Origin of the sequence: Cellulosimicrobium sp. KWT-B (assembly GCF_002127155.1) — a bacterium.
In the GTDB taxonomy this organism is placed as follows: Bacteria; Actinomycetota; Actinomycetes; order Actinomycetales; family Cellulomonadaceae; genus Cellulosimicrobium; species Cellulosimicrobium funkei.
In genome coordinates, this window is record NZ_NEDO01000006.1 from 56,459 (window position 1) to 171,801 (window position 115,343).

The 115,343-nt window shown below is 75.4% G+C and carries 101 protein-coding genes (2 of these 101 running past the window's edge); 33 read left to right on the top strand and 68 right to left on the bottom strand.

Translation table 11 applies throughout. From position 1 onward, the window contains the following. From murC to mraZ, 11 genes are all read right to left on the bottom strand, one after another. Nucleotides 1-902, bottom strand: the 5' portion of a protein-coding gene (gene murC / locus B9L22_RS17190; RefSeq protein WP_369824861.1) for a UDP-N-acetylmuramate--L-alanine ligase. It extends 577 nt beyond the left edge of the window; only the first 902 of its 1,479 coding nucleotides appear in the window; the start codon lies at nt 900-902; its stop codon lies off the left edge, out of view. Further along, nucleotides 899-2,047 carry an undecaprenyldiphospho-muramoylpentapeptide beta-N-acetylglucosaminyltransferase gene (gene murG, locus B9L22_RS17195; RefSeq protein ID WP_086151283.1) on the bottom strand — a complete coding sequence of 383 codons (1,149 nt, stop codon included), beginning with the start codon at nt 2,045-2,047 and terminating at the stop codon, nt 899-901. The genes murC and murG overlap by 4 nt, the downstream gene beginning before the upstream one ends. Before the next feature lie 127 nt (nt 2,048-2,174). Next, nucleotides 2,175-3,521 (bottom strand): putative lipid II flippase FtsW, encoded by a 1,347-nt coding sequence (gene ftsW, locus B9L22_RS17200; RefSeq protein ID WP_086151284.1) that lies wholly within the window; start codon nt 3,519-3,521, stop codon nt 2,175-2,177. Between the two features lie 12 nt (nt 3,522-3,533). Beyond that, a complete protein-coding gene (murD, locus tag B9L22_RS17205; protein ID WP_086151285.1) occupies nt 3,534-4,982 on the bottom strand; it encodes a UDP-N-acetylmuramoyl-L-alanine--D-glutamate ligase in 1,449 nt (482 codons plus the stop codon). Then, nucleotides 4,982-6,064, bottom strand: a complete 1,083-nt coding sequence (mraY, locus tag B9L22_RS17210) for a phospho-N-acetylmuramoyl-pentapeptide-transferase (RefSeq protein ID WP_021483305.1) — start codon at nt 6,062-6,064, stop codon at nt 4,982-4,984. The genes murD and mraY overlap by 1 nt, the downstream gene beginning before the upstream one ends. Beyond that, complete coding sequence (murF, locus tag B9L22_RS17215) at nt 6,061-7,509, bottom strand: UDP-N-acetylmuramoyl-tripeptide--D-alanyl-D-alanine ligase (RefSeq protein WP_086151286.1); 1,449 nt, start codon at nt 7,507-7,509, stop codon at nt 6,061-6,063. The genes mraY and murF overlap by 4 nt, the downstream gene beginning before the upstream one ends. Continuing rightward, nucleotides 7,506-9,161 carry a UDP-N-acetylmuramoyl-L-alanyl-D-glutamate--2,6-diaminopimelate ligase gene (locus B9L22_RS17220; protein ID WP_086151287.1) on the bottom strand — a complete coding sequence of 552 codons (1,656 nt, stop codon included), beginning with the start codon at nt 9,159-9,161 and terminating at the stop codon, nt 7,506-7,508. Before B9L22_RS17220 ends, murF begins: the two co-directional genes overlap by 4 nt. 115 nt (nt 9,162-9,276) lie before the next feature. Further along, a complete protein-coding gene (locus B9L22_RS17225; RefSeq protein WP_233140214.1) occupies nt 9,277-10,995 on the bottom strand; it encodes a penicillin-binding protein 2 in 1,719 nt (572 codons plus the stop codon). A 374-nt stretch (nt 10,996-11,369) separates the two neighbouring features. Continuing rightward, the gene (locus tag B9L22_RS17230) at nt 11,370-11,819 is read right to left on the bottom strand and encodes a hypothetical protein (RefSeq protein WP_074810049.1); all 450 of its coding nucleotides are present in this window, start codon (nt 11,817-11,819) and stop codon (nt 11,370-11,372) included. Continuing rightward, on the bottom strand, nt 11,816-12,877 hold the full coding sequence (gene rsmH / locus B9L22_RS17235; RefSeq protein WP_086151289.1) for a 16S rRNA (cytosine(1402)-N(4))-methyltransferase RsmH: 1,062 nt from the start codon (nt 12,875-12,877) through the stop codon (nt 11,816-11,818). The genes B9L22_RS17230 and rsmH overlap by 4 nt, the downstream gene beginning before the upstream one ends. 168 nt (nt 12,878-13,045) lie before the next feature. Further along, complete coding sequence (gene mraZ, locus B9L22_RS17240; RefSeq protein WP_031316739.1) at nt 13,046-13,480, bottom strand: division/cell wall cluster transcriptional repressor MraZ; 435 nt, start codon at nt 13,478-13,480, stop codon at nt 13,046-13,048. A gap of 437 nt (nt 13,481-13,917) precedes the next feature. On the opposite strand from mraZ, the gene B9L22_RS17245 reads away from it, so the two are divergent. Genes B9L22_RS17245 through B9L22_RS17255 form a run of 3 tightly spaced genes read left to right on the top strand, consistent with a single transcriptional unit; the run spans nt 13,918 to nt 18,564 of the window. Next, complete coding sequence (locus tag B9L22_RS17245) at nt 13,918-14,925, top strand: MoxR family ATPase (RefSeq protein ID WP_198947338.1); 1,008 nt, start codon at nt 13,918-13,920, stop codon at nt 14,923-14,925. Between the two features lies 1 nt (nt 14,926). Next, on the top strand, nt 14,927-16,267 hold the full coding sequence (locus tag B9L22_RS17250) for a DUF58 domain-containing protein (protein WP_086151291.1): 1,341 nt from the start codon (nt 14,927-14,929) through the stop codon (nt 16,265-16,267). Next, nucleotides 16,264-18,564 carry a DUF3488 and transglutaminase-like domain-containing protein gene (locus B9L22_RS17255; protein WP_086151292.1) on the top strand — a complete coding sequence of 767 codons (2,301 nt, stop codon included), beginning with the start codon at nt 16,264-16,266 and terminating at the stop codon, nt 18,562-18,564. Before B9L22_RS17250 ends, B9L22_RS17255 begins: the two co-directional genes overlap by 4 nt. Here B9L22_RS17255 and B9L22_RS17260 read toward each other — a convergent pair. Genes B9L22_RS17260 through B9L22_RS17270 form a run of 3 tightly spaced genes read right to left on the bottom strand, consistent with a single transcriptional unit; the run spans nt 18,512 to nt 20,684 of the window. Continuing rightward, the gene (locus B9L22_RS17260; RefSeq protein WP_086151381.1) at nt 18,512-18,907 is read right to left on the bottom strand and encodes a DUF3040 domain-containing protein; all 396 of its coding nucleotides are present in this window, start codon (nt 18,905-18,907) and stop codon (nt 18,512-18,514) included. The two genes, B9L22_RS17255 and B9L22_RS17260, sit on opposite strands and share 53 nt — an antisense overlap. Nucleotides 18,908-18,944: 37 nt before the next feature. After that, a complete protein-coding gene (locus B9L22_RS17265; RefSeq protein WP_021482845.1) occupies nt 18,945-20,201 on the bottom strand; it encodes a DNA polymerase IV in 1,257 nt (418 codons plus the stop codon). Between the two features lie 39 nt (nt 20,202-20,240). After that, complete coding sequence (locus tag B9L22_RS17270) at nt 20,241-20,684, bottom strand: SAV_6107 family HEPN domain-containing protein (protein WP_086151293.1); 444 nt, start codon at nt 20,682-20,684, stop codon at nt 20,241-20,243. Nucleotides 20,685-20,764: 80 nt separating this feature from the next. Here B9L22_RS17270 and B9L22_RS17275 point away from each other — a divergent pair, with 80 nt between their 5' ends. Further along, a complete protein-coding gene (locus B9L22_RS17275) occupies nt 20,765-21,790 on the top strand; it encodes a spermidine synthase (RefSeq protein ID WP_086151294.1) in 1,026 nt (341 codons plus the stop codon). An 85-nt stretch (nt 21,791-21,875) separates the two neighbouring features. Here the strand turns inward: B9L22_RS17275 and B9L22_RS17280 are convergent, their stop codons facing one another. The 5 genes from B9L22_RS17280 to B9L22_RS17300 all read right to left on the bottom strand — a co-directional run bounded on the left by B9L22_RS17280 (nt 21,876) and on the right by B9L22_RS17300 (nt 26,852). Beyond that, the gene (locus tag B9L22_RS17280; protein WP_021482348.1) at nt 21,876-22,079 is read right to left on the bottom strand and encodes a cold-shock protein; all 204 of its coding nucleotides are present in this window, start codon (nt 22,077-22,079) and stop codon (nt 21,876-21,878) included. A gap of 303 nt (nt 22,080-22,382) precedes the next feature. Beyond that, nucleotides 22,383-23,309: a proteasome assembly chaperone family protein gene (locus B9L22_RS17285; protein WP_021482349.1), complete on the bottom strand. Its 927-nt coding sequence runs from the start codon at nt 23,307-23,309 to the stop codon at nt 22,383-22,385. Between the two features lie 110 nt (nt 23,310-23,419). Continuing rightward, a complete protein-coding gene (locus B9L22_RS17290; protein ID WP_021482350.1) occupies nt 23,420-23,860 on the bottom strand; it encodes a response regulator in 441 nt (146 codons plus the stop codon). Further along, complete coding sequence (locus B9L22_RS17295) at nt 23,857-25,527, bottom strand: ATP-binding protein (protein ID WP_086151382.1); 1,671 nt, start codon at nt 25,525-25,527, stop codon at nt 23,857-23,859. The genes B9L22_RS17290 and B9L22_RS17295 overlap by 4 nt, the downstream gene beginning before the upstream one ends. Then, nucleotides 25,524-26,852, bottom strand: coding sequence for a PP2C family protein-serine/threonine phosphatase (locus tag B9L22_RS17300; protein WP_233140215.1), 1,329 nt, complete (start codon nt 26,850-26,852; stop codon nt 25,524-25,526). The genes B9L22_RS17295 and B9L22_RS17300 overlap by 4 nt, the downstream gene beginning before the upstream one ends. A gap of 167 nt (nt 26,853-27,019) precedes the next feature. Between B9L22_RS17300 and B9L22_RS17305 the strand changes: the two genes are divergently transcribed. The 3 genes from B9L22_RS17305 (at nt 27,020) to B9L22_RS17315 (ending at nt 31,079) form a co-directional block, all read left to right on the top strand. Next, nucleotides 27,020-29,260 (top strand): AAA family ATPase, encoded by a 2,241-nt coding sequence (locus B9L22_RS17305; protein ID WP_086151295.1) that lies wholly within the window; start codon nt 27,020-27,022, stop codon nt 29,258-29,260. An 88-nt stretch (nt 29,261-29,348) separates the two neighbouring features. Further along, on the top strand, nt 29,349-30,548 hold the full coding sequence (gene serA / locus B9L22_RS17310; protein ID WP_021482809.1) for a phosphoglycerate dehydrogenase: 1,200 nt from the start codon (nt 29,349-29,351) through the stop codon (nt 30,546-30,548). 111 nt (nt 30,549-30,659) lie between these two features. Continuing rightward, a complete protein-coding gene (locus tag B9L22_RS17315; protein WP_034655066.1) occupies nt 30,660-31,079 on the top strand; it encodes a pyridoxamine 5'-phosphate oxidase family protein in 420 nt (139 codons plus the stop codon). Nucleotides 31,080-31,140: 61 nt separating this feature from the next. Here B9L22_RS17315 and B9L22_RS17320 read toward each other — a convergent pair whose 3' ends face one another. Beyond that, a complete protein-coding gene (locus B9L22_RS17320; protein WP_031316400.1) occupies nt 31,141-31,335 on the bottom strand; it encodes a DUF5302 domain-containing protein in 195 nt (64 codons plus the stop codon). Between the two features lie 210 nt (nt 31,336-31,545). Here B9L22_RS17320 and B9L22_RS17325 point away from each other — a divergent pair, with 210 nt between their 5' ends. Beyond that, a complete protein-coding gene (locus B9L22_RS17325; protein WP_086151296.1) occupies nt 31,546-32,643 on the top strand; it encodes an aldo/keto reductase in 1,098 nt (365 codons plus the stop codon). Nucleotides 32,644-32,708: 65 nt separating this feature from the next. On the opposite strand, the gene nrdR is transcribed toward B9L22_RS17325, so the two are convergent. Together nrdR and B9L22_RS17335 are read right to left on the bottom strand one after the other, a co-directional pair. Beyond that, the gene (nrdR, locus tag B9L22_RS17330) at nt 32,709-33,239 is read right to left on the bottom strand and encodes a transcriptional regulator NrdR (RefSeq protein ID WP_086151384.1); all 531 of its coding nucleotides are present in this window, start codon (nt 33,237-33,239) and stop codon (nt 32,709-32,711) included. 368 nt (nt 33,240-33,607) lie between these two features. Then, a complete protein-coding gene (locus B9L22_RS17335) occupies nt 33,608-33,982 on the bottom strand; it encodes a LysM peptidoglycan-binding domain-containing protein (protein ID WP_233140216.1) in 375 nt (124 codons plus the stop codon). Between the two features lie 336 nt (nt 33,983-34,318). Here B9L22_RS17335 and lexA point away from each other — a divergent pair, with 336 nt between their 5' ends. Further along, nucleotides 34,319-35,053 carry a transcriptional repressor LexA gene (lexA, locus tag B9L22_RS17340; RefSeq protein ID WP_086151297.1) on the top strand — a complete coding sequence of 245 codons (735 nt, stop codon included), beginning with the start codon at nt 34,319-34,321 and terminating at the stop codon, nt 35,051-35,053. A gap of 113 nt (nt 35,054-35,166) precedes the next feature. Here lexA and B9L22_RS17345 read toward each other — a convergent pair whose 3' ends face one another. From B9L22_RS17345 to hflX, 3 genes are all read right to left on the bottom strand, one after another. Then, on the bottom strand, nt 35,167-36,174 hold the full coding sequence (locus B9L22_RS17345; protein ID WP_021479748.1) for an L-lactate dehydrogenase: 1,008 nt from the start codon (nt 36,172-36,174) through the stop codon (nt 35,167-35,169). Between the two features lie 29 nt (nt 36,175-36,203). Beyond that, nucleotides 36,204-38,297 carry an ATP-dependent DNA helicase gene (locus tag B9L22_RS17350; RefSeq protein WP_369824868.1) on the bottom strand — a complete coding sequence of 698 codons (2,094 nt, stop codon included), beginning with the start codon at nt 38,295-38,297 and terminating at the stop codon, nt 36,204-36,206. 200 nt (nt 38,298-38,497) lie between these two features. Next, the gene (gene hflX, locus B9L22_RS17355; protein WP_086151298.1) at nt 38,498-40,054 is read right to left on the bottom strand and encodes a GTPase HflX; all 1,557 of its coding nucleotides are present in this window, start codon (nt 40,052-40,054) and stop codon (nt 38,498-38,500) included. 158 nt (nt 40,055-40,212) lie between these two features. On the opposite strand from hflX, the gene B9L22_RS17360 reads away from it, so the two are divergent. After that, nucleotides 40,213-40,902 carry a class I SAM-dependent methyltransferase gene (locus tag B9L22_RS17360; protein WP_086151299.1) on the top strand — a complete coding sequence of 230 codons (690 nt, stop codon included), beginning with the start codon at nt 40,213-40,215 and terminating at the stop codon, nt 40,900-40,902. 8 nt (nt 40,903-40,910) lie between these two features. On the opposite strand, the gene dapF is transcribed toward B9L22_RS17360, so the two are convergent. Continuing rightward, nucleotides 40,911-41,939, bottom strand: a complete 1,029-nt coding sequence (dapF, locus tag B9L22_RS17365; protein WP_086151300.1) for a diaminopimelate epimerase — start codon at nt 41,937-41,939, stop codon at nt 40,911-40,913. Further along, nucleotides 41,936-42,991, bottom strand: coding sequence for a tRNA (adenosine(37)-N6)-dimethylallyltransferase MiaA (miaA, locus tag B9L22_RS17370; RefSeq protein ID WP_086151301.1), 1,056 nt, complete (start codon nt 42,989-42,991; stop codon nt 41,936-41,938). Before miaA ends, dapF begins: the two co-directional genes overlap by 4 nt. 153 nt (nt 42,992-43,144) lie before the next feature. Between miaA and B9L22_RS17375 the strand changes: the two genes are divergently transcribed. Genes B9L22_RS17375 through B9L22_RS17385 form a run of 3 tightly spaced genes read left to right on the top strand, consistent with a single transcriptional unit; the run spans nt 43,145 to nt 47,618 of the window. Beyond that, nucleotides 43,145-43,642: a YbjN domain-containing protein gene (locus B9L22_RS17375; RefSeq protein ID WP_021483506.1), complete on the top strand. Its 498-nt coding sequence runs from the start codon at nt 43,145-43,147 to the stop codon at nt 43,640-43,642. Next, entirely contained in the window at nt 43,639-45,624 is a 1,986-nt protein-coding gene (locus B9L22_RS17380; protein ID WP_086151302.1) for an HSP90 family protein, read from the top strand. Before B9L22_RS17375 ends, B9L22_RS17380 begins: the two co-directional genes overlap by 4 nt. Next, the gene (locus B9L22_RS17385; protein ID WP_086151303.1) at nt 45,621-47,618 is read left to right on the top strand and encodes a hypothetical protein; all 1,998 of its coding nucleotides are present in this window, start codon (nt 45,621-45,623) and stop codon (nt 47,616-47,618) included. Before B9L22_RS17380 ends, B9L22_RS17385 begins: the two co-directional genes overlap by 4 nt. On the opposite strand, the gene B9L22_RS17390 is transcribed toward B9L22_RS17385, so the two are convergent. Continuing rightward, nucleotides 47,608-48,348 carry a hypothetical protein gene (locus tag B9L22_RS17390; protein WP_086151304.1) on the bottom strand — a complete coding sequence of 247 codons (741 nt, stop codon included), beginning with the start codon at nt 48,346-48,348 and terminating at the stop codon, nt 47,608-47,610. The genes B9L22_RS17385 and B9L22_RS17390 overlap by 11 nt on opposite strands. Before the next feature lie 98 nt (nt 48,349-48,446). Here B9L22_RS17390 and B9L22_RS17395 point away from each other — a divergent pair, with 98 nt between their 5' ends. Further along, nucleotides 48,447-49,046, top strand: a complete 600-nt coding sequence (locus B9L22_RS17395) for a YbjN domain-containing protein (RefSeq protein ID WP_081599986.1) — start codon at nt 48,447-48,449, stop codon at nt 49,044-49,046. Next, nucleotides 49,043-49,555: a YbjN domain-containing protein gene (locus tag B9L22_RS17400; RefSeq protein WP_021483660.1), complete on the top strand. Its 513-nt coding sequence runs from the start codon at nt 49,043-49,045 to the stop codon at nt 49,553-49,555. Before B9L22_RS17395 ends, B9L22_RS17400 begins: the two co-directional genes overlap by 4 nt. A gap of 51 nt (nt 49,556-49,606) precedes the next feature. Here the strand turns inward: B9L22_RS17400 and miaB are convergent, their stop codons facing one another. Further along, entirely contained in the window at nt 49,607-51,280 is a 1,674-nt protein-coding gene (miaB, locus tag B9L22_RS17405; protein WP_086151305.1) for a tRNA (N6-isopentenyl adenosine(37)-C2)-methylthiotransferase MiaB, read from the bottom strand. 102 nt (nt 51,281-51,382) lie between these two features. On the opposite strand from miaB, the gene B9L22_RS17410 reads away from it, so the two are divergent. The 4 genes from B9L22_RS17410 (at nt 51,383) to B9L22_RS17425 (ending at nt 54,884) form a co-directional block, all read left to right on the top strand. After that, nucleotides 51,383-52,201 carry an amino acid ABC transporter ATP-binding protein gene (locus B9L22_RS17410; protein ID WP_034655661.1) on the top strand — a complete coding sequence of 273 codons (819 nt, stop codon included), beginning with the start codon at nt 51,383-51,385 and terminating at the stop codon, nt 52,199-52,201. 119 nt (nt 52,202-52,320) lie between these two features. Continuing rightward, nucleotides 52,321-53,196 (top strand): glutamate ABC transporter substrate-binding protein, encoded by an 876-nt coding sequence (locus tag B9L22_RS17415; RefSeq protein WP_086151306.1) that lies wholly within the window; start codon nt 52,321-52,323, stop codon nt 53,194-53,196. Between the two features lie 96 nt (nt 53,197-53,292). Continuing rightward, nucleotides 53,293-53,982: an amino acid ABC transporter permease gene (locus B9L22_RS17420; protein ID WP_021482422.1), complete on the top strand. Its 690-nt coding sequence runs from the start codon at nt 53,293-53,295 to the stop codon at nt 53,980-53,982. After that, nucleotides 53,979-54,884, top strand: coding sequence for an amino acid ABC transporter permease (locus B9L22_RS17425; RefSeq protein WP_086151307.1), 906 nt, complete (start codon nt 53,979-53,981; stop codon nt 54,882-54,884). Before B9L22_RS17420 ends, B9L22_RS17425 begins: the two co-directional genes overlap by 4 nt. A gap of 90 nt (nt 54,885-54,974) precedes the next feature. Here the strand turns inward: B9L22_RS17425 and B9L22_RS17430 are convergent, their stop codons facing one another. From B9L22_RS17430 to B9L22_RS17450, 5 genes are all read right to left on the bottom strand, one after another. Further along, on the bottom strand, nt 54,975-55,466 hold the full coding sequence (locus B9L22_RS17430; protein WP_233140217.1) for a regulatory protein RecX: 492 nt from the start codon (nt 55,464-55,466) through the stop codon (nt 54,975-54,977). Nucleotides 55,467-55,582: 116 nt separating this feature from the next. Further along, on the bottom strand, nt 55,583-56,695 hold the full coding sequence (gene recA, locus B9L22_RS17435; RefSeq protein ID WP_086151308.1) for a recombinase RecA: 1,113 nt from the start codon (nt 56,693-56,695) through the stop codon (nt 55,583-55,585). Nucleotides 56,696-56,904: 209 nt separating this feature from the next. Then, complete coding sequence (locus tag B9L22_RS17440; protein ID WP_086151309.1) at nt 56,905-57,705, bottom strand: MBL fold metallo-hydrolase; 801 nt, start codon at nt 57,703-57,705, stop codon at nt 56,905-56,907. Continuing rightward, the gene (locus tag B9L22_RS17445) at nt 57,702-59,888 is read right to left on the bottom strand and encodes an alkaline phosphatase family protein (protein WP_086151310.1); all 2,187 of its coding nucleotides are present in this window, start codon (nt 59,886-59,888) and stop codon (nt 57,702-57,704) included. Before B9L22_RS17445 ends, B9L22_RS17440 begins: the two co-directional genes overlap by 4 nt. Before the next feature lie 97 nt (nt 59,889-59,985). Next, entirely contained in the window at nt 59,986-60,219 is a 234-nt protein-coding gene (locus B9L22_RS17450) for a DUF3046 domain-containing protein (protein ID WP_034655650.1), read from the bottom strand. A gap of 161 nt (nt 60,220-60,380) precedes the next feature. On the opposite strand from B9L22_RS17450, the gene B9L22_RS17455 reads away from it, so the two are divergent. Both B9L22_RS17455 and B9L22_RS17460 read left to right on the top strand, forming a co-directional pair. Continuing rightward, nucleotides 60,381-65,354, top strand: a complete 4,974-nt coding sequence (locus B9L22_RS17455) for a DEAD/DEAH box helicase (RefSeq protein WP_086151311.1) — start codon at nt 60,381-60,383, stop codon at nt 65,352-65,354. A 44-nt stretch (nt 65,355-65,398) separates the two neighbouring features. Beyond that, nucleotides 65,399-66,238 carry a DNA-formamidopyrimidine glycosylase family protein gene (locus tag B9L22_RS17460; RefSeq protein ID WP_061267560.1) on the top strand — a complete coding sequence of 280 codons (840 nt, stop codon included), beginning with the start codon at nt 65,399-65,401 and terminating at the stop codon, nt 66,236-66,238. Nucleotides 66,239-66,289: 51 nt separating this feature from the next. On the opposite strand, the gene B9L22_RS17465 is transcribed toward B9L22_RS17460, so the two are convergent. The 4 genes from B9L22_RS17465 to B9L22_RS17480 form a co-directional block, all read right to left on the bottom strand. Then, complete coding sequence (locus B9L22_RS17465) at nt 66,290-66,631, bottom strand: helix-turn-helix domain-containing protein (RefSeq protein ID WP_021483863.1); 342 nt, start codon at nt 66,629-66,631, stop codon at nt 66,290-66,292. Nucleotides 66,632-67,021: 390 nt separating this feature from the next. Beyond that, nucleotides 67,022-67,558, bottom strand: a complete 537-nt coding sequence (locus tag B9L22_RS17470; protein ID WP_369824862.1) for a CinA family protein — start codon at nt 67,556-67,558, stop codon at nt 67,022-67,024. Further along, complete coding sequence (gene pgsA / locus B9L22_RS17475; protein WP_021483781.1) at nt 67,555-68,184, bottom strand: CDP-diacylglycerol--glycerol-3-phosphate 3-phosphatidyltransferase; 630 nt, start codon at nt 68,182-68,184, stop codon at nt 67,555-67,557. The genes B9L22_RS17470 and pgsA overlap by 4 nt, the downstream gene beginning before the upstream one ends. 63 nt (nt 68,185-68,247) lie before the next feature. Continuing rightward, complete coding sequence (locus B9L22_RS17480; protein ID WP_233140218.1) at nt 68,248-71,082, bottom strand: DNA translocase FtsK; 2,835 nt, start codon at nt 71,080-71,082, stop codon at nt 68,248-68,250. A 121-nt stretch (nt 71,083-71,203) separates the two neighbouring features. Between B9L22_RS17480 and B9L22_RS17485 the strand changes: the two genes are divergently transcribed. Next, nucleotides 71,204-72,109, top strand: a complete 906-nt coding sequence (locus B9L22_RS17485; protein WP_086151313.1) for an MBL fold metallo-hydrolase — start codon at nt 71,204-71,206, stop codon at nt 72,107-72,109. 18 nt (nt 72,110-72,127) lie between these two features. Here B9L22_RS17485 and B9L22_RS17490 read toward each other — a convergent pair whose 3' ends face one another. Then, on the bottom strand, nt 72,128-72,493 hold the full coding sequence (locus B9L22_RS17490) for an Imm51 family immunity protein (RefSeq protein ID WP_086151314.1): 366 nt from the start codon (nt 72,491-72,493) through the stop codon (nt 72,128-72,130). Nucleotides 72,494-72,539: 46 nt separating this feature from the next. Continuing rightward, nucleotides 72,540-72,986 carry a hypothetical protein gene (locus tag B9L22_RS17495; protein WP_336244610.1) on the bottom strand — a complete coding sequence of 149 codons (447 nt, stop codon included), beginning with the start codon at nt 72,984-72,986 and terminating at the stop codon, nt 72,540-72,542. 65 nt (nt 72,987-73,051) lie between these two features. Between B9L22_RS17495 and B9L22_RS17500 the strand changes: the two genes are divergently transcribed. Continuing rightward, nucleotides 73,052-73,642 carry a TetR/AcrR family transcriptional regulator gene (locus B9L22_RS17500; protein WP_086151315.1) on the top strand — a complete coding sequence of 197 codons (591 nt, stop codon included), beginning with the start codon at nt 73,052-73,054 and terminating at the stop codon, nt 73,640-73,642. 49 nt (nt 73,643-73,691) lie between these two features. Here the strand turns inward: B9L22_RS17500 and B9L22_RS17505 are convergent, their stop codons facing one another. The 3 genes from B9L22_RS17505 to dapA all read right to left on the bottom strand — a co-directional run bounded on the left by B9L22_RS17505 (nt 73,692) and on the right by dapA (nt 77,334). Then, the gene (locus B9L22_RS17505) at nt 73,692-74,381 is read right to left on the bottom strand and encodes a DUF4328 domain-containing protein (RefSeq protein WP_158097227.1); all 690 of its coding nucleotides are present in this window, start codon (nt 74,379-74,381) and stop codon (nt 73,692-73,694) included. Nucleotides 74,382-74,653: 272 nt separating this feature from the next. Beyond that, entirely contained in the window at nt 74,654-76,339 is a 1,686-nt protein-coding gene (locus tag B9L22_RS17510; RefSeq protein WP_034655491.1) for a ribonuclease J, read from the bottom strand. Between the two features lie 50 nt (nt 76,340-76,389). After that, the gene (dapA, locus tag B9L22_RS17515) at nt 76,390-77,334 is read right to left on the bottom strand and encodes a 4-hydroxy-tetrahydrodipicolinate synthase (RefSeq protein ID WP_086151317.1); all 945 of its coding nucleotides are present in this window, start codon (nt 77,332-77,334) and stop codon (nt 76,390-76,392) included. A 137-nt stretch (nt 77,335-77,471) separates the two neighbouring features. Between dapA and B9L22_RS17520 the strand changes: the two genes are divergently transcribed. From B9L22_RS17520 to B9L22_RS17545, 6 genes are all read left to right on the top strand, one after another. Further along, nucleotides 77,472-78,956: an NAD-dependent succinate-semialdehyde dehydrogenase gene (locus tag B9L22_RS17520; RefSeq protein WP_086151318.1), complete on the top strand. Its 1,485-nt coding sequence runs from the start codon at nt 77,472-77,474 to the stop codon at nt 78,954-78,956. Between the two features lie 265 nt (nt 78,957-79,221). Beyond that, entirely contained in the window at nt 79,222-79,845 is a 624-nt protein-coding gene (locus B9L22_RS17525; protein WP_051028262.1) for a TIGR00645 family protein, read from the top strand. Then, complete coding sequence (locus tag B9L22_RS17530; protein WP_086151319.1) at nt 79,842-80,675, top strand: AzlC family ABC transporter permease; 834 nt, start codon at nt 79,842-79,844, stop codon at nt 80,673-80,675. Before B9L22_RS17525 ends, B9L22_RS17530 begins: the two co-directional genes overlap by 4 nt. Continuing rightward, nucleotides 80,672-80,992 carry an AzlD domain-containing protein gene (locus tag B9L22_RS17535; protein ID WP_043658086.1) on the top strand — a complete coding sequence of 107 codons (321 nt, stop codon included), beginning with the start codon at nt 80,672-80,674 and terminating at the stop codon, nt 80,990-80,992. Before B9L22_RS17530 ends, B9L22_RS17535 begins: the two co-directional genes overlap by 4 nt. Nucleotides 80,993-81,032: 40 nt before the next feature. Beyond that, on the top strand, nt 81,033-81,542 hold the full coding sequence (locus tag B9L22_RS17540; RefSeq protein ID WP_086151320.1) for a GNAT family N-acetyltransferase: 510 nt from the start codon (nt 81,033-81,035) through the stop codon (nt 81,540-81,542). A 78-nt stretch (nt 81,543-81,620) separates the two neighbouring features. Next, nucleotides 81,621-82,079, top strand: coding sequence for a hypothetical protein (locus B9L22_RS17545; RefSeq protein WP_086151321.1), 459 nt, complete (start codon nt 81,621-81,623; stop codon nt 82,077-82,079). Between the two features lie 19 nt (nt 82,080-82,098). Here B9L22_RS17545 and B9L22_RS17550 read toward each other — a convergent pair whose 3' ends face one another. The 8 genes from B9L22_RS17550 to B9L22_RS17585 all read right to left on the bottom strand — a co-directional run bounded on the left by B9L22_RS17550 (nt 82,099) and on the right by B9L22_RS17585 (nt 92,259). Then, nucleotides 82,099-82,539, bottom strand: coding sequence for a hypothetical protein (locus B9L22_RS17550; protein ID WP_086151390.1), 441 nt, complete (start codon nt 82,537-82,539; stop codon nt 82,099-82,101). Between the two features lie 92 nt (nt 82,540-82,631). Beyond that, on the bottom strand, nt 82,632-83,387 hold the full coding sequence (gene dapB, locus B9L22_RS17555) for a 4-hydroxy-tetrahydrodipicolinate reductase (protein WP_255376931.1): 756 nt from the start codon (nt 83,385-83,387) through the stop codon (nt 82,632-82,634). Between the two features lie 204 nt (nt 83,388-83,591). Next, a complete protein-coding gene (locus B9L22_RS17560; protein WP_086151322.1) occupies nt 83,592-84,923 on the bottom strand; it encodes a pitrilysin family protein in 1,332 nt (443 codons plus the stop codon). Nucleotide 84,924: 1 nt separating this feature from the next. Further along, entirely contained in the window at nt 84,925-87,150 is a 2,226-nt protein-coding gene (locus tag B9L22_RS17565; protein WP_021479898.1) for a polyribonucleotide nucleotidyltransferase, read from the bottom strand. Nucleotides 87,151-87,461: 311 nt separating this feature from the next. After that, on the bottom strand, nt 87,462-87,731 hold the full coding sequence (gene rpsO, locus B9L22_RS17570) for a 30S ribosomal protein S15 (protein ID WP_021479897.1): 270 nt from the start codon (nt 87,729-87,731) through the stop codon (nt 87,462-87,464). Nucleotides 87,732-87,882: 151 nt separating this feature from the next. Further along, the gene (locus tag B9L22_RS17575) at nt 87,883-89,829 is read right to left on the bottom strand and encodes a heme peroxidase family protein (RefSeq protein ID WP_086151323.1); all 1,947 of its coding nucleotides are present in this window, start codon (nt 89,827-89,829) and stop codon (nt 87,883-87,885) included. Between the two features lie 307 nt (nt 89,830-90,136). Beyond that, nucleotides 90,137-90,775 (bottom strand): response regulator, encoded by a 639-nt coding sequence (locus tag B9L22_RS17580; protein WP_086151324.1) that lies wholly within the window; start codon nt 90,773-90,775, stop codon nt 90,137-90,139. Beyond that, nucleotides 90,772-92,259 carry a sensor histidine kinase gene (locus tag B9L22_RS17585; RefSeq protein ID WP_233140219.1) on the bottom strand — a complete coding sequence of 496 codons (1,488 nt, stop codon included), beginning with the start codon at nt 92,257-92,259 and terminating at the stop codon, nt 90,772-90,774. The genes B9L22_RS17580 and B9L22_RS17585 overlap by 4 nt, the downstream gene beginning before the upstream one ends. A gap of 236 nt (nt 92,260-92,495) precedes the next feature. Here B9L22_RS17585 and B9L22_RS17590 point away from each other — a divergent pair, with 236 nt between their 5' ends. Together B9L22_RS17590 and B9L22_RS17595 are read left to right on the top strand one after the other, a co-directional pair. Then, nucleotides 92,496-93,632, top strand: a complete 1,137-nt coding sequence (locus B9L22_RS17590) for an FtsX-like permease family protein (protein ID WP_086151325.1) — start codon at nt 92,496-92,498, stop codon at nt 93,630-93,632. A gap of 39 nt (nt 93,633-93,671) precedes the next feature. Beyond that, nucleotides 93,672-94,424 carry an ABC transporter ATP-binding protein gene (locus B9L22_RS17595; protein ID WP_086151326.1) on the top strand — a complete coding sequence of 251 codons (753 nt, stop codon included), beginning with the start codon at nt 93,672-93,674 and terminating at the stop codon, nt 94,422-94,424. A gap of 24 nt (nt 94,425-94,448) precedes the next feature. Here the strand turns inward: B9L22_RS17595 and B9L22_RS17600 are convergent, their stop codons facing one another. From B9L22_RS17600 to rimP, 9 genes are all read right to left on the bottom strand, one after another. After that, nucleotides 94,449-95,990 (bottom strand): DUF6297 family protein, encoded by a 1,542-nt coding sequence (locus B9L22_RS17600; RefSeq protein WP_086151327.1) that lies wholly within the window; start codon nt 95,988-95,990, stop codon nt 94,449-94,451. A gap of 2 nt (nt 95,991-95,992) precedes the next feature. Then, complete coding sequence (locus B9L22_RS17605; protein ID WP_086151328.1) at nt 95,993-96,685, bottom strand: ABC transporter ATP-binding protein; 693 nt, start codon at nt 96,683-96,685, stop codon at nt 95,993-95,995. A gap of 2 nt (nt 96,686-96,687) precedes the next feature. Next, nucleotides 96,688-97,722, bottom strand: a complete 1,035-nt coding sequence (locus B9L22_RS17610; RefSeq protein WP_085388112.1) for a bifunctional riboflavin kinase/FAD synthetase — start codon at nt 97,720-97,722, stop codon at nt 96,688-96,690. Nucleotides 97,723-97,871: 149 nt separating this feature from the next. Continuing rightward, the gene (truB, locus tag B9L22_RS17615; RefSeq protein WP_086151329.1) at nt 97,872-98,852 is read right to left on the bottom strand and encodes a tRNA pseudouridine(55) synthase TruB; all 981 of its coding nucleotides are present in this window, start codon (nt 98,850-98,852) and stop codon (nt 97,872-97,874) included. Nucleotides 98,853-98,856: 4 nt separating this feature from the next. Then, nucleotides 98,857-99,309 carry a 30S ribosome-binding factor RbfA gene (gene rbfA / locus B9L22_RS17620; protein ID WP_043659091.1) on the bottom strand — a complete coding sequence of 151 codons (453 nt, stop codon included), beginning with the start codon at nt 99,307-99,309 and terminating at the stop codon, nt 98,857-98,859. Between the two features lie 188 nt (nt 99,310-99,497). Next, the gene (gene infB / locus B9L22_RS17625; RefSeq protein WP_086151330.1) at nt 99,498-102,356 is read right to left on the bottom strand and encodes a translation initiation factor IF-2; all 2,859 of its coding nucleotides are present in this window, start codon (nt 102,354-102,356) and stop codon (nt 99,498-99,500) included. A gap of 157 nt (nt 102,357-102,513) precedes the next feature. Next, nucleotides 102,514-102,894 carry a YlxR family protein gene (locus tag B9L22_RS17630; protein ID WP_086151331.1) on the bottom strand — a complete coding sequence of 127 codons (381 nt, stop codon included), beginning with the start codon at nt 102,892-102,894 and terminating at the stop codon, nt 102,514-102,516. Nucleotides 102,895-102,918: 24 nt separating this feature from the next. Beyond that, a complete protein-coding gene (gene nusA, locus B9L22_RS17635; protein WP_086151332.1) occupies nt 102,919-103,980 on the bottom strand; it encodes a transcription termination factor NusA in 1,062 nt (353 codons plus the stop codon). A 2-nt stretch (nt 103,981-103,982) separates the two neighbouring features. After that, entirely contained in the window at nt 103,983-104,588 is a 606-nt protein-coding gene (rimP, locus tag B9L22_RS17640; RefSeq protein ID WP_086151333.1) for a ribosome maturation factor RimP, read from the bottom strand. A gap of 147 nt (nt 104,589-104,735) precedes the next feature. Here rimP and B9L22_RS17645 point away from each other — a divergent pair, with 147 nt between their 5' ends. After that, a complete protein-coding gene (locus B9L22_RS17645) occupies nt 104,736-105,824 on the top strand; it encodes a DUF4439 domain-containing protein (RefSeq protein WP_086151334.1) in 1,089 nt (362 codons plus the stop codon). Between the two features lie 170 nt (nt 105,825-105,994). Here B9L22_RS17645 and B9L22_RS17650 read toward each other — a convergent pair whose 3' ends face one another. Beyond that, nucleotides 105,995-107,878, bottom strand: coding sequence for a proline--tRNA ligase (locus tag B9L22_RS17650; RefSeq protein ID WP_086151335.1), 1,884 nt, complete (start codon nt 107,876-107,878; stop codon nt 105,995-105,997). 33 nt (nt 107,879-107,911) lie between these two features. Between B9L22_RS17650 and B9L22_RS17655 the strand changes: the two genes are divergently transcribed. Continuing rightward, complete coding sequence (locus B9L22_RS17655; RefSeq protein ID WP_086151336.1) at nt 107,912-108,835, top strand: Fpg/Nei family DNA glycosylase; 924 nt, start codon at nt 107,912-107,914, stop codon at nt 108,833-108,835. Nucleotides 108,836-108,875: 40 nt separating this feature from the next. Here the strand turns inward: B9L22_RS17655 and B9L22_RS17660 are convergent, their stop codons facing one another. From B9L22_RS17660 to rlmN, 7 genes are all read right to left on the bottom strand, one after another. After that, entirely contained in the window at nt 108,876-109,841 is a 966-nt protein-coding gene (locus B9L22_RS17660; protein WP_086151337.1) for a DUF4081 domain-containing GNAT family N-acetyltransferase, read from the bottom strand. A 7-nt stretch (nt 109,842-109,848) separates the two neighbouring features. Next, nucleotides 109,849-110,988, bottom strand: a complete 1,140-nt coding sequence (gene ispG / locus B9L22_RS17665; RefSeq protein WP_021482273.1) for a flavodoxin-dependent (E)-4-hydroxy-3-methylbut-2-enyl-diphosphate synthase — start codon at nt 110,986-110,988, stop codon at nt 109,849-109,851. Between the two features lie 165 nt (nt 110,989-111,153). Next, nucleotides 111,154-112,464 carry an RIP metalloprotease gene (locus tag B9L22_RS17670; protein ID WP_034652469.1) on the bottom strand — a complete coding sequence of 437 codons (1,311 nt, stop codon included), beginning with the start codon at nt 112,462-112,464 and terminating at the stop codon, nt 111,154-111,156. Between the two features lie 58 nt (nt 112,465-112,522). Further along, the gene (dxr, locus tag B9L22_RS17675; protein WP_086151338.1) at nt 112,523-113,722 is read right to left on the bottom strand and encodes a 1-deoxy-D-xylulose-5-phosphate reductoisomerase; all 1,200 of its coding nucleotides are present in this window, start codon (nt 113,720-113,722) and stop codon (nt 112,523-112,525) included. A 58-nt stretch (nt 113,723-113,780) separates the two neighbouring features. Beyond that, the gene (locus tag B9L22_RS17680; RefSeq protein ID WP_198947335.1) at nt 113,781-114,530 is read right to left on the bottom strand and encodes a bifunctional 2-polyprenyl-6-hydroxyphenol methylase/3-demethylubiquinol 3-O-methyltransferase UbiG; all 750 of its coding nucleotides are present in this window, start codon (nt 114,528-114,530) and stop codon (nt 113,781-113,783) included. 16 nt (nt 114,531-114,546) lie between these two features. Then, nucleotides 114,547-115,098, bottom strand: a complete 552-nt coding sequence (locus tag B9L22_RS17685) for a DivIVA domain-containing protein (RefSeq protein WP_021482018.1) — start codon at nt 115,096-115,098, stop codon at nt 114,547-114,549. Then, a protein-coding gene (rlmN, locus tag B9L22_RS17690; RefSeq protein WP_369824869.1) for a 23S rRNA (adenine(2503)-C(2))-methyltransferase RlmN crosses the window boundary here: on the bottom strand, nt 115,095-115,343 show its end. The gene runs 843 nt beyond the window's last position; 249 of the gene's 1,092 nt are visible here — the last part of the coding sequence; its start codon lies beyond the right edge, outside the window; it ends in the stop codon at nt 115,095-115,097. The genes B9L22_RS17685 and rlmN overlap by 4 nt, the downstream gene beginning before the upstream one ends.

Sequence of the window (115,343 nt, forward strand, 5' to 3'; positions counted from 1 at the left end):
TTGTGGTGCCCCGGCACGCGCAGCAGCAGCTCGAGCCCGTCGAGGCGCGCCGCACCGACCGTTCCGGTGAGCGACGCCCGCACTCCGGGTCGACCCGCCTCGTCGGTGGGGGCCACGTCCGCGACGCGCACGTCGGCGTCCGCGGACGTGCCGTACGTGACCACCGCTCCCCCGGCCCGGGCGTGGGACGACGCGAGGGCGCGCGCCCCCGCGTCGTCGGCGCACGCGACGAGCGTCCCGCCCGGGACGATCCGCGCGGCGAAGTCGACGAACGCCTGCTCGAACGCGGCACGCGACCCGTAGTGGTCGAGGTGGTCCGGCTCGACGTTGGTGACGACGGCGACGTCGGGGGCGTAGTTGAGGAACGACCCGTCCGACTCGTCGGCCTCGGCCACGAGGACGTCCGACCCGAGGTGGCCGCCCGCGACGGGGCCGTCCTCGGTGAGCACCGTGCCGCCGATCGCGAACGACGGGTCGAGGCCCGCGCCGCGCAGGACGGTCGCGATCATCGCGGACGTCGTGGTCTTGCCGTGCGCGCCCGCCACGGCGACGGACCGGCCGCGCGCCATGAGCGAGGCCAGCGCCTGCGAGCGGTGCAGCACGCGCAGCCCGGCCGCGCGCGCCGCGGCGAGCTCGGGGTTCGTCTCGCGCACCGCGCTCGACACCACGACGGTGTCCGCGCCGGCGACGTGCGCGGCGTCGTGCCCCACCCACACCCGGACGCCGTCGGAGCGCAGCGCGGCGAGCGCGTCGCCCTCGCGCGCGTCCGAGCCCTGGACGGGGACGCCGTGCGCGGCGAGGAGACGGGCGACGACGGACATCCCCGCGCCGCCGATGCCGACGAGGTGGACCGTGCCGAGCGCCTCGAGCGCGAGCGGGCCCTCGCCCGACGCCGCCGTCACGCCCGTGCCCCCGACGCAGCGGCGACGGCCTCGGCGACGAGGTCCGCGACCCGCGCGGCGCCGTCGCGCACGCCCGCTCCCGCGGCGGCCGCCGCCATCGCGTCGAGCCGGCCCGGGTCACCGAGCAGCGCCGGGACCTCGCGCGCGACCCACGCCGCGTCGAGCTGCGCGTCGTCGACGAGCAGGCCGCCACCCGCCGCGACGACGGGGCCGGCGTTGAGCCGCTGCTCCCCGTTGCCGATGGGCAGCGGCACGTAGACGGCCGGGATGCCCAGCGCCGCGAGCTCGCCCACCGTGCCCGCGCCCGCGCGGCACACGACGAGGTCCGCGACCGCGAGCGCGAGCTGCATCTCGGCGAGGTACTCGCGCACGTCGTAGCGCGCGCCGGGGTGGCCCGCGACGGCACCGGCCGCCGCCTCGCGCACCGCGCCGTCCTTGCCCTTGCCCGTCAGGTGGAGGATCTGCGTGCCCGCCCCGACGAGCGCGCCGGCGGCACCGGAGACCGCCTCGTTGAGGCTCTGCGCCCCCAGCGAGCCGCCGGTGACCACGAGCGTGCGCGCGCGGGGGTCGAGGCCGAGGCGCGCCGCGGCGTCCGCGCGCACCCCGGCGGCGTCCGCCGCCCGCGCGGCCACGAGGTCCTGGATCTCGCGGCGCAGCGGCAGCCCGGTGACGACGCCGCCCTTGAGCGGCGTGCCCTCGAACGTCACGCCGACGCGCGCGGCCCACCGGGCACCGAGGCGGTTCGCCAGGCCGGGGCGCGCGTTCTGCTCGTGGATCACGACCGGGACGTCGCGACGGCGCGCGGCGAGGTACGCGGGCGTGGAGACGTAGCCCCCGAAGCCGACGACGACGCGCGCGCCGGTCTCGTCGATGACGGCGCCCGCCGCGTCCACGGCGGACTTGAGGCGTCCCGGGAGGTTGACCCACTCCGCGCTGGGGCGGCGCGGGAGCGGGACGCGCGGCACGTGCCGCAGCGGGTAGCCCCGGGCGGGGACCAGGTCGTCCTCGAGGCCGCCCGCGACCCCGAGCGCGGTCACCACCACGCCGGGCTCACGCGCCCGGAGCTCGTCCGCCACCGCGAGGAGCGGGTTCACGTGCCCCGCCGTCCCGCCGCCTGCGAGCACCACCGAACCGATCGTCGTCACGTACCTCGTCGTCCTTCCCTGCGGCAGGTGCCGCGTCCTGTCCGTCGTGCGGAGGTCTGTCGTGCGGGGCGCGGGGCGTCCCACGGGTCCGGCGTCGCGGCCGGAGCGGCTGCGACCGCCGGGGAGGTCATCGCGCGGTCCGGCGCCGGGGGCGCGCCGCCCGGCCGACGACGGCGAGCGAGCGCCGCACGACGCTCCCCCGCGCGGCGAGCGCCTCGGCCGCGCCCGGTTCCGAGCGTGCGAACGAGATGAGCACGCCGAGCGCGGCCATCGTCATGATGAGCGCGGAGCCGCCCGCCGAGACGAGCGGCAGCGGGACGCCGATCACGGGCAGGAGCCCGATGACGACGCCGATGTTGATGAACGCCTGGCCGACGATCCAGCACGCGATCCCGGCCGTCGTGATCTTCACGAAGGGGTCGGGGTGGCGACGCACGATCCGACTCGTGGCGACTCCGACGATGACGAACAGCCCCAGCACGAGGAGCGTGCCGAGCAGCCCGAGCTCCTCGCCGATCACGGCGAAGATGAAGTCGTTGTGCGCCTCCGGCAGGTACGACCACTTCTCGCGGCTCGCCCCGAGACCGACGCCCGTGAGCCCGCCCGTGCCGAGCGCGTACAGACCGTGCATCGACTGGTAGCACTCGCCGAGGGTGTCCGTGCACTCGCGGTACGTCGCCATGATGCGCGAGAGCCGGTCGCCGCCCGACTGGTTGAGGATGAAGACGTACCCGACGACGAAGGCGGCACCGCCCGCCCCGAGGGCGAGCAGGCGCCCGTCGGCCCCCGAGACGAAGAACGCCCCCGCGATGATCGCCATGACGACGAGCGCCGTGCCGAGGTCGTGACCCGCGAGCACGAGGCCCACGACCGCGACCGCGACGGGGACCGCGGGGATCAGCACGTGCCGCCACTGCCCGAGCATCCGCTGCTTGCGCCCGAGCACGACACCGAGCCACAGCGCGAGCGCGAGCTTCGCGACCTCGGCCGGCTGGAACGTGAAGAGCCCGAGGTCGATCCAGCCCGTGTTGCCGTTGACGTTCTTCGCGAGCGGCGTGAACACGAGCATCTGCAGCCCGAGAGCCACGAAGAGCGCGGGCCATGCGAGCCGCTTGTACCAGTCGACCGGCACGCGCGTGGCGACGAGCAGGACGGGCAGGCCCATGAGGGCGAACTTCGCCTGGTCGAGGAACGCCCCGAACGGCGACTTGCCCGCGGCGATCTGCGTGACCGCCGAGCTGGAGAACACCATGACGAGACCGATGATCGCGAGCAGCGCCGTCGCGCCGACGAGCAGGTAGTAGCTCGTCACCGTGCTGTTCCACTGGCCGAGCCACGGGCGCTCGGCGGGCTCGGGCCGCGGGCGCCGCGGCTCGCGGGTCGTCGCCCGGCCCCGCGGCACCGTCCGGCTCGTGCCGGCCCGGGGGACGGTGCGCGTCGAGGGCGCGCCTCGCCCGTTCGCGGTCTGGGTCATGGGCTTCCCGGCCTACCCGTGGTCGGGGCGCAGGGCGCGCGCCGCCTCGGCGAACGCGTCGCCGCGCGCGGCGTACGAGCGGAACTGGTCCATCGACGCGCCGGCGGGCGCGAGCAGCACCGTGTCGCCGGCCTGCGCGAGGCGGCGGGCGGAGTCGACGGCGCGGGGCATCACGGTCCCAGTGTCGCCAGGATCCACGCGCACGACGGGGATATCGGGCGCGTGTCGGGCGAGCGCACCGGCGAACGGCTCGGCGTCGACGCCGATCAGCACGACGGCGCGCAGCCGGTCGGCGCGCGCGGCGACGAGGTCGTCGAACGACGCTCCCTTCGCGAGGCCGCCCGCGACCCACACGACGGTCCCGGGCGCGAACGCGGCGAGGGACGCGGACGCGGCGTGCGCGTTGGTCGCCTTGGAGTCGTCGACGTAGGCGACGCCGTCGACCGAGGCGACCTGCTCGATGCGGTGCGACCCCGTGCGGAACGCGCGCAGCCCGTCGCGGACCGCGACGGCCGGGACGCCGTGCGCCCGTGCCAGGGCGGCCGCCGCGAGCGCGTTCGCCACGACGTGGGCGGGCACGGCGCCGTCGGCGCCCGCGAGGTGCGACAGGTCGCCGAGCGTCGCGAGCTCGGCGGCGTGCGTGTGCCGGTCCGGAGCGTCCGCGGGCGCGTGGAACGCGCGGTCCACGAGCACGTCCTCGATGACGCCGAGCTGCCCGCGCGCCGGGGCGCCGAGCGTGAAGCCGACGGCGCGGGCCCCCTCGACGACGTCCGCCTCGCGCACGAGCGCCTCCGTGCGAGGGTCCGCGACGTTGTAGACGCACGCGACCCGGGCGTCCTCGAAGACGCGGCCCTTGTCGGCCGCGTAGGCGTCGATGCCGCCGTGCCAGTCGAGGTGGTCGGGGGCGACGTTGAGGACGGCGCCCGCCTCGGGGGACGTCGTGTGCGTGAAGTGGAGCTGGAAGCTCGACAGCTCGACCGCGAGCACCTCGAGCGTCGGGTCGAGCGCGGCCTCGACGACGGGCGTCCCGACGTTGCCGACCGCCGCCGTCCGCAGGCCCGCGGTCCGCAGGATCGTCTCGAGCATCTCGACGGTCGTCGTCTTGCCGTTCGTCCCGGTGACGGCGAGCCAGGGCGCGGGCCGCCCCGACGGGCCGGCGACGCGCAGGCGCCACGCGAGCTCGACCTCGCTCCACACCGGCACGCCGCGCTCCGCGGCGGCCACGAGCAGCGGGTGGTTCGGGCGCCAGCCCGGCGAGACGACGACGAGGTCCGTCGCCGCGAGGTCCACGTCCGCCGCGTCGTGCAGGTCGGCGTCGGCAGCGCCGTCGTCGAGCGTGACGACCGACGCCGCGCGCGGGCGGAGCGCCGCCGCGGCGGCGCGCCCGGACACCCCGAGGCCGGCGACGACGACGCGCGCACGCTCGAGCGGGACGGCGAGGTCGTGGGGGTCGCGTGCCACTAGCCGACCACCCACTCGGCGTAGAAGATCCCGATGCCGAGCGCCGCGAACAGCCCGGCGATGAGCCAGAAGCGGATGACGATCGTGACCTCGCCCCACCCGGACAGCTCGAAGTGGTGGTGCAGCGGCGCCATCTTGAACACGCGCCGCCCGGTCATCTTGAAGAACCCGATCTGGATGACGTCGGAGAGCACGATGATGACGAAGAGCCCGCCGATGATGAGCGCGAGGAACTCGGTGCGCGTGAGGATCGACAGGCCGGCGAGCGCGCCGCCGAGCGCGAGCGAGCCCGTGTCGCCCATGAAGATCTTCGCGGGGCTGGCGTTCCACCACAGGAACCCGAAGCACGCGCCGACGATCGCGGCGGCCACGATCGCGAGGTCCTGCGGGTCGCGCGTCTCGTAGCAGCTCGGCCCGGCCGACGCCAGGCGCTGGCAGGTCTGGTTGAGCTGCCAGATGCCCACGAGCACGTACGAGCCGAACACGATGAGCGAGACGCCCGTCGCGAGCCCGTCGAGACCGTCGGTGAGGTTGACCGCGTTCGACCACGCGGTGATGAGGAAGTTGGCCCAGAGCACGAACAGGATCAGCCCCACCGTGACGCCCGCGAACGCGAGGTCGAGGTTCGTGTCGCGCAGGAAGGAGATGCGCGTCGACGCCGGCGTGCGGCCGTGCTCGTTGGGGAACTGCAGCGCGAGCACCGCGAACGCGATCCCGACCGCGCCCTGGCCGATGATCTTCGCCCGGGCCGTGAGCCCGAGGCTGCGCTGCTTGCGGATCTTCGTGAAGTCGTCGAGGAAGCCGACGATCCCGAGCCCCGTCATGAGGAACAGGACGAGCAGGGCGGACACGCTCGGGAACCGCCCCGAGACGACGTACGACATCGCCCAGCCGAGCAGCGTCGCGCCGATGATGACGACCCCGCCCATCGTGGGCGTCCCGCGCTTGGTGAAGTGCGCCGTCGGGCCGTCCTGGCGGACGAACTGCCCGTAGTTGCGGTGCACGAGGAACCGGATGAACAGCGGCGTCCCGAAGAGCGCGACGAGCAGGGAGACGCCCGCCGCGACGATGATCGCGATCACGCGCGTTCACCTCCTGCCGCACCGGCGCCAGCGGCCGCCAGCTCGTCGCCGAGCCGCCACAGCCCGGACCCGTTCGAGGCCTTCACGAGCACGACGTCCCCCTCCTGCAGCTCGTCGCGCAGCAGCGCGGACGCCGCCTCGACGTCGGGGACGAAGCGCGTCTCGTCGCCCCACGACCCCTCCTGGGTCGCGCCGTCGTGGATCCCGCCGGCACCCTCGCCGACCACGACGAGCAGCTTGACGTTCAATCGGACCACGAGCCGGCCGATGTCGTCGTGCGCGACGCGCGAGTCCTCGCCGAGCTCCAGCATCTCTCCGAGCACGGCGACGGACCGCCGGTCGCGCCCCGCCATGACGGCGAGCGCCTTGAGCGCGGCGCGCATCGAGTCCGGGTTGGCGTTGTAGGAGTCGTCGATCACCGTGATGCCGTCGGGACGCTCGGTGACCTGCATCCGGTGCGGGCTCAGGGCACGCGCGTCGGACAGCCGGGCCACGACGTCGGGCAGCGCGACGCCGAGGCGCAGCGCGGCCGTCGCGGCCGCGAGCGCGTTCGTGACGTGGTGCTCGCCGACGAGGCCGAGGGTCACGCGCGCGCTCGTGCCCTCGCCGCGCGTCGCGTCGCCCGACGCGCCGGGGCGCACGCGCAGCGTGAAGGACGCCCGGCCCGTGCGGTCGATGCCCAGGTCCTCCGCGCGCACGTCCGCCGCGGGGATCGTCCCGAAGGTGACGACCTCCCCCGGCGCGACGTCGGCCATCGCCGCGACCCGCAGGTCGTCGGCGTTGAGCACGGCGACGCCGCCGGGCGCGAGGCCCGTGACGATCTCGGACTTGGCGCGCGCCACGGCCTCGATCCCGCCGAACTCGCCCAGGTGGGCGCTGCCCACGACGAGCACGACCGAGACGTCCGGGGGCGCGATGCGCGTGAGGTAGGTGAGGTGCCCCACGCCGCTCGCGCCCATCTCGAGCACGAGGAAGCGCGTGGACTCGTCGGCCTCCAGCACCGTGAGCGGCAGGCCGATCTCGTTGTTGAACGACCCGCGCGGGACCACGGTGGGACCCTCGGGGCGCAGGAGCTGGCCGAGCAGGTCCTTCGTCGTGGTCTTGCCCACGGAGCCCGTGACACCGACCACGCGCAGGTCGCCGCGCTCGCGCAGCGTCGCGAGCACGTGGCGGGCCAGCTCGCCGAGCGCGGCCTGGACGTCGTCCACGACGACGCACGGCACGTCGAGCTCGCGCGCGGCGAGGACGAGCGTCGCGCCCCCCTCGACGGCACCGGCGGCGTAGTCGTGACCGTCGACGTGCTCGCCCGGCAGCGCCACGAAGAGCGACCCCGGCGCGACCCGGCGCGAGTCGACGACGACGGGCCCCCCGACCCGGACCTCCGGGTCGGCGGACAGGCGTCCGCCGGTCGCTGCGGCCACCTGCGCCGCAGTGAGCTCGATCATGCGTGGTGCTCCTTCAGGTCGGGGGTGTCGTGGGGCGGCGTCGTCGCGGGGCGCTCCTCGAGCGCGGCCCGCGCCTCGACGCGGTCGTCCAGGGGGTGGTCGACGCCGGCGATCTCCTGCCACACCTCGTGGCCGCGGCCCGCGACGAGCACCGTGTCGTCCGGGCCCGCGGCGAGGATCGCCTCGCGGATCGCCCGGGCGCGGGGCGCGACCTCGAGCACGACGACGTCGCGCGGCTCGGGTGCGGCGGCCGCGGCCTCGCGCGCCGCGTGGGCGCCGGGCAGCACCTCCGCGCGGATCGCGGCCGGGTCCTCGCCGTGCGGGTCGTCGTCGGTCACGACCACGACGTCGGCGCCCTCGACCGCGACGCCGCCCATCGTGGGCCGCTTGCCGCGGTCCCGGTCGCCGGTCGCGCCGAACACGACCACGAGCCGGCCCGTCGTGGTGGGCCGCAGCGCGTCGAGCGCGAGGGCGAGAGCGTCCGGGTTGTGGGCGAAGTCGACGACGACGCGCGGCCGGTGGGGCGGCTCCGAGACGACCTCCATGCGACCCGGGACCGCCGGGTCGAGCCCGCCGGTCGCCGCGAGGGCCGTCTCGAGGTCGCGCGCGTCCGTGCCCGCCTCGAGCACGAGGGCCAGGGCGAGGGCGGCGTTGGCGACGTTGAAGTGCCCGGGCAGCGACGTCGTCGTGCGCACGCTGCGGCCGTCGCGGTGCCGCAGCGTGAACGCCGAGCCGCCCGCCTCCGACGGCTCGACGTCGTGGACGGTCCAGTCCGCCGCGGGCTGCTCGTCGCCCGCCGCGGTCGGGCTCACGCGCAGCGTGGCGACCGGGACGCGCGCGGCCGAGACCATCCGCTCGCCCCACGCGTCGTCGACCACGACGACGCCGCGGCGCGCGTGCTCGGGCGTGAACAGCAGCGCCTTGGCCTCGAAGTACTCCTGGAGGTCGCCGTGGAAGTCGAGGTGGTCCTGGCTGAGGTTCGTGAAGCCCACGACGTCGTAGACGAGCCCGTCGACGCGGTGGAGCGCGAGCGCGTGCGACGAGACCTCCATCGCGAGCGTGCGCACGCCGTCCTCGCGCATCGCCGCGAGCAGCGCCTGGAGGTCGGCCGCCTCCGGGGTCGTCAGGCGGCTCGGCAGCACCCGGTCGCCGGAGCGCATCTCCACGGTGCCGATGAGGCCGCCCGTCCAGCCGAGCGCGCGCAGCGCGTGGTCGACGAGGTACGTCGTCGTGGTCTTGCCGTTCGTGCCCGTCACGCCGAACGTCGTGAGGTCCTGCGCGGGGGCGCCGTACACCCAGGCCGCGACGGGGCCGAGGAGCGCGCGGGGGTCGGAGGCGACGAGCACCGGCACGTCGAGGCCGACGTCCGCGAGCAGGTCGGCGCCCTCGGCGTCCGTGAGGACGGCACGGGCGCCGCGGCCCACGGCGGCGGGCGCGAACCGCGCCCCGTGCGCCCGGGCGCCGGGCAGCGCCACGAAGAGGTCGCCCGCGTCGGCGGTGCGGTCGTCCGACGCCACCGACCACACCTCGACGGAGCCCGGTGCGGCGGCCGCGCCACCCGCGCGGACGTCGAGCCCGAACCGTGCTGCCAGGTCCGCCACCGACCGACGGGTGGTCGTGGCAGGGCGAAGACGGTCGATCGGGGATGTCACGTGTAGAACCTACCGTGCCGGGACGGGCCGCCCCGCAAGCCCGCGGGCCGGTGCACCCGGGCCGGGGCGCGCTTCACGGGACCTTCACCGGCGACCGGGAGAGGGGCGGTGAGGTTCACCACGTCGTCGGGAGCGGCACGTAGGGCTCGGTGCTCGGCTGGACGCCCTCGTGCTCGAGGGTGAAGCCCATGATCTCGCTGAACACCGGCGCCGCGACGACGCCGCCGAAGATCGACGAGTGCGGGTTCTTGAGGAAGACCGACACGGTGTAGCGGGGGTCGTCCGCGGGCGCGACGCCGATGAACGACGCCATGATCCCGGACAGCCGCCCGTCCTCGCCCGCCGCCTCCGCGGTGCCGGTCTTGCCCGCGACGCGGTAGCCGGGCACCGAGGCGCTCGAGCCGGTGCCCTCCTCCACGACGGACTCCATCATGTGCAGCACCGTGTCCGCCGTCTCCTGGGACACGACGCGCTCCGGCGCCGGGCGCTCCGCGGGCACGAGCTCGCCGCGCTCGTCCGTCGTCCCGGCGACGATGCTCGGCGTCGTGCGGACCCCGCCGTTCGCGATCGTCGAGAAGACGCTCGTCGCCTGGATGGCGTTGACCGACACGCTCTGGCCGAAGAGCACGGCGTACTCGGTGCGGCCGTCCCACGAGTCCGCCGGGTGCAGGATGCCCGCCGACTCGCCGGGCAGCCCGAGGCCGGACTTCTGACCGAAGCCGAACTTCCGCAGGTAGTCGTAGCGGACCTGCTTGGGGATCTTCTCGCCGACCTGGACCGTGCCCGTGTTCGACGACTCCGCGAGGATGCCCGCGAGCGTCAGGCGCTCGACGGGGTGGTCGTGCGAGTCCTTGAACGTCTGCCCGTTCGGGGTCGTGTAGCGGTCGGGCACCTCGAACCGCGACCCGGCGTCCGCGTGGCCGCCCTCGATGGCCGCCGCCATCGTGATGACCTTGCCCGTCGACCCGGGGTCGAACACGTTCGCCACGGCACGGCTCGGGCGGGCGACGGCGTCCGTCGAGCGGTCGTTCGGGTTCACCGTGCCCGAGTCCGCGAGCGCGAGCACCTCGCCCGTGCGGACGTCCTGCACGACGGCGATCGCGTACTCCGCCCCCGTCTCGCTCACCGCCCGGTCGATCGCGTCCTGCGCCTTCCACTGCACGTCGCGCACGGTCGTGAGGCGCACGTTCAGGCCGGGCACCGCCTCGACGACGTCGCACCGTCCCGTCGGGATGAGCTGTCCGCCGAGCCCTGCCTCGCACCGGCGCGAGCCCGGCGTCCCGGCCAGGACGTCGTCGTACGACGCCTCGATGCCGCCCCCGCCCGTCTGCTCGTCGTTGACGAAGCCCACGAGGTTGCCGGCGACCGTGCCCGCCGGGTACGTGCGCTCGCTCGTCATCGTCGTGCTGACGAACGCGGACAGCCGCAGGTCGGCGATCTGGCGCTGCACCTCGGGCGTGACGTCCTTCTCCAGGACGAGGTACCGCGACGTGCCGACGAGGTCGGCCGCCAGCTCGACCGCGGACCGGTCGAGGATCGGGGCGAGCAGCTTCGCGACGCCGACCGCGCCACCCTCCTCGAGCGGCTCCCCGTTGACGAGGTCGCCGGTACGGGGCTCGAAGCTCGCGATCGCCTGGAGGTCGGCCGCGACGGTGTACCGGTCCACCGAGGTCGCGAGCACCACGCCGTCGGCGTCCGTGATGTCGCCGCGGTGCGCGATCGTCGTCGAGCTGCGCGTGCGGTCGTTCTGGGCCTCGGCCGCGAGCGCGGGCCCGCGGAGCACCTGGACGTTGACGAGCTGCGCGATGAACACCGCGGTGATCACGCCCGCCACGACGATGAGCCAGCGCTGCCGACGCTCGGGCCGGCCCGGCTCGCGGGTCCCCCGGGCCGGACGGGCCGGCGGGCGGCCGGCGCCGCGCGGCGCCCGCGACACCGGGGCGCGCCCCGACGTGCTGCGCGTGGTCGACGTGCGACCGGACGTGGTGCGCCCCGTCGAGGCACGACCGGACGTGGCGCGCCCCGAGGCGGCGCCCGTCGAGGCGGCACGCGCGGGCGCAGGACCACCGGAGCGCGCACCCGCGGCCCGACCGGCGGACGCAGGACGGCCCCCCGAGGAGGCCCGGGAGGCCGCGGTGGCGGGACGGGGACGCGGGGTGCCCGCCGCCGGTCGTGACCGGCCGGTGCGCCCGGCGCCCGTGCCCTGCGTCACTCCCCCGCCCCCTCCTGCGCCACGCCGAGCACCGTGCCGTCGGACAGCCGGACCATCGCCGGGTCCTGCGCCTCGACCATGCCGAGACCGCGTGCGGTCTCCGGCAGCGCCGTCTTCTGCTCGGCGACCTGCAGCTGCAGGCTCTGCGTGTCCTGGGCCACGCGGCTCACCTCCCGGCGCAGCTCCGACATCTCGTAGGAGTTGCGCGCCATCGTCGTGTTCACCAGGAGAGCACACAGGAGCGCGGCGCCGAGGATCGACATGCAGACGACGAGGAACGGGACCTTGGAGCGCGCCTGCAGCGGCGCCCGGACGAGCTCGAGACGCGAGCGCAGCGCCCGCTCGGACGCGCCGCCCGGAAGGGCGGTCAGCGACGGGCGCGGTGCGGGCGCCGGCCGGGCCGGGCGCGGGAGCGGGCGGGCGGCGGTCGACCTCTGTGCGCTCATCGTGTCGTCTCCCCCGGGTCGTGCGGTCGGTCGGTCGGTCGGTGGCCGGGCGCCGCCGAGCGGCGAGCGGCGGACGGGCGGCGGTGCGGCGGTGTCGGGCGGGTGCGCTCGGCGGCACGCAGGCGCACGGACGCAGACCGCGGGTTCGTCTCGCGCTCCCCGGCCGGCGCCTCCTCGGCCCCCCGGGTCAGCAGGCGCAGGTACGGCTCGTCCTGCTCGGGCACGACCGGCAGGCCGGCGGGCGCGCTGATCGTCGCGCCGGCGGCGAGCACGCGCTTGACGATGCGGTCCTCGAGCGAGTGGTACGACTCGACGACGATGCGCCCGCCCACGGCGAGCACGTCCACCGCGGCGGGGACCGCGCGCTCGAGGACCTCGAGCTCGCCGTTCACCTCGATGCGCAGCGCCTGGAACGTGCGCTTGGCGGGGTTGCCGCCCGTCGTGCGGGTGGCCGCCGGGATCGACGCGCGGACGAGGTCGACGAGGTCCGCGCTGCGCTCCCACGGCTGCTGCTCGCGCCGGCGCACCACGGCCCGCGCGATCCGCTGGGCGAACCGCTCCTCGCCGTAGTCGCGCAGGATCCGGGTGAGCGCGCGCTCGTCGTAGGTGTTGAGCACGTCCGCGGCCGTGAGACCCACGGTCGGGTCCATGCGCATGTCGAGCGGGGCGTCGTGCGCGTAGGAGAACCCGCGCTCCGTCTCGTCGATCTGGAGCGAGGAGACGCCGAGGTCCATGAGCACGCCCTGGACCGGTGCGCCGACCACGTCCGCGACGACGTCCTCGATCTCGTCGTACACGGCGTGCACGGCGCGGAAGCGGTCGCCGAACCGGGCGAGCCTGCGCGACGCGCGGTCGATCGCCTCGGGGTCGCGGTCGATGCCGACCACGCGCGCCGTCGGCACCTGCTCCAGGACGGCCTCCGTGTGGCCGCCCATGCCGAGCGTGCAGTCGACGAGCACGGAGCCCGGCTCGCCGAGCGCGGGCGCGAGCAGGTCGACGCAGCGCTGGAGGAGGACCGGGACGTGCCGCTCGGCGGCGTCGTCGGGGGTGCTCGTCACGTCCTCCTCCTCTCCGTGCTGGTCGTCGTGCTCCGGTGCTGCTGCTGGTCGTGCTGTGCTGCGGGCCCCGTACGGTCAGGTCTCCCTCCGCGTCCTTTCTGGCGCCGGGGAAGTGCGCCAGACCGGGCGGGAGGAGGCCTCACCGTGCGGAGCCGGGGGTGCTCGGCCCTAGAAGCGCAGGTCCGGGAACACCTCCTCCGCGGTGTCGGAGTACGCCGACTCCTGCTCCGCGAGGTACGTCTCCCACGCCTGCGCGTCCCAGATCTCGACGCGCGTGCCGGCGCCGATCACGGCGACGTCGCGGTCGAGCCCCGCGTACGCCCGCAGGGGCGCGGGGATCGAGACACGTCCCTGCTTGTCCGGGATCTCGTCGCTCGCCCCCGAGAGGAAGACGCGCAGGTAGTCCCGGGCCTGCTTGCTCGTCACCGGCGCCTGCCGGATCTGGTCGTACATGCGCCGGAACTCGTCCATCGGCAGCAGGAACAGACAGCGCTCCTGCCCCCGCGTCATGACGAGACCCGGTGCGAGCCGCGACCGGAACTTCGCGGGGAGGATGAGCCTCCCCTTGTCGTCCAGACGCGGCGTGAAGGTGCCCAGGAGCAGGCCGGAGGAACCGCCGAGCACGTCGTCCACGAAGCCGGACATGCACCTGGCACCTCCCCTCCTGCTCCCTTCTGCTCCACGGTACTCCACTTCCCTCCACCGCTCTCGGCGAAAGTCCCGGGTTTCACCCGTCTTCGCAGGATCTCCGCAGGTCAGACGGGCTGGAGCGCGGTGGAGGGGAGGACTCCCCAGGGCGCGTCGCGCCCGCCTCCCGAGGGCCGCCGTCGGGCGGCGACCGCTTCCGGGAGCCGTTCGGCGGGTCCTGGGCGGCGGCGCCCCGGTGCCCGTGGAGGGAGAGGGAGGGGCACGGGCCGGTCGGGGCGGCCCCCGGGCCGGGGTCGGCGGACCTCCCCCCGTCTACTAGGCTCTTCCCACCCGCGGTCTCGCCGGTCCGCGGCCCTGCGCCACCGACGACGGAGGTCCCCGTGCTCCCCGACATCGCCCCTGTCGCGCCCTCCGACGAGCCCGGGTCAGGTCGCCTCGCCGGTCTCGACGAGCTGGTCGAGACCACCGGACGGATCCGCTCCGGCATCGAGTCCGTGGTCACCGGGCGGCCGGACCTCGTGACCGTCACCGTCGCCGTCCTCCTGGCACAGGGTCACCTCCTCGTCGAGGACGTCCCCGGCGTCGGCAAGACGACGCTCGCCAAGGCGCTGGCGCGCACGATCGACTGCAAGGTCGGCCGCATCCAGTTCACGCCCGACCTCCTGCCGAGCGACCTCACCGGCGTCAACATCTACCGCGCCGCGAACCACGAGTTCGAGTTCCGGCCCGGCCCCGTCTTCTCCAACATCGTCATCGGTGACGAGATCAACCGCGCCTCCCCCAAGACGCAGTCGGCGCTCCTGGAGTGCATGGAGGAGGGCCAGACGACGGTCGACGGCACGACCCACATGCTCCCGAGCCCGTTCCTCGTCGTCGCGACCCAGAACCCGGTCGAGATGGAGGGCACCTACCCGCTCCCCGAGGCCCAGCGCGACCGCTTCATGGCGCGGCTGACCGTGGGGTACCCCGACGTCGACGCCGAGCTGCGGATGCTCGACCGCCAGGAGACGGACAACCCCCTCGCGCACCTGCGGCCCGTGACCACCGGGGCGGACGTGCTGCGGTTCGCCGAGGTCGCGCGCTCGGTCCACGCGTCCACGGCCGTCAAGCGCTACGTCCTGGCGCTCGTCACCGGGACGCGCGAGCACCCGGGCCTGCGCCTCGGCGCCTCCCCCCGCACGACGCTCCAGCTCCTGCGCGCGGCGAAGGCCCTGGCCGCGATGGCGGGGCGCGACCACGTCCTCCCCGACGACGTGCAGTACCTCGCGGTGCCCGTGCTCGCGCACCGGCTCGTCGTCACCACCGAGGCACGGCTCTCGGGCCAGGACGCCGAGGCCGTCGTCGCGTCCCTCGTGGCGCAGACGCCGATCCCCGCGCTGGACGCGACCGAGCGACGCTGACGTGCGCGGCCCGTCGTTCCTCGCGCGGCTCCGGCGCAGGACCAGGAGCCTCGCCAGCGCGCGCCCGACCCGCCGCGGCACCGTGGTCCTCGGTGCGGGCGCCGCGCTCGTGGTGCTCGGCGTCACGCTCGGCCTGCCGGACCTCGTCGGGCTCGGCGCGGCGGGCCTCCTCGCCGTGGGCGCCGCGTGGTGCTGGATGGCGGCCCGGCGCATCGACCGGGGGCGCGGCGCGCTCCACGTGACGCGCCGGGTGCAGCCCAACCCCGCCGTGCGCGGCCAGCTCACGACCGCGCGCCTGACCGTCGCGGCGGCGCGCACGACGTCGTCGACGGCCTCCACGCTCGCGCGCCTGCGCATCAGCGAGCAGGCCGCGCACGAGCTGTCCGACCAGGGCTCGTTGCGCGCGCAGGTCGCGACGGTCGGCGACCACATCGCCGTGCGGTACCGCCTGCGGCCGCTGCGCCGCGGCCGGTGGCCGCTCGGCCCGCTCCTCACGACGCGGACCGACCTGTTCGGCCTCGTCAGCGCGACGCAGGAGCTCGGCGACCCGACGGCCGTGGCCGTCTGGCCGCGCACCGTCGAGCTGCCCGTGCGCGGGAGCCGCGCGTTCGGCGAGCACGAGCGCTCGGCCTCCGGCGCCCGGCTCGCGTCGAGCGACGACTCGGTCCTGCGCGACTACGTCGCCGGTGACGACCCCCGCCGCGTGCACTGGGTCAGCGCCGCGCGCCGCGGCCAGCTCATGGTGCGCTCCGACGAGAGCGCGGGCCTGCCGCCCGTGACGGTGCTCCTCGACCGCGGCCTCCTGCCCCACCCGGAGCTCGCCGCGTCGAGCCCGCGGGCGCTGGCCGACGGCGAGTGGGCCGTCGAGTGCGCGGCGTCGATCGGGGTGTCGCTGCTCCAGGCGGGGCACCCCGTCCGCCTCGTCCCCACGTCGCTCGCCGCGGTGGTCCCCGGCACCGGCTTCCGCGTCAACCGGTCCGGCGAGGGCCCGGCCGACCTGCTCGACGCCACGGTCGACCTGCACGGGCACCAGGTCGTGGCGGACGCCGACCGCTCCGTCGTCACGACCTGCGAGGCGCTGCGACGCGACCGCCGCCCGGGCGAGATCACCGTCGCCGTGCTCGGCCCGCTCGGCTCCGTCGCGCGGCACACCGTCGCCGCGATGGCCGGGGACGGCGTCCACCGCGCGCTCGTGGTGAGCACCCGCCCGTGGGCCCCCGAGCACGCCGACGCCGTCGAGACCGTCACCGCGCTGCGCTCGACGGGGTGGCACGCCGCGCTCGTCGACCCGTCCGCGTCGCTCGAGCACGCCTGGACCCTGCTCGCGGAAGGCTCACGATGACCGCACCCCGACCGGGAACCTCGGACTCCGCGGGCCTGCGCGTGCTCGCGACGAGCGCACTCGTCGCCACCGCGGTCGTCGCGTCGACGCACGCGCTGGGGAGCGTCGTCGGGCCGGGCGGCTGGACGGGCACGGTCGTGCGCGTCGTCGTCGTCCTCGCGCTCGTCACCGGCCTCAGCCGCTGGGCGCTCGAGCGGAGCCACGCGGCGCGCGGCGAGGTGCTCGCACCGCCGGCGGCGCTCCTGCCGTCGCTCGCGGGGCTCGTCGTCGGGCTGTGGGCCCTGCTCGGGCTGTACGGCGGGCCGACGGACCGGTTCTCGCTCCTCATCGGCCTGTCCAACGTGGACCGCGTCCTGTCCCGCCTGGGCACCGCGCGCGACCTCACGCTCGCGGAGGTCGCCCCGATCGACCCCAGCCTGCCCATCGCGCTCCTGGCGGTCGGCGGCGCGGTCGTGGTCTTCGTCGTCGCCGACCTCATGGCCGGCGGGCTGCGGCTCGGCGCGGGAGTCGCGCTGCCGCTCCTCGCCCTGTGGGTGCCCGGGCTCGTCATCGTCGGCGAGGTCCCGCCGCTCGCGTTCGTCGTGACGGTCACCGCCCTCGTGCTCCTCCTCGCCGTGGACAACCCGCACCGCGCGGTCCGCCGCGGGGCGTCCGCGCGACGCCCGGAGGACCGCGCCGCCGGAGGCCTGCGTGCCGCGGGCGCGCTCGTCGTGGCTGTCGCCGTGGCGGTCACCGCGCTCGGCCTCGGGTCGGCGAGCGCCTCGCTCCCCGAGGTGGCGTCGGCGTCGTGGTCGCGCCTCTTCTCCTCGACCGGCCAGACCGTCCGGCTCTCCGACGACCTGGACATGCGGCGCGACCTCGCCGAGCGGTCCGGCGAGGTCGTCCTGCGCTATCGGACCGACGGCGAGGGCGTCGGCCCCCTGCGGGTCTTCACGCTCACCGGCTTCGACGGCACCAACTGGCGCCGCGGCGCCGACCGCGACGGCACGCCCATCGACGGCGGCGAGCAGCTCCTGTGGCCCGACGACCCGGGCGCGACCGGGGACCCCACGTCGCTGCGCGTCACGCTCGAGTCGCTGCGCGACACCAAGCTGCCGCTCCCGACCGAGCCGCGCGCCGTCGGCATCGACGGCGACTGGGCGTACGACGACGTGCGCGACGAGGTGCTCGGCGAGCAGCCGACGGGCGCGGGCACGTCCTACGAGGTCACGGTCTTCCCGCGGCCGCTCGACGCCGACGCGTTGCGCGGCGCCAGCGGCGCGGACCCGGACGACCCCAACTACCTCGACGTGCCCGCGACGGAGCACGAGCAGGACATCCGCGACCTCGCGACGTCCGTCGTCGACGGCGCGACGACCCGCTACGACCAGGCGCTCGCGCTGCAGACCTACTTCCGCGACATCTCGCAGTTCACGTACTCCACCGAGGTGCCCCCGGGCGCCTCGGGCGACGCCGTCTGGGACTTCCTCCAGGACCGGACGGGCTACTGCGTCCAGTTCGCGACGTCGATGACGATGATGGCCCGCACGCTCGGCATCCCCGCGCGGCTGGGCGTCGGGTTCCTGCCGGGCGAGCGGGTCGACGAGTCGAGCTACCAGGTCACGGGTCGCGACTCCCACGCGTGGCCCGAGCTGTACTTCCCGGGCCAGGGCTGGGTGCGCTTCGAGCCGACGCCCGCCCAGCAGACCGGTCCGACGCCGACGTGGGCCACCCCGGTCGCCGTCACGCCCGGCGGCCCGGCCGACCCGGGGAACGTCCCGACGCCGGGCGCCACCACGGCCGCGCCGTCAGCGCCGGCGACCCCGACCCCCACCGCCCCGGGGGCCGGCGGCACGACGGACGGCACGCAGGAGGACTCCACCTCGTGGCCGCTCGTCGTGGGCGTGGCGCTGCTCGTCGCGGCGGTGCTCGCGGCAGGGCTGTGGTTCGTGCTGCGCCGACGCACGGAGGCGGAGAGCCTGCGGGACGCCGAGGACGCGTGGGCCGAGCTCGTCGCACGGCTGGGTGCGCTGGACGTGCGCTGGCCGTCGTCCACGACGCCGCGCCGCGTGCCCGCCGTCGTCGTCGCGACCCTGCAGACGCGGCGCGGGGCGGATGCCGAGGACGAGGACCTGGCCGAGACGCTCACGGCCCTCGCGTCGGCCCTCGAGGCGGAGCGCTACGCCCCGCGTCCGCGCGAGACGGTCAGCCCGGAGCGCCTCCAGGCGCTCGTCGACGCTGCCGTCGAGGGGATCGAGAGGTCGCTCAGCGACCGTCCTGCTCGCGCCGACGGTCCCAGCGCTCTTCGAGTCGGCTGAGGAACGGCTTCCGCGACGTCCTGCTCGCTGCGGCCGGCCGAACGGTGCCGTCGGCCTCGACGGTGCCGACCGGTCCCCTGCGGGAGGCGCGCGGTGCCTGGAAGACCAGCACGACGCCGGCGAACATGAGGACGAAGCCGATGACGCCGAGCCAGGTCTGCGAGAGCGCGGCGCCCAGCACCAGCAGGAGCAGCCCTCCCACGACGCCGACACCGGCCAGGACGTAGCGCAGCGCAGAGCGACGTCGAGGGGCCTGGAGCGTGTTCGCCAACCGCGGATCGTCCGAGGTGAGCGCGCGCTCCATCTGCTCCAAGACCCGCTGCTCGTACTCAGACAGAGGCATGAGCACCCCGATTCTCCACGGCGGTCGTGTGACACCCTCAGGATAGATCGACATCCGCGGGGGTGGTAGTCGAGCGGGCCCGGGCGGGCCCCATCGCGATGGATCTCACCCCGAAACGGCCGCGGACGGCGTCGACGGCCTCCTCCGCGCGCCGTCGGACGGCGTTCGTCTCCACCACGGCCTCCTCGAGCGTGGGCTGGACGACGGCCTCCGCGCGCGGCTCGAGACCTTCCGCACGCACCCCCACGAGCCGGACCGCGAGCCCTCGCAGGTCCACCCCCGCGACGAGCTCGCGCGCGACGAGGTAGATCTCGCGCGCGACGTCCGTCGGGGCGCCGAGCGTGCGGGCGCGCGTGACGGTCCGGAAGTCGCTCGTGCGGACCTTCACGCTCACCGTGCGGGCGACGAGGCCCTGGTGCCGGAGCCGCCCGGCGCACCGGTCGGCGAGCTCGAGCACGCGCGCCTGCACGGCGGCGAGGTCGCGCAGGTCGTGCTCGAACGTCGTCTCCGCGCCGATGCTCCGCTCCGAGCGCTCCGGCTGGACGGGGCGCGGGTCGCGACCCCACGCGAGGTCGTGCAGGTGCGCCCCGGAGACCTTGCCGACCGCCGTCTGCAGGGACGCCACGTCGGTGTCGGCGAGCTCGGCGACCGTCCGGATGCCCCACTGCGCGAGGACGGCCTCCGTGCGCTCGCCCACGCCCCACAGCGCCCCGACCGGCAGGGTGCGCAGGAACGGCACGGTCGCCGCGGCGGGCACGAGCAGCATGCCGTCGGGCTTGGCGTGCGTGGACGCGAGCTTCGCGACGAACTTCGTGGTCGCGATCCCGACCGAGCACGTGATCCCGTGGTCCGCCTGGACCCGACGCCGCAGCGCGGCCGCGATCCGCGTGGGCGGCCCGAGACGGCGCCGCGCGCCGCTGACGTCGAGGAACGCCTCGTCGACGCTCACCTGCTCCACGAGCGCGGTGATCTCCCCGAGCGCGGCCATGACCGAGCGCGAGACCTCGTGGTACCGCGCGTGGTCCGGCGGCACGACGACCGCCTGCGGGCACAGCCGGCGGGCGGTCGTCATGGGCATCGCCGAGTGGACGCCGAACGCGCGCGCCTCGTAGGTGGCGGCCAGGACGACGCCCCGCTCGGCACCGCCGACGATGACCGGTCGCCCGACGAGCTGGGGACGCCGCGCGAGCTCGACCGAGGCGAAGAACGCGTCCATGTCGACGTGCAGGATCGAGCAGCCGCTCTCGTCGTCCCCCCAGTCCCGGCGGACGACGGCACGAGGACCCCGGCTCATCGGGTGCTCACCGTGCCCGCGGGCCGACCGGCCGGGTCGTCACGACGCCACCGTCCGCAGCCCGGGGAGCCGGACGAAGCCGGCGTCCGGGTCGACGAGCATCGCGACCTCGTCGCGGAAGTCCTCGGCGCACGCGACGAGCTCGTCGGCGCGACGCGGGTCGACCTCGTCGATCCGCCCGGCGTCCACGGCGGCACGGACGCGCGCGCCGCTCGCGAAGTACACCGACCACGCGGCGAGCGCGGGCTCGGCGTCCGCGAGCTGCTCCCACACCGAGCGGGCGCGCCCACGCCGCACGGGGCGCGCACGGAGCGCGACGACCGCGGACGCGGCCCGCAGCGCACCGAGGTGGGCGTGGACGAACCGCTCCCCCGCGTCCTGCGCGAGCGCAGCCGCGACGAGCTCCGCGTCCGCGCGGGCGAGCAGCCGCCGGACCTCGGCGGGAACCACGACCTGCGCCCTCGCGCCTGCTTCGTTCGACATCGCGCACCTCCTGCTCCACTATCGAACACCTGTTCGATCCTGTCAACGTGCCGAGTGTCGGCAGCCCGTACGGTGGGCACATGGCTCGCCGCACCTCCCGACGCCCTCCAGGGTCCTCCGCACCACCCACACCGCCCCGGCGTCGGGGCGCCGCGCGTGGCGGGCCAGCGGCGTCCGACCTCCCGGACGAGCCCGTCGCGACCACGACGGGCACCGCACGCGTCGAGCGCGACCCCGACCGCCCGTCCGCGGTCACCCTCTACGTCAACGGGGTGCCGAGCTCGTACCTCGACCTGGACGACCCCGGGATGCTCGCGTTCGAGTACATGCAGCAGATGGCCGCGGTGGTCGACGAGCTGCACCCCGGACCCGTGCGTGCGCTGCACCTCGGCGCCGCCGGGTGCAGCCTGCCGCGCTGGGTCGAGCACACCCGGCCCGGCTCGACGCAGCTCGGGGTCGACCTCGACGCGCGCCTCCTGGAGCTCGTCCGCACCTGGTTCGACCTGCCGCGCTCCCCGCGCCTGCGGCTGCGGCCCGACGACGCCCGGCACGCGGTGGAAGGGCTCGCCGACGCGTCGTTCGACGTCGTGGTCCGGGACGTCTTCCACGGCGACCGCACGCCCGACCACCTCGTGACCCTCGGCATGGCCGAGGAGGTGCGACGCGTCCTGCGACCGGGCGGCGTCTACCTGGTCAACTGCGCGGACCGGCCGCCCCTCGCGTCGGTTCGGCGCGAGCTCGCGACGCTCGCCGCCGCGTTCGCGGGCGGCGCGGGCGACGGCGCCGTGGACGAGGGGCGCGTCGCGGCGATCGCCGAGCCCGCACAGCTCAAGGGCCGCCGGTACGGGAACGTGGTGCTCGCCGCGGTCGCGCCGGGCGGTGCCGGGCCTGCCCTGACCGGCCCGGGCCTCGCGCGCGCCGTGCGCTCGCTGGCCGTGCCCGCGCGCGTCCTCGTGGGGAGCGAGCTGCGGACCTTCGTCGGCCCGGCGGCGCCCCTCCCGGACCCCACGCCCGCTGACCCCGCCTCCGAGGGGCCCGCTCCCGGGGTCACCACGCCCGCGCGGCCGGCGCCCGACGAGCACGCAGGGGCGACGGGCGAGGGCTGACACGCCAGGAGCCGCGCCCCGGAGGGGACGCGGCTCCTGCGCTGCTGCTACGACCGGGTGACCCGACCGCAGGACGTCGTGGACGTCAGAGCGGGCGGACCTTCTCCGCCTGCGGGCCCTTCGGCCCCTGGGTGATCTCGAACTCGACCCGCTGCGCCTCGTCGAGCGTGCGGTACCCGTTCGTCTCGATCGCCGAGTAGTGCACGAAGACGTCGGCACCGCCGCCGTCCTGCGCGATGAAGCCGAAGCCCTTCTCGGCGTTGAACCACTTCACAGAACCCTGCGCCATGCTGTTCCTCTGACCTTCTGTCCATCCGGGGACATCAGCAGGCGGACCCTTCGTCCACCCCCGTGCGCCGCAATGCCATGTCCCACGTCCTTCGCCGGCGCCCCGGCCGTGTGCGGCCGGCAGGCCCGACGCCGGACCGCCCCGCCGGGCGGACCCACGTACCGGCCGTGCACCGGGTCGTGCGCAAGTACGTCACTGCAACAGGCCACAGTGTGGCATGGACCACGTCAGGTCCGCCACGGAGAACGGGCCCTCTCGTGCTGATTTTTCGGCACATACTCCCCTGAGTGGAGGAGGGCGCCGTCACTCCCCCGACTGCTGCGCGAGGAAGCGCTCGAACTCCGCGCCGAGCTCGTCGGCCGTGGGGATCGGCGCCGACTCGGCGAGCAGGCTCGTGCGTCCGACCGAGCGGGCGAAGGCGTCGTACTGCTCCTCGAGCGCCCGGACCACGGCCGCGACCTCCTCGGAGTCGCGCACCTGGCGCTCGACCTCGGTCTTCGCGTCCTGGACCGCGTCCGCGAGGCCGCCGGTGGCGAGGTCGAGGCCCGTCACGCGCTGGACGTGCTCGAGCGCGACGACCGCCGCGGGCGGGTACGACGACTGGGCGAGGTAGTGCGGCACGTGCACCGTGTAGCCGACGGCGTCGTGGCCGGCGCGCCCGAGCCGGAGCTCGAGCAGCGCGGCGAGGCTGGCCGGGACCTTGACCGTCCCGAACCACGACGTGTGCTCGCCGAGCAGCTCGGGGCGCGTGGCGTGCGCCGTCACCGAGAGCGGCCGCGTGTGCGGGATGCCCATCGGGATGCCGTGGAAGCCCACGACGAGCGAGACGCCCAGGCGCTCGACGACGTCGCGCACCGCGGCGACCACGCGCTCCCACTGGACGTCCGGCTCGGCGCCGTGCAGCAGCAGGAAGCCGGTGCCCTCGGCGTCGCGCACGTGGTCGACGACGAGGTAGGGCTCGTCGTAGTCGGACCAGCGGTCCGTGCTGAAGGTCATCGTGGCCCGCTTCGAGCGGTAGTCGATGAGCTGGTCGGCGTCGAACGTCACCAGGCGGGTGACCTCGCCGATCTCCAGCAGGTGGTCGACGGCCACCTCTCCCGCGCTGCCCGCGTCGACGAACCCCGCGACCGCGTGCAGCAGCACCGGCCCGGAGCCCGCCTCGGGCGGCGTGGGCCACAGGCGCGCCACGGCCTGCTCGTCGAGCTCGTAGATCCCGCGAGGGTCCAGCATGCATCCTCCTCGTCACGTCCTTCGCCCGTGCGCCGCCGGTGGCGCGCTGCGGGCCTGACGAGGTAACGCGCCCCGGGCCAGGGATCATTCCCGGCCGGCTGCGCCGGCGGTCAGCGACCGGGGAGGCGCACCACGGAGACGAAGAAGTCGTCGATCTGCCGGACGACGTCGATGAAGCGGTCGAAGTCGACGGGCTTGGTGACGTAGGCGTTGGCGTGCAGCGAGTAGCTGCGCACCACGTCCTCCTCGGCCTCCGACGTCGTGAGCACCACGACGGGGATCTTGCGCAGCGCGTCGTCGGCCTTGAGCTCGGCCAGGACCTCGCGCCCGTCCATCCGGGGCAGGTTGAGGTCGAGGAGGATGAGGTCGGGCGTCGGGGCGCCCGCGTGCTCCCCCTCCTTGCGCAGGAACTGCAGCGCGCTCACGCCGTCGGACACCACCGAGAGGCGGTTGGTGACCTTGTGGTCCTCGAACGCCTCGCGGGTCATGAGCACGTCGCCCGGGTCGTCCTCCACCAGGAGGACGTCGATCGGCTTGCTGCCGTGGCTCATGCGGGGCTCTCCTCGTCGTCGGGGCGCGCGGGGGCCGGAGCGTCCGGACCGGCGCCGCCGGGGTCGGAGCGAGCGTAGCCGACCTGGGCCTGCACGTAGGCGTGGGCGAGCGTGAAGCGGATGGTCGTCCCGCCCTCGCGCGGCTCGATCCAGATGCGCCCGCCGTGGTACTCGACGATGCGCTTGCACAGCGCGAGGCCGATGCCCGTGCCCTCGTACACGTCCTTGGCGTGCAGGCGCTGGAAGATCACGAACACGCGGTCGGCGTACTGCGGGTCGATGCCGATCCCGTTGTCCTCGACCGACAGCTCCCAGTGGGTGTCGCGGGCGAGCACGCCGACGTGCACGACGGGCGCCCGGTCCGGGTGGCGGAACTTCAGCGCGTTGCCGACCAGGTTCGCGAGGAGCTGGTGCAGGAGCGCCTGCTCCCCCACGACGACGGGGAGCGGGTCGTGCGTGACGCGCGCCCCGGACTCCGCGATCTTGTCGGAGAAGTCCTCGAGCACGCCCCGGAGCTCGTCCTCGAGGTCGACGTCGACGCGCTCGGTGCCCGTCCGGCCGACGCGGGAGAACCCGAGCAGGTCCTGGATGAGGCGCTGCATGCGCTTCGCGCCGTCGACCGCGAAGTCGATGTACTGGTCGGCGCGGTCGTCGAGCTCGCCCCCGTAGCGCTTCTTGAGGAGCTGCGTGAAGCTCGCGACCTTGCGCAGCGGCTCCTGGAGGTCGTGCGAGGCGACGTACGCGAACTGCTCCAGGTCGCGGTTCGAGCGCTCCAGCTCGCGCGCCTGCTCGGCGAGCAGCTCGTGCGAGCGCGCCGCGTCCTCGTGCGACGCCTTGATCTCCGCGACCTGGCTGACGAGCTCGACGCGCATGTGCTCGACGTCCTGCGCGAGGTCCGCGATCTCGGCGGGCCCGGACGTGACGACCGGCTCGTCGAGGCTCCCGGAGCTCACGCGCCGCACGCGGTGCGCGAGCTCGGCCATGGGTTCGGTGACCCAGCGCTTGAGGCAGACCCACAGGATGATGCCGACCGCGAGCGCCGAGCCGACGAGGACGAGGACGCTCCCGAACAGGGCGCGGCTCCACCGGTCGAGCGCGTCGAGGCGTTCGACGCGCTCGTCGCGCAGCTGGTCGACGTACTGCGCGGTGTCGGCGCGCGCCGCCGCGAAGAGCTCGGCGCCGCGCGCCTGGTCGACGGCGCGCACGCGCCCGGGACCCTGCGCCTCGGTGGTGGCGATGGCGGGCTCGGCCGCGTCGGAGACCCAGGCGCGCACCGAGGACTCGGCCTGGGCGAGCGTCCCGGCGAGCTCGTCGTCGAGGCCGAGACGGTCGACGAGCGCGGCGTCGGGGACGACGCCCTCGGCGTCGACGCCCACCGCGCGCGTGTAGGCCTCGAGCGCCGTCGCGTCGCCCGTGGCGACGTACGCGCGCACCGCGACCTCGGCGTCGAGCAGGCCGACGTACGCGCCGTCCGCCTCGCTCACCGCGTCGAAGAACGGCCCTGTCACGTCGGTCTGGAGGGTGAGGACGCGCGACAGCGCGATCGCGGACGTCGCCAGCACGCCGAGGAGGATCACCCCGGCGACGACGAGCGCCCAGCCGAGCCGCCGACGCAGCGTCGGGGCACGACGCTCGCCCGCGCGCCTGCGGTCGCCGGCGGCGCTCACCGGGCCCACTCGTCCGAGTCCGCGAGGGTCGCCGACCGCTCGCCCGGGGAGGTGCCCTCGCCGTCCCACCCGAGCACGAGGAGAGCAGCGTCGTCCGCGAGGGGGCCGCCGTGGAGGTCGCGCACACGACGGAAGACCCGCTCGACGACGCCCTCGACGCCCTGCTCCAGCGCGCTGTCGACGGCGCGGCGCAGGCCGTCGACCCCGACGCGCTCGGGGCGGGTCCGCGCGTCGCCCGCCCCGGCTCCCGCGACGGTCGCCTCGACGAGGCCGTCGGTGTAGAGCATGAGGGCCCAGCGCTCGCCGAGCTCGACGGGCTGCGACGTCCAGCCGCCCGCGACCGGGATGCCGAGGGCGCGGCCGCGCGACGTCGGCGTGATCTCCGACGCCGTGTCGCGCAGCAGCAGCGGCGCGAGGTGGCCCGCGAGGTAGACCTCGGCGCTGCGGCGGTCCGCGGAGACGACGACCTGGCAGAGCGTGACGAACACCTCCGGGCGAGCGCGCTCGGGCACGAGCACGCGCTCGAGCAGCGGCAGGATCGCCTCCGGCTGGGTCTCGCTGAGGACGATGGTGCGCCAGGCCGTGCGCAGCGTCGCGCCGAGCGCGGCCTCGTCCGGGCCGTGCCCCGCGACGTCCCCGATGACGCACAGGACCGTCCCGTCCGGGCGCTCGACCGCGTCGAAGAAGTCGCCGCCGAGCAGGCCGTTGCCGCCCGGCACGTAGCCGACCATGACGTCGAGGCGGTCGTCCTGCACGAGCGGGGTCGGCAGGAGCGCGCGCTCGAGGCGCGCGGTCTCGGCCGCGCGGACCTCGCTGCGGTACAGCGCGCGCTGCTGCTCGACGGACATGCGGCGCTGGACCGCGTAGCGCACGGACCGCCCGAGCAGGTCGCCGTCGACCTCCCCCTTGACGAGGTAGTCGTCGGCGCCCGCGGCGACCGCCTGCACGCCGAGGTCGATGCCCGAGTGGCCGGTCAGGACGACGAGCGCCGGCGGCCGCGACCCCGCGCGCACGCGCTCGACGGCGGACAGGCCCACCGAGTCGGGCAGGCCCAGGTCCAGCAGCACGCAGTCGACGTCGTGGGAGACGACCATCTCGAGGGCGCCGTCCAGCGTCGTCGCGCGGTGCAGCTCGACCTTGAGGTTGCCGTCGGCCAGCAGCTCCTCGACGAGGATCGCGTCCCCGTCGTCGTCCTCCACGAGCAGGATCCGGAGCTCGTCCGTCGGGGCCAGCACGGCGCGCCCCGGGTGCGCCTGGTCCGGTCCGGCGGCGTCGTCGCCGCGCGCGGAGGGTCGGCCCGGGGCTCGACGCTCGCTCCCGGTCACGACGCCCGCTCCCCTCTGGTCGCCATGGGCCACGATCCTAGCCGCAGGCGCGCGTCCGGCCCGGTCACGGCGCCAGGACGCGCCGGTCGCCGGTCCCCGGGACGGCCGTCGTACGCCATAATGGACGGCCGCGCGGGCGGCGCGGCGCCGGTCGAGGAAGGGACAGCGTGGGACGCAACGACGAGCTCCGGCTCGAGCAGGAGGTCGTGGACACCCTCTACGCGCGCCTCGACGAGCTGCGGGCGGCCGCCCGGGCACGCCTCGACGAGGTCCGACGGTCCGGCCCGTCGGGCTCGCCGCAGAACCGCAGCGAGCGCGACGCGTTCGCGACGCTGTACGAGGACCGCGTCGCGCAGCTCGACGCGGTCGAGGACCGCCTCGCGTTCGGCCGCCTCGACCTCGACGACGGCACCCTGCGCTACGTCGGGCGCATCGGCCTCACCGACGAAGAGCACTCGAGCCTCCTCACGGACTGGCGCGCGCCCGCCGCCCAGGCGTTCTACCGCGCGACGGCGGCCCACCCGGACGGCGTCGTGCGCCGTCGGCACCTGGTGACGCGCGGTCGTGCCGTGACGGGGCTCGAGGACGAGCTCCTCGACCTCGACGCCCCGGAGGCCGTGACCGGCACGACGCTCTCGGGCGAGGGCGCGCTGCTCGCCGCGATGGCCGCGGGCCGCACCGGGCGCATGGGCGACATCGTCGCCACGATCCAGTCGGAGCAGGACGCGATCATCCGCTCCGAGCTCGCGGGGGCGCTCGTCGTCCAGGGCGGGCCCGGCACGGGCAAGACTGCGGTCGCCCTGCACCGCGCGGCCTACCTGCTGTACGCGCACCGGCGGCTGCTGGAGCGCTCGGGCGTCCTGCTCGTCGGCCCAAGCCTCTCGTTCCTGCGCTACATCGACCAGGTGCTGCCGTCGCTCGGCGAGACCGGCGTCGTGAGCACGACCATCGCCGACCTCCTGCCCGGCGTCGTCGCCGACGGCGAGGAGGACCCGCGCGTCGCGCGCGTCAAGGGTCGGGCGGTCATGGCCCGTGCGGTCCGCCGGGCCGTGCGCGCGCGCGAGCGCGTGCCCGCGGCCGACGTGCAGGTCCGTCTCGACGGCCACGACCTCGTCATCCGCCGCCGCGACGTGCGCGACGCCATCGCGAAGGCACGGCGCACCCACAAGCCGCACAACCTCGCGCGCGTCACGTTCGTCCGCGAGATGCTCTCGCGCCTCGTCGAGCAGTACGGGCGCCAGCTCGGCGAGCCGCTCGTCGGCGAGGACCGCGCGCTCGCGCTGGAGGACCTGCGCTCCCACCGCGACGTGCGCGTCGCGCTCAACCTGGCCTGGCTGCCGCTCACGCCCGAGCGCCTCGTCGAGGACCTGTGGACCAAGCCGCACCGGCTCGCCGAGGCCGCGCCCGAGCTCTCCCCCGAGGACCGACGGCTCCTCGAGCGGGCGAAGGGTGCGCCGTGGACCCCCGCGGACGTGCCGCTCCTCGACGAGGCGGCGGAGCTCCTCGGCGAGGACGACCAGGCGGAGCGGGCCGAGGCCGCCGCGCGCGCGGCGCAGCGCGCGCAGGACCTCGAGTACGCGCGGCAGGTGCTCGAGTCGTCCGGTGCGGGCGGCGGGATCGTCGGGGCCGACGTGCTCGCCGAGCGGTTCGCCGCGAGCGGCCCCCGCCTGACCACCGCCGAGCGCGCCGCGCAGGACCGCACGTGGACCTACGGCCACGTCGTGGTCGACGAGGCGCAGGAGCTGTCCGCCATGGCGTGGCGCATGCTCGTGCGCCGGTGCCCGACGCGGTCGTTCACGGTGGTCGGCGACGTCGCCCAGACGTCCTCGCTCGCGGGTGCCCGGTCGTGGAAGGGCATGCTCGAGCCGGTCTTCCGCGACGCGTGGCGGCTCGCCGAGCTCACGGTCAACTACCGCACCCCGGCCTCCGTCGCGGACGCGGCCCGACGCGCGGCCGTCGCGGCCGGCCTCCCGGTCTCGCCGCTCACGTCCGCGCGCGACGTCGAGGACGCCCTGCGCGTGGTCGAGGTGGCACCGGGCGCGCTGGAGGCACGCGTCCGGGCCGAGGCCGAGGCCGCGCGCGCCGAGTTCGTCGCCGCGGAGTCCGGCCGCGTCGCCGTCGTCGCGGCCGCGCCCGCGGTCCCCGCGCTGCGGGCCGCGCTCGGGCTCGCCGACGCGGCCGGCGAGGACCCGGTCGTCGTGCTCGACCCGGTGCAGGTCAAGGGGCTGGAGTTCGACGCCGTCGTGCTGGTCGAGCCCGCCGACGTCGCGACCGGGCCCTCGGGCCCGTCCGACCTGTACGTCGCCATGACGCGGCCGACCCAGCGCCTCGTCGTCGTGCACGCGCGCCCGCTGCCCGCCGGGGTCGCCCCCGCGCCGTCGGACGACGCACGGGGCGCCCGAGCCTGAGAGCGGTCGGGTCCGGACGCGGGGTCACCTCGTCCCGAGGGTCAAGACCCGTTTGGTCCGGACCGCGGGACGGGCGCACCATGGGGGCGTGCTACGCGCCCTCCTCCTCGAAAACCTGCACCCCCTCGCCGCCTCGAACCTCGAGGCCGCGGGCATCGACGTCACCGTCCGCACCGGGGCCCTCGACGAGTCCGAGCTGATCGAGGCGCTCGACGGCGTCCACCTGCTCGGCATCCGGTCCAAGACGAACGTCACGGCGAACGTGCTCGAGAACGCCCCCGACCTGGTGGCGCTCGGCGCGTTCTGCATCGGCACGAACCAGATCGACCTGCGCTCGGCCGCGACGCAGGGCGTCGCCGTGTTCAACGCGCCGTTCCAGAACACCCGCTCCGTCGTCGAGCTCGCGCTCGCCGAGATCATCGCGCTCACGCGCCGCCTCACCGAGCGCGACCGCGCGCTGCACGAGGGGCGTTGGGACAAGTCGGCGGAGGGCGCGCACGAGGTTCGTGGACGCACGCTCGGCATCGTCGGCTACGGCAACATCGGCACGCAGCTCTCGGTGGTCGCCGAGAACCTCGGCATGTCGGTCGTCTTCTACGACACGGCGGAGAAGCTCGCGCTCGGCAACGCGCGCCGCATGGACACGCTCGACGAGCTGCTCGAGCAGGCCGACGTCGTCACGCTCCACGTCGACGGGCGCCAGGGCAACGCCGGGCTCTTCGGCGCCAAGCAGTTCGCCCGCATGCGCCCGGGCTCGATCTTCCTCAACCTGTCGCGCGGCTTCGTGGTGGACTACGGCGCGCTGCGCGAGGCGATCGTCGAGGGCCGCGTGGCCGGCGCCGCGGTCGACGTCTTCCCGCACGAGCCCAAGCGCAAGGGCGACGCGTTCGACTCCGAGCTGCGCGGCCTGCCGAACGTCATCCTCACGCCGCACATCGGCGGCTCGACGGAGGAGGCCCAGGAGGCGATCGGGCAGTTCGTGTCCGCCAAGCTGCGCGACTACCTCACCACCGGCTCCACGACGCTCAGCGTCAACGTGCCGAACCTCGCGCTCGAGCAGACGACGGGCATCACGCGCATCACGCACCTGCACCGCAACACCCCCGGTGTCCTCGCCGCCGTCAACGCGACCCTCGCCGAGCACGGGACGAACATCGAGGGCCAGCTCCTCGCCACCCGCGGCGAGATCGGCTACGTCGTCACCGACGTCGGCTCGCGCGTGGAGCCCGCCGTCATCGAGGCGCTGGCCGCGATGGAGCAGACGATCGCCCTGCGCATCCTCGACTGACGCAGCGGGCGAGCCTTCGCCGCGCGCGGCCCGTCCGCACGCGGCGAAGGTCCCCGGCGGCCGTGACCTTCGCCGCTGAGCGCCTCTCGCGCGCCGGTGCCACGATGAGGCATGACCGGATACACGCACGACGCGCCGCAGATCCTCGACGCCGACGCGTCGTGGGACCTCGTGGAGGGGACCCACGTCGCACGCCTCGCCGTGAGCGTGCGGGGCGAGCCGGACATCTACCCCGTCACCGTGCGGGCGCACGAGCGCACGCTCGCGTTCCGCACGGTCCCCGGCACGAAGCTCGCGACGCTCGCGATCAACGAGCGGGTCGCCCTGGAGTGGGACCACGTCGACGACGACGGGGCGTGGAGCGTCGTCGCCCGCGGCACCGCCCACCGTCTGCGCACCGAGCACGAGGTGGATCCCGTCCGGGAGGGTGCGGACCCGCTCGTCCCCACCGTCGACGTCCCGACCGAGGAGTGGGTCGTGGTCGAGGCCCACGAGCTCACCGGACGACGCTTCGCGCGCGCGGAGCCCTAGTCCCCCGGACGCACGACGTCCGGCCGCCCCGCAGGGGACGACCGGACGTCGGGGGTGCTGCTCAGCCGGACTTGCGGCGGAACGTGCGCTGGACCGGTCCGACGGTCTCCGAGCCGTGCACGGAGCCCGTGTTCGACTCGCCGTCCGCCGTGCGGTGGCGCGCGGCGTTCTTCCGGTCGAGCGCCTCCCGGAACTTCGCCTTGGCCTCCTCGGTCGGTGCGGTCTCTGCAGCGGGTCGCTGCTGGTCGGACGCCATGGCGGTCTCCTCGTCGACGGGGAACTCGGTGGGGGCACTGCGGTCGGCCCGACGCTGCGGGCACCCCGCCAGCCTCCCCCACCGGGCGGCCCGACGCCACCTGATTTGTCCGCTCGGACCGGCCGTCCCGGCCTTGCGGGCGCCGGCGCTGGCGACCGCGCCGCGAGCGCCGACGACCGCGTGGCGAACGCCGTCGGGTAGCGTCGGGACGTGTCGCCCGATCCCACGCCGCAGGTCTCCCCCGCTCCTCCCCACGCCACAGGCGGTCCCGCGCCGGCGCGTGCCGAGCTCCCGCACCGCGCGCTCGGCCGGAGCGGCCTGCGCCTGCCGGAGGTCGCGCTCGGGCTCTGGCAGAACTTCGGCGTCGCCGACCCCTTCTCGACGCAGCGCGAGATCGTGCTGCACGCCGTCGACCGTGGCGTGACGCACCTCGACCTCGCGAACAACTACGGGCCGCCCGGCGGCGCCGCGGAGGAGTCGCTGGGCCGGCTGCTCGCGCGCGAGCTCCGGCCCGTGCGCGACGAGCTCGTCGTGACCACCAAGGCGGGCTACCGCATGGGACCCGGTCCCTACGGCGAGGGCGGGTCCCGGAAGTACCTGCTCTCGTCCCTCGACGCGTCGCTGCGCCGGCTCGGGCTCGACCACGTCGACATCTTCTACTCGCACCGCTACGACCCCTCCACCCCGCTCGAGGAGACCATCGGTGCGCTGGCGACGGCGGTCCGGTCGGGGCGCGCCCGCTACGCCGGCATCTCGTCGTACTCGGCGCGCCGGACGCGCGAGGCCCTGCGGGTCGCGGCCGACGTCGGGGTCGAGCTCGTCGTCACCCAGGTCTCCTACTCCATGCTCAACCGGTGGATCGAGGCCCCCGACCCCCCCGACGAGGCAGGGGCCACCGTGCTCGACGTCGCGGGCGACGAAGGGCTCGGCGTCGTCGCGTTCTCCCCGCTCGCCCAGGGCATGCTCACGGACCGCTACCTCCACGGGGTCCCGGACGGGTCGCGCGCAGCGCGCGGCGGGCCGCTGCGCCCGGCGTTCCTCTCGGAGGAGAACCTCGACCGCGTGCGCCACCTCGACGCGCTCGCGCGCGCCCACGGGCGGACGCTCGCGTCCACGGCGATCCGCTGGGCGCTGCGCGACGAGCGCGTCACGTCGGTCCTGCTCGGCGCGAGCTCGACGCGCCAGCTCGACGACAACCTCGCGGCCCTCGACGCTCCCGACCTCTCCCCCGAGGAGCTCGCGGCCGTCGACGACCTCCCCGTGGACACGGGCATCAACATCTGGGCGTCGCGGTCCAGCGACCTGTAGCCGTGTCCGGCTGCGAGGCACGAGCCTCGGGCCGAGTCACGCGGCGCGGAACCGTCGCGTGACCGTCAGGGCTGGGGTGCCGCCTCGCGGTCGGTCGCGGCGTCGTCGGTGGCCTCGGCCGCCGCACGGCCCGCCGCCGCCTCGCGCTCCTCCCGGTCGACACGCAGCGACGTGATGGCGCTCTCGAAGTCCTCGAGCGAGTCGAACGCCTGGTAGACGCTCGCGAAGCGGAGGTAGGCAACCTCGTCGAGCTCGCGCAGCGGCCCGAGGATCGCGAGGCCGATCTCGTAGGCGTCGAGCTCGGCGCTCCCGCTCGCGCGGATGGTCTCCTCGACGCGCTGCGCGAGGACGGCGAGGTCGTCCTCGTTCACCGGGCGCCCCTGGCAGGCCTTGCGGACGCCGTTGACGATCTTCTCGCGCGAGAAGGGCTCGGTCACTCCGGACCGCTTGACCACGGACAGGCTGGCGGTCTCGATCGTCGTGAAGCGGCGGTTGCACTCCGGGCACTGGCGTCGCCGGCGGATGGAGGCACCGTCGTCGGACGTGCGGGAGTCGACGACGCGGGAGTCCGCGTGACGGCAGAACGGGCAGTGCATGGCGGGCTCCTCCGCGGGTCGCGCCGACAGGTCGGCGCGACGAACGTATGCCGTCGCGGGCGCGCGGTGCAACACGCCGACGCCGCGCCCGGCCACGGGCAGCAGAACGGGGGCGGTCGTGGTCGACCGCCCCCGTCGGGACGCCCCCGTCCCCATCTCGCGCGCGACTCGCCTCGCGCGCGGCGACGTGCACAGGAGTCGCGGTGGTCCGCAGACTCCTCGCCTCGTCCGCCCAGCCCCCCAGCCGGCGTGTGAGGTGACACTAACTTAGGCGGACCTAACGCACTGGCGCAACCCCGAGCCGCAGCCTGTCGCACGTCGGCACCGTGTGCTGCGTCACAGGACCCGGGCCACTCCCGAGCGCACCGTCACCGCTCGGCGACCGGGAGCAGGATGGTCTGGCCGGCCTGCACGCCCGACGACGACAGACCGTTCAGCTCGACGAGCCCGCTGACCACCTCACGGAGGTCCTCGCCCGGGGTCGCGACGCCCTGGGCGAGCTCCCACAGGGTCTCCCCCGCGCTCACGACGTGGACGCGGACCTCGACCGGCTCCCCGGGTCCGGCCGCGACAGCCAGGCCGACCCGCGCCGCAAGGACGAGCAGGACGGCCACGAGGAGCACGAGGACCGCACGGCCGCGTCGCGTGAGCCGCAGCGGCGCCTCCGGGCGCACGCCTCGCACCGCCGCACCGCCTCGCCCGAGCGTGGACGGTGCCGCCGTCGCCATCGCCACCGTGTTCATGTCCCCTCCGTCCCGGCCCGCGAGCCCGATCGCCTTCCCCGGTCGATCGGACCCGCGCGCCCGTCTCATCTCCGCGCCGACCCCCTCGGGTCGAACACCTGTACGTAGAACATCTGTACGAAGGTCTATCACGAACGACCCACAGAGTCGAGACATGCTCGAACAGGTGTTTGATTCGTGTCGCATCCTCCCCTAGCCTGGGGTCAGGTCGGTTCGCCGGACATGTCCGCTCGGACCCGGAGGGGCGACCGAGGTCCCGGGGCGCACGTCCCGGGGAGGGGAGGCCGCAGGCCCGGCTGGCGCCGGCGGCACGCGACGGACGAGGGCGGAGCGACCATGGCGGGACGAGGCACGGACAGGGCACGGGGGCTCGCCGAGGTGCGCGAGCTGCCGGACGGGTCGGCAGGGGGTGACGGGCTCACCCCGCGTCAGCGGCTCGTGCTCGAGACCATCCGCGCGTGCGTCGAGCAGCGCGGCTACCCGCCGAGCATGCGCGAGATCGGCGAGGCCGTCGGGCTCACGAGCCCGTCCTCCGTCAAGCACCAGCTCACCACGCTCGAGCGCAAGGGCTTCCTGCGGCGCGACCCGAACCGCCCGCGCGCCATCGAGGTGGTCCAGCCCGACGACGCCCGCCGCGCCACCCCGCTCGCGCCGGCCGGCACGACCCCCGAGCCGGCGTACGACGAGGCCCACCCCGCGCCGTCGTACGTCCCCGTCGTCGGCCGCATCGCCGCCGGTGGCCCCATCCTCGCGGAGCAGGTCGTCGAGGACGTGTTCCCGCTGCCGCGCCAGCTCGTCGGCGAGGGGGAGCTCTTCCTCCTGCGCGTGCAGGGCGACTCGATGATCGACGCGGCGATCTGCGACGGCGACTGGGTCGTCGTGCGGCGCCAGCCGGTCGCGGAGAACGGCGAGATCGTGGCCGCCATGATCGACGGCGAGGCCACCGTGAAGAGCCTGCGGCGCGCCGACGGCCACGTGTGGCTCATGCCGCACAACGCCGCGTACGACCCGATCCCCGGTGACGACGCCCAGGTGCTGGGGCGCGTCGTCTCCGTCCTGCGCAGCCTCTGAACGGTCCCCGAGCCGACTCCGGGCGCCTGCGGGCGGGCTCCGGACAGCACGAGAGCCGGGCGGTCCCTCGACCGCCCGGCTCTCGTCGTGCGGGGCCCGACGGGCCCGTGGGCTCAGAGCCCGAAGCGTCGCGCGACCGCGCGCAGCGACTCCGCGGACGAGCGCAGGCCCGCGAGCTCGTCGTCCGCCAGCGGCACCTCGACGCGCTCCGTCGCGCCCCGGCGGTCGACGAGCGTCGGGAGCGACAGGCACACGTCCTCGAGCCCGTAGATGCCGTCGAGGAGCGTCGACACGGGCAGCACCCGGTGCTCGTCGGCGAGCACCGCCTCGATGATCCGGGTGCCCGCGAGCCCGACCGCGTAGTTGGTCGCGCCCTTGCCCTCGATGATCCGATAGGCCGACTGCACGACCTCGCGCGCGATCTCGTCGCGCACGTCGCCCGTGAGCGGTCCCCGACCGCCGATGCCCTGCCACTCGAGCAGCGGCGCGCCGCCGATCGTCGCGGAGCTCCAGAGCGGGATCTCGCTGTCGCCGTGCTCCCCCGCGATGTACGCGTGCACGTTCTGCACCGCGACGCCGCAGTGCTGCGCCACGAGGAACCGCAGCCGCGAGGAGTCGAGCACGGTGCCGCTGCCGAAGAGCTGCGTCGGGGGCAGCCCCGAGAACTTGAGCGCCGCGTACGTGACGATGTCGACGGGGTTGGTCACCATGACGTAGACGGCGTCCGGGGCCACCTCCACGAGGCCCGGCAGGATCGTCCGCATGAGCCCGATCGTGCCCTCGGCGAGGTCGAGGCGCGTCTGACCCGGCTTCTGCTTGGCGCCGGCCGTGACCACGACGACGTCGGCCCCCGCGCACACCGCGACGTCGTCGGACCCCTCGACGCGCGCCATGGGCATGAACTGGATGCCGTGCTGGAGGTCGAGGACCTCGGCCTCGACCTTCGCGCGGTTGACGTCGAGGAGCGCCACCGTGCGCGCCGCGCCGCGCATGAGCGCGGCGTAGGCCAGCGTCGAGCCGACGGCACCGGCGCCGACGATCGCGAGCTTCGTGGTCCGCGCTCCCCCTCCCGGACCGCCCGTGGTCGCGTCGCCGGTGCCCTGCGGTGACGTGCTCGTCATGTCGCCTCCGTGAAGTCGCTGGAAAGGGCTCAGCCTAGGGCGGCGAGGCGGCGGAGCGCAGCGGTGGCCACGTCGCGGTCGGTCGTCTGCCAGAACCCCGGCATGGACCGCGTGAGGAACGACCCGTAGCGCGCCGTCACGAGCCGTGGGTCCAGGACCGCGACGACCCCGCGGTCGGCCGTGGACCGCACGAGCCGCCCGGCACCCTGGGCGAGCAGGAGGGCCGCGTGCGTCGCGGAGACCTGCATGAACCCGTTGCCGCCCGCGGCCTCGACGGCCCGAGCCCGCGCCGACTTCACCGGGTCGTCCGGGCGCGGGAACGGGATGCGGTCGATGAGCACGAGCTGGCACGACGGCCCGGGCACGTCCACGCCCTGCCACAGCGACAGCGTGCCGAACAGGCACGTCGCCGGGTCCTCGGCGAACTCCCGCACGAGGGTCGGCAGCTGGTCGTCGCCCTGGCACAGGACCGGCACGTCCAGCCGCTCGCGCATCGCCTCGGCCGCGGCCACCGCGGCACGCCGCGAGGAGAACAGGCCGAGGGTCCGACCGCCGGCGGCCTCGACGAGCGCCGCGATCTCGTCGAGCTGGTGCTCGGTCGACGCCTCGCGGCCGGGCGCCGGCAGGCGCTTCGCGACGTAGAGGATGCCCTGGCGCGGGTAGTCGAACGGGCTCCCGACGTCGAGCCCGCGCCAGCGCGGCGCGTCGCCGTCGCCCGCGTCCGCGGCTCCGCCCGTCGCCGCGGGGCCGAGCCCGAAGGTGCGCGCGACGGCGTCGAAGCTCCCGCCGAGCGCGAGCGTCGCGGACGTGAAGACGCCGGTGCGCTCCGCCAGCAGGTGGGTGCGGATGAGACCCGCCACGCCGAGCGGGGCGGCGTGCAGGCGGCTCGCGCCGTCGCCGAAGCGGTCGCCGGACCAGCCGCCCTCCCCCGGCCGCGAGCACCACAGCACGTCGTGGCCCGTGGGGTCGGCCGCCATGCGCTCGGCGACCTCGAAGAGCTGAAGCATCGTCGACTGCGCCATCTTCAGGCCCGTGTCCGGCTGGGCCGGCTTGGTCACGCCGGTCTCGGGCTTGAGCGTGGAGAGCACCTCGCGCGCGGCGTCCCGCACCGCCGCGACGGCGGAGCGTGCGGCGTCGGGCAGGCCGTCGGGGAAGCGCTCTGCGGGCAGCGACCCGACGACCGTGCCGAGCGCGGCGGACGCGGCGTCGAGCGCGTCCGTCGTGACCCCGCCGTGGCGGCGGGCGAGGCGCGCCGCGCTCTCGATCGCCGGGACCGACAGGTCCACCGTCGCGGCGGCCGTGACGCGGTCCGCGAGCTCGTGCGCCTCGTCGACGACGAGGACGTCGTGCTCGGGCAGCACCCCGGGCGACCCCATGGCCGCGATGCCGAGCATCGCGTGGTTCGTCACGACGACGTCGGCCTCGCGCGCCGCGGCGCGCGCCCGCTCGGGGAAGCACTCGGCGAGCAGCGGGCAGCGCTGGCCCAGGCACTCCAGGGCCGTGACGGAGACCTGCCGCCACGCCTTGTCGCTCACGCCGGGGACGAGGTCGTCCCGGTCGCCCGTGGGCGTCTCGTCGGCCCACTCCCGCAGGCGCACGACCTGCTCGCCGAGGGCCGCCATGCTCGTCCCTCCGCGCGCGGCGGGGTGGTCGGCGGCGCCCGCCGCCTCGCCGGGGAGGTCGAAGAGCGTGGTCTCGTCCGCGGGGTAGCCGCCCGCGATCTTGTGCACGCACAGGTAGTTGTGCCAGCCCTTGAGGAGCGCGATCGACGCGGGCCGCGGGAGGCGGTCCGCGACGGCGTCGGCCACGAGCGGGAGGTCCCGCGTGATGACCTGGCGCTGGAGGGCGAGGGTCGCCGTCGAGACGACGACGCGCTCGTCGGTCGCGACCGCGTGGCGCACGGCCGGCACGAGGTACCCGAGCGACTTCCCCGTCCCGGTCCCGGCCTGGACCACGAGGTGCTCGGAACCCTCGATGGCGTCCGTGACGGCGCGCGCCATGGTCCGCTGGCCGTCGCGCCGCGCGCCGCCCAGGCGCGTGACCGCGAGATCGAGGAGCTCCTCGACGGCGGGCACATCACCGGCCGCCTGCCCGGGCGCCTCCGTGTCCGGACGGTCGGGCACGGGAGCGGTACGGGTGGAGGGGGGCACCTGCCGATTCTACGGTCGGGCACCCACGCGGCGGGGGCCCTGTGGACCGGCCCGGGACCGGCCCGGGACGCACGCGACCCCGCGCAGCCGTGGCTACGCGGGGTCGTGCGTGGGGCCGACGGCGGGTCCAGCGGGCGGGCCCGCCGCTCCGCCGGGAGTCCCCGGGGGGCGGCTCAGCTCCCGGCGGAGGCGCCCACGAGCTCGGTCGCGAGCGCCTGGGCGACGCGGCCGCGCAGGAGCGTGCCCTCGGGCGTGTGCTCCTCGTGGTCGATCTCGCCCTCGGTGTGCACGCGGTGCACGAGGTCGCCCCGGTGGTACGGCACGACGACGTCGATCTCGACGTCCGGGCGCGGGAGCTCGTGCGCGATGAGCTCGCGCAGGTGCTCGATCCCCTCGCCCGTGTGCGCCGACACGACGACCGTGCGGCGCTCGCGCAGCCGGATGCGCGCGATCGTCTCCGGGTCGGCCAGGTCCGCCTTGTTGAGCACGATCACCTCGGGCAGGTCCTCCACGCCCGGGATGTCGGCGAGCACGTGGCGCACCGCCGCGATCTGGCCCTCCAGGTCCGGGTGCGAGGCGTCCACCACGTGCAGCAGCAGGTCGGCGTCGCCGACCTCCTCGAGCGTCGAGCGGAACGCCTCGACGAGCTGGTGCGGCAGCGCGCGCACGAACCCGACGGTGTCGGCGAGCGTGTAGACCCGGCCGTCCTCGGTGCGCGTGCGGCGCACCGTGGGGTCGAGCGTCGCGAACAGCGCGTTCTCGACGAGCACGCCCGCGCCGGTGATGGCGTTGAGCAGGCTCGACTTGCCCGCGTTCGTGTAGCCCGCGATCGCGACGGACGGCACGGCGTGCCGCTTGCGCGACGCGCGCTTCGTCTCGCGCCCCGGGGCCATCGCCTGGATCTCGCGGCGCAGCTTGGCCATGCGGTTGCGGATGCGCCGGCGGTCCAGCTCGATCTTCGTCTCACCGGGACCGCGCGACCCCATGCCTGCGCCGGCGCCGCCGACCTGGCCACCGGCCTGGCGGGACATCGACTCGCCCCAGCCGCGCAGGCGCGGGAGGAGGTACTCGAGCTGGGCGAGCTCGACCTGGGCCTTGCCCTCCCGCGACTTGGCGTGCTGGGCGAAGATGTCGAGGATCAGCGCGGTCCGGTCGATGACCTTGACCTTGACGATGTCCTCGAGCGCGCGCCGCTGGGAGGGCGCGAGCTCGCCGTCGATCACGACCGTGTCCGCGCCGCTGGCGGCGACGACGTCGGCGAGCTGCGCGGCCTTGCCGGAGCCCAGGTACGTGCCCGGGTCGGGCTTCGCGCGGCGCTGGATCACGCCGTCGAGCACCTGCGAGCCCGCGGTCTCCGCGAGGGCGGCGAGCTCGCGCAGCGAGATCTCGGCCTCCTCGGCGGACGTGGGCGCGCCGTCCTCGCGCGGGTCGGCGCCGGGGCTCCAGAGCCCGACGAGCACGACCTTCTCGAGGCGCAGCTGCCGGTACTCGACCTCGGTGACGTCCTCGAGCTCGGTCGACAGGCCGACGACGCGGCGCAGCGCGCTGCGCTCCTCGAGCTCGAGCTGCTCGCCGTCGTGCTCCGTGTGGACCGTGCCGCCCTCGGCGCGTGCCGTCCCGGCCCGAGCGAGCACCCGCGCCACGACGTCGCTCGCGATGTCCCGCGTCGCGCCGGTCGGCTCGTCCTGAGCCGAGGTGGGGTTCGGAGTGTTCGCAGGGGTTGGGCTCATGTGCCGCCTTCCGTCGGTGGTGGGCGCTCGTGCGTCCGGGTGTGACAACAAGCGTGGCACGCGAAATCGTCCCGAGGCCAGTGGTTAAGCCCACGACGGGCGGCCCGGTGCGCCGTACCGCCTCGTGACGTGGGCGCGCCCGCGTAGGATCGGCCGACGTGACCGAGGACCAGGACCCCGCCGTCGACGCCGCGCCCGACGGCGCGGCGGACCACTACTTCACCGCCCGGCCCGCGTCCGCCGCCGAGCGCCGCACGATCTCCGTGCGGCTCGCGGGCCGCGACGTCGAGGTCGAGGTCGCCTCGGGCGTCTTCTCCCCCGGCCGGCTGGATCTCGGCACGCAGGTGCTCCTGCGCACCACCCCGCCGCTCGACGACGTCCTCGCGGCCCGGCCCGACGACGGCCCCGCGCACGTCCTCGACCTCGGCTGCGGCTGGGGCCCGGTCGCCCTGACGATGGCCCTCGAGGCGCCGGAGGCGACCGTGTGGGCCGTCGACGTCAACGAGCGCGCGCTCGACCTCGTGCGCCGCAACGCGCAGCGTCTCGGGCTGGACAACGTCCAGGCCGTGCTCCCGGACGACGTGCCCGAGGACGTCGCGCTCGCCGCGCTGTGGTCGAACCCGCCGATCCGGGTCGGCAAGGACGTCCTGCACGGGATGCTCCTGCACTGGCTGCCCCGGCTCGCGCCGGGCGCGAGCGCGCACCTCGTGGTGCAGCGCAACCTGGGCTCGGACTCGCTCCAGCGCTGGCTCGCCGAGGCGCTGCCCCCGCTCCTGCCGGGCGCGGTCGTCGAGCGCGCCGCGAGCGCGAAGGGGTTCCGCGTCCTCGAGGTCGTCGCGCCCCGCTGAGCCGGCGGTCAGACCGGCGCGCGGTCGCCCTCGGACTCCGCCGCGACCGGCTCGGCGGGCTGGGCGGTCACGTGGCCGTCCTCGCCCTGATGCGCGTCGTCCTCCGGCGGGACCGGCGTCCCCGGGACGAGCGCGGCGAGGTCGATCTCCCCCGCGTGGACGAGCACCGCGGGACCGGCGAGCTCGACGCGGCCGCCCGGGAGCGCCCGCACGCGCACCGTGCCGCCCGGGACGTCGACGAGGTAGGTGTCCGGCGCGTCGGGGCCGCCCCACACGCGGACCGCGAGCGCCGCCGCGCACGCGCCCGTGCCGCACGACGGCGTCTCCCCGACGCCGCGCTCGTGCACGCGCATGCGCACGTGCCCGACGACGGTGCCGTCGTCCGCGGTCGTCTCGCCGAGGGGCACCACGAGCTCGACGTTGGTCCCGTGGGACGGGTGCGGCTCGACGACGGGCGCCTCGGTGAGGTCGGCGCGCTCGAGCACGTCCTCGCGCGCGACGGCGAGGACGGTGTGGGGGTTGCCGAGGTCGACGCTGAGCGCCGGGCGCGGCACCTCCCAGCCCCGCACGACGACGGTCGCGTCGTAGCCGTCCTGGAGCGCGGGGCGCCCGCCGGGGAGGAACCACGGGCCCATGTCGACGGCGAACCAGCCGTCGTCCTCCTTGCGCACGCGCTTGACGCCCGCGCGCGTGCCGACCGGGACCTCGGTGCCGCCGGCGAAGCTCACGAGCCCGAGGCGCTCAGCGAAGGCCGCGAAGACGCGGACCCCGTTGCCGCACATCTCGGCGACCGAGCCGTCGGCGTTGCGGTAGTCCATGAACCAGATGGCGTGCGGGTCCTCCGCGAGCACGTCGCGCGACTCCGGGACGAGCGCGGTCGGCACGAGGCGGATGACGCCGTCCCCCCCGACGCCGCCGCGGCGGTCGGCGAGCGCGCGCACGAGCTCGGGCGTGAGGTCGAGCTCGCCCTTCGTGTCGGCGAGGAGCACGAAGTCGTTGCGGGTCCCGTGGCCCTTGGCGAAGCGGGTGCGCGTCATGAGCCCAGACTACGGCGCACGGGCACGCCGCTGTCCGCCTCGTCCGGCCCGACGGCGATGCCCGGCACGGTCGCGGGGTCGTGCCCGTCCGTGCCCTGCGCGGCAGCGCGCTCGTCCGCCGCGGCGACGAGCGCGAGAGCGTCCTCGACGCGCGTCGGCGACTGCGCGTCGAGCCACCCGACGCGCGGGTCCCGGCCGAACCAGCCCATCTGCTTGCGCGCGAGGCGCCGCGTGTTCGCGGTGACGGCCTCGCGCGCGGCGTCCTGCGTGGTCTCGCCGTGGAGCGCGGCGAGCACCTCCGCGTAGCCGACGGCGCGCCGGGCCGTGCGGCCCATGCCGCGCGCCTCGACGCGGCGCACCTCCGCCACGAGGCCCTGCTCCCACATCCGCTCGACGCGGCCGGCGACCCGCGCGTCGAGCACGGCCCGGTCGCAGTCGAGACCGATCTGCACGGTCGGGCGGACGTAGACCTGGCGCGGGAGGTTCGCCGTGAACGGCTCGCCGGTGAGCTCCATGACCTCGAGCGCCCGGACGAGCCGGCGGGTGTTGGCCGGGCCGATGCTCGCGGCCGCCGCGGGGTCGCGCCGGAGGAGCTCGTCGTGCAGCGCGCGCGGGCCCTGCTCCTCGGCGCGCGCCTCGAGCGCCGCCCGCACGGCGGGGTCCGTGCCCGGGAAGCGCATGTCGTCGAGGAGCGCGCGGACGTACAGCCCGCTGCCGCCCACGACGACGGCGCGCGCCCCCCGGGCGGCGATCTCGTCGAGCACGCGGCGGGCCTCGGCCTGGTAGCGGGCCACGGACGCGTCCTCGGCGGGGTCGAGCACGTCGAGGAGGTGGTGGCGCACGCCGCGGCGCTCGGCGACGGGGACCTTCGCGGTCCCGACGTCCATGCCGCGGTAGAGCTGGTAGGCGTCGGCGTTGACGATCTCCGCGGGCGCCCCGGGGACGGACAGGCGCTCGGCGAGGTCGAGGGCGAGGTCGGACTTCCCCGTGGCCGTCGGGCCGACGACGGCGACGACGACGCCCGGGCCTGCGGGGTCGTGCTCGGTCTTCACCCGCGCAACGGTACCGTCCGGGCGGTCGGCGGCCCGAGGCGTGTGGGCGAGGATGCGTAGGGTGTCCGTGGTCGGTCCGCCCGCGCGCACCGACGCGTACGACCTCAGCACGACGACCTCGCACGACCTCTCAGACGACAAGGACTCGAGAACATGGGTTTCTTCACCAAGCCGGACGCCGCACCGACGAGCCAGAACGCGCCGCTGACGCGCGAGCGCGTCGAGGCGTTCCTCACGAGCCGCGAGTGGCGGTACTTCGTCGACTCGGACGGGGACCTGGGCGGCAACTGGGACGGCAAGGTGTTCTTCTTCTTCCTCATGGGTGAGAAGCAGGAGATCCTGCAGGTCCGCGGCCGGTGGAACCGGACGCTCCCGGCGTCGGCCGAGGCGCAGGTCGCGCTCGTCGCCAACGAGTTCAACCGCGACAAGATCTGGCCGAAGGTCTACGCGCGCGTCGAGGACGACCAGCTCGCGGTCTACACCGAGGTCGCGACGGACCTGGAGTTCGGCGTCGCGGACGACCAGCTCGGCCAGCTCATCGAGTGCGGCCTGTTCACGGGCCTGCAGTTCTTCGACGCGCTCGACGCCCGCTTCCCCGACACGGCCGCGCAGACCGTGGCCGAGGGCGGCGCCGACGTCGACGCGCGGTGACCGGCACGCACGAGACCACCGCGGGCCGCACCGCTCCGGACGGCGCCCCGGGCGAGGAGGCGACGACGGCCTTCCAGGTCGACCTGCGGGGCGTCGTCGACCTCCTGGCCCGGCACCTGTACTCGAGCCCCCGCGTCTACCTGCGCGAGCTGCTGCAGAACGGCGTCGACGCGATCACCGCGCGCGCCGGGCTCGAGGGACCGCAGGCGCCGGCGCGGATCCTGCTCCGTCCGCTGCCCGACGGAGGCCTGGAGGTGCACGACTCGGGTGTCGGCCTCGCGCGGGACGAGGCGCAGGAGCTGCTCGCGACCATCGGGCGCAGCTCCAAGCGCGACGTCGAGCTCGGGACGGGTCGCGAGGAGTTCCTCGGTCAGTTCGGCATCGGGCTCCTGTCCGCGTTCATGGTCGCCGACGAGATCGAGCTCGTCTCGCGCTCCGCTCGCCGCACGGCGTCGGGCGACGCGCCCGTCCCCGTGCGCTGGCGCGGCCGCGCCGACGGCCGGTACGAGCTCGTCGAGCTCGCGCCGGACGACCCGGCGGCACCCGCCGAGCCCGGGAGCGTCGTCCGGCTGCACCCGCGGCGGGACACCGAGCACTGGCTCGCCCCGGAGTCGGTGGTCGCGCTCGCCCAGGACTTCGGCTCGCTCCTGCCGGTCGAGCTGCTCGTCGAGACGCGTCTCGACGGCGGCCCCGGCGAGGGCCGTGACGGCGGCGCGGGCGGCGACGCCCCGGTCGCGGTGCGCCGGCTCAGCGGGGAGGACCTGCCGTGGCGCGCTGCGCACCCGACGCCCGCGGCCCGCGACGCCGCGCTCGCCGGCTACGCCGAGCGCACGCTCGGCTTCACCCCGCTCGCACGGATCGACCTCGACCTGCCGCTCGCCGGCCTGACGGGCGTCGCGTACGTGCTCCCGGCCGCGGTCGCGCCGACCACGACGTCGCGGCACCGGGTCTACCTCAAGCGCATGCTCCTGGGCAGCGCGGTCGACGACCTGCTGCCCCCGTGGGCGTTCTTCGTGCGGTGCGTCCTCGACGCGTCCGTGCTGCGCCCGACGGCGTCGCGCGAGGGGCTGTACGAGGACGAGGTCCTGCTCGCGACCCGCGACGCGCTCGGGGCGCAGGTGCGACGGTGGCTGCTGGAGACGCTCGCGACGGACTCGGTCCTCGCGCGGCGCTTCCTCGAGACCCACCACCTCGCCGTGCGCGCGCTCGCGCTCACCGACGACGAGATGCTCGACGTCGCCGCGCGCGTGCTGCCCTTCGAGACGACGAGTGGGGCCACGACGCTGGCGGACCTCGCGACCGACCACCCCGACGGGCGCCTGCTGTACACGGCGAGCGTCGAGGAGTTCCGGCGCATCGCGCCCGTCGCGGCGGCGCAGGGGCTCGCGGTCGTCAACGGCGGCTACGTCTACGACGCCGACCTGCTCGAGCGCGTCGCGGCGCGGTTCCCGCAGTGGCGGCTGTCGCCCGTCTCGGCCGCGGACGTCGCGCACGTCCTCACGGAGGTCGAGCCGCTGCGCGAGCTCGAGGTCGCCGACGCGCTCGCGTCGCTCGACGCCGCGCTCGCCGAGCAGGACTGCGACGTCGTGCTGCGCCGGTACGAGCCCGACGCCCTCCCGGCCATGCTCCTGCACGACCGCGAGGGCGACCACGCGCGCGAGGCCGCCCGCGTCGCGGAGACGGACGACCTCTGGGGCGAGATCCTCGCGGGCCTCAGCGCCCCGGCCCGCCCCCGCCGCCTGGTCCTCAACGACGCCAACGCCACGGTGCGCGACCTGCTCGCGAGCCCCGACGCGCAGGTGCGCGCCGCGGGTGCCCGCTCCCTCTACGTCACGGCGGTGCTCGCGTCCGGCAAGGCGCTCCAGCCCGTCGAGGCGACCCTCATGAACGACTCCCTGTCGCTCCTGCTCGCCCGCGCCCTCGCGGCCGGGCAGGACCCCGCCACGGAACCCGACCCCCCTGCCGACGAGGAGAACCGATGACCCGGTCCGTGGACCAGGTGAACGCCGCCCTGTACGACGTCCGCCGCATGCCCTACGGCCTCGCGCGCTCCACGGCCGCCGCGGCCGAGCTCGAGCGCGTCGAGGCCGAGGGCCCTGACGCCGCGCGCGCCTACGCGCAGTTCGTCCTCGTCGAGTCGTACGTGTGGGGCGGCGAGGTGACCAAGGCGTACCTGCCGTTCACCAAGATGCTGCGCTGGTGGGACGAGCACCCCGAGCACTTCGACGCCGAGGACACGCACTCGCTGTTCTGGTCGTTCAAGTGGATGGTCGGGCACCTCATGGAGTTCCCCGACGTCCCCGCCGCGCAGATCGAGCGCACGCTCGACGACATGGCGCGCCGGTACGCGCTCGCGGGCAACGGCACGAACGCCGTCGCCCTGGAGCGCTTCGAGTGGGCGCGCGAGCGTGGCGGCGCGGACGTCGAGGACGCGTACCGCGCGTGGGTCGCGACCCCGCGCGACGACTACTCGCAGTGCGAGGCGTGCGAGCCGGGCGACCGCGCGGCGTACCTCTTCGAGACGGGCCGGCACGACGAGGGCATCCGCCTGCTCGAGGGCGTGCTCCAGGGATCGCCGTCGTGCGCCACCGAGCCGGGCGACATGCTGTCCCACCTCCAGCTCGCGTACGTGGAGGTCGGCGACGCCGAGGCGGCGGCCCGCACGCACCGCCGCGGGCTGCGCCACCTCGACACCGGGGTGACGATGACGGGCCCGAAGGGTCGTCACGTGGAGTTCCTCGCCCGGACGGGCAACGCGTCGCGCGCGCTGCGCCTGCTCGTGGAGCACCAGGCCTTCCTCACGGAGGCGGACTCGCCGGGCGACCGGCTCGGCTTCCTCACGAGCGTGAGCGTCGCGACGGGCGTCCTGCGGGCCGACCACGGCGACACCGCGCTCGCCCTGCGGGACGTTCCCGCGACGACGCTCGCGGAGCTCGACGCGTGGGTGCGCGGCGAGGCGGCCGCCCTCGCGCAGTCCTTCGACGCGCGCAACGGCACGACGGCGGCGTCCGAGCGGCTGCGCGCCGCGTGGGAGCGCGGCGCGCGCACGCTCCCCGTCGACCTGGCGGTGCTCTCCCTGGACGCCCCGCCTGCGTCGCCGCGGCCCGTCGCCGTGGCCGAGGGCGCGACGAGCGGTCCGTCGGACCTCCCCGCCGGGCTCGCGCCGGAGGAGTCCGCGGTCACCGGCGGAGTCCCGGCGGAGGGCACCGACGAGCCCACCGACGCCGACGGCCTGCTCGCGCTCGCCGACGACGTCGCGGGTGACGACCCGGTCCGGGCGGCACGCCTCCTGCGTCGCGCGTCGTCGCACCTGGAGAGCTCCGGCCACCTCGACCGCGCCGGCTTCGCGCTCGCCGAGGCGGCGCAGCTCGCCGCGCTCGAGGGCGACGACGAGGGCGCCGCGCCCGCCTTCCTGCACGCGCTCGCGCTCCTGCGGGCCGGTGGTGTCGCGCCCCGGTTCGTCGGGCAGGTCGTGCGTGCCTACGCGCGGCTCGAGGCCGGGCGGGGCGACGTGACCGCCGCCCTGGCCCAGGTCGAGCGCACGCTCGACGACCTGGCCGCAGCGGGCGAGGTCACCGACGTCGCGCCGGCGCCGCGGGCCGCCGAGCTCGTCGAGCGCGACGCGGCGGCCGACGCTCGCGAGCGCCGCGACCTCGACGACACGCGCGCCCGTCTGCTCGCCACCGCGGGCGAGCTCGACGCGGCGGCGACGCTCGCGGAGTCCGTCGCCGAGGAGTTCGCCCGTGCGGGGGACGTCCGCGACGCGGCGCACGCCTTCTGGCTCGCCGGGCGCTCGCGCTGCGCGGCGGGGAAGGACACGGACGCGGTGGAGCTGCTCGAGTCGGCCATGGAGGGCTTCGCGATCGTCCACGACGCGGAGTCGCGCGCGATGGTGGGCAACGAGATGGTCGCGGCACTGCGCCGGCTCGGGCGCGACGACGAGGCGGCTGCCGTCGGGACGGGCCTCAGCGGCTGACGGCGGGCCCCGCCGGGCGGGCGGCGGGCCCCGCCGGGCGGGCGACGGCTGCGGGGGCGCGGACCTCGTACCGCCGGACCGCCGCGACGGGGTCCGGCTCGTCGGCCGTCGCGACCGGCGCGGCCTCGGCGCCCGCCGCGGCGACGAACCCGTCGAGCACGGCCTGCGGCAGGGGCGCACGCGGGTCGTGCACGACGACGAGCCGCGCCCCCTCCCGGGCGAGCTCCGCACCGAGTTCTCGGGCGGCGTCCAGGACGGTCTCCGTCGCCGCACCCGCCTCCGTGCTCGTCCCCGAGCTCGTCTCCGTACTCGTCTCCAAGCTCGTTTCCGTGATCGCACCTGCCGCCGTCCGCGTCGCCGCGCCACCGAGCTCCACGACGTCGACGGGACCGGTCCAGCCCGCACCGGCGAGCGCGAGGAGCGCCACGGAGGCGGCCGTCCCGGCGACGGGTCGGTCGAGCGGTCGCGTGGCGGCGGCCCACGCGGGGTCGATCCACCGGTCCGCGACACCCGCCGCGGCGAGCGAGGCCCGGGCGGCGCCGCGGGCGCGCGCGGCTCCCGGGGCGACCACGACCACGGCCGACGCACCCGCCTCACCGGGCGGGCCCGCCACGAGGTCGGCGAGCGCCGCGAGCGCGGCGTCGCGCACCGGCCCGAGGACCGAGGCGGCACCGGCCGCTCCCGGGACGAGCAGGGCGGTTCCGGGGAGCACGACGGCGCGGACGGTCACCGTCCCACCGTAGTGGTGCCCGCTCCCCCACCCTCGCCGTGCCTCCCCGGACGGCCCGCGATGCGGCGTCCGCGGGCGCGCGCGAGTACGGTAGGGAGGTGAGGTTCTTCGGGGCGCGGGACGACGACGACCGGCGGGACGGGAATCCCGGCGGGGCGCAGGACGGGGGCCGGTCCGGCGCGGCCCGACCGGCGGACGACCTGCAGTCGCAGGTCGAGGACCTGCTGGCACGCGAGCTGGGTCAGGTCGCGACCGACGTCCTGCGGCCTCCCACACCGCTCACGCTCTCGCGGGTCGTCGAGTGGATCACCGACAGCGGGTACAGCTACTTCGTCGACTCCGACGGCGACGTCGGCGGGCTGTGGCACGGCCGCCTGTTCTACTTCCTGCTCTTCGGCAACGACGACGAGATCCTCCAGGTGCGCGGCCAGTGGAACCGCGACCTCGCGCTCGAGCGCCTCGAGGAGATCCTCGAGTTCTGCAACGAGTGGAACGCCGACCGGATCTGGCCCAAGACCTACACGCGTGTCCGCGACAACGGGATGATCCAGGTCTTCACCGAGGTCACGGTCGACCTCGAGCACGGCGTGACGGACGACCAGCTCGACCAGCTCCTCCAGTGCGGCCTGAGCACGGGGTCGATGTTCTTCGACGCGCTCGACGAGTTCTACCCCGACCCCGCGAGGCAGGCGCCATGACGCAGGCCCGCACCAACTGGTTCACGCGCCTGTTCGGCAACCGCCGGCCCAAGGCGCCGGACTCGCTCCCGCGCGAGGAGGAGCTGCCGCGCGCGCTGTCGATGGCGCGCATCGGCGACCACCTGACGCGCCGCGGCTACCACTTCCGCGTGGACGACGACGGCGACATCACGGGTACGTGGGACGGTCACCGCTTCTGGTTCCTGCTGCTCGGGGACCGGTCGGAGATCCTCCAGGTCCGCGGCCGCTGGTCGACGACGCTCCCCGTCGAGTCGCGCCTCGTCACGCTCCAGACCGTCAACGACTGGAACCGCGAGCGCATCTGGCCCAAGGTCTACGTGCGCGAGGAGGGCGGACGTCTCGCGCTCTACGCCGAGGTCTCCGTCGACCTCGAGCACGGCGCGACCGACGACCAGCTCGCCCAGACCGTCTCGTGCGGGCTCGGCACGGCCGTGCAGCTCTTCCACGCCATCGGCGCCCAGCTCCCGCCGGGGACCCTGGACGACTGACGTCCTGGCGCCGTCGTGCGCGCCCGCCGTCGGGGTCCCGGACCCCGCCGTTCAGGCGCGGAGCGTCGGGAGCCCCAGGGCGACCGGGCCGGACGGCGCGCCGCCGCCGTGCCCGTGGCCGTGGTCGTCGTCGCCACCGCCCAGGCGGGCGCGCTCGCGCTTCGCCCACGCGTCACCCGAGCGGGTCCGGCGCACGGCGAACGTGCCGCCCGCGAGCGCCGAGTCCGCGATGAGGTGGTGCGGCGCGGAGCGGGTGACCTCGACGGTGACGACGTCGCCGGGACGCGGCAGGCGGACGTCGAGGTCGTCCGCGAGGCGCGGGTCCACGGACCCGGGCGTGCCGGTCCCGTCGGACGGGGCGTCGTCGGGCGCCCCGGCCACGACGGCCGCGGGGAGCGCGAGGTGCACGAGGCGGTTGTCGGGGGCGCGGCCCGTCACGCGGTGCGTCGCACCGTCCTTGCGCCCTGCGCCCTCGCCGACGAGGACGTCGATCGTCCGCCCCACCTGGCGTGCGGACTCCTCGCCGGCGATCCGCTCCTGGAGCGCCTGGAGCCGCTCGAAGCGCTCCTGCACGACCTCCTTGGGGAGCTGGCCGTCCATCGTCGCGGCCGGCGTCCCGGGGCGCGGCGAGTACTGGAAGATGAACGCGGAGGAGAACCTCGACGCCTCGACGACCCGCATCGTCTCCGCGAAGTCCTCGTCGGTCTCGCCGGGGAAGCCCACGATGATGTCGGTGGTGATCGCGGCGTCGGGCATGACGGCCCGGACGCGGTCGAGGATCCCGAGGAACCGCTCGGAGCGGTAGGAGCGGCGCATCGCGCGCAGCACGCGGTCGGAGCCCGACTGGAGCGGCATGTGGAGCTGGGGCATGACGTTCGGCGTCTGGGCCATGGCCGCGATGACGTCGTCGGTGAACGCGGCCGGGTGCGGCGACGTGAACCGCACGCGCTCGAGCCCGTCGATCGTCCCGCACGCGCGCAGGAGCTTGGCGAACGCACCCCGGTCGCCGAACTCGACGCCGTAGCTGTTGACGTTCTGACCGAGCAGCGTCACCTCGATGGCACCGGCCTCGACGAGCGCGCCCACCTCGGCGAGGACCTCGCCCGGACGGCGGTCGCGCTCCTTGCCGCGCAGGTGCGGCACGATGCAGAACGTGCACGTGTTGTTGCAGCCGACGCTGATCGACACCCACCCCGCGTAGACGGACTCGCGCTTCGTCGGCAGCGTGGAGGGGAACACCTGCAGCGACTCGGCGATCTCGACCTGCGCCGCCTCGTTGTGGCGCGCGCGCTCGAGCAGGACGGGCAGGGCGTCGAGGTTGTGGGTGCCGAACACGACGTCGACCCAGGGGGCCTTCTCAACGATGGTGCCGCGGTCCTTCTGCGCGAGGCAGCCGCCGACGGCGATCTGCATGCCGGGTCGCGCGGCCTTCACCGAGGCGAGCTGGCCGAGGTTGCCGTAGAGGCGCGTCGCGGCGTTCTCGCGCACGGCGCACGTGTTGATGACGACGACGTCCGCGCGGTTCGCGGCCTCGTCCTGCGCGCTCGCCCGCGTGTAGCCCGCCTGCTCGAGCATCCCCGCCATGTGCTCGGAGTCGTGGACGTTCATCTGGCACCCGAGGGTGCGCACGACGTAGGTGCGGGGGTGCGCGTCGTCGGCCGGCGCAGCGGCGGTGGCGTGCGGTGCGGGGGCGGCCGGGACGGGGGCGGGGGCGATCGTGGACATCACCGTCCAGGGTACGGCTCCGGGTGCCGTGTTACTGAACTGTTGCCCGGTTGTTGCCGGGTGAGGTGGCACCGTGCAACAGAAGGGACATAGTGTCCAGGAATGGCCGACGAAACCCCTTCGCCGTCCGACGCGCAGCGCAGCGCTCAGGACGCTCAGCCCCTCCCCGCCGAGCAGGTCCTCGGTGAGCCGCTCGTCGAGCTGCGCGACGTGAACAAGCACTTCGGCGAGCTCCACGTGCTGCGCGACATCAACCTCACGGTCCGGCGCGGCGAGGTGCTCGTCGTCATCGGGCCCTCCGGCTCGGGCAAGTCGACCCTGTGCCGGGCGATCAACCGGCTCGAGACGATCGACTCGGGCGAGATCCTCGTCGACGGCGAGCCGCTCCCCCAGGAGGGCAAGGCGCTCGCGCGGCTGCGCTCCGACGTCGGCATGGTCTTCCAGTCCTTCAACCTCTTCGCGCACAAGACGATCCTCGACAACGTGACGCTCGGGCCCGTCAAGGTGCGGCGCGAGCGGAGCAAGGACGCGAAGGAGCGCGCCCTCGCCCTCCTCGACCGGGTCGGCGTGAAGAACCAGGCGCAGAAGATGCCGGCCCAGCTCTCGGGCGGCCAGCAGCAGCGCGTCGCCATCGCCCGGGCCCTCGCGATGAAACCCAAGGTCATGCTGTTCGACGAGCCCACGTCGGCGCTCGACCCCGAGATGATCAACGAGGTCCTGGACGTCATGGTCTCGCTCGCCAAGGAGGGCATGACCATGATCGTCGTCACCCACGAGATGGGCTTCGCCCGGAAGGCCGCGAACCGCGTGGTCTTCATGGCGGACGGCCAGATCGTCGAGGAGGCGCACCCCGAGGAGTTCTTCACCGCGCCGAAGAGCGAGCGGGCCAAGGACTTCCTCTCCAAGATCCTCACGCACTGAGGTCCCGCACCCTCACCACGCACCGACCACCACGGACCGGGCCGCCCGGCCCCCCACACCCGGCCGACCGACGAGGCACACCGTCGTCGGACGACCACCACTCACGAAGGGTAGGAACGATGCGCACACGACACGCAGGTGCTGCCGTGCTGGCCGCTCTCACCGCGCTCACGCTCGCAGCGTGCAGCAGCGGCGACGTCGGCGACGACAGCACGACCACGGACCCCGAGCAGTCCGCCGGAGGCAGCGGCGACGGCGGCGGCGAGACGGTCAAGATCGGCATCAAGTTCGACCAGCCCGGCCTGGGGTTCCAGGACGGGTCGACCTACACGGGCTTCGACGTCGACGTCGCGACCTACGTGGCGGGCGAGCTCGGCTACTCCCCGGACCAGATCGAGTGGGTCGAGGCACCGTCCGCGCAGCGCGAGACGATGCTCCAGACCGGTCAGGTCGACATGATCTTCGCGACGTACTCCATCACGGACACGCGCAAGGAGACGGTCGCGTTCGCCGGGCCGTACTTCGTCGCCGGGCAGGACCTGCTCGTCGCCGAGGACAACACCGACATCACCGGCCCGGAGTCGCTCGAGGGCAAGAACCTCTGCTCCGTCACGGGCTCGACGTCGGCGCAGCGCATCAAGGACGAGTACGCCGCGGGCGTGCAGCTCCTCGAGCGCCCCGGGTACGCGGAGTGCGTCACCGCGCTCACGGCCGGCCAGGTCGACGCCGTCACGACCGACGACATCATCCTCGCGGGCCTCGCGGCGCAGCCGCAGAACCAGGGCAAGGTGAAGGTGGTCGGGGCGCCGTTCTCGACCGAGCGCTACGGCGTCGGCCTGCCCCAGGACAACGACGTCTGCGAGGACGTCAACGCCGCGATCGAGAAGATGATCGAGGACGGTTCCTGGGAGGAGTTCGTCAGCAAGAACACCGAGGGCACCGGGTACACGCCGAACGCGAGCGAGAACCCGCCGACGGTCGACCCCTGCGCCTGACCTCTCTGCCGGGGAGCGGAGCGCGGCGTGCCGCGCTCCGCTCCCCGGCCTCGTCCGGTCGGTCCACGACCACGCCCTCCCGGAGGATGACCAACCGTGGGTGACTACCTCTCTCAGTTCACCGAGCTCCTCAGCACCTACGACGTGCTCGGAGCGTTCTGGGTGAACATCCAGCTGACGTTCTGGGCTGCGATCTTCTCCCTGATCCTCGGCACGGCGCTCGCGCTCATGCGGATCTCCCCCGTCTCGAGCCTGCGGTGGGCCGGCTCGACCTACGTGAACCTCCTGCGCAACACGCCGCTGACGATCATCATGACGTTCATGGTCCTCGCGGTGTGGACCCAGCTGCAGATCAGCCTGTCCCCCGACTTCCCGACGAACTTCTTCCGGTTCGCGGTCATCGGCCTGACCGTCTACCACGCCGCCTTCGTGTGCGAGGCGATCCGCTCGGGCGTCAACACGGTGCCGATCGGCCAGGCCGAGGCAGCCCGGGCGATCGGCCTCTCCTTCGCTCCCGCCGCGCGCCTCGTCATCCTCCCGCAGGCGTTCCGCGGCGCCATCGCCCCCCTCGGCAACACCCTCATCGCGCTGCTCAAGAACTCCACCGTCGCGGCCGCCGCGAGCGTCACGACGGAGACGTCGAGCCTCATGCGCACGATGATCGAGTTCAACTCGAACTACATCTACGCGATCTTCCTCACCTTCGCGATCGGCTACGTGATCCTCGTCATCCCGATCGGCCTGCTCACCACCTCGCTCTCGACCCGATTGGCGGTCCGCCGATGAGCGCCCCGCGTCAGTCCGTCCTCTTCGACGCCCCCGGGCCCCGGGCCCGGCGCGCGATCGCCGTCGGCAACGTGATCGGCGCCGTGATCGTGATCGGGATCGCCGTGCTCGTGCTGCTGGAGCTCGGACGCAAGGGCCAGCTCTCGTGGGAGCAGTGGGGTCCCGTCTTCACCGCCAACGCGTGGGAGAACTTCTTCCTGCCGGGCCTGCAGAACACGCTGCGCGCCGCCGGGTTCGCGATCGTCGGTGCCGTGATCTTCGGGCTGGTCTTCGGCTCCGGCCGGCTCTCGCACGTGCGCGCGCTGCGCTGGGCGTGCGGTGTCGTCGTCGAGTTCTTCCGCGCCGTGCCGGTGCTCCTCATGATGATCTTCTTCTGGCTCCTGCTGGGGCTGCAGAAGGTCCCGGACGCCCCGTTCCTCGCGGTCGTGATCTCCCTCGTGCTCTACAACGGCTCGGTGATCGCCGAGCTCGTCCGGTCCGGCGTCGGCAACCTGCCGAAGGGCCAGGGAGAGGCCGGCGTGGCGATCGGCCTGACGCGCGGGCAGACCCTGCGGTCGATCCAGCTCCCGCAGGCGCTCATCGCGATGCTGCCCGCGCTCGTGTCCCAGCTCGTCGTCGTGCTCAAGGACACCGCGCTCGGGCAGATCATCACGTACCCCGAGCTGCTGCGGGCCGCGCAGATCCTCGGCACGGCCTTCGGCAACACCCTGCAGACCCTCACGGTCGCCGCGGTCATCTTCATCGTCATCAACTACGCCCTGACCGCCCTGGCCCAGTGGCTCTCACGCTTCCTCAGCGGGCGCACCGCGGGCGCCACGGCTGCGGGACCGGGCATCGGCAACCCGACGGCGGTCGCGGGCGGCCCCACGGAGGACGCCCCGACTACGTCCACCGTGCGCTGACGCACCCGTCGCCCGCCCGTGCTCGGGCGGGCGACGGGCCGCTCTGCCACAGGGTGGGCCGCAGGCGGCCCGTCCGGGCCGGTCGAGCGGTCACTCCTCCGCGTCGAGCTCGCGCTGCACGATCTCGAAGGCCAGCCCGGGGCTGTACCCCTTGCGGGCGAGCGCGCCGACCGTCCGTCGCACGCGCACGTCGCGGTCGAGGCCGCGGGTCCTGGCGAGACGTGCCCGCGCGAGGGCCAGGGCGGCGTCCGCCTCGGAGTCGTCGTCGACCTGCTCGAGCGCGGCCGCGCCGACCTCGCCGTCGATCCCCCGCCGGCGCAGCTCGGTCGAGATCGCGCGGCGGGACAGCCCCCGCTCGGCGTGCCGCGTGCGGACGATCATCTCCGCGTACTGCGCGTCGTCGACGAGCCCGACCTCCTCGAAGCGGTCGAGGATGGGCAGCACGACGTGCTCCGGGTAGCCCTTGCGCGCCAGCGACTGCGTGATCTCCGCGCGGCTCTTCGGTGCCGCGGTGAGGATGCGCAGGACGGTCTCGCGGGCGCGCTCGGCGAGGTCGGCGTCGCTGATCTCGCCGCGCTCCACGAGCTCGTGCAGCGACGGGCGCGGGCGCCGCCCGGCCTTGCGGCCGGTGCGGCGCCCGTCGTCCTCCGCGGACGGGTCGACGGGCTCGGCACCCTCGACCCCGTCCTGCTCGCCGATCAGAACGGCGACTTCTTCCCCTTGCCGGCCGCGGCGGTCGCCTTGGCCGGAGCGGCCGCGGCGGCGTCGGCCGCGACGGTCACGCCGGCGGCCGGGTCGGCCGGTGCGTCGACCTTGGCCCCGACGCCGAGCTTCTCCTTGATCTTCTTCTCGAGCTCGTTCGCGAGGTCGGGGTTGTCGCGCAGGAACGAGCGCGCGTTCTCCTTGCCCTGCCCGAGCTGGTCGCCGCCGTAGGTGAACCACGACCCGGACTTGCGCACGAACCCGTGCTCCACGCCCATGTCGATGAGGCCACCCTCGCGGGAGATGCCGACCCCGTAGAGGATGTCGAACTCGGCCTGCTTGAACGGCGGCGCCATCTTGTTCTTGACGACCTTCACGCGGGTCCGGTTGCCGACCGCGTCGGTGCCCTCCTTGAGGGTCTCGATGCGGCGGATGTCGAGACGGACCGAGGCGTAGAACTTCAGCGCCTTGCCACCGGTCGTCGTCTCGGGAGAGCCGAAGAACACGCCGATCTTCTCGCGGAGCTGGTTGATGAAGATCGCGGTCGTGCCGGACGCGCTGAGCGCACCGGTGATCTTGCGCAGCGCCTGCGACATGAGGCGGGCCTGGAGGCCGACGTGGCTGTCGCCCATCTCGCCCTCGATCTCCGCCTTGGGCACGAGGGCCGCGACGGAGTCGATGACGATGATGTCGAGCGCGCCCGAGCGGATCAGCATGTCCGTGATCTCGAGCGCCTGCTCCCCCGTGTCCGGCTGGGAGACGAGCAGGGCGTCGGTGTCGACGCCGAGCTTCTTGGCGTACTCCGGGTCGAGGGCGTGCTCGGCGTCGATGAACGCCGCGATGCCGCCGGCGCGCTGGGCGCTGGCCACGGCGTGCAGCGCCACGGTCGTCTTTCCGGAGGACTCCGGGCCGTACACCTCGATGACGCGCCCGCGCGGCAGGCCGCCGATGCCGAGCGCGATGTCCAGCGCGATGGAGCCCGTGGGGATGACCTCGACGGGGGCGCGGCCCTCCTCGCCGAGGCGCATGACGGAGCCCTTGCCGAAGCTCCGGTCGATCTGGGCGAGGGCTGCCTCGAGCGCCTTCTCGCGGTCTGCGGGTGCGGGCATGTCAGTCCACCTTCGGTTCGACGTCCATCTGTTCGTTGTGGCCCGACGTTACGGGCAGCCACCGACACGCGGTTCCGACGAGCCCCGGACCTGGGGACCGTCGTGCCGGACCGGCGTCCCGGGCCCGCCGGAGCGCGCCCTGTGCACAACTCTAGCCGAACACGTGTTCGATCACGGAACCCGCCCCGGCGTGTCCGCGACTCGCGGGCTCACCCGTCGTCGTCCGCGGACCACGACTCGCCGGGCCGCAGGACGACGACCCGCGTCCCGGGCGCCTCGCGCTGCGCGGCCGCCTCGAAGGCCGCGCCCGCGTGGTCCATCCAGCCGCGCGGCAGGTGCTGGCCGCCCGGCGCGTGCAGCGTCCCCCAGTGCACCGGCACCGCGACCCGCACCCCGACCTCGGCGCACACCCGCGCGGCCTGCACCGGGCCCAGGTGCCCGCCCGAGAGCCGCGGCCCCCACCCGCCGACCGGCACGAGGGCCACGTCCACCGGGCCGCCCGCGAGCGCCGGGAGGTGCGCCATCCCGGGGTGGTGCTCGGTGTCGCCCGCCACCCACACGCGCAGACCGTCGGGACCGGTGGTCCGCACGAGGTGACCGTTCGCGGCGTTGGGCCGGTGCGGCATCGGCCGGTGCCCGTGCACCGCGGTGACGAGCCGCGTCTCGACCCCGGCCCCCGGCGGGCCCACCGCGTGCCACTCGTCGCCCAGCCCGACGCCGCGCAGCCCCTTGCCGCGCAGCCACCGCGCGTTGGCGGGCGCCGTGAGGACCGGCACGTCGCCGAGGAGCCGCAGCGACCGCAGCTCGGCGTGGTCGTGGTGGAGGTGGGACAGCAGGACGGCGTCGCCGCCCCGCCACACCGGGGCCGGCTGCTCGCCGCGCCGGCGGAGCATGCCCGCGTGCCGGTGCAGGAGCGGGTCGGTCACGAGCCGCACCGTCGGCCCGCCGGGGGTCGCGGCGAGGTCGAGGACCGCGCTCGAGTGGCCCAGCCACGTCACGGTGACGCTCACGCGCCGCTCCCCCGGCCCGGCGCGTCCTCGGCCACCGGCGGCCGTACCCCCAGGTCGGTAAGCCACGCGACGAGCCGGCGGTGCACCGCCTCCGCCCCGACGAGCATCGGCGTGCCGTCGACGTCCTCGAGCTCGTCGTCGGGCACCGCGAGGTGCGCGGGGTGCACCAGCACCGCCTGGTTCTGCGCCCCGCCGAGGCCGCCGTGCGACCCGACCAGGCCCTCGAACGCGTGCACCATCCCGACCTCGTCGACGCTGGACACGAGCACGAGGTCCCCGGCGTCCTCCAGCCCGGCGACGCGCACGAGGTCCGCCGCCGCGCGCGACCCGAACGACGCGACCGGGTCGGCGCCGACGACCTCGCCCGTCAGCAGGTCGCGCGAGCCACCACGGCCGTGCGCCCGGACCTCCCCGCGCGGGCCGCGCTCGACGACGACGCCGACCGCGGGGTTCGCGACGAGACCCGGGAGCAGCGCGGGCCACCGGGCGCGGACCTCGTCGCCCGTGAGGCGCCGCGGCTCGCGCGGGAACCACACCATCCCGAGGTTGCCCGACCCGACGACCGCGACCTCGGGCAGCTCGGGCAGGGCGGGTGCGGCGTCGGCGCGGCGCTCGGAGCGGTCCGGGCCCACGAGCATGCGGCCCGCCTGCGCGTCCGGCTGCCCGGGCCGCAGCGCGTTGAGAGCCGTGTTCGCGGGGCCCCACGCCTCGCTGTCCGGGGCCGTCGCCCGACGCCGGCCCTCACCCCGGGCGGACCCGGCGCCGTCACGCGCGCGGCCGTCGTCGTCCGCACGAGCCCCGTCACCGGGCGGGTCGAGCGCCATGAGGCGTCGCACCTCGTCGAGGAAGGACCGCCCGGTGACCTGCTCGAACGTCGGGCCGAGCGACTGCCCGTGGTCCGAGAGCACGACGACGTCGTAGCGCCGGGGCGCGACGGCCGCGACCTGCTCCCAGAGCCCGACGACGCGGTCCAGTCCCTCGAGCGCGCGCAGCGACTCGGGCCGCAGCGGCCCGGCGTGGTGCGCGATCTCGTCGTAGTCCACGAGGTCGACGCAGACGACGGGCGCCCCGCGCACGAGCTGCTCCGCGACGAGCGTCGTGTTGAGGTCGCGCAGCACGACGTTCGTCACGGCGCGCAGCACCGGGTACCAGCCGAGGCGCGAGACGCGCGGCTCGACGCCGCGCACGGCCTGCTGCCAGCCCTGGTAGAGCTCCTTGAGCAGCTCGCCGAGCGCGACGACCACGGCGCGCACGAGGACGAACGGGCTCGCGAAGAAGTGCACGAACATCTGTCCGGGCCCCAGGCCCTCGCGCGCCCGGCTCATGACGAGCAGGCTCGTCGCCGCGTCCCCGGAGAACATCGTCGAGACGGCCACGCCGCCCCCCGCGAGCAGACCCGCGCCGTCGCTCGTGCGCGCCTCGACCGCCGCCGCGTCCGCGGGCCGGTTCGTCACGACGAGCCTTCCCAGCGCGCGCGACCACCACCGGAAGGCGGGGACGTGCTCGGTCGACCCGTGCAGGAGCCCGACGGTCGAGGCCGGCGTCGTCGCGGGCACACGGGCCCACCACGTCGTGAGGTGGTGGCTGCCGTCGCCGAGCCACCGCGCGAGCGTCGGGGCCAGGCCGGCCTGGAGGGCGTAGTCGAGCGTGGGGCGCGCGACGCCGTCGAGCAGGACGACGAGCAGGCCCGCCGGGCGCTCCGCCGCGGCGCCCGCGGCGGCTCCCCGGGGCACGCCCGCCTGGCGTCGCGCGCGCCGGAGCAGGTCCCCGATCACGTACTCGTTGTCGCTCGCCCCGACGACCCAGCGCCCGAGCGCCATGAGCACGGCCGCGATGACGAGGACGGCGAGGACGTCGGTCCACGTCCCGCTGCGGAACCCCGGGAGGTAGGTGAGCGCCGCCCACGCGACCGCGACCTGGGCGACCACGCCCGAGACGAGCGCGCCGACGACGCCGGACCGGCGCGCGACCCCGCGCAGCACCGGGCGCAGCAGCGCGTCGCCCACCGCCACCGCGAGCGCCGCGAGGACGAGCGACCAGGGGTTGGTCACCTCGACCCCGGGGACGACCCAGATCGCGAGCCCCAGCCCGGCCGCCGTCGAGACGAGCGACCAGGCCGCGCCGCGCACGTCGGCGGCGGTGAGGCGCAGCGTGGCGAGGCGGCCGCGGGCGGGAACGCTCATGCCGCCATCATCGCGGGGCACGGCGGGGTGCGCCCCTCGGGCGTCCCCGTGTCCCGGGCAGGTCGGGGCAGGTCGGGGCCGGGCAGGTCGGGGCCGGTCAGCGGCGCGGCGGCGCCTGGCGGTGGTCGTCGTTCCCCCAGCGCCGCGCGTCGGGCACGTCGAGCGCGTCGCACAGCGCGTGCCAGACGACGCGCGGCTCGACCCCGTCCTCGAGCGCCTGGGCGGCGGTCCGGTCGTCGAGCGCGGACAGCACCTGCTCGCGCACGTAGGCGCGGCCCAGGGCCGCACCGAACACCTCGTCGACCAGCTCGGAGAACTCGCGGTAGCGCACGGACCAAGCCTTGCACGGATCCGCGGCCGCCCGGTCGCGCGCCGGGACGCGCGGGCCGCACCGCGTCGCCCCGGGGTCGCACCGAGGGCGCACGGGCGGGCCGCCGGGGCGCCGGCACGCTGCGGCGGGCGCGTGTGGGTGGGCAGCCCCAGAATGGGCGCGTGACCTCGGACCCGCTCGCCCGCTTCGCCGCGCCCACGCGCGCGTGGTTCTCGGGTGCGTTCGACGCGCCGACCGCCGCCCAGGCCGGTGCGTGGGAGGCCGTGTCGAGCGACCGGCACGCCCTCGTGGTCGCCCCGACGGGCTCGGGCAAGACGCTCGCCGCGTTCCTCTGGTCGCTCGACCGGATCCTCGCCGCGCCCCCGGACGAGGCCCCGGCTCGCGAGGCGCGCTGCCGCGTCGTCTACGTCTCCCCGCTCAAGGCGCTCGCCGCGGACGTCGAGCGGAACCTGCGCTCGCCGCTCGCGGGCATCCGCCAGGCCGCGGTGCGGCTCGGGCTCGACGTGCCGGACGTCGTCGTCGGCACCCGCACCGGGGACACCCCCACGAGCGAGCGCCGCCGGCTCGCGACCCACCCGCCCGACATCCTCATCACGACGCCCGAGTCGCTGTTCCTCGTGCTGACGTCGCAGGCGCGCGCAGGGCTGGTGGGCGTCGAGACGGTGATCGTCGACGAGATCCACGCGGTGGCGGGCACCAAGCGGGGCGCTCACCTGGCCGTGTCGCTCGAGCGCCTGGACGCGCTGCTCGAGGCGAACGAGCGGCCCCCGGCGCAGCGCGTCGGGCTCTCGGCCACGGTCCGCCCCGTCGAGGCGGTCGCGACCTTCCTCGGCGGGCACCGGCCCGAGGCCGAGGGCGGGCGCGAGGTCGTCGTCGTGCAGCCGCCGTCGAGCAAGCGCATCGAGGTCGAGGTCGTCGTGCCCGTCCCGGACCTCTCGGACCTCGGGACGGCGGCGCTCGTGCCGGACGCCGGGTCGCGGTCGGACGGCGGCCTGCCGCCCCTGCCCCCCGGCGAGCGCGACCTCACGGGCCCGGCGACGTCGCGCCCGACGGGCGCGCCCGACGTCCGGCCGCCGCGCCCGTCGGTCTGGCCGCACGTCGAGGAGCGGGTCGTCGACCTCGTCACCGACCACCGCTCCACGCTGGTCTTCACGAACTCGCGCCGCGGGGCGGAGCGCCTCACGGCGCGCATGAACGAGCTGTGGGCCGAGCGCCAGGGCGAGGACGTGCTCGACCCGGGCACGGTCACCGCGGCGCAGGTACAGGCGCAGTCGGGCGCGAGCTCGGGCGTCGAGCCCGTCATCGCCCGCGCGCACCACGGGTCGATGAGCCGGGCCGAGCGCACGCGCACGGAGACCGAGCTCAAGGACGGCCGGCTGCCCGCGGTGGTCGCGACGTCGAGCCTCGAGCTCGGCATCGACATGGGCGCGGTGGACCTCGTGGTCCAGGTCGGGGCGCCGCCCTCGGTCGCGTCCGGCCTGCAGCGGATCGGGCGCGCGGGCCACCAGGTGGGGGCCGTGTCGCACGGCGTGGTGTTCCCGACGCACCGGGGCGACCTCGTGCCGTCGGCGGTCGTCGCCGAGCGCATGCGCTCCGGCGGCATCGAGGAGCTCCACGTGCTCGCCAACCCGCTCGACGTGCTCGCCCAGCAGGTCGTCGCGATGGTCGCGGTCGACGAGTGGACGGTCGCGGAGCTCGCGACGCTCGTGCGGCGCAGCGAGCCCTACGCGCACCTCGGCGACGCGTCGCTGCACGCCGTCCTCGACATGCTCGCGGGCCGCTACCCGAGCGAGGACTTCGGCGAGCTGCGCGCGCGGATCGTGTGGGACCGCGCGTCGGGCCGGCTCACCGGGCGACCGGGCGCGCTGCGGCTCGCCGCGACGAGCGGCGGCACGATCCCCGACCGCGGGATGTACGGCGTGTTCCTCGCCACGGACGCCGGGACCGGGACCGTCGCGGGCGACCCGGACACAGCGGGCGGCCGCGCCCCGCGCGGCGGCAAGCGCGTCGGCGAGCTCGACGAGGAGATGGTCTACGAGTCTCGCGTCGGCGACACGTTCACGCTCGGGTCGAGCACGTGGCGCATCGAGGACATCACGCCCGACCGCGTGCTCGTCACGCCCGCGCCGGGCATCCCGGGGCGGCTGCCGTTCTGGAAGGGCGACTCCCCCGGCCGACCCGCCGAGCTCGGCCGTGCGCTCGGCGCGTGGGTGCGCGAGACGGACGCGCTCGCCGCCACCGACCCCGACGCGGCGACCGACCGGCTCCGCACGGCAGGCCTCGACGCGTGGGCGAGCGACAACCTGCTGGCCTACCTGCGCGAGCAGCGCGACGCGACCGGGCGCGTCCCGGACGACCGCACGGTCGTCGTCGAGCGCTTCCGCGACGAGCTCGGCGACTGGCGCGTCGTCGTGCACTCGCCGTACGGCGCGAAGGTGCACGCGCCGTGGGCGCTCGTGCTCGCCGCGCGCCTGCGCGAGCGCTACGGGGTCGACGCCGCCGCGATGCACGCCGACGACGGCATCGTCCTGCGGCTCCCGGACACCGGGGACTCGTGGCTCGAGGGAGCGACCGACGGCTCGGGCGGCCTCGGCGGGGACGCGCCCGTCGTCGGCGTCGAGGACCTGCTCCTCGACCCGGACGACGTGCTCGACGCGGTGCGCGACGAGCTCGGCGGGTCGGTGATGTTCGCGTCGCGGTTCCGCGAGGCCGCCGCCCGCGCGCTCCTGCTGCCCCGGCGTCGTCCGGACCGGCGCCAGCCGCTGTGGCAGCAGCGGCAGCGCTCGGCGCAGCTCCTGTCGGTGGCGTCGGAGTACCCGGAGTTCCCGATCGTCCTCGAGGCGGCGCGCGAGTGCCTGCAGGACGACTTCGACGTCGCGGCGCTCACCGACCTCATGCGCGACCTCGCCGCCGGGCGCGTGCGCCTCGTCGAGGTGACGACCCCGACGCCGTCGCCCTTCGCGCAGTCGCTCCTCTTCGGGTACACCGCCCAGTTCCTCTACGACGGCGACGCCCCGCTCGCGGAGCGCCGCGCCGCCGCGCTGTCGCTCGACCCCACGCTCCTCGCCGAGCTCCTGGGCGGCGACGGCGTCGCGGCCCAGCTCGCCGACCTGCTCGACCCCGCCCAGATCGAGCGGACCGAGGCCGAGCTCGGCGCGCTCGCGCCCGAGCGGCAGGCGCGGCACGCCGAGGACGTGTGGGACGTGCTGCGCCGGCTGGGCCCGCTCACCGAGGCCGAGGTCGCGGCGCGGACCCGCGAGGACGTGCGCACCGACGTCGCGGCCTGGCTGCGCGAGCTCGAGGCCGCGCGCCGCATCATGCCCGTGCGGCTCGCGGGGGTCGCGCCCGAGCGTGCGCAGCAGTGGGCGGTCGTGGAGGACGCCGGCCGCCTGCGCGACGCGCTCGGCGTAGCGCTGCCCGTCGGCATCCCCGAGGTGTTCACCGAGCCCGTCCCCGACCCGCTCGGCGACCTCGTGCGCCGCCACGCCCGCACGCACGGCCCGTTCACCGCCGCCGACCTCGCCGCACGCCTCGGGCTGGGCGTCGCCGTCGTCGTGCAGACGCTCGAGCGGCTCGAGGCGGCCCGGCTCGTCGTGCGCGGGCGGCTGCGGCCGGAGGCGATCGGCGGCACGGGCGACGACTGGTGCGACGCCGAGGTGCTGCGCGTCCTGCGCCGGCGCTCGCTCGCCGCGCTGCGCGCCGAGGTGGAGCCCGTCCCCGCCGAGACGCTGGGCGTCTTCCTCCCGCGCTGGCAGGGTCTCGGCGCGCTGCGCGGCGTCGACGGGCTGCTGCGCGTCGTCGAGCAGCTCTCCGGCGCGGCCGTCCCCGCGTCGGCGCTCGAGACCCTCGTGCTCCCGGCGCGCGTCAGCGACTACACCCCGACGATGCTCGACGAGCTGACGACGACCGGCGAGGTCGTGTGGTGCGGGCACGCCCCGCTGCCCGGCTCGGGCGGCGGCGACGGTCTGGTCAGCCTGCACCTGGCGGAGTGGGCGCCGCTCACGCTGCCCGACCCGGGCCCGGCGCCCGAGACCGGCCTCCACGCCACGCTGCTCGACCTGCTGGAGGGCTCGGGCGGGTACTTCCTCCCGCGGCTGGCCGAGCGCGCGGGCGCGGAGACCGTCCCGACGCTCGAGGCGCTGTGGGACCTCGTGTGGTCGGGCCACGTGACGAACGACGGCCTCGGGTCGCTGCGCGCACGGCTCGGCGCCGCCGGGGGGACCCACCGCGCGCCGCGCGCCCCGGCGCGTGCCCGGCCGCTCGCGCGCGGCCGGTTCGCGGGCCTGCGACCGCCGACGTCGCCCGAGACGGCCCTGCGCGGCGGCGCCGGACGGTGGTCGGCGCTGCCCCCGCGCGAGCCCGACCCCACCCGCCGGGCGCACGCGCTCGCCCGCGTCCTGCTCGACCGCCACGGCGTGCTCACGCGCGCCGTCGCGCCCGCCGAGGGCGTCGCGGGGTCGTTCCGCGCGGTGTACCGCGTGCTGAGCGAGCTGGAGGCCACGGGGGCGGCGCGGCGCGGGTACTTCGTCGAGCACCTCGGCGGCTCGCAGTTCGCGCTCCCCGGCGCGGTCGACCAGCTCCGGACCGACGCGCAGGACCGCGAGCGCGCGCTCGAGGCCGACGCCGCGGCGGCCGCGACCGACCCGTTCGCCCCGCTCCCCGACGCGCGGACGTCGCGCGGCGGTCCGCGTCCCGGCGCCGTGCTGCTCGCCGCGACGGACCCGGCGAACCCCTACGGCGCGGCGCTGCCATGGCCCGCCCGCCCGTCGACCGGACCGGGCGCACCCGGCGCGCCCGGCACGGACGGCACGACCGGGGAGGGCTCGCGCGGTCACCGCCCGGGCCGCAAGGCGGGCGCCGTCGTCGTGCTGAGCGACGGCGACCTCGCGCTCTACGTGGAGCGCGGCGGGCGGTCCGTGCTGTCCTTCGTGGACGGCCCACGCCTCGCCGAGGCGAGCGCGGCGTTGGTCCGCGCCGTGCGGGCGGGCACGCTCGGGAAGATCGTGGTGCAGCGCGTCGACGGCGTCGAGGCCCTCGCGGGCGCCGGCACGGCCCGGACCCCGGCGGACGACGCGGTGCGCGCGCTGCTCGACGCCGGCTTCCGCGCGACGCCGCGCGGCCTGCGGGCGGCCTGACGTGCGCCGGTCGTCGCGCGTGCCCGACCACGGAGGGCGGTCACGTGCCCGAGGGTGACATCCTGCGTCTCGTGTCGGCCCGCCTCGACGAGGCGCTCAAGGACCGGGTGCTGGTCCGCTCGGACCTGCGGTGGCCGAGCGCCGCGGAGATCGACCTGGTCGGGCGGACGGTCGTCGGGAACCAGGCCTACGGGAAGCACCTGTTCACGCGGTTCGACGACGGCCGGTCCCTGCACACGCACCTGCGCATGGAGGGGTCGTGGCGGCTCGCCCGGACGGGCACGCACGACGCGCGCGGGGCGGAGCCGAACGTGCGCGTCGTCCTCGCGAACGAGTGGTGGACGGCGGTCGGGAACCGGATCGGCATGCTGCACGTGCTGCGCACCGCGGACGAGCGCGTGATCGTCGGGCCGCTGGGTCCCGACGTGCTCGGCGACGACTTCCCGGAGACCGGGCTGCCCGAGGCGGCCGCGCGGATGCGGGCCGACGACGCGGCGGGCGGGAGCGGCCCCCGGTACCGGCCGGAGCGGGCCGCGACGGGCGTGCCCGTCGCGGAGGCCCTGCTCGACCAGCACCTCGTCGCCGGCATCGGCACGATCTACACGGCCGAGTCGCTCTTCGCCGAGCACGTCTACCCGTGGACGCCCGTCCGCGACGTCGAGGACCTCGAGGGCCTCCTGCTCACGGCGCGGACGCTCATGCAGCGCACGGTGCGGCACGGGTTCGACCCGCGCGCCGGCGTCGTGCGGCACGTGCACGGGCGCACACGAAAGGCGTGCCACGTGTGCGGCACGCCTGTCGCGGAAGGTACGGCGAACGAGCCCCCGTACGACCGTCCGATCTTCTGGTGTCCGACCTGCCAGGCACCGCCCGCAGCAGGATGACGGCGGGCGTCGCTGCCCCCGCTCCCGGTGCGGCCGGTCCCGGCCCGACCGTCAGCCGACGGGCTGCAGGTCCTCGCGGCGTGCCGTGCCCTCGGGATGCTGGCGACCCAGCACGGCCGTCGCGAAGTCGGCCGGGATGGTGTCGGGGATCAGCAGACCCTCGGCGACGGCGACCCGGTCGCTGACCTCGCGCAGCACCAACGACATCGGGATGTCGAGCGCCTCGCAGATCGAGCCGAGGAGCTCCGACGACGCTTCCTTCTGACCGCGCTCGACCTCGCTGAGGTAGCCCAGCGAAACCCGTGCGGCGGAGGACACCTCTCGCAGGGTGCGCCCCTGTCGCTGGCGAGCGTCTCGCAGCACGTCCCCGATCTCTCGTCGAAGAACAATCATCTGGCGACCCCCTTCCGTGTCCCGTGCGCCCCCGGGAGCCGGAGAGGCCCCCACCTGGGTGCGCGAACTGCTCGTGCCGGTCTTCCTGTTCACTGCCCCGCGTGACGGGGTCGTCCTACCGTACCCCGCCCGCGGTCCGCTCACGTCGCCGGTGCCCCGTGCGGGACGGGGCGCGGGCGCGTTGTCCGTGCGTCCCACCGGTCGGTTGACGGTCCTGTTGGCGATCACGTGCTGTGCAACGTCGCGACGTGGGGTGTTGTTCCCGCGCCGGGCCTCCCGGCCGCTCCCCCGCGGCACGTTCACGACGTCTCCACGACGCCTCCGGCCCGGTCCACGCCTGGCCGGGCGGCCGACGCTCCCGCCGACGATTTCACCCGGCAGGGGGCATCGTCACGCCGTCGGTGGCCGGGGCCCGACCGCCGCGCGCGCGAGGGCCACCGCGGCGGCCACGGTGGCGGCGCGGACGGCCGTGCGGTCGCCCGCCAGGTGCAGCTCTCGCACCTCCGTGCCCCCCGGTCCGCTCGCGGCGACGAAGACGGTGCCCGGGGCCCGGCCGTCCTGCGGGTCGGGGCCCGCGACGCCCGTGGTCGCGACCCCGACGTCGGCCCTCAGCACGTCGCGCACGCGCTCGGCCATCTGGCGTGCGACCTCCGGGTGCACGGCCCCGTGCGCGGCGAGCAGACCGCCGTCGACGCCGAGGACCGACTCCTTGACGTCGGTCGCGTACGCGACGACGGCGCCCCGGAGCACGCGCGAGGCGCCGGGCACGTCGACGATCGTCGCGCTGAGCAGGCCGCCCGTGAGCGACTCGGCCGTCGCGAGGGTCCACCCGCGGGCCTCCAGAGCGCCGAGCAGCTCGACGACGTCGGGCCGGACGTCCGGGCCGGTGATCGACGAGCTCCCCGGCGGGACCGGAGCTTCGATCACGAGACGGGCGCGCCGTCCGTGCTCGGACCCCGCTCGACGACCCGGGCCGCGCGCACCGCGTCGCGGCGCAGGCGCCAGCCCTGGTACGCGTACTCCAGGCCGGTCACGACGGTCACGAGGATGGCCGCGGCGAGCACGATCCAGGCGACGACGCCGACGAACGCCGGCAGGTGCGCGAGCGGCAGCACGAAGAGCGTGATCGCGACGGTCTGCAGCACGGTCTTGAGCTTCCCGCCGCGGGACGCGGGCATGACCGCGTACTTGAGGACGGCGAACCGCAGGAGCGTGACGCCCAGCTCGCGTGCGAGCACGACGACGGGGACCCACCAGGGCAGCTCGCCGAGCGGCCACGCCAGCAGCACGAGGGCGGTCCCCACGAGCAGCTTGTCCGCGATCGGGTCGAGGAGCTTGCCCAGGTCCGTGACGAGGTCGTAGCGCCGCGCGAGGTAGCCGTCGAGGCGGTCCGACGTGGCGGCGAGGACGAAGATGCCCGTCGCGACGAGGCGCCACGTGACGGACTCCCCGCCGTCGACGAGGAGCGCCCACGCGAAGAACGGGACGAGCAGGATCCTCGCCATGGTGACGAGGTTCGCGGAGTTCCACGGCGAGGGGACGGCGTTGACCACGTCACCAGCCTAGGGGGTCGTCCGGGGTGCGCCGACCGTCGGCGGCACCACCGGCCGCCCGGGTCACCGCCAGCCCGACTCCACGTCGGCGCCGTCGTGGTACTCCGTCGCGACCGGGGGCATGTGCCCGTCGGTGCCCTCGCCGTAGTCGTGGCCGCCCCCTGCGGCCGAGGGCGCGGGGGCCGCGGCGGGCGCCTGGCCGTCGAAGACGTCCTGCGCGGGCTCGCCCCGGATGAGGGCGAGCGCCGACGACAGCTCCTCGGGCGTCACGAGCACCTCGCGGGCCTTGGACCCCTCGGACGGTCCGACGATCTCGCGCGACTCCAGGAGGTCCATGAGGCGACCCGCCTTGGCGAACCCGACGCGCAGCTTGCGCTGGAGCATCGACGTCGAGCCGAACTGCGACGTCACGACGAGCTCGGCCGCCTGGAGCAGCAGGTCGAGGTCGTCGCCGATGTCCTCGTCGATCTGCTTCTTCGTGGCCGCCTGCGTGACGTCCTCGCGGTACACGGGCTTGAGCTGGCTCTTCACGTGCTCGACGACGGCGTGCACCTCGGACTCCGAGACCCACGCGCCCTGCACGCGCATGGGCTTGGCCGCGCCCATGGGCAGGAACAGGGCGTCGCCCTGGCCGATGAGCTTCTCCGCGCCGGGCTGGTCGAGCACGACGCGCGAGTCCGCGAGGGACGACGTCGCGAACGCGAGCCGCGACGGCACGTTCGCCTTGATGAGGCCCGTCACGACGTCGACCGACGGGCGCTGCGTCGCGAGCACCAGGTGGATGCCCGCCGCGCGCGCGAGCTGCGTGATGCGCTGGATCGAGGCCTCGACGTCGCGCGGGGCGACCATCATGAGGTCGGCGAGCTCGTCGACGACGACCAGCAGGTACGGGTACGTCGCGATCTTGCGCTCGGAGCCGGGCAGCGGCTTGACCTTGCCGGCGCGGACGGCGGCGTTGAAGTCGTCGATGTGCTTGAACCCGAACGCGGCGAGGTCGTCGTAGCGGGCGTCCATCTCGCGGACGACCCAGTCGAGCGCCTCGGCGGCCTTCTTCGGGTTCGTGATGATGGGCGTGATGAGGTGCGGGATGCCCTCGTAGATCGTCAGCTCGACGCGCTTGGGGTCCACGAGCACGAGCCGCACCTGCTCCGGCGTCGAGCGCATGAGGATCGACGTGATCATGGAGTTGATGAAGCTCGACTTGCCGGCGCCCGTCGCGCCCGCGACGAGGATGTGCGGCATCTTCGCGAGGTTCGCGACGACGTAGCCGCCCTCGACGTCCTTGCCGACGCCCATGACCATGGGGTGCTCGGTGCGCCGCGCGGCCGACGACCGCAGGACGTCGCCGAGCACGACCGTCTCGCGGTCCGTGTTGGGGATCTCGATGCCGATGGCCGACTTGCCGGGGATCGGCGCGAGGATGCGCACGTCGGCGCTCGCCACCGCGTACGCGATGTTGTTGGACAGCGACGTGATGCGCTCGACCTTGACCTTGGGCCCGACCTCGACCTCGTAGCGCGTGACCGTCGGGCCGCGCGTGAACCCGGTGACCTTCGCGTCGACCTCGAACTGCTCGAACGTCTGCGTGAGCGCCTCGACCACGCGGTCGTTCGCGGCGGAGCGCACCTTGTGGGGCGCGCCCTTGACGAGCGCGTCCTCGTCCGGGAGCAGGTAGACCGTGTCGCCCTCGAGCATGGGCTGCACGCCCCGCGGCATCGGGCCGGGCGGGGGCGGCGGCACGCTGCCGACGCCGTCCTCCGGGGAGGGCGCGACCGCGCCCATCGCGGCCGCCGCCGTGTCCTGCGCGGTGCCCTGCCCGACGGCGGGGACCACCTCCGTGGCGGCGGTGCCGGCGGACGGCTCCTCCGCGCGACGCTTCTTCCCCCGGCCGCGCGGCGCGTCGTCCTCGTAGTCGAGGAACGCGGCCGTCTCGAACGCCTCGTCGCCCGAGAAGCCGCCCTCGGGCTTCTCGATCTCGGCCGCCTCCGCCGCGCGCTGGGCCTTGGTGCGCCGCGGCTTGCGCGGTCGGCGACCCGTCGCCGGCTCGCTGCCGTCGTGGCGCGAGACGCCCTCCGCGAGCGGGAGCCCGTCGGCGTCGAGCGCGTCGTCCTCGGTGCGGTGGTTGCCGGTGAGCACGTCGTAGAGGCCGCGCAGCCGGCTCGGGATGCGGTGCACGGGCGTCGCGGTGACGACGAGCAGCCCGAAGAACCCGAGGAGCAGGAAGATGGGGACGGCGAACCACGGCGTCAGCCCGGCGGTCACGGGCGTGGCCGCCAGGTAGCCGACGATGCCCCCCGCGTCCTGCACCGCCGCGAAGCCGTCCCGCGGCGCGGGCAGGTCCTCCGAGATGTGCACGAGGGAGCACACGGACACGACGATGAGCGTGAGCCCGATCGCGACGCGCGAGTTCGCCTGGGCGCGCTCGGGGTGCCGCATGATGCGCACCGCGAGCCAGAGCAGCAGGACCGGGACCGCGACGCCGGCGAGACCGAACGTCCCCGCGACGACGCCGTGGACGACCTTGCCGAACGTGCCCTGGATGCCCCACCACTCGCGGGCCGCGACGACGACCGCGAGGGCGATGAGGGTGAACGCGACGCCGTCGCGCCGGTGTGCCGGGTCCAGCTCTCTTGCTCCTCTTCCGATGGTGCGCACGAGCGATCCCACGCCGTGCGCGGCGCCGAGCCAGACCCCCCGCACCGCCCGGACGGGCCACGGCGGCCCCGCCGCCGGGCGGCGCGCCGGGCGGCGCGCGCTGGAGGAGGAGGACCGTCCGCGACCGGTTCCGGCGCGCGACGTGCCGCGGGCCGTGGACGAACCGCCGCGCGCCGCGGTGCGGGGCGCTGGTGTGCGGTTGCTCGCGGTCCGACGTGCCTGCGGGGACGTGCGGGTCGCCATAGTGGTCCTAACCTACCTGCGAGGGACGACGGCGCCCGGGACCCCGGGGCGCGTGTCCCCCGCGGACCGGGGTCCGGGCACGTGCCCGCGACCCGGTCCCGCGAGGACGAGCGGAGGACCGATGGACGATCACGCGGGCGTGCGGCGCAGCACCGCCGACGTACCCGCGGACGGCGAGCAGGCGCACGCGCGCGACCTCGTGGAGGTCCGCCCGGGGGTCTGGGTGGCGACCGCGACGATCTGGGCGACGACGTCGACGGTCGTGGTCGCGCCCGACGGCGAGGCGCTCGTCGTCGACCCCGCGGTCACGGTCGAGGAGGTCGAGGCGCTGGCCGCCGCCGTGCGCGGTCGCGGCTGGCGCGTGACGGCCGGGTTCGCGACCCACCCGCACTGGGACCACGTGCTGTGGTCCCGCTCCTTGGGCGACGCCCCGCGCCACGCCACGGCCCGCGGCGCCGACGCCGTCCGGTCGCGGGAAGCGGACCTGGTCGCCGCGACCGACGCCGCCGCGCCCGGCCACGACCCGACGCTCGTCGGCGCGCTCACGCCGCTCCCCCGCGGCGCACGACGCCTGCCGTGGCCGACCGCACCGACCCCCGGTCAGGCCGAGGAGCGGCCCGGCGCGCGGGCAGACCGGAAGACCGACGTCGTCGTGGTCGAGCACGACGCCCACGCGCCGGGGCACGCGGCGCTCGTCGTGCGGGGCGTGCTGCTCGCGGGAGACATGCTCTCGGACGTGGAGGTGCCGCTCGTCGACACCGGGTCGCGCGACCCGGTGCGCACGTACCGCGGGGCGCTCGACGCGCTCGAGCTCGCGGCGCGCGACGTCGACGCGCTCGTCCCGGGCCACGGGAGCCCGGCCGTCGGCCGTGCCGCCGTCGCCGCGCGCTTCGCGGCCGACCGCGCCTACCTCGACGCGCTCGAGCACGCGGTCGCGCACGCCGACGCCGTGGTGCGCGACGACCGGCTCACGGGCTACGTCGCGACGTGGCACGACGAGCAGCTCGCCGCGCTCCGCGCGCGCTGACGCCCCACGGCTCCGGGTTCAGTCGTCGAGCCCGAGCTCGACCGACCGGGCGAGCGCCGAGTCGAGGGCCTGCTCGTCGGTGACGAGGCGGTGCAGGTGCCGCGCCGCGACGTGCAGGGCGTCGAGGTCGGAGCCGTAGACGCTCACCATGCCGCCCTCGGGGTCGAACCCGACGGCGCCCAGCGCGTCGGGCTCGTGATCGGTCAGCGTGGCCTGGAGCGCGCCGGAGAAGTCGTAGCCCGAGCCCTCGACGTCGTGCCGCTCGAGCGCACCCTTGTGGAGGTGCCACTCCGGCCCGCCGGGCGAGTAGATGATGCTCCACCCCTGCGCCAGCGTGACGAGACGGACAGGGTCGAGCGGGACGAAGTCCTCGGCGGTGGTCATGCCGGAACCGTAGCGAGAGCCACCCACGTCCGGCTCCCGGGGTCGGTCAGCCGAGGAAGAGGCCGACGGCGAGCGTCACGACGCCCGCCGCGAGGACGACGGCCCCCGCGGGGAGCAGCACGACGGCTCGGTTCGGCGTCTCGCGTCCCGGGCCCACGGCCGACAGGAAGAAGCCGGCCGGGAGCAGGATCGCCGCGACGAGCACGCCGGTCGCCGCGAGCCAGCGCCAGGGGCCGGCGAGGCCCGTGGCCTCCGTGAGCAGCAGGCAGACGAGGCCGAGGATCACGAGCACCCCCGCGTGCGCGTGCCCGGCACGGAAGAACGACGTCTGGAACCCGGTGGCCGGGACCCGCCGCGTTACCACGCGCACGAGGAACGCCCCGCCGGACTCGATGCCGACGACGGTGAGGAGGACGATGCCGGCGGTGAGGCGGGCGGCGTCGGTGAGCTCGAGCACGGGGACCTCCAGGGGGCGGCGCGAGAGCTCGCGCACCGGTTTGCGAACACTGTTATAGAACATCGTTCGCGAACACTCGTCAAGACCCCTAGACTCGGCGCGTGGCACGACCTCGACTGCACGACGACGCCCTGCGCGACCGCCTCCTCGACGTGGCGTCGCGCGCCGTCTCCACGCACGGGGAGGCCGCGGTGACGGTCCGGTCGGTCGCGACCGAGGCCGGGACGAGCGCATCGGCCGTCTACGCGCTCTTCGGCAGCCGCGACGAGCTCGTCGCCGCCGTCTCCGCGGAGGGCTTCCGGCGCTTCGCTGCACACCTCGCCACGGTCCCCCGCACCGACGACCCCGCTGCCGACCTGGCGGCCCTCGGCCGCGCGTACCGCGACTTCGCGCTGGCCGACCCGCACTTCTACGCCGTGATGTTCGCGCGCGGCGTCCGGCCGGGGCCGGACCGGCCCGAGGCGGTCGAGGAGCCCACGTTCCGCGTGCTCCGCGACGCCGTCGCACGCCTCGTCCCCGAGGACGCGGGTGCCGCCGACGTCGCGCTCGGTCTGTGGGGGCTCGTGCACGGTCTGGTCTCGCTCGAGCTCGCGGGCCTCGTGCCCGGCGGGGACGACGCCCGGGCGGCGCGCTACGCCGCGACGCTCGCCGCCGTCGGTCCGGGGCTCGTGCGGCGCGGCGCGGCGACGTAGCCCCGGGAAAGCCGGACCGCCCGCCCGTCCCCGGCGAGCGCCCGCGTGGTCACCGGGCGTCGGCACCCACCGCAGCACGCTGGCCCGCGGTGATCTCGCGGACGGTGCGCACCCACAGGACGAGCGCGAGGACGAGGCCCGCGGTGCCCACCGTCTCCGCGACGGGCAGCAGCGCGAAGGTCCCGGCCGCACCGGCCGCACCGGCCGAGGAGAGCGTCGTCAGCTGCGTGGCGACGTTCGTCGCGACGCTCCACAGGAGCCACCCGGCCCACCACCACCCGAGGCCGCGGCGCGGGGCGGCGACGGTCGCGGCGCGCACGTCGCGGACGACCTGGTACGGGAACCAGAACGCGACGACCGGCACGATCCACCCGAGCCAGACCCACACCCGGCTGCGCGCGTGCCCGCGCGCGGGCGACACGGCCTCGGCGAGCACGCGGCTCTGCCACAGCCACAGGCACGTCACGATCGCCGCGGCGAGCTGGACGGGAAGGAGCAGCAGGCCCACGGCGTCGTACCCGGTGAGGACCTCGGCGCTCGGGGTGCCGGCGCGGGCGGCGCGCTCGAACTCCTCGGCCGCGCCGAACGACGTGACCCAGGCCAGCACCTGCACGGCGGTGACCGCGACCGCGAGCGCGATCGCCCCCGTCGCGAGGCCGCCGGGGACGGGCGGTCGCGGGACGTAGCCGTACCCGCCGCCGTACGCGCCGTGCACCGGGGCCGTCGGCTGCCCGTACACGGGTGCCGAGGGCGGAGTCAGTGCGGAGGGACCCGCGGGCGGGGGCGCCGCCTGCCCGTACGCGGAGACGGGCGCGGTGCCGTACGCGCCGTACCGCGGTACCGGCCGGCCGGGTGCCGAAGGCTGTCCGGGGACGGGGCCGCCGGGCTGTCCGTAGGACGGGACCCCGGAGGGGTCGTGGTGCGTCAAAGGGTGCCTCCTGCGCTGGTCGGGGCGCCAGCATACTGGCGCCCCGACCTGGGCGGAGACCGGTCCGACGCCGGTCGCGGAGGCTACGCCTCGACGACGACCGGGACGATCATCGGACGACGGCGCAGGCGGTTGGAGACCCACCGGCCGATGACCCGGCGCATGACCTGCTGGAGCTGGTGCGTGTCCGTCGCACCGCCGGCGATCGCGTCCTCGAGCGCCTTGACGACCTCGGGCTGGATGTCCTGGAACACCTTGTCGTCCTCGGCGAACCCGCGCGCGAGGATCTGCGGCCCCGCGAGGACCTTGCCCGTCGCGGAGTCGACGACGGCGAACACGGAGACGAAGCCCTCCTCGCCGAGGATGCGGCGGTCCTTGAGCTCGGCGTCCGTGATCTCGCCGACGCTCGACCCGTCGACGTACACGTACCCGCACGGCACGGCACCCACGACGGACGCGCGCCCGTCGACGAGGTCGACGACGACGCCGTCCTCGGCGAGGACGACCCGGTCGGCCGGCACGCCCGTGCGGACCGCGAGCGCCCCGTTGGCGACGAGGTGGCGGACCTCGCCGTGCACCGGCATGACGTTCTTGGGCTTGAGCACGTTGTAGCAGTAGAGGAGCTCGCCCGCGCTCGCGTGGCCGGACACGTGCACCTTGGCGTTGCCGCCGTGCACGACGCGCGCGCCGAGGCGTGTGAGGCCGTTGATGATGCGGAAGACGGCGTTCTCGTTGCCCGGGATGAGCGACGACGCGAGGATGACGGTGTCGCCGTGGCCCACCTGGACCTTGTGGTCGCCGTTCGCCATGCGCGACAGGGCGGCCATCGGCTCGCCCTGCGACCCCGTGCACATGAGGACGATCTCGTCGTCGCGCAGCGAGTCGACCTTTTTCAGGTCGATGAGCACGCCCTCGGGCACGTGGAGGTACCCGAGCTCGGACGCGATCGTCATGTTGCGGACCATCGAGCGCCCGACGAGCGCGACGCGGCGGCCGTGGTGGTGCGCGGCGTTGAGGACCTGCTGCACGCGGTGCACGTGCGACGAGAACGACGCGACGATGATGCGCTTCTCGGAGGCGGCGAAGACGTTGTCGAGCACCGGGCCGATCTCGACCTCGGGCGTGACGAACCCGGGCACCTCGGCGTTCGTCGAGTCGACCATGAACAGGTCGACGCCCTGCTCGCCCAGGCGCGCGAACGCGCGCAGGTCGGTGATGCGCCCGTCGAGCGGGAGCTGGTCCATCTTGAAGTCGCCCGTGTGCAGCACGGTCCCGGCGCCGGTCGTCACCGCGACCGCGAGCGCGTCGGGGATCGAGTGGTTCACGGCGACGAACTCGCAGCGGAACACGCCGAGCTGCTCGACCTGCCCCTCCTTGACCGCGAGGGTCACGGGCGAGATGCGGTGCTCCTTGAGCTTCGCCTCGACGAACGCGAGCGTGAGCTGCGACCCGACGAGCGGGATGTCGCGGCGCAGGCGCAGCAGGTACGGCACGGCGCCGATGTGGTCCTCGTGGCCGTGCGTGAGGACGATCGCCTCGATGTCGTCCAGCCGGTCCGCGATGTAGTCGAAGTCCGGGAGGATGAGGTCGACGCCGGGCTGGTTGTCCTCGGGGAAGAGGACGCCGCAGTCGATGACGAGCAGGCGCCCGTCGTACTCGAGGACGGCCATGTTGCGGCCGACCTCACCGAGACCGCCGAGGGCGACGATGCGCAGCCCTCCCGCGGGGAGCTCGGGAGGCAGGGAGAGTTCGGGGTGGGGATGGCTCACGGGGCCTCCTGTCGTGGCTGAGCCGGGGGTTTCGAGGGCTCCTGCCCTCGCTAGTTCGTGGGTGCGGCAGCGCCTGCCGCGGTGGTCGCGCCCGCGAGCACGCCCGCGGCGGCGAGGGCGTCGCGCACGAGCGCGACGTCGTCCTCGGTCGCCGCGACGTTCGGCAGGCGCAGGAAACGGTTGTCGGTGACGCCGAGCAGCTCGACGGCGGCCTTGGCCATGACGGCCTGGAAGCCGGCACCGTTGAGCGCGTCGATGACGGGCGTCGTGGTGAGGAAGACCTCGAGCGCGCCCGCCGGGTCGCCGGCGTCGAAGCGGCGCACGACCTCCGCGAACTGCGGCGCGACGGCGTGCGCCGACACGGAGACGATACCCGCGGCGCCGTGCGCGAGGAACGGGAGCAGCAGCCCGTCGTCGCCGCTGTAGAAGGCGAGGCCCGTCGAGGCCGCGAGCTTCGCGGCGGCGTACACGTCGCCCGTCGCGTCCTTGGTCGCCACGACCCGCTCGTGCGCCGCGAGGCGCGCGTACGTGTCGGGGGCGATGCGCACCCCGGTGCGGCCGGGGACGTCGTACAGCATGACCGGGAGGTCCGCCGCCTCGGCGATCGCGACGACGTGGCGGTAGACGCCCTCCTGGCCGGGGCGCGAGTAGTACGGGGTGACGACGAGGAGCCCGTCCGCCCCCGCCTCGGCGGCCTGCTCGGCCATGCGCAGCGCGTGGTCGGTGTCGTTGGACCCGGCGCCCGCGAGGACCGCCGCGCGGTCGCCGACCGCCTCGACGACGGCGCGCACGAGGTCCTGCTTCTCGGGAGCGTGGGTCGTGGGCGACTCGCCCGTCGTGCCGCTCAGCACGAGGCCGTCGTTCCCGCCGTCCACCAGGCGCTTCGCGAGCCGGGCCGCCGCCTCGAGGTCGACGGCGCCGTCGGGCGTCATCGGGGTGACCATGGCCGTGAGGACGGCACCGAACGGGCGCGCGGGGGTGGCGGGAAGGACCATGTGCACAAACTACCGTGCGGCGGGTCGTCGCACCGCGCCCGTCCGGCAGCGGCCGGGCGGCGTGCGCGGCACGGGCCCGGCGCCCCGCACCGCTCGCCCGGGTGCGTCCCCGCGACCCCCAGGGCGATACTCGGAGCATGTCCCGCCCCGCCTCGACGTCGAACCTCTCCCCCGCGCTCGTCGCCCACGTGCCCACCGGGCTGCTCGTGGACGGCCACTGGGGTCCTGCCGAGGGTGGGCGGACCTTCGAGGTCGAGGACCCGGCGACCGAGGAGTCGCTGTTCGACGTCGCGGACGCGAGCCCGGCGGACGCGCTGCGCGCGCTCGACGCCGCGCACCGTGCGGCGCCCGCGTGGCACGCGACGCCCCCGCGCGAGCGGGGCGAGGTGCTGCGCGCCGTCTACGACCGGGTCGTCGCGCGGGCCGACGACGTGGCCGCGCTCATCACGGCCGAGTGCGGCAAGCCGCTCGCCGAGGCGCGCGCCGAGGTGCTCTACGGCGCGGACTTCCTGCGCTGGTACGCGGAGCAGGCGGTCCGCGCCGACGGGCTCGCGCGGACCGCGCCCGCGGGCGGCAACCGCCAGCTCGTCTTCCGCCGGCCCGTGGGGCCCGCGCTGCTCGTCACGCCGTGGAACTTCCCGATCGCCATGGCGACGCGCAAGATCGGCCCGGCGCTGGCCGCCGGGTGCACGGTCGTCGTCAAGCCCGCGCGGCTCACCCCGCTCACGACGGCGCTCGTGGCGGAGGTGATCCGTTCCGAGCTCGCCGACCGCGGGCTGCCGACGGGCGTCGTCAACGTCGTCCCGTCGTCGCGCGCCGCCGACGTCACCGAGCCGCTCCTCGCGGACGAGCGCCTGCGCAAGCTGTCGTTCACCGGCTCGACGCCCGTCGGGCGCACGCTGCTCGAGAAGGCGTCCGCCCAGGTGCTGCGCACCTCGATGGAGCTCGGTGGCAACGCCCCGTTCCTCGTCTTCGCGGACGCCGACCTCGACGCGGCGGTCGAGGGCGCTGTCGTCGCGAAGCTCCGCAACGCGGGGCAGTCGTGCGTGGCGGCGAACCGCTTCCTCGTGCACGACGCCGTCGCGCGGGAGTTCTCCCAGCGCCTCGCCGCCGCGTTCGCGGACCTGCGGGTCGGGCCGGGCGCCCAGGACGGGACGCAGGTCGGGCCGCTCATCGAGGCGAAGGCCGTCGACAAGGTCGCCGAGCTCGTCGACGCGGCGGTCGACGGCGGGGCCCAGGTGCTCACCGGCGCGGAGCGGCCCCGCTCCCCCGGGTACTTCTACTCCCCCACCGTCCTGTCGGGCGTCGACCCGGACGCACGCGTCGTCACCGAGGAGATCTTCGGCCCGGTGGCGCCCGTCGTCGCGTTCGGCGACGACGACGAGGGCATCGCGCTCGCGAACGCGACCGAGTACGGGCTCGCCGCCTACGCGTACACGACGTCGCTCGACCGGGCCGTGCGCGTCTCCGAGGAGGTCGAGGCCGGCATGATCGGCGTCAACCGCGGCCTCGTGTCCGACGCGAGCGCCCCGTTCGGCGGGCTCAAGCAGTCCGGCCTCGGCCGCGAGGGCGGCGAGGCCGGCCTCGAGGAGTACCTGGAGACGGTCTACGTCGCCCTCTGACGTCGCCCCTCCCCCCGCCGCCGCCGCCGAGCACGGGGTCACGGACCGGGATCCGACGATCCCGGTCGCCGTCCCCGTGCTCGACGGGCGGGTGGGTCCGTCCTCGTCACCGGCAGTGCGGGCGGGCCTGCGGGGCCCTCACGCGGCGTTGGTACCCTGACGCCCCGGTGACGACCGGTGACCGGTGCCCCGCGCGCCGGACGGTCGTCGCCGTCCGCCGTCACCGACTCCCGGAGAGCCCACGCCCGTGCCCTCGACGCCCGCGTTGACCACCAGCCCGAACGTCCCCTCGCCCAGCGCCCGCGTCACCACCGTCGGGTACATGATCTTCGCGTCGCGCTGGCTCCAGGCGCCGCTGTACTTCGGCCTCATCGTGGCCCAGGTGGTCTACGTGTGGCAGTTCCTCAAGGAGCTGTGGCTGCTCGTCGTGGGCGGTTTCACGGGCCGCGCGACAGATCACGCGACGCACGAGGTGGTCAGCTTCGGCGCCGAGGAGATCATGCTCGCGGTGCTCGGGCTCGTGGACGTCGTCATGATCTCCAACCTGCTCATCATGGTCATCGTGGGCGGCTACGAGACGTTCGTCTCGCGCATCCGGCTCGAGGGCCACCCCGACCAGCCCGAGTGGCTGAGCCACGTCAACGCGAACGTGCTGAAGACGAAGCTCGCGATGTCCATCGTCGGCATCTCGTCGATCCACCTGCTGCGCACGTTCATCGACAGCAGCCGGTACACGCCGACGCAGCTCATGTGGCAGACGCTCATCCACCTCGCGTTCGTCCTCTCGGCGCTCGCCCTCGCGCTCATCGACCGCATGTCCCTCACCGCGCACCAGCGCGCGGCGAACGCCGCCGCCGCGGGCGAGGGCCCGGCCGACCCGCACGCATGAGCCGGCCCGACGACGTCCCCCGCCCCCGCGCCGACCCCGCGCCCGAGGTGGCGCGGGCGGACGCCGCGGACGTGCCGGACGTCGTCGAGCACGTGGCCGAGCAGGCCGTCGAGGACGAGGTCCGCGCCGCGGTCCGCCAGGCCGTGTCCGTCTCCGTCGCGACGGGCCTGTACGGCATCTCGTTCGGCGCGCTGTCGGTCGTCGCGGGCCTCGACGTCGCGCAGACCATGGCGCTGAGCCTGCTCATGTTCTCGGGCGGCTCGCAGTTCGCGCTCATCGGCGTGGTGGGCGCCGGGGGCGCGCCGGTCGCCGCGATCACCACGGCGGGCTTCCTCGGCGTCCGCAACGCGCTCTACGGCGCGCAGCTCGGCCCGTTGCTCGCGCTGCGCTCGTGGCACAAGGTCGTCGCTGCCCAGTTCACGATCGACGAGTCGACCGCCGTCGCGACCGCGCAACGGTCCCGGCGCGCCGTCCGGGCCGGTTTCTGGTGGACGGGCGTCGGCATCTTCGTCCTCTGGAACGCGATGACGCTCGTCGGGGCGCTCGCGGGCGACGCGCTGGGCGACCCGCGCGCGTGGGGGCTCGACGCCGCCGCGGCGGCCGCGTTCCTCGGCCTGCTGTGGCCGCGGCTCGCGACGCGCGCGATGCAGCTCACCGCGGCCGCGGCGGTGGTCGTCGCGGCAGCGCTCGTCCCCGTCGCACCGGGCGGCGTGCCGGTGCTCGCGGCGGCCGCGGTCGCCGTCGTCATCGGTCAGGTCGACGCGCGGCGCCGACGAGCCGCCGACCGTGCGGGGACCGCGGCCGGTCCCCGCGGAGAGGAGCCCTCGTGACCTCAGCGACCGTCTGGGTCGTCGTGCTCACCGCGTCCGCGGTGTGCTTCGCCCTCAAGCTCGCCGGCCACCTCGTGCCCGAGCACTGGCTCGCCGACGAACGGGTCGCGCGCACCGCCGCGCTCGTCACCGCCGCGCTCCTCGCGGCGCTCGTCACGGTGCAGACCGTCGGCGACGGGCAGGCCCTCGTCGTCGACGCGCGCCTGCCCGCGCTGGGCGTCGCGGCCGTCGCGCTCGCGCTGCGCGCGCCGTTCATCGTCGTCGTGGTCCTCGCCGCGGTCACGGCCGCGGGCCTGCGCGCGCTCGGCTGGGGCTGAGGCCGTCCCGGCGCCCGGCCGCGTCTCGTAGGGTGAACCCGTGAGCCTCTTCCGCGAGACCGCCGACGTCTCCGTCCGCCCTGCCGTGCCCGGCGACGACGTCGCGATGACCGCGATCCAGGTCGGGGCGTGGCGCTCCTCGCACGCCGACGTGCTCGGCGACGACGTGCTCGACGCGCTCGACACCGTGCGGATGCGCGAGCAGTGGACCGCCGCGATCTCCTCGCCGCCCGGTCCCGGCTTCGCGGTGCTCGTCGCGTGCGCGGGGGCCGACGTCGTGGGGTTCGCCGCGGTCGCGCCCGGTCAGGTCCTCGCGCTCGAGGTCGAGCCGCGCCACCAGCGCGGCGGGCACGGGTCGCGCCTGCTGGCGGCGGCCGTCGACCGGCTGCGGCGCGACGGCGCGGACGAGGTCGTCACGTGGGTCCTCGACGGCGACGCCGCGCGCGAGGCCTTCCTCGCCGGGTCCGGGCTCGGTCCCGACGGGCGCACCCGGACGCTCGCGACCGGGCTGCGGGACGTCGTCGAGCGACGCTGGACGGCCGAGATCTGACGACCGCCGGACCTGCGTCACGCAGCCGTGACACGCCCGTGACCCGCCCGTCCCCGTGACCTGCGAGGATCGTCCGCCATGGGCATCCTCACCGACTACTTCGCCGCACCGGACGACGCCCGGGCCGCGCTCACCGCGCAGGCCGGACCGGCCTCCCCCGACCCGCTGACCACGCAGCCGGGCTTCGCGACCGTGGAGCTCCGGGGCATCGACCCGTTCGTCGTCCTCGGCACCCTGGCGAGCCTGCTCACCGACCGCCCCTACGCCGAGGTCACGGCGGACGCCCGCCACGGTTCGCTCGTCGCGACCGGGGGTGACGAGGGGCCGTGGGTGGTCTCCGTGACGGACGTGCTCGTGGGGGCGCTCGCCTCCGCGACGCCCGCCGCGCTCGACGAGGTCGCCGTGCGGTGGGCGGCGACGGAGGAGCTCGAGGGGTCGGACCCCGCCGGCCTCGCCGACGCGCTGCACCGGCTCGCGGCGCTGTGCGTCCGCGCCGACGACGCGGGGCACCGGCTCTACTGCTGGACGAGCCTGTGACGCGCGCGCCCGGGGGCCGTCAGGCCCGACGACGCGCGCGGTAGAGCGCCGCGGCCTTGCGCAGCGCCTCGCGGGCCCGGCGGCGGTCGCGCGCCGCGTCGTAGGCGAACGCGAGGTGGTACCACGCCTCCCAGCTCGTCGGGTCGGCGTCGACCGCGTCCCGGTACGGGCCGAAGGCCGCGTCGGCGGCGTCCCGGTCGATCCGGCCGCCCGGCGAGCGCGGCAGGTCGTCGACGGGCAGGCGGCCGCGGTCCGCGAGGTCGTCGGCCATGCGCTGCACGGTGCCGGCGAGCAGGAACTCGCGCCCGACGAGGCCGACCACGAGCAGCGGCAGCACGAGCACGCCGGCCCCGATCGCCATGGCCACGGGCTCGCCCGTGCGGACGAGGGCCGCGGACCGCCCCGCGACCTGCCACACGTAGAGCGCGAGCAGGAGCGTGACGAGGACCGCCCCGACGATCGCCTTCCACGGGCGCCCGGCGTGCGACCGCGCGCGCGAGCCGCCGTCCCCGGGCCCGGGGCCGTCCGGGCCGGTCGACCCGCCGGGCACGCTCACGCGAGGTCCAGCACGTTCTCGAGGCCGACGGTCAGCCCGGGCCGGCCCACCACCTCGCGCACCGCGAGCAGGACGCCGGGCATGAACGAGACACGGTCGAACGAGTCCTGCCGGATGACGAGCTGCTCGCCCGTGTTGCCGAACAGGATCTCCTCGTGCGCGACGAGGCCGCGCAGCCGGACGGCGTGCACGCGCACGCCGTCGACGTCGGCGCCGCGCGCCTCCCAGCCCGTCTCGGTCGCGTCCGGGGCCGGCCCGAGACCGGCGTCGGCCCGTGCGGCGGCGATCGCCGCGGCGGTGTGCCGCGCGGTGCCGGACGGCGCGTCGACCTTGTCCGGGTGGTGGAGCTCGATCACCTCGGCCGACTCGAAGTACCGCGCCGCCTTGGCGGCGAAGGTCATCGCGAGGACGGCGGACAGCCCGAAGTTGGGCGCGATGAGCACGCCGAGCCCCGGCGCACCGGCCGCGGCGGCGCGACCGAGGTGCGCGACGACGCGACCGCGGCTCTCCTCCGTCCAGCCCGTGGTCCCGACGACGGCGTGCACGCCCGCGTCGATCAGCGCGTGGACGTTCGCCTCGGTCGCGGCCGGGACGGTGAAGTCGACGGCGACGTCCGCACCGCCGAGCGTCGCGGCGGCGACCTCGTCGCCCGCGTCGAGGCGCGCGACGAGCTCGAGGTCCGCTGCGCCCTCGACGGCGGCGCAGACGGTCGCGCCCATGCGTCCGGCGGCGCCCAGGACGGCGACCCGCAGCGGGCGACCGGGCTCCCTGCCGGGGGCGGTCGGTGCGGGATCGGGCGCGGGGGTGCTCTGCTCGCTCACGCCCGTCACCCTATCGCCGGAGCGCGCGCCGACCGGTGTCGCGTCCGCCGCACCGGGCAGTGGGTCTGCCCACAGCACGACGGCGGCCGCCCTCCGCGAGGAGGACGGCCGCCGCGAGACGCCGTGGAGGCGGGTTCAGTCGCCGAACGGCCCGACGCGCACCATGGAGCGCGGGCGCGACGCGAGGTCGTCGGCGAGCTTCTGCACGTCGTCGGCCGTGACGGAGCGGATCGCGTCGAGCGACTCCTCGACGCTCAGGAGCTCGCCGTAGACGAGCTCGGCCTTGCCGAGCCGGCTCATGCGCGAGCCGGAGTCCTCGAGGCCGAGGACCATGCCGCCCGAGAGCTGGCCGATGCTGCGGTCGAGCTCCGCGCCGGTGATGCCGTCGGCCGCGAGGCGGTCGAGCTCGCTGTGCAGCAGCGCGGTCACCTCGTCGACCTTCGACGGCGCGCACCCGGCGTAGAGGCCGAACGTGCCGATGCCGCCGTGGCCGGACGCGAACGAGTAGGTCGAGTACGCGAGGCCGCGCCGCTCGCGGATCTCCTGGAAGAGCCGCGAGCTCATGCCGCCGCCGAGGACGGCGCTGAGCACGGAGAGCGTGAAGCGGCGGTCGTCCGTCGCGGCGAGACCGGTGCCGCCGATGACGACGTTCGCCTGCTCGACCGCACGGTGGACCGACAGCTCGACGCTCGCGGCCCCGACGCCCGCCAGGGCGGGGTCCGCGGGGTCGCGCCGCGCGCGGGGTGCGCCCGAGGCGTCGAGCGTCCAGCCGCCGTCGCGCAGCGCCCTGCCCACCTGCTCGACCAGCGTGTCGTGGTCGACGCCGCCCGCCGCCGCGACGACGAGCGTCTCGGGGCGGTAGTGCCAGCGGTAGTGCTCCCACACGGCGTCCCGGGGCACGGCGTTGATCGTGTCCGGGGTGCCGCCGATGGGCCGCCCGAGCGGATGGCCGGCGAGGACCGCCGCGGCGAACTCCTCGTGCACGACGTCCGAGGGGTCGTCGTCGTTCATCGCGAGCTCTTCGAGGATCACGCCGCGCTCGGTCTCGAGCTCGTCGGGGTCCAGGCGCGCGGAGGTCACCATGTCGGTGATGACGTCGACCGCCATGGGGAGGTCGGCGTCGAGCACCCGCGCGTAGTAGCACGTGTGCTCCTTGCCCGTCGCCGCGTTGGCCTCGCCGCCGACGGCGTCGAACGCCTCGGCGATGTCCATCGCGGAGCGGCGGGCCGTGCCCTTGAACAGCAGGTGCTCGAGGAAGTGCGTCGACCCGAAGTGGCCGTCGGTCTCGTCGCGCGAGCCGACGCCGACCCACGCGCCCACCGTCGCCGAGCGCAGGCCCGGCATCGACTCGGTGAGCACGCGGACCCCGCCGGGCAGGACGGAGCGACGGATCGTCGCGCCGTCCTGCCCGGCGGTCAGCTCGGCCCCGGCGTCACCCGCCGGGACGAGCGGAAGGTCCCACGGCACGTCAGGCGTCCGCGTCCTCGGTCGCGGGAGCGTCGGCCGGAGCCTCGTCCTCGACCACGGCGTGCAGCGAGAGCTTGCCGCGCGGGTCGATCTCGCCGATCTCGACCTGGACCTTCTGGCCGATGGACAGCACGTCCTCGACGTTCTCGACGCGCTTGCCGCCCACGAGCTTGCGGATCTGGCTGATGTGCAGCAGACCGTCCTTGCCCGGGGAGAGCGAGATGAACGCGCCGAACGACGTCGTCTTGACGACCGTGCCGACGAAGCGCTCGCCGATCTCCGGGACGTGCGGGTTGGCGATCGCGTTGATCGCCGCGCGGGCGGCCTCGGCCGACGGGCCGTCGACGGCGCCGATGTACACGGTGCCGTCGTCCTCGATGGAGATGTCCGCGCCCGTCTCCTCCTGGATCTGGTTGATCATCTTGCCCTTGGGGCCGATGACCTCGCCGATCTTGTCGACCGGCACCTTCACGGAGATGACGCGCGGGGCGTTCGGGGACATCTCGTCGGGCACGTCGATGGCCTCGGCGAGCACGTCGAGGATCGTCAGGCGCGCGTCGCGCGCCTGGGTCAGCGCACCGGCGAGCACCGAGGCGGGGATGCCGTCGAGCTTGGTGTCGAGCTGGATGGCCGTGACGAACTCGCGCGTGCCGGCGACCTTGAAGTCCATGTCGCCGAACGCGTCCTCGGCACCGAGGATGTCGGTGAGCGCCGCGTAGCGGGTCTCACCGTCCACCGTGTCGGAGATGAGGCCCATCGCGATGCCCGCGACGGGGGCGCGCAGCGGCACGCCCGCGTTGAGGAGCGAGAGCGTCGAGGCGCACACGGAGCCCATGGACGTCGAGCCGTTGGAGCCGAGGGCCTCGGACACCTGGCGGATCGCGTAGGGGAACTCCTCGCGGCTCGGCAGCACCGGCACGAGCGCACGCTCGGCGAGCGCGCCGTGGCCGATCTCGCGGCGCTTCGGGCTGCCCACGCGGCCGGTCTCGCCGGTCGAGTAGGGCGGGAAGTTGTAGTTGTGCATGTAGCGCTTGCGCGTCTCCGGACCGAGCGAGTCGATCTGCTGCTCCATGCGGAGCATGTTCAGCGTGGTGACGCCCATGATCTGGGTCTCGCCACGCTCGAAGAGCGCGGAGCCGTGCACGCGCGGCAGCACCTCGACCTCGGCCGAGAGGGTGCGGATGTCCGCGAGCCCACGACCGTCGATGCGCACGCCGTCGGTGAGCACGCGCTGACGCACGAGCTTCTTCTGGAGCGCGCGGTACGCGGCGGAGAGCTCCTTCTCGCGGCCGTCGAACCCGGCCTGGAGCTTGCCCACCATCTCGTTCTTGATCTCGTCGAGACGGTTCTCGCGGTCCTGCTTGTCCGCGATGGCGAGCGCCTCGCGCAGGTCCGTCGCGACCTCGGCCTCGACCGCGGCGAACGCGTCGTCCTGGTAGTCGAGGAAGACCGGGTACTCCTTGACGGGCTTCGCGGCCTGCGCGGCGAGCGCCGACTGCGCGTCGCACAGCGCCTTGATGAACGGCTTGGCCGCCTCGATGCCCTCGGCGACGACCTCCTCGGTCGGCGCGGCCACGCCCTCGTCCTTGACGAGGCCCCAGGCGCCGTCGGTCGCCTCGGCCTCGATCATCGCGATCGCGACGTCGTCGCCGACGACGCGACCGGCCACGACCATGTCGAAGACCGCGCGCTCCTTGTCGGAGTACTTGGGGAACGCGACCCACTGGCCGTCGACCAGCGCGATGCGGACCGCGCCGACCGGGCCGGAGAACGGCAGGCCGGAGATCTGGGTCGACGCCGACGCGGCGTTGATCGCGAGCGTGTCGTACGCGTCGTCCGGGTGGAGCGCGAGGACCGTGATGACGACCTGGACCTCGTTGCGCAGGCCCTTGACGAAGAGCGGGCGCAGCGGGCGGTCGATGAGGCGGCACGCGAGGATCGCGTCCGTCGAGGGACGGCCCTCGCGGCGGAAGAACGAGCCGGGGATGCGGCCCGCGGCGTACATGCGCTCCTCGACGTCCACCGTCAGCGGGAAGAAGTCGAACTGCTCCTTGGGGTGCTTGCCGGCCGTCGTGGCCGACAGGAGCATGGTCTCGTCGTCGAGGTACGCGGCGACGGAGCCGGCGGCCTGACGGGCGAGGCGCCCGGTCTCGAACCGGACGGTGCGGGTGCCGAAGCGACCGTTGTCGATCGTGGCCTCGGCGAACTGGATCTCGGGACCCTCCACGGGTGCCCTCCCTTTCTCGAAGCGCCGCCCGGGTAGCCCTGTCGAGGGTTCCGGTCCGCGCCCCGGCGCGTGGCGCAGGGGCTCCGGTCGCACTCGACGCTCGGCGGTCTTCGATCGAGGTCCACGGCGGTTCCCGCACCGGTCCGTCCGAGGACGGTGCCGTGGGGGTCCGTGAGCCACTACCGAGGACCGAACGAGAGGCCGGCGGCGCGGTGGGTGGTGTGCGGCTGGGTCGTGCTCAGCCGGGGTGTGACGGGTACATCACACCAGACCAGCCCGGTCCCCGCAGGGACCGGGCTGGCGGTGTCGTGTCAGCGACGCAGACCGAGGCGCTCGATGAGGCTCCGGTAGCGGTTGATGTCGACCTTCTGCAGGTAGCCGAGCAGGCGACGGCGCTGGCCGACGAGGAGGAGCAGACCACGACGGCTGTGGTGGTCGTGCTTGTGCTCCTTCAGGTGCTCGGTGAGGTCCTTGATGCGCTGCGTGAGGAGCGCGACCTGGACCTCGGGCGAACCGGTGTCGCCCTCGCTCGTCGCGTACTCGGTCATGATGCGCTGCTTCGTGGCAGTGTCGAGCGGCACGGTTCTCCTTCGGGTTCGTTGCGCGGTGCGCCGGGACGGATCTCCCGGGCTCTCTCTGTCCGCGGCCGGTCAGACGGCGCATCCATCTTACCAGGTGGACGCGCCGTCGCCCGCCGCGGCCCCGTCGTCCGGCCGGACCGCGCGTCGTGCCTCAGGGGGCGCCGTCGTGCCCGGCCGTGCCGTCACCGCGGAACCGGCCCGCGGCGTCGGGCAGCACCCCGGCGAACCGGAGCAGGTCCGGCAGCGTGAGGACGAGCGAGCCGTCCTCGAAGTGCACGCCCTGCGCGGGCGTCCAATGGTTGCTCGTGCGCACGTACGACGTGTCGTCCTGCCGCAGCAGGTACACGAACGTCTCCGCGAGCACGCGGCTGCCGACCTCGCCGAGGAAGCTGCCGTCGCCCTGGAGCTCGGCCTCCTTGAGGACGTAGTACCACAGCGGGGTGCCGCCGTGGTCGCCGTCCCGCAGGGCCGCGAGCGCCTGCTTCACGTCGTCCCCCGCCCGGTCCTCGAGCTGTCCCGGGGTGAGCGGGACGACGCCGAAGGCCGCCGCGACGGCCTCGCCCGTGGGCAGCGCGAGCATGTAGCCGCGCAGCAGGTTGCGCTGCGCGAGCTGCTTCTGGAGCGCGCTCGCGACGAGCTGGGCGGGCGTGTGCGCGGGCGGCTCGGGCGGCAGGTTCCCCTCCTTGACCATCGTGCCCAGGCTCGGCGCGAGGAACGTGTCGATCTTCTCGGCCGCCCGGAACGTCCGCGGGTCGCCCTTGTCGACGAACCGCGCCCACTCGATCGGCCAGTTGGACGGCAGGACCGGGGTGCCCTGCGGTCCCGGACGCAGGCTGCCGCCGTTCCCCGTGAACTGGAAGAGCTGCGTCAGGCTCGCGTTCGCGGGCGGCGGGCCCGTGAAGTTGACGTTGAAGTCGTAGGAGTCGCGGATCATCGAGTGCCCGAACCGGAACGCCGCGACCGCGAACTCGAGCGGCATGGAGATCGGGTACCGGGGCCGGAAGAACGACGTGTCGCGCAGGAGCGTCGCGTCGAGCACGCCCGGCTTGGTGAGGGTGCGCAGGTAGTCGTTGACCACGAGCCACTGGTAGTGCCACCGCACGAGCTGGCTCGCGCGCTCGAACACGCCGCGCTCCCCGCCCGTGAGCCGGGTCCAGGGCTCGGCGTCGTCCACCCAGTCCACGACGGCGTTGTGGAACCGGATCATCGCGAGGTGGAGCTGGGCGACCACGAGGTTCTCGTCGTTGCGCCCGTCCGGGATCAGCGGCGCGCCGCCGTCGTCGCGCGGCAGGTCGCGCTGCGCGTCGTCGCCGGGCGCCACGAGCGAGAACGAGGGCCCGCCGGGGATGACGAGCGGCTCGGTCGAGATGCGACCGAGCCGCAGCTTCGCCGAGCCCGGCACGTACGACGCCTCGCTGCGCGTCGTGCGGTACCCGCGCTCGCCCTCGAACCGCGGCCCGCTGCCGTACAGGGAGTCGAGGTTGAGCGCCGGGTGGCGCCCGTTGTGGAGCGAGCGCACCACGACCCACGGCGCGAAGACCTGGAAGGGCACCGCGTCGACGTCGCCGAGCGCCTGGTCCCCGTCCCGGCCCGTCGTCGTGTCGGGACCGTTGGTGTTGAGCGTGATGTCGTGGTCGATGAACTGGCCCCAGTACGTGTACACGGCCGGCACGTGCGAGTCGAGGCTGCGCGGCGGCTGCCCGGGCGGGGTGACGGGCCGGGCGACCATCGCCGCCCCGAGCGTCTTCAGCGCGGCGACGGTCGCGGCCGTCGCGCCGTTCCCGACCGGGAGGTGGAACCGCGGGAAGCGCTCCGCGAGCTGCGGGAACAGGTAGTCGAACGCGGTCGTGGAGTCGTACCGGTGGTGCTCGAGGTCTCGGGCCACCGCAGCCTCGGCCGCAGGCAGGAGCGGTGCGTCCGACTCCGCCGGGTCCACGTCCGCGTCGGTCGCGACCTCGTCGGGGACGACGGCCGACCCGTGCCCGACGCTGCGGACGGTCCGGCCGACCGGGGTGGACGCCTGGTCGACGGCGTCGGGTGCGACGTCGTCGACGACGGTCTCGGCGACGGGAGCCGCCGGTTGCTGCTGAGCCTCCATGGCTCTGCCCTCTCTGTCGGAGGTCTTCGTGCGGCCCGCGCGGCGGGCCGCCGGCGCCCCCGCGGGCGTGCGCGCGCGGGGACGGGTGCGACCGCCCCCGGGCCGCAGCCCGAGGACCGCGCGGCCGCCTGGGCGCCGTGCACGACGGCGCCGCTCACCCGGAGGGAGGGCCCGGCACCGGTGTCGTGACACGGCCGGGCAGCGCCCGCAGGACGGTGCGGTGACGGTCTCGCGGACGGTCCCGACGACGCCCGCACGACGTCTCGAGCGCGGACCCCGCGGACGCGCCGCGACGGCTCGGCCGGGCTCAGCCCCGCAGGAGGCCGCGGCGCCGGGCCTCGGCGACGGCGGCCGTGCGCGACGGCGCGCCGAGCTTGTCGTAGACGTGCACGAGGTGCGTCTTCACGGTCGCGCGCGAGAGGAACAGCTCGTGCGCGATCTCGTCGTTCGTGCGCCCCTCGGCGACGAGCGCGAGGACCTCGAGCTCGCGCGCCGTGAGCGCCGTGCCCGGGCTGCGCAGCCGGCCGAGCAGCCGCCGCTGCACCGCCGGGCCGAGGGCGACCTCGCCCGCCGCGGCCGCGCGCACGGCGGCGACGAGCTCGTCGGTCGGCGCGTCCTTGAGCAGGTAGCCGCGAGCGCCCGCCTCGACCGCGGCGAGGATGTCGGCGTCCGCGTCGTAGGTCGTGACGACGAGCACGGGCGGACCGTCGGTCGCGACGATCTCGCGGACCGCGTCCACGCCCCCGAGGCGGCCGGGGCCGAACTGCAGGTCGAGCAGCACGACGTCGGCCCGCAGCCCGGCGCGCAGCCGCGCGAGCAGCTCCTCGGCCGAGCCGACCTCGGCGACGACCCGCACGTCCGGCTCGGCCTCCAGCACGGCGCGCAGGCCGGTCCGCACGACGGGGTGGTCGTCCGCGAGGACGACGTCCACGGCGGGTCCGGTCATCGCTCCTCCTCGGTACCGGCGTCGGTCTCGGTCCGGGTGTCTGCCGGGCGGTCGGCCGGGTCGTCGGCCGGGTCGTCGGCCGGGTCGTCGGCCCGGTGGTCGGCAGCCGCGCCCGACCGGTTCCCGGTCGTCGCCGCGAGCGGCACCCACGCGGCCACCGCCGTGCCCGCCCCTGGCGCGGACTCCACGGACAGCGTGCCCCCGAGGTCCGCGACCCGCGCGCGCATGGCGCCGAGGCCGAAGCCGCCGGTCCGGTCCGCCGCCGGCGCGGAGACGGCGTCCGGGTCGAAGCCGCGCCCGTCGTCGACCACGTCGAGCGCGACCGCGTCGTCCCCCGGCCCGGTGCCCGCGAGGAAGCTCACGGTGACGGCGGCCCGCGTCGCACCGGCGTGCCGCTCGACGTTGGCGAGCGCGGACTGCGCCACGCGCAGCAGGGCGGCCTCGACCTCGGTCGGCAGCGGGACGGGCTCGCCGCTCACCCGCACGACGACGCGCGGCCCGCCCTCGGCGGCGCGTCCGGACGCGCGGTCCGCGACGCGGCGCAGGGCACCGACGAGGTTCGACGACGCGAGGTCGGCCGGCGCCAGCGCGCGCACGACGCGGCGCGCCTCGGCGAGGTTGTGCCGGGCGACCTCGCGCGTCTGCTCGACGTACCCGCGCGCGGTCTCCGCGTCGCCGGCGTCGAGCGCGGTCCGGGCCGCGCGTAGGAGCAGCTCGGCGGACGAGAAACCCTGGGCGAGCGTGTCGTGGATCTCGCGCGCCAGGCGCTCGCGCTCGGCCGCCACCGCCCGCTCCCGCTCCGACGCCGCGAGCTCGTCCCGGGTGCGCACGAGCTCGTCGAGCGTGCGCTGACGCTCCTGGGACTCCCGCACGACCGCCTCCAGCGCGAGGACGACGACGACCGCGACGGCCCCGCCGATGGCCGGCCCGAGCACGAACGGCAGCGCGACGCGCGCGGTCCACACAGCCATGACGCCCACGACGAGCACGACGACCACCGCGACCGCGACCGGGCCCCGGCGCGGACCGAGGACGTGCATCGCCACGAACATCAGGGGGAACGCGACCCAGACGGCGGTCGTCGTGACGAGCGACAGCCCGACCCAGAGGGCCACGAGACCGGTCACCCACGCGCCCGCGGGCCACCACGCACCGCGCGGCGCGCGCACGTCGACGGGCACGGGGACGCGACGACGGCCCACCACGTACAGCGCGAGCAGGGCCGCGCCGAGCAGCACGGCGCCCACGGCCCGCGCCGACGACGTGACGAGCGCGCCCGCCACCGCGAGCGCGACCAACCCGACGAGCAGCACGTCCAGTCCGCGCCGCAGCCACCGCGTCGCGGCCGGCACGACCGGCGCGACGCGCCCGGCCGCCGACGTCGCGCGGTCGACCGATACATGGTCCGACGACGCACGACCCGACGGCGCAGCACGGCCCGCGAGCACGGCAGGCTCGGCGGGCTCGGGTCCGGGCGGGGTCACGCCGTCACCCTAGCCACGGCGCCGCGGCCCGGCATCGTCCGAACGGTCGATCCCGGGCTCGTCCCTGCGGCGCCCCAGGACCGGTCGGACCGGTGATCCGCGGCGCGCCTCGGCGCGGGACGGTGGACGGGACGTCGGGACGGGCCCTGCGGCACACGACGCTCGCGCTCGCCGGACCGCGCCCCGCCCCCGCTCGCCGTCCCCCTCGCTGCCCCTCGGACCCCGGAGGTCTCCCCGTGTTCCTCGCCCTGCGCGACCTGCGCCACGCGCGCGGTCGCTTCGCGCTCATGACGGTCGTCGTCGCGCTCATCACGTTCCTCGTCGCGTTCCTCGCGGCGCTCACCGCGGGCCTCGGCCGCGCGAGCACCTCGGCGGTCACCGACCTGCCGGTCGACCGCGTCGTCTTCGCGCCCCCGGCCGAGGGCGCGTCCCCCTCCTTCACCGAGTCCGAGGTGACCGCCGCGCAGACGGACGCCTGGGCCGCCGTCACCGGTGTCGACGCCGCGGAGCCGCTCGGCGTCGCGACCGTGCGCGCGTCCGGCGACGCGACGGCCGCCGTCACCGCGTTCGGGGTCCGGCCCGGTGCGGGGCTCGTGCCCGGCACCGACGACGGCGGTGCCGACGTCTCCCCCGGCGCCGTCGTGCTGTCCCGCGGCGCGGCCGACGCGCTCGGTGCCGGCGTGGGCGACCCGGTGGACGCCGGGCCGCTCGACCTGACGGTCTCCGCCGTCGCGGACGTCGAGGCGGACTACGCGCACACGCCGGTCGTCTGGGTGGCCCTCGACGACTGGCAGGCCGTCGGCGCGCGGGGCGGCGCCTCGCCCGCGGGCGCCTCGACCGACGACGCGGCGGACGGGCAGGTGGCCACCGTCGTCGCCCTGCGGTTCGGCGACGACCCGCCGACCGCGGACGCGCTCGCCGCCACGGACGCCCGCGTCGGCACCGTGACCGCGACGCCGCACGAGGCGCGCTCGGCGATCTCGTCGTTCACCGCCGAGAACCTCTCCCTGACCCTCATGCAGGTCTTCCTGCTCGCGATCTCGGCGCTCGTCGTCGGTGCGTTCTTCACCGTCTGGACCATCCAGCGCGCGGGCGACGTCGCGGTGCTGCGCGCGCTCGGCGCCTCGACGCGCTACCTGCTGCGCGACGCGATCGGCCAGGCCGGCGTCGTGCTGGGCGTGGGCGTCGGTGTCGGCACGGCGCTCGCGGCCGGCGCGGGACTGCTCGCGTCCCAGGTCATGCCGGTCGTCGTCGACCTCTCGACGACCCTCGTGCCCGCCGTCGTGCTCGTCGTGCTCGGCGGCCTCGGCGCGGTCCTCGCCGTGACGCGCGTCGCGCGCGTGGACCCGCACGCGGCGCTCGCGGCCCGCTGACCCCGCCCCCTCGTCCGTACCGACCCTCAGGAGCTCCCCGTGGACCTCGTCCTCGACCGTGTCCGTCTCACCTACCCCGACGGCGACGGCGTCCTCGTCGCCGTCGACGACGTCTCCCTCACCGTGCCCTCGGGCACCACGACGGCGCTGCTCGGCCCGTCCGGCGCCGGCAAGTCCAGCCTGCTCGCCGTCGCGGCGACGCTCACGCCGCCGACGTCGGGCGTCGTGCGGGTGGGTCCCGACGTCGTCAGCGCACCGCTCGACGCCGACCTCGACCCCGAGCGCGGGGACGCGGCCCGACGGCGCGGCCGGCGGCGCGCGCGGCGTGCGGCCGACCGGGCGGCGGCGCTGCGCCGCGAGCGCATCGGGCTCGTGTTCCAGCAGCCGCAGCTCGTCGCGTCGCTCACCGTGCTCGAGCAGCTCGAGCTCATGAGCCACCTGCGCGGCCGCTCCCCCGCGTCGCGCCGTGCGCACGCCCTCGCGCTGCTCGACGCCGTCGGGGTCGCCGACCGCGCGGACCGCCGGCCCGAGCACCTCTCGGGCGGGCAGCGCCAGCGCGTCGCGATCGCCCGCGCGCTCATGAACGACCCCGAGGTGCTCCTCGTGGACGAGCCGACGTCGGCGCTCGACCACGAGCGCGGCGTGCAGGTGGTGGAGCTGGTCGTGCGGCTCGCGCGCGAGCTCGACGCCGCGACGCTGCTCGTCTCGCACGACGAGGCGACGCTCGACCCGGTCGACGCGCGGGTCCACCTCGCGGACGGCCGCCTCGTCCCGGCGCCCGCGGCGGCCTGAGGACGCGCTCGGGCCGCCGTCGGGTCAGCGGACCGCGCGCACGTGGGTCGCGACCGCGACCGCCACGACGGCGGCCAGCGCCTGGGCCACCACGACGCCCCACCCGGGCGTACCGACGAGCAGGGCGACCCCGAGCGGGACCGCGCCGAGCACCGCGACGTCGGGCCCCTTGCGCAGCACGGCCGCGGCGCCCGTCGGCAGGCCGCCCGAGGGTGTCGCGAGCAGCGGCCCGCCCCAGTCCGGCGGCTCGCGGTAGGCGCTGCGCACGGCGGCGGCGCCCTGGACGACCGCCGCGAGCACCGCGACCCCGAGCCAGCGCGCGTCCCCCGTCCCGAGCGCGAGCGGGGCCGTGCCCGCGACGAGGCAGGCCGTCGCCGTGAGCGTCGGGACGACGCCGCGCGCGAGCCGCGTCCACCGCGCGCGGAGGGGCACGAGCGCGTCGACGACCGGGGCCATCTCGGCCGTGCGCGCCCCCTCCGCGCCGAGCACCGCCGCCCCGAGGCCCGCCGCGACGAGCAGGGCGAAGAGACCGAAGCCGGAGCCCAGGCCGGGCACCTGCTGCGCGACGACCGTGAGGGCGGCGAGACCGACGAGCTGGGCGAGCGCCGACGGGCTGCGGCCCAGCAGCACGAGGTCGGCCGCGACCACCGCGCCGACGGGTCCGCGCACCGCGGCGAACCGGCGCGGCCGGCGGACCCGGACCCGGGCGGCGCCGGCCCGGCGCAGGGCCCGGCCGAGGTCGCGCGTGTCGAAGGACAGCACGGCGCCGCCCACCTGGTCCGCGACCGCGCTCTGCGCGCGCAGCACCGTGGCGCCGAGGGACTCCAGCCCGCGCCACCACCGCAGCACGAGCAGCGCCGCGACGGCGAGCAGACCGAGCACGACGAGGAGCGGCGCACCGAGCGGCGGGAGACCCGGTCGTCCGGCGACGACGAGCGCGAGACCCGCGACCGGCACGGCCGCGACCGCGACGTCGCTCGCCCGCGCGAGCACCCCGGCGGCGCGGGCCGACGGCTGGGCGAGTCCCGCGACCGCGACGAGGAGCAGGCCGAGGGCGCCGCCGGTCGCACCGGCGCGCAGCGCGGGCACCGCGTCCAGCCCGGCCGCGACCGCGACGACGGCGCTCCCCAGCGCTCCGAGCCCGGCCCCGAGCACGACGGCGCGCGCGAACGACGGCGACACGAGCCCCCGCCGGTCCGCGGGCGTCGGCACCCACCACCGCACCCCGCCCCCGCCGGCGCCGACCGGCCCCAGGCGCACGGCCGTGCCCGTGAGGAACGCGAGCAGCGCCGTCGTGCCGAGCGCCTGGACGGCACCCGGTCCCAGCACGGGCGGCCCGCCCGCCGGCGCGGCGGTCGCGAGCGTCGAGCGCAGCATCGAGGCGAGCCCGACGACCCAGCCCGTCGCGAGCGCGACGGACACCACGGCGTAGGCGACGTCGACGACGATCTCGCCCGGCCCGGCGTCGGCCCGCGCGGCCGCGGCACGGGCGGTGAGACGGCGCAGCTCGCGGCCGGTCAGCAGCTCGTCCGGGTCGGAGCGCAGCGCGCTCGCTCCGTGCGTCACGGTCAGCGCACCGCCAGGAGCGCCGCGTGGACGTCGGCCGGGGCGAGCGGGACGCACCCGTCGTCGCCGACGAGCAGGCCGCGCGCGCCCGTGCGCTCGACGAGCTCGGGGTCGTGCGTGGCGAGGACCACGGCCACGCCGCTGCGCGCGTCCTCGACGAGCAGCGCCGCGAGGCGCTCCCGCATCCCCGGGTCGAGCCGCTGCTCGGGCTCGTCGAGGACGAGCAGCTCACGGGGCCGCACGAAGCCCGAGGCGAGCAGGAAGCGTCGCCGCTGGCCGGAGGAGAGCGCCGACGGGAGCGACCGACCCTGATCCGCGATCCCGAACCGGTCGAGCAGCTCGTCCACGACGGACCCGGCCCCCGGCACGCCGTGCCCTCGCGCGACGAGGACGAGGTGCTCACGGACCGTGAGCGCCGGGAAGAACGCGTCGTCGTCGAGAACGCCCGCGACGCGCGCCCGGAAGTCGCGCTCGCGCTCGTCCACGTCGCGCCCGAACGCGCGCACCGCACCGCCGAGCGGCGCCTGGAGACCGAGCAGCGTGCGCAGGAGCGTCGACTTGCCGCTCCCGTTGGCACCGATCACCACGACCAGCTCGCCCGGCGCCACGGCGAGGTCGACGGGCGCGCACACCGCGACGTCCGCGTAGCCGACGCGCAGCGCGCGCGCCTCGAGCACGGGTGCCGGGGCGGCCACGGTCAGGCGCCCGGCGTCGTCGCGGCCGGCTCCCCACCCGGGGCGGCGAGGATCTCCCGGGCGCGCGCGACGTCGTCGTGCATCTGCGCCACGAGCGGCTCGATGCCGTCGAAGCGCAGCGTCGGGCGCAGCCGCTCGACGAGCTCGAGGACCACGTCCTCGTCGTACAGGTCGAGGTCCGCGCGGTCCAGGACGTACGCCTCGACCCGGCGCTCGACGCCGTCGAACGTCGGGTTGGTGCCGATCGAGATCGCCGCCGGCAGGCGCACGTCCGCGTGGCGGGGATCGGCGCCCGCGAGCTGCGGTCGCTCGAGCCAGCCCGCGTAGACGCCGTCGGCCGGGACCATGCCGCTGATCGAGCCGAGGTTGGCCGTCGGGAAGCCCAGCTCGCGTCCCCGCGCGTCGCCGTGCACGACGGTGCCGCGCACGCGGTGGGACCGGCCGAGGATGCGGGCCGCCTCGCGCACGTCGCCCGCCGCGAGCAGCGCGCGCACGCCCGTCGAGGACCAGCGCACCTGCGAGTCGCCCGGCGTCTCCTCGTCGGTGACCGGCACGCCCTGGTGCTGGCCGACGTCGTCGATCGCGACCACGTCGAAGCCGTACCGCGCGCCGAGCGCGACCATCGTCTCCATGGTGCCCGCGTTGTCGCGGCCGAAGCGGACGTCGTGCCCGACGACGACCGCGCCCGCGTGCAGGCCGTCGACGAGGTAGGTGCGCACGAACTCCTCCGGCGTCTGCCGCGCGAACTCGAGCGTGTACTCCACGAGCAGGACCGCGTCCAGACCCGTCGCGGCGAGCAGCTCGACGCGGTCCGCGATGCCCGTGATGAGCTCGGGCGCGCTCTGGGGGCGGTGCACGGCCGACGGGTGCGGGTGGAACGTCACGGCCACGGCGCGCGCGTCGCGCTCGCGCGCCAGGTCGACGATGCGGCCGAGCACCTGGGCGTGCCCGCGGTGGACGCCGTCGAAGTTGCCGATCGTCACGACCGACGGGCCGAAACCCGGGGGAACCTGGCTCAGGTCCGTCCACAGGTGCACGCGAGAACTCCTCAGGTGAGCAGGAAGGCCGCGGGTGCCGCCCGGGGCGGCCGCCCGTGCCGACGGGGGGCGGCGGACCGGACGGGGAGGCACCGGGACCGCGCTGGACAAGACTGCCACGCCCCGGGCACGACGCCGAACCGGACGCGTCAGGCGGGAGCGAGCACGAGGACCGGCCGGGCGAGGTCCTTGCCGCCGCGGCGGGTGTCCTCCACGAGCGCCACGAGCTCGCCCGCCAGGGACATCGCCGCGGTCGTGCCGGGCGTCCCGGTCGCGTCGACCCACTGCCCGTACGACAGCGCGGTCGCCTGCTCCGGGGTCAGCTCGCGCACGGGGAACGTCGCACGGGCCGCCTGCGCGAGCGGCAGGGTCGCGAGCACGCCGTCGCGGTCCGCCTGGGCCTCGAGCTCCTCGAGCGTCGAGGCGACGTCGAGCCCGTACCCGCCCACCCGGGTGCGCCGCAGCGCCGTGAGATGGCCGCCGACGCCGAGCGCCGACCCGAGGTCGCGCGCGAGCGCGCGCACGTACGTCCCCGACGACACGGTCACGGTGACGTCGACGTCGAGCGCGGGCGGCGCGTCGTCGGGGAGGCCCTGCTCCCCCGGCGCCACGGGCCGCACCGCGAGCACGTCGAAGCGCGAGACGACGACGGGCCGCGCCGCCAGCGCGACCTCCTCGCCCGCGCGGGCCCGCGCGTACGCGCGCTGACCGTCGACCTTGATCGCGCTCACCGTGCTCGGCACCTGGAGGATCTCGCCGGTGAGGCCGGCGATCCCCGAGTCGAGGTCGGCCCGCACGACGGCGGACGCGTCCGCCCGCGAGAGCACCTCGCCCTCCGCGTCGTCGGTCGTGGTCGCCGCACCGAGGCGGATCGTCGCGTCGTAGTCCTTGTCGGCGCCGACGACGTACGTCAGCAGCTTCGTCGCGCGCCCGACGCCGAGCACGAGCACGCCCGTGGCCATGGGGTCGAGCGTGCCCGCGTGGCCGACCTTGCGCGTGCCGGCGAGGCGTCGGCCACGGCCGACGACGTCGTGGCTCGTCCAGCCGGCGGGCTTGTCGACGACGACGAGACCGTCGGGAGCGACGGGGCGTCGCTCCCGACGGTCGGTCGCGGACGGGCGTGCGCCCACGCGGTCAGGCCCGGTCGTCGTCGGCGACGGCGTCCGCGTCCTCCGACGTGCGGTACGGGTCGGCGTCCCCGGCGAACGGCTTGCCCTCGCGCAGGGCGGCGAGCTCGGCGTCGCGCCGGCGGGCCTCGACGAGCGCGGCGTCGAGGTGCGCCGCCGTCTCGGGCACCGCGTCGAGGTGGAACTCGATCGCCGGCGTGAGGCGGATGCCGGTCTGCTTGCCGACCTCCGACCGGATGAGGCCCTTCGCGCTCTCCAGCGCGGCGGCCGTCCCGGCCCGCTCCTCGTCCGTCCCGTAGACGGTGTAGAACACCGAGGCGTTCTGCAGGTCACCGGTGACACGGACGTCCGTCACGGTGACGAACCCGAGGCGTGGGTCCTTGATCCGCGTGTCGAGCATCTGCGCGACGATCTCCTTGATGCGGTCGGCGAGCTTCCTCGCCCGGGGGTGGTCGACCATGTCTTCTTCCTTTCGTGCCGAGCCTTCCGGCGACGGTCCCGACGACCGTACGTCGAACGGCGCCCACCGGCCGGGTGGGTGACCGCGGTGGGGGTGCTGACTGACGACTGCGGGTGATGACGACCGCGGGGTGACGAACGCCCGGGGGCGGCCACGATGACCGTGACCGCCCCCGGGCGTGACGAGCGTCAGGAGCGCGGCTTCTCGCGCATCTCGAACGTCTCGATGGTGTCGCCGACCTGGAGGTCGTTGAACGAGCCCAGACCGATACCGCACTCGAAGCCCTCGCGGACCTCGGTGGCGTCGTCCTTGAACCGCTTGAGCGACTCGACCGTGAGGTTGTCCCCCACGACCTTGCCGTCGCGCAGGACGCGCGCCTTGGCGTTGCGGCGGATCTCGCCCGACCGGACGATCGAGCCGGCGATGTTGCCGAACTTGGAGGAGCGGAAGATCTCGCGGATCTCCGCCGTGCCCAGCTGGGCCTCCTCGTACTCCGGCTTGAGCATGCCCTTGAGCGCGGCCTCCACGTCCTCGATCGCCTGGTAGATGATCGAGTAGAAGCGGACGTCGACGCCCTCGCGCTCGGCCAGGTCCTCGACGCGCTCGCCGTACTTCACGTTGAAGCCGATGATGATCGCGTTGTCGACCGTCGCGAGGTTGACGTCGTTCTGCGTGATCGCACCGACACCGCGGTGGATGACGCGCAGCTCGACCTCGTCGCCCACGTCGATCTTGAGCAGCGCGTCCTCGAGGGCCTCGACGGCACCGGACACGTCGCCCTTGAGGACGAGGTTGAGGGTCTCGACCTTGCCCTGCTGGAGAGCCTGCGTGAAGTCCTCGAGGCTGATGCGCTTGCGGCGCTTGGCCAGGAGGGCGGCGCGCTCGGCGGCCTCGCGCTTCTCGGCGATCTGGCGGGCCGTGCGCTCGTCGGGCGCCACGAGGAACGTGTCGCCCGCGCTCGGCACGGACGCGAGACCCAGCACGAGGACCGGACGGGCGGGGCCCGCCTCGGTCACGGCGTTGCCGTGCTCGTCGAACATCGCGCGGACACGGCCGTGGGCCGTGCCGGCGACGATCGCGTCACCGACGTGCAGCGTGCCGGACTGGACGAGGACGGTCGCGACGGCGCCGCGGCCCTTGTCCAGGTTCGCCTCGATGGCGACGCCGCGCGCGTCCTTGTCGGGGTTCGCACGCAGGTCGAGCGAGGCGTCGGCCGTGAGCAGGACGGCCTCGAGGAGGTCGTCGATGCCCATGTTCTGCTTCGCGGACACGTCGACGAACATCGTGTCGCCGCCGTACTCCTCGGCCACCAGGTTGTACTCGGTGAGCTGCTGGCGGATCTTGGCCGGGTTCGCCGACTCCTTGTCCACCTTGTTCACCGCGACCACGATCGGCACGTTCGCCGCCTGGGCGTGGTTGAGCGCCTCGATGGTCTGCGGCATCACGCCGTCGTCCGCGGCCACGACGAGGATCGCGATGTCCGTCACCTGGGCACCACGGGCACGCATGGCGGTGAACGCCTCGTGACCCGGGGTGTCGATGAAGGTGATGGCGCGGTCGACGCCCTCGTGCTCGTGGCGCACCTGGTACGCACCGATGTGCTGGGTGATGCCGCCGGCCTCGCCCGCGACGACGTCCGTCTGGCGGATGGCGTCGAGGAGCTTGGTCTTTCCGTGGTCGACGTGACCCATGACGGTGACGACCGGCGGGCGGGCGGCGAGCTCGTCGTCGCCCTCGGCCTCGAGCTCCGCGTCCAGGTCGATGTCGAACGACCCGAGCAGCTCGCGGTCCTCCTCCTCGGCCGAGACCATCTCGATGACGTAGCCGAGCTCGGACGCGAGGGCACCGAACGTGTCCTCGTCGAGCGACTGCGTCGCCGTGGCCATCTCACCGAGGTGGAACAGCACGGTCACGAGGCTCGCGGGGTTCGCGTCGATCTTGTCGGCGAAGTCGTTGAGCGACGAGCCGTGACGCAGCCGCACGACGGTCGAGCCGTTCCCGCGGGGAACCTGCACGCCGCCGAGCGACGGCGCCTGCATCTGCTCGAACTCCTGGCGCTTCGCGCGCTTCGACTTCCGCCCACGGACCGGGCGACCACCGGCGCGCCCGAAGGCGCCCTGCGTCGAGCCACGACCGGCGCCACCGCGGCCACCGCCACCGGGACGGCCGGCGAAGCCGCCGCCACCGCCGGGAGCGCCGCCACCACCGGGACGACCGCCGAAGCCGCCGCCACGACCGCCGCCACCGCCACCGGGACGACCACCGGGAGCAGGACGCTCACCGGGACGGCCGATCGAGGTGCGGCCGGGCATCATGCCCGGGTTGGGGCGCGGGCCGCCGGGACGCGGCGCGGGACGCGGGCCGCCCGGGCGAGGACCGCCCGAGCGCTCGCCGGACGCCGCCGCCGCACCCTCGGCGCGCTCGGGGCGCGACCCGGGCCGGGGCATGCCCTGGCTCGGGGCGAACGGGTTGTTGCCCGGGCGCGGCGCGCCCGGACGCGGGCCACCCTGCCGGGGCATGCCCTGGCTGGTCGCGAACGGGTTGTTCCCCGGACGCGGTGCGCCGGGACGTCCGCCCGAGCCACCGGGGCGCGGGGCGGGCGCGTTCGTGCCGCCGCCCGGCTTGGGCGAGGCGGTGGGCTTCTGCGCGGGCGCGGGCGTCGGACGCTGCGCCGCGGGAGCCTGGGGTGCCGGAGCCTTCGGGGCCGGCGCCGCGGGCGCGGCGGGTGCCGGAGCCTTCGGGGCCGGCGCGGCCGGCTCGGCGGGGGCCGCGGCCTGCGGGGCCTGCGGAGCCGGCGCGGCCGGCTCGGCCTTGACCTCCGGCTTCGGGGCCGGCTTCGGCGCGGCCGGACGCGCGGCGGGTGCCGCGGGCTTGCTCGCACCGCCGCCCCCGGCGGGGAAGGCGTCGCGCAGCTTGCGGACCACCGGTGGCTCGATGGTCGAGGATGCCGAGCGGACGAACTCACCGAGCTCCGTCAGCTTGGTCATGATGGTCTTGCTTTCCACCCCGAGCTCCTTCGCGAGCTCGTAGACGCGGACCTTTGCCACAACTCTCCTGTCTCGGCCCGCCCCGGACAGGGAGGACCGTCGTTAGTGCTGGGTGCTCATCGCTGGGTACTCATCGGGTGCCCATCGGCTTCTAACCCGCTTCCTTGTCGACGTGTCGTGCTGGCGGCCCCGTACGGACGGGGCCGTGACGCATGGCTCAGAGGTGCTCTCCCGGACGGGCCTCGATCGCGGCGCGGACCGCGGCGAGGTCGAGGGGCCCGGCGACACGCAGGGCCCGCGGGACGGCCCGCCGGCGTTCCGCCGTCTCGAGGCACCGGGTCGACGCGTGGAGCCACGCACCGCGACCCGGCAGCGACCGCCCGGCGTCCACCACGAGCCGTGGCTCGTCGGTGCCCGCGCCGGACCGGTCGAGGACCAGACGGAGAAGAGCTGACCGCAGGTCGCGCTGCCTGCACCCGACGCACGTGCGGACCGGACCCGATCCCGTGGGAACGGGGCGGGTCGTGGAGTCCGGGGGCATGGTCGAGGTGCGGGCTCGCGGCCCGGTCGATGACAGTCTACCGCGCCGGTCCGTCATCCGTGACCGTCCCACGCCCTGCGGCTACCGGTCGGCAGCGCGAGGACCTGCGGGAGCGGCACCGTCCGGCCCCTCGGCCGGGGCGCCGCCCTCGTCCGAACGGATGTCGATGCGCCACCCCGTGAGCTTCGCGGCCAGGCGGGCGTTCTGCCCCTCCTTGCCGATCGCGAGGGAGAGCTGGAAGTCCGGGACGACGACGCGCGCGGCACGCGCCACCTCGTCGACCACCGTGACCGACGACACACGCGCCGGGGACAGCGCGTTGGCCACGAACTGGGCCGGGTCGTCGCTGTGGTCGACGATGTCGATCTTCTCGCCGTGGAGCTCCGCCATGACCGCGCGCACGCGCGAGCCCATGGGCCCGATGCACGCGCCCTTGGCTCCGAGCCCCGGGACGCGCGAGCGGACGGCGACCTTGGTGCGGTGCCCCGCCTCGCGCGCGATGGCCGTGATCTCCACCGAGCCGTCGGCGACCTCGGGGACCTCGAGCTCGAAGAGCTTGCGGACGAGGTTCGGGTGCGTGCGGCTCAACGTGATCTGCGCGCCCTTCATTCCCCGGGCGACCTCGAGCACGTAGGCGCGTAGGCGCTCGCCGTGCACGTACTCCTCCGTGGGGACCTGCTCGTGCGGCGGGAGCACGGCCTCCGTGCCGCCCACGTCCACGAGCACGACGCGCGGGTCGCGGCCCTGCTGGATGACGCCCGCGAGGACCTCGCCCTCCTTGCCGCGGAACGTGCCGAGGATCTGGTCGTCCTCCGCGTCGCGCAGGCGCTGGACGATGACCTGGCGTGCGGTCGAGGTCGCGATGCGCCCGAAGTCGGCGGGGGTGTGGTCGAACTCGGGACCGTACTCGACGGGGCCGCGCGGGGTGTCCTCGTCGTCGGTCTCGGGAGCCGGCAGCTCCTCGCGCGCCCACACCGTCACGTGGCCCGTCTTGCGGTCGAGCTCGACGCGCGCACGGGTGTACGCGTCGGGGGTGCGGTGGTACGCCGAGAGCAGGGCCTGCTCGATCGCCGCGACGAGCACGTCGAGGCTGATGTCCCGCTCGCGCTCCAGCAGGCGCAGCGCGCTCATGTCCACGTCCATCGTCAGGCCTCCTCGTCGTGGTCGGTCGTCTCGTCGGCGGAGCCGTCGAGCTCGGGCAGGTCCGCCTCGAGGGCCCGCTTGAGCTCGACCTGCACCTCGCCGCGCACGACGTCGGCGAGCGGCACCACGCGCTCCGTCACCGCGCCGCGCGCGCCGGGGACGTCGAGGACCAGCTCGGTCTCGACAGCCGAACCGGAGCGCAGCCGGCCCTCGAGCGTGCCGCCGTCGGTCAGGACGAGCCGCACGAGACGGCCGCGGGCGCGCCGGAAGTGGCGCGGCTCGGTGAGCGGACGGTCCGTGCCCGGCGTCGAGACCTCGAGCGTGTACGCGCCGTGGAGCGGGTCCACCGTGTCCAGCGCCGCGGAGATCGGGCGCGTGGCCTCGGCCACCGCGTCCAGGTCGAGGCTGCCCTCGACGTCGTCGGGAAGGTCCAGCACGACGCGCACCACCGAACGGGCACCCGCACGCGACACCGTGACGTCCTCGAGGTGGAGCCCGGCGTCGCGGACCGCGGGCTCGACCGCCTCGCGGACGCTCTCCCGGAGCGCGTGCGCCGCCGCGTCGCCTCCGGACCCTCTGCCGGACTGACCGCCCGCCTGCCCTGCCATGACTCAGCTCCTGTCCGTGTCCCACGCCGGGTACGCCAGACGACCGGTGTGTTGTTGTCTCGGGTGCTCCGAGCCCCGCTCGCGGGACGTCGGAACGGGGACCAGCCTAACGACTCGCGGGCCCCGGACGTGACATCATCGCCCCCGATGACTCCCCACGCGACCGCGGCCGACGCCGCCCCCCGAGCCCGGCGGACCCGTCCCGCGGCCCGTGCCGGCCGTCTGCTCGCGGTCGTCACGGTGCTCGCGACGGGCGTCCTGGCGGCCGGGTGCGGCGTCCGGCTGGACACGCCGCCGCCCACGGAGCCCTCCCCCGACACGGTCGAGGTGCTCCGCTCCGGGGCGGTCGACGACGCGCTCGCGGTCGCCGCGCTGGTGGCGGACGTCACGCCCCGCGTGACCGACCCGGCCGCGCTCGCGGTGCTCGGCCAGGCCGCCGCGTTCGCCGAGCAGCACGTCGACGCGCTCGGCGGGGTCTACGACTCGGGCCTCGAGGACCCCGCGGAGCCCGAGGGCGACGTCGCGGGCGACGCCGGGACCGGCACCGCGGGGACCGACGTCGCGGGCGACGCCGGGACCGGCACCGCCGCCCCCGGCACGCCCGCCCCCGGCACCGCGACGACGGACGACGTCGTCACCGCGCTCGTGGGCGCGGCCGAGCGCACGGGCGCGGCGGCGGACGCCTCGCCGGACGCCCGGCTCGCGCGGCTCCTCGCGTCGGTCGCCGCATCGGAGCACGTCTCGGCGCAGCGGCTCGCCGCGGCCACGGGCTCGACGGCCGCGGCGGGCCTCGCCGATCCGCTGCCCGTCGACGAGGCGCCCGGCGGGGTCGGCGCCGCGGACCTCGCGACGCTCGTCGAGGCGGAGGACGCGGCCGGGTACGGCTACGAGGTGCGCGCCGCGCAGTCGGAGGGCGACGTGCGCACCGCCGCGGTCGCGCGCGCCGCCCAGCACCGCGCCCGCGCGCAGGGCTGGGCCCTCGCCGCGGGCACCGACGGGACGCCGCAGGACCCGCGTCGCGTCGCCTACGCGCTGCCCGACGGCACGGACGCGGCCGCGCTCGCGCGCCAGGTCGAGTCGGGGCTCGCGCAGACGTACGCGAGCCTCGTCGCCGCGGCGGCGCCGACGTCCCGGGCCGAGGCCGTCGCGCTCCTCGCGGACGCGTGGGCGAGCGCCGTCGCGTGGGGCGAGGCGCCCGTCGCGTTCCCGGGCCTGCCGGAGCAGACGGCAGGCTGAACGCGCCCCGGCTCGCACGCACGGGCGCGACGCCGACTCCCGCGGGCGCCCTGGTGCACCGACGACCCCGCGCAGCGCGCATCCGGAGCGCCACACCGCAAGGCCGTGAGCGCAGCAGAGCGCCCCGGCCCGGAGGTCCGGACCGGGGCGCCCCGAGGCTGCGCGGACGGTCAGCCGAGGAGCTCGGCGACCCGGCCCGCGACGTGCTCGACGGCGTCCTCGACGGCGACCTGCGCCGCCTCGCCCGCGCGCGGGCGGACCTCGACGACGCCGTCGGCCAGGCCACGGCCCACGACGAGCAGGAGGGGCACGCCGAGGAGCTCGGCGTCCTTGAACTTCACGCCGGGCGAGACCTTGGGCCGGTCGTCGTAGATCACCTCGACGCCGCGGCCGGCGAGCTCGGTCGCGAGGCGCTCGGCCTCCTCGAACACGCTCGCGTCCTTGCCCGTGGCGACGACGTGCACCTGCGCGGGCGCGACGTGCGCGGGCCACGCGAGCCCCGCGTCGTCGTGGTTCGCCTCCGCGAGCGCCGCGAGGACGCGCGTGACGCCGATCCCGTAGGAGCCCATCGTCACGACGACCTGCTTGCCGTTCTCGTCGAGCACCGTGAGGCCGAGGGCCTGGGCGTACTTGCGGCCGAGCGCGAAGATGTGGCCGATCTCGATGCCGCGCGCGAGCTCGAGCGGGCCCGAGCCGTCGGGCGCGAGGTCGCCCGCGCGCACCTCCGCGGCCTCGACCGTGCCGTCGGCGGCGAAGTCGCGCTCGGCGACGAGGTCGAACACGTGGCGGCCGGGCGCGTTCGCGCCGGTGATCCAGCGCGTGCCGGCGACGACGCGCGGGTCGAGCAGGTAGCGCACCGAGTGCCGCTCGGGGGTCTCCCCCGCCGACGCGTCGGACGCGTCGCCGTCCGCGGGTGCCTCGCGGCGCGCGTTCGGGCCGAGCACCTGCGGACCGATGTAGCCCTTGACGAGCTCGGGGTGGGCGGCGAAGTCGGCGTCCGTGGCCGGCTCGACCTCGGCGGGCTCGAACGCCGCGCCGACGCGCTTGAGGTCGACCTCGCGGTCGCCCGGCAGCCCGACGACGACGACCTCGCGGCGGCCGTCCGGGTGCGTCAGGGCGAGCACGACGTTCTTCAGCGTGTCGGCCGCCGTCCACGCGCGGTCCTGGCGGGGGTAGCGCGCGTTCGCGAGCTCGACGAGCGAGGCGATGGTCGGGGTGTCGGGCGTGTCCTCGACGTGCGCGGCCGGGGCGTCGGCGTAGTCGACCGCCTCGGGCACCGGCGTGACGACGGCCTCGACGTTCGCGGCGTAGCCGCCGGGCGAGCGCACGAACGTGTCCTCGCCGATCGCGGTCGGGGTGAGGAACTCCTCGGAGCGTGACCCGCCCATGGCGCCGGACGTGGCGGCGACGATGACGTACTCGAGCCCCAGCCGGTCGAAGATGCGACGGTAGGCCGCGCGCTGCGCCTCGTACGAGCGCTCGAGGCCCTCGTCCGTCGTGTCGAACGAGTACGCGTCCTTCATGACGAACTCGCGGCCGCGGATGAGGCCCGCGCGCGGACGCGCCTCGTCGCGGTACTTCGTCTGGATCTGGTAGATCGTCAGCGGCAGGTCCTTGTACGACGAGTACAGGTCCTTGACGAGGAGCGTGAACATCTCCTCGTGGGTGGGCGCGAGGAGGTAGTCCCCGTCCTTGCGGTCCTTGAGACGGAAGATGTTCGGCCCGTACTCCGTCCAGCGGCCCGTCGCCTCGTACGGCTCCTTCGGCAGCAGCGCCGGGAAGTGCACCTCCTGCGCGCCCGCGGCCGCCATCTCCTCGCGGACCACGTCCTCGACCTTGCGCAGCACGCGCAGGCCGAGCGGGAGCCAGGTGTAGATGCCGGGGGCGGCGCGACGGATGTAGCCCGCCCGCACGAGGAGCCTGTGGCTCGCGACCTCGGCGTCGGCCGGGTCCTCGCGCAGCGTCCGGACGAACAGGGTGGACAGGCGCAGGAGGTCGGCGCCCCGGACGCGGGTGGAGGCCGCGGCGGGCGCGCCGGACGTGACGGAAGACATGCGCCCCACCCTACCGGCGGGGAGGATGTCCCCATGCCCGAGCTGCCCGAGGTCGAGGCCCTCGCCCGGTTCATCGACGACCGCGCGACCGGTCGCACCGTCGTGGCCGCGGACGTCGCGCAGATCGCCGCGCTCAAGACGTTCGACCCGCCGATCTCGGCCCTGGTGGGGCGGGTCGTCACGGGCGCCCGCCGGCACGGCAAGTGGCTCGACCTCGTGCTCGCCGAGACCGGCGTCGGGACCGGTGCGCCCGGGCCCGACGCCGAGGTCCACCTCGTGTTGCACCTCGCCCGGGGCGGGTGGCTGCGCTGGTCCGAGAAGGCGCCGACGACGCCCGTCCGCCCGCGCCTCGGCGGCAGCGGTGGCGGGAAGGCCGCGGTGCTCGCGCTGCGCGTGCGGTTCGACGACGGCTCCGGGTTCGACCTCACGGAGGCCGGGACGCGCAAGCGGCTCGCGGTGCACGTCGTGCGGCACCCGGAGGAGGTCCGGGCGATCGAGACCCTGGGCGTGGAGCCGCTCGACCCGGCCTTCACGCCCGAGGCGCTCGGGGCGCTCATGGCGGCGCGCAACCAGCAGGTGAAGGGGCTGCTGCGCGACCAGTCGTCGATCGCCGGGATCGGGAACGCCTACTCCGACGACATCCTGCACGCGGCGCGCACGAGCCCGTTCAAGCTCACGCGCTCGTTCACGCCCGACGAGGTCGCGCGCGTGCACGCCGCCGTGGGCGAGGTGCTCGCCGAGGCCGTGGCGGCGGCGTCGGGCAAGCCGGCCGCCGAGCTCAAGGACGCGAAGCGCGCGGGGATGCGCGTGCACGGGCGCACGGGTCTGCCCTGCCCCGTGTGCGGCGACACCGTGCGCGAGGTGAGCTTCGCCGACCGCAGCCTCCAGTACTGCCCGACGTGCCAGACCGGGGGCCAGGTCCTCGCCGACCGGCGGATGTCGCGCCTGCTCAAGTGAGGACCCGCTCGGCGGGGCGCGCCCTCCGGGGCGGGCGCCGTCAGAACAGCACGGTCGCGTAGGTCCCGACCTGCTCGAACCCGACCCGGCGGTACGTCGCGAGCGCGGCCGCGTTGTAGTCGTTGACGTACAGCGACACCACGGGAGGCGCCGCACCGCGCGCCGCGTCCGCGGGCCCGGGCTCGCGCGCGAGGCGCACGACGGCGGCCATCCCCGGAGCGGCGATCCCCTGCCCGCGGTACCGCGGGTCGACCCACACGCCCTGCACCTGCGCGACGCGCGGCGTCACCGCGCCGAGCTCCGCCTTGAAGACCACGTGCGGCGAGCGGCCGGGCTCCGCGGCCATGCGGACGAAGGACCGGCCCGCGAGCACGAGCGAGCGGACGCGCTCCTCGTACGCGCGGCCCCCGCCCTCGACCGGCGAGTAGCCGACCTCCTCGGTGAACATGCGCACGCACGCGGGCAGCACCACGGGGACCTCCGCCGGGACGGAGCGGCGCACGTGCGGGTCGGGCTCGACGTCCGGGTCGCGGTCGATCGCGAGCGACGGCTGGTTCGCCCGGATCTCGCGCGGGGCCGGCCAGTGCGGGGCGAGCAGGTCCCAGAGGGCCAGCACGGCGTCGCGCTCGCCCACGACCGACGACGACCGCCGCCCCGCGTGCCGCGCGAGCGCGGCGAACGCGGCGACCGCCGTGCGGGCGCGGTCGGCGTCGAGCGACGCCGGGACGACCGGCACGAGGTTCGCCCCGGCCCAGCACACCGCCTCGAGCGGACCGACGGCGGGGAAGCCCCACGCCTGGCCGCCCGCGGCGTGCAGGCCGGCGTGCTGCGCGACGGCTAGCCGCGCCGCCGCGAGCGTCGACGCGACCGGGTCTCCCGCGCACACCGCGAGCGCCTCGGGGACGTCCGTGTCGGAGAGCACGCGGGCCCGCTCGGCCGCGTCGTCGCCCGACCCGGCGCGCGCCCGTGGCCGCAGTGCCGGGACGGACGGGCGCCAGCGGCTCACGAGGGCGTCAGCCGACCGTGACGACCGGCGGGCCGGCCTGCGCGTCGTTCTCCGGCGTCATGGTCTCCGCGATGCGCAGCGCCTCCTCGATGAGGGTCTCGACGATGAGCGACTCGGGGACCGTCTTGACGACCTCGCCCTTGACGAAGATCTGCCCCTTGCCGTTGCCCGACGCGACGCCGAGGTCCGCCTCGCGCGCCTCGCCCGGGCCGTTGACGACGCAGCCCATGACGGCGACGCGCAGGGGCACCTCCATGCCCTCGAGCCCGGCCGTGACCTTCTCCGCGAGCGTGTACACGTCCACCTGGGCGCGGCCGCACGACGGGCAGGAGACGATCTCGAGCTTGCGGGGGCGCAGGTTGAGCGCCTGGAGGATCTGGTTGCCGACCTTGACCTCCTCGACCGGGGGTGCGGACAGCGAGACGCGGATCGTGTCGCCGATGCCCTTGCTCAGCAGCGCGCCGAACGCGGTCGCCGACTTGATCGTGCCCTGGAACGCGGGGCCGGCCTCGGTCACGCCGAGGTGCAGCGGCCAGTCCCCCGCCTCCGCGAGCAGCTCGTACGCGCGCACCATGACGACCGGGTCGTTGTGCTTCACCGAGATCTTGAAGTCGTGGAAGCCGTGCTCCTCGAACAGCGACGCCTCCCACACGGCCGACTCGACCAGCGCCTCGGGCGTCGCCTTGCCGTACTTCGCGAGCAGGCGCGGGTCGAGGGAGCCGGCGTTCACGCCGATGCGCAGGGACACGCCCGCGTCGGACGCCGCCTTCGCGATCTCCTTGACCTGGTCGTCGAACTTGCGGATGTTGCCCGGGTTCACGCGCACCGCGGCGCAGCCCGCGTCGATGGCGGCGAACACGTACTTGGGCTGGAAGTGGATGTCCGCGATCACCGGGATCTGCGACTTCTTCGCGATCGCCGGCAGCGCGAGCGCGTCGTCCGCGCTCGGCACCGCGACGCGCACGATGTCGCAGCCCGACGCCGTGAGCTCCGCGATCTGCTGGAGGGTGGCGTTGATGTCCGTCGTCGGCGTCGTCGTCATGGACTGGACGCTGATCGGCGCGTCGCCGCCGACGTCCACCTTGCCGACCTTGATCTTGCGGCTCTTGCGGCGCGGCGCGAGGACCGGCGGCGGCGCGGCAGGCATTCCGAGACTGATGGGTACGCTCACGCCCCTAGTATCCCCCGGCGAGCGTCGAACGGGGCACCGCCGGGTGTCCGGGACGTCACCTTCCCGCGCGGTCCCGCACATCTTCGCGGCACCTCCACGCACGCCTCCCGGTGGAGCAGAGGCCTCGGACGACGCGCCGGGCTACGTGAGGCGGACGGGGTCGATGATGTCGGCGAGGATCAGCAGGGCGCCGACGCCGACGAGGACCACGAACATCACGTACGCGACCGGCATCATGCGTGCCAGGTCGGCCGGTCCCGGGCGCGGGCGACCGCGGACGCGCGCGACGGTGCGCTTGGCTCCCTCGTAGAGCGCGTTGACCACGTGCCCGCCGTCGAGCGGCAGAAGCGGGATGAGGTTGAAGACGAACAGCGCGACGTTCAGCGCGGCGAGCAGCAGGAGCATGGTCACCACGCGGTCGAGCACCGGGCTCTCCGCGCCCGCGACGTCCACCGCGACCCGGCCGACCCCGACGACGCTCATCACGGAGTCCTGCCCGCGGGGCGCGTCGGTGAACGCGGCCTGGGCGGCCTCGTAGACCTTGACCGGCAGGGTGACGATGATGCCCGCCGTGCCGCTCACCTGCTGCCACGTGGCCTCCGCAGCCACGCCGATCCCGGCGGGCGTGCGCTCGACGGTCGGCGCGAACCCGACGAACCCGGCGGGCTTCGTGACCGGCTCGCCGTCGTCGTCGACGACGGGCGTGCCGTCCTCGGCGACGACCTGGCGCTCCACGTCGACCGGCGTGATGGTGAGGTCGACCTGCTCGCCGTCGCGCTCGACGACGACCGGCGTGGCCTGCCCGGCGGCGCCCCGGATCATCCCGGAGAGCTGGTCCCACGAGGTGACGTCCTCGCCGTCGAACGCCACGATCGTGTCGCCCGGCTGGAGCCCCGCGGCGGCGGCCGGCGAGGGGTCGGCGTCGGCGGCGCACTCCTGCTCCTCGTCCGTCACGGCGGACGGGACGCACGCGTTCACCGAGCCGACCGTGGTGGTGACCGCGGGCAGGCCGATGCCGACGCACACGATCGCCATGAGGACGAACGCGATGAGGAGGTTCATGAAGGGGCCGCCGAGCATGACGACGACCTTCTTGGGCGCGGAGAGGTTGTAGAACGCGCGGTGCTCCTCGCCCGGCCGGATCTCCTCCGTGCTGGCGTCCCGCGCGTCGGCCACGACCTGGGAGAAGAACCCGCTGCCGCGAGGGCGGGCGCCCGCGGGCGCGGGCGGGTACATGCCCACGAGGCGCACGTAGCCGCCGAGCGGGATCGCCTTGAGGCCGTACTCGGTCTCGCCCTTCGTGCGCGACCACAGGGTCGGGCCGAAGCCGACCATGTACTGGCTCACGCGGACGCCGAACTTCTTCGCGGGCACCATGTGCCCGACCTCGTGCAGCGCGATCGAGACGACGATCCCGACCACGATCACCAGGATGCCGATCAGCGTGGCCATCGTTCCCTCTGCTCCCTCTCGACGTCCAGGGCGGTCGTCCCGCCCCGACGGTTGCTCGTCACCGGCGGTCCAGCAGCTCGTGGGCTCGCGCGCGCGCCCAGGTCTCCGCCTCCGCCACGTGCTCCAACGTCAGCGCGTCCGCGGGGGTTCCGTCGTGCGCCGCGAGCACGCGCTCGACCGTCGCCACGATGTCACCGAAACCTGCGCGTCCGCTGAGGAACGCCGCGACGGCCTCCTCGTTCGCCGCGTTGTACACCGCCGGGTGCGTGGCGCTCGCCGCCACGGCCGCACGCGCGAGGTTCACCGCGGGGAACGCCGCGTCGTCGAGCGGCTCGAACGTCCACGACGTCGCGGCGGACCAGTCGCACGGCGGCGTCACGGGGTCGAGCCGGTCGGGCCACGACAGCCCGAGCGCGATGGGCAGGCGCATGTCCGGCGGCGACGCCTGCGCGATCGTCGAGCCGTCGACGAACTCGACCATGGAGTGCACGACGGACTGCGGGTGCACGACGACCGTGATGTCGTCGGCCGGGACGTCGAAGAGCAGGTGCGCCTCGATGAGCTCGAGGCCCTTGTTCATGAGGCTCGCGGAGTTCACGGTGACGACCGGGCCCATGGCCCAGGTGGGGTGCGCGAGCGCCTGGTCGACGGTCGCGGCCTTGACCGCGTCGGCCTCCCAGCCGCGGAACGGGCCGCCCGAGGCGGTGAGGATCAGCCGGCGCACCTCCGGTCGCGTCCCGGACCGCAGGCACTGGGCGATGGCCGAGTGCTCGGAGTCCACCGGGACGATCTGGTCCGGGCGCTGCTGGGCCGCGCGGACGAGCGCTCCCCCGGCGACGAGCGACTCCTTGTTCGCGAGGGCGAGCGTCGACCCGGCGCGCAGCGCGGCGAGGGTCGGGCCGAGGCCCACCGACCCCGTGACCCCGTTGAGGACGACGTCGCTCCCCCGCGCCGCGAGCTCGGCCGCGGCATCGGGTCCGGCGAGCACCTCGGGGACCTCCTCGCGACCGGCGCAGGCCGCCGACAGCGCCTCGGCCAGGGCCGCCGCACGGGTCGCGTCCGCCACGCCGACCGCGCGCACGCCCAGGTCGGCTGCCTGGCGCGCCAGCAGGTCCACGTCGCCCCCGCCCGCCGAGAGCGCCTCGACCCGGAACCGGTCGGGGTGGGACCGGACGACGTCGATCGCCTGCGTGCCGATCGACCCGGTCGAGCCGAGGATCGTCACGGTGCGCGGGGTGGGTGCAGGTCCGTCGGGCATGGTTCCCATCCTTCCAGGCCGCGGGCGGTGCGTGGCACCGCGCCGGGCCGTCGTCCGGTCAGCGCGGCGCCGTCCACTCGAGCGTGTACCGGAAGAACAGCCGACGGCGCACGCGCGCGCCCGGCAGCAGCGCCCGGGCCGCGCGGGCGATCTCGTCCACGGTGTGCCGCGGGTCCCGGACGGGCATGCCCGGAGCGTCAGGCCCGGGGTCCTCGGGTCGGGCGCGGCGGGGGTGCTTCACGAGGCCCACGAGCGGGTTGAGCAGCGCGGACGCGAGGTCGACGGCGAGGTCCCGCGCCGTGGCGACCCGGGCGAGCCCCACGACCAGCAGACGGCCGCCCGGCGCGAGGAGGTCCCGCGCGTGCCGGAGCGCCTCGTCGAGCTCGAGGTGGTGCAGCACCGCGACCATCGTCACCGCGTCGTACCCGCGGTGCCCCGGGGAACCGGCCCCCGGCCCGGGCGTCCCGCCCGGCGAGCGGACGTCGTCGGGCGAGCGGACGTCGTCGAACCGGAGCCGGCGCACCGTCACGGCGGGGTCGGCAGCGTGCCGTGCCCGGGCCTGGGCGACCATGCCCGCGTCGGCGTCGATCCCGTGCACCTCGGCGAGCCGGGCCCGCAGCCGTCCGAGGAGCACGCCGGCGCCGCAGCCGACGTCCAGCACGACGCGGGCGTCGTGCGGCACGCGCCGCACGACCCAGCCGTGGAAGTGCTCGTTGTGGTTCCAGGGGTGGCGGGCGTTGAACGCCGCGAGCGACGCGACCGCGCGCCGCAGCGGGCGGATCGACGTCGCCCGGGGATCGAGGCTCACGCGCGGTGGGGCGTCGTCACTCGACGCCGAGCAGCACCTCGATGGCGCGCGCGAAGAACGCGTCGACCGGACCCTCCGCGTAGCCGTCGCGCCCGCGCGCCCGGCCGAACGTCGCGGACCGGATCTCGGCCGCCGTGATCGGGACCTGGCGGTCGAAGTAGGCGACGAGCCGGTCGCACAGGTCGTCGACGTCGTCGATGTCGTAGGCCGGCTTGCCGCGCTCCGCGAGCGCGAACTTCTCGCCGTCGGGGCGACCGAGGCGCCCGTAGAGCGTCCGCGCGCGCTCGGCGAGCGCGTTCATCCACGCCTGCTGCCCGTGCGCCGCGACGTACTCGGCCCGCTGCCGGGCGATGAACGCGCCCTCGAGCCGGTCGAGGGCGGCGTCGACCTCGTGCGTGTCGTAGCCGCCCCGGACCAGGTCGAAGACCGACGCCTGGATCTCGGTGCTCGTGAGCCGCTCCGACACCCGGCCCTCGTAGACGTCACGAGCGTGCTCGAAGAAGTCGTCGACCTCCTCGGGGTCGTACCCGTTCCGGGTCTTCGACACCGTGGTGAACAGCGAACTCACTCGTCCTCCTCTGCAGCGAGCTGCCCGCAGGCGCCGTCGATGTCGCTGCCGCGGGTGTCACGGATCGTCGTCGGGATCCCGTGACCGCGCAATCGTGCCACGAACTCCGCCTCGACGGCAGGGTCGCTGGCCGTCCAGATCGATCCGGGCGTGGGGTTGAGGGGGATCGGGTTGACGTGGACCCAGCCGCGGCCGCGCGCGTTGAGCTTCTCGCCCAGGAGGTCGGCGCGCCACGCGTGGTCGTT

What these genes read in the sequence shown, in the direction of transcription:
- B9L22_RS17485 (WP_086151313.1), top strand. Translation starts at nt 71,204, where the DNA reads ATGGACGATCACGCGGGCGTGCGGCGCAGCACCGCCGACGTACCCGCG.
- B9L22_RS17480 (WP_233140218.1), bottom strand. Translation starts at nt 71,082, where the DNA reads ATGGCGACCCGCACGTCCCCGCAGGCACGTCGGACCGCGAGCAACCGC.
- B9L22_RS17670 (WP_034652469.1), bottom strand. Translation starts at nt 112,464, where the DNA reads ATGGCCACGCTGATCGGCATCCTGGTGATCGTGGTCGGGATCGTCGTC.
- ispG (WP_021482273.1), bottom strand. Translation starts at nt 110,988, where the DNA reads ATGCCTGCCGCGCCGCCGCCGGTCCTCGCGCCGCGCCGCAAGAGCCGC.
- recA (WP_086151308.1), bottom strand. Translation starts at nt 56,695, where the DNA reads ATGCCCGCACCCGCAGACCGCGAGAAGGCGCTCGAGGCAGCCCTCGCC.
- nusA (WP_086151332.1), bottom strand. Translation starts at nt 103,980, where the DNA reads ATGGACGTGGACATGAGCGCGCTGCGCCTGCTGGAGCGCGAGCGGGAC.
- dapF (WP_086151300.1), bottom strand. Translation starts at nt 41,939, where the DNA reads ATGACGCGCACCCGCTTCGCCAAGGGCCACGGGACCCGCAACGACTTC.
- B9L22_RS17260 (WP_086151381.1), bottom strand. Translation starts at nt 18,907, where the DNA reads ATGCCTCTGTCTGAGTACGAGCAGCGGGTCTTGGAGCAGATGGAGCGC.
- B9L22_RS17490 (WP_086151314.1), bottom strand. Translation starts at nt 72,493, where the DNA reads ATGACCACCGCCGAGGACTTCGTCCCGCTCGACCCTGTCCGTCTCGTC.
- B9L22_RS17575 (WP_086151323.1), bottom strand. Translation starts at nt 89,829, where the DNA reads ATGGAGGCTCAGCAGCAACCGGCGGCTCCCGTCGCCGAGACCGTCGTC.
- B9L22_RS17315 (WP_034655066.1), top strand. Translation starts at nt 30,660, where the DNA reads ATGACCGGATACACGCACGACGCGCCGCAGATCCTCGACGCCGACGCG.
- B9L22_RS17400 (WP_021483660.1), top strand. Translation starts at nt 49,043, where the DNA reads ATGACGCAGGCCCGCACCAACTGGTTCACGCGCCTGTTCGGCAACCGC.
- B9L22_RS17465 (WP_021483863.1), bottom strand. Translation starts at nt 66,631, where the DNA reads ATGATTGTTCTTCGACGAGAGATCGGGGACGTGCTGCGAGACGCTCGC.
- B9L22_RS17415 (WP_086151306.1), top strand. Translation starts at nt 52,321, where the DNA reads ATGCGCACACGACACGCAGGTGCTGCCGTGCTGGCCGCTCTCACCGCG.
- B9L22_RS17255 (WP_086151292.1), top strand. Translation starts at nt 16,264, where the DNA reads ATGACCGCACCCCGACCGGGAACCTCGGACTCCGCGGGCCTGCGCGTG.
- B9L22_RS17285 (WP_021482349.1), bottom strand. Translation starts at nt 23,309, where the DNA reads ATGCTGGACCCTCGCGGGATCTACGAGCTCGACGAGCAGGCCGTGGCG.
- B9L22_RS17290 (WP_021482350.1), bottom strand. Translation starts at nt 23,860, where the DNA reads ATGAGCCACGGCAGCAAGCCGATCGACGTCCTCCTGGTGGAGGACGAC.
- B9L22_RS17345 (WP_021479748.1), bottom strand. Translation starts at nt 36,174, where the DNA reads ATGACGAGCACGTCACCGCAGGGCACCGGCGACGCGACCACGGGCGGT.
- rimP (WP_086151333.1), bottom strand. Translation starts at nt 104,588, where the DNA reads ATGGCAGGGCAGGCGGGCGGTCAGTCCGGCAGAGGGTCCGGAGGCGAC.
- B9L22_RS17545 (WP_086151321.1), top strand. Translation starts at nt 81,621, where the DNA reads ATGGGCATCCTCACCGACTACTTCGCCGCACCGGACGACGCCCGGGCC.
- miaB (WP_086151305.1), bottom strand. Translation starts at nt 51,280, where the DNA reads ATGTCCACGATCGCCCCCGCCCCCGTCCCGGCCGCCCCCGCACCGCAC.
- B9L22_RS17410 (WP_034655661.1), top strand. Translation starts at nt 51,383, where the DNA reads ATGGCCGACGAAACCCCTTCGCCGTCCGACGCGCAGCGCAGCGCTCAG.
- B9L22_RS17385 (WP_086151303.1), top strand. Translation starts at nt 45,621, where the DNA reads ATGACCCGGTCCGTGGACCAGGTGAACGCCGCCCTGTACGACGTCCGC.
- hflX (WP_086151298.1), bottom strand. Translation starts at nt 40,054, where the DNA reads ATGAGCCCAACCCCTGCGAACACTCCGAACCCCACCTCGGCTCAGGAC.
- B9L22_RS17520 (WP_086151318.1), top strand. Translation starts at nt 77,472, where the DNA reads ATGTCCCGCCCCGCCTCGACGTCGAACCTCTCCCCCGCGCTCGTCGCC.
- murF (WP_086151286.1), bottom strand. Translation starts at nt 7,509, where the DNA reads ATGATCGAGCTCACTGCGGCGCAGGTGGCCGCAGCGACCGGCGGACGC.
- B9L22_RS17275 (WP_086151294.1), top strand. Translation starts at nt 20,765, where the DNA reads ATGGCTCGCCGCACCTCCCGACGCCCTCCAGGGTCCTCCGCACCACCC.
- B9L22_RS17580 (WP_086151324.1), bottom strand. Translation starts at nt 90,775, where the DNA reads ATGACCGGACCCGCCGTGGACGTCGTCCTCGCGGACGACCACCCCGTC.
- B9L22_RS17265 (WP_021482845.1), bottom strand. Translation starts at nt 20,201, where the DNA reads ATGAGCCGGGGTCCTCGTGCCGTCGTCCGCCGGGACTGGGGGGACGAC.
- lexA (WP_086151297.1), top strand. Translation starts at nt 34,319, where the DNA reads ATGGCGGGACGAGGCACGGACAGGGCACGGGGGCTCGCCGAGGTGCGC.
- B9L22_RS17445 (WP_086151310.1), bottom strand. Translation starts at nt 59,888, where the DNA reads ATGAGCGTTCCCGCCCGCGGCCGCCTCGCCACGCTGCGCCTCACCGCC.
- B9L22_RS17280 (WP_021482348.1), bottom strand. Translation starts at nt 22,079, where the DNA reads ATGGCGCAGGGTTCTGTGAAGTGGTTCAACGCCGAGAAGGGCTTCGGC.
- dxr (WP_086151338.1), bottom strand. Translation starts at nt 113,722, where the DNA reads ATGCCCGACGGACCTGCACCCACCCCGCGCACCGTGACGATCCTCGGC.
- B9L22_RS17630 (WP_086151331.1), bottom strand. Translation starts at nt 102,894, where the DNA reads ATGACGGACCGGCGCGGTAGACTGTCATCGACCGGGCCGCGAGCCCGC.
- rbfA (WP_043659091.1), bottom strand. Translation starts at nt 99,309, where the DNA reads ATGGTCGACCACCCCCGGGCGAGGAAGCTCGCCGACCGCATCAAGGAG.
- B9L22_RS17230 (WP_074810049.1), bottom strand. Translation starts at nt 11,819, where the DNA reads ATGAGCGCACAGAGGTCGACCGCCGCCCGCCCGCTCCCGCGCCCGGCC.
- B9L22_RS17650 (WP_086151335.1), bottom strand. Translation starts at nt 107,878, where the DNA reads ATGTCTTCCGTCACGTCCGGCGCGCCCGCCGCGGCCTCCACCCGCGTC.
- ftsW (WP_086151284.1), bottom strand. Translation starts at nt 3,521, where the DNA reads ATGACCCAGACCGCGAACGGGCGAGGCGCGCCCTCGACGCGCACCGTC.
- B9L22_RS17270 (WP_086151293.1), bottom strand. Translation starts at nt 20,684, where the DNA reads ATGTCGAACGAAGCAGGCGCGAGGGCGCAGGTCGTGGTTCCCGCCGAG.
- B9L22_RS17655 (WP_086151336.1), top strand. Translation starts at nt 107,912, where the DNA reads ATGCCCGAGCTGCCCGAGGTCGAGGCCCTCGCCCGGTTCATCGACGAC.
- dapA (WP_086151317.1), bottom strand. Translation starts at nt 77,334, where the DNA reads ATGGTCCTTCCCGCCACCCCCGCGCGCCCGTTCGGTGCCGTCCTCACG.
- nrdR (WP_086151384.1), bottom strand. Translation starts at nt 33,239, where the DNA reads ATGCACTGCCCGTTCTGCCGTCACGCGGACTCCCGCGTCGTCGACTCC.
- B9L22_RS17335 (WP_233140216.1), bottom strand. Translation starts at nt 33,982, where the DNA reads ATGAACACGGTGGCGATGGCGACGGCGGCACCGTCCACGCTCGGGCGA.
- B9L22_RS17320 (WP_031316400.1), bottom strand. Translation starts at nt 31,335, where the DNA reads ATGGCGTCCGACCAGCAGCGACCCGCTGCAGAGACCGCACCGACCGAG.
- B9L22_RS17645 (WP_086151334.1), top strand. Translation starts at nt 104,736, where the DNA reads ATGACTCCCCACGCGACCGCGGCCGACGCCGCCCCCCGAGCCCGGCGG.
- B9L22_RS17530 (WP_086151319.1), top strand. Translation starts at nt 79,842, where the DNA reads ATGAGCCGGCCCGACGACGTCCCCCGCCCCCGCGCCGACCCCGCGCCC.
- B9L22_RS17425 (WP_086151307.1), top strand. Translation starts at nt 53,979, where the DNA reads ATGAGCGCCCCGCGTCAGTCCGTCCTCTTCGACGCCCCCGGGCCCCGG.
- B9L22_RS17375 (WP_021483506.1), top strand. Translation starts at nt 43,145, where the DNA reads ATGGGTTTCTTCACCAAGCCGGACGCCGCACCGACGAGCCAGAACGCG.